Origin of the sequence: Rhodococcus sp. KBW08 (assembly GCF_003852455.1) — a bacterium.
Lineage (GTDB): Bacteria > Actinomycetota > Actinomycetes > Mycobacteriales > Mycobacteriaceae > Rhodococcus_F > Rhodococcus_F baikonurensis.
In genome coordinates this window covers 34,168-146,433 of record NZ_QAJJ01000009.1, presented here as the reverse complement: position 1 = coordinate 146,433, position 112,266 = coordinate 34,168, and the positions used below count along the sequence as shown (strand labels likewise).

Annotated in this window: 113 protein-coding genes and 1 tRNA gene (1 of these 114 only partly in view); 64 read left to right on the top strand and 50 right to left on the bottom strand. The window is 63.1% G+C overall.

The genetic code is table 11. From position 1 onward, the window contains the following. The 4 genes in view from DBV08_RS11475 to DBV08_RS11460 are tightly spaced (each overlapping or abutting the next) and all read right to left on the bottom strand, a layout consistent with a single transcriptional unit that may run on beyond the window. A protein-coding gene (locus DBV08_RS11475; RefSeq protein WP_124567502.1) for an acyl-CoA thioesterase II crosses the window boundary here: on the bottom strand, positions 1 to 287 show its 5' portion. It extends 580 nt beyond the left edge of the window; the window shows 287 of its 867 coding nt (coding positions 1-287); the start codon lies at positions 285 to 287; its stop codon lies off the left edge, out of view. Continuing rightward, a complete protein-coding gene (locus DBV08_RS11470) occupies positions 284 to 1,108 on the bottom strand; it encodes a DUF1295 domain-containing protein (RefSeq protein WP_124567501.1) in 825 nt (274 codons plus the stop codon). The genes DBV08_RS11475 and DBV08_RS11470 overlap by 4 nt, the downstream gene beginning before the upstream one ends. Beyond that, positions 1,105 to 2,028, bottom strand: coding sequence for an SDR family NAD(P)-dependent oxidoreductase (locus DBV08_RS11465; protein ID WP_124567500.1), 924 nt, complete (start codon positions 2,026 to 2,028; stop codon positions 1,105 to 1,107). Before DBV08_RS11465 ends, DBV08_RS11470 begins: the two co-directional genes overlap by 4 nt. Beyond that, positions 2,025 to 3,236: an acetyl-CoA C-acyltransferase gene (locus tag DBV08_RS11460; protein ID WP_124567499.1), complete on the bottom strand. Its 1,212-nt coding sequence runs from the start codon at positions 3,234 to 3,236 to the stop codon at positions 2,025 to 2,027. Before DBV08_RS11460 ends, DBV08_RS11465 begins: the two co-directional genes overlap by 4 nt. Before the next feature lie 123 nt (positions 3,237 to 3,359). Between DBV08_RS11460 and DBV08_RS11455 the strand changes: the two genes are divergently transcribed. The 3 genes from DBV08_RS11455 to DBV08_RS11445 are packed head-to-tail and all read left to right on the top strand — an operon-like array spanning position 3,360 to position 6,881. Continuing rightward, a complete protein-coding gene (locus tag DBV08_RS11455) occupies positions 3,360 to 4,592 on the top strand; it encodes an acetyl-CoA acetyltransferase (RefSeq protein ID WP_185564591.1) in 1,233 nt (410 codons plus the stop codon). Between the two features lie 43 nt (positions 4,593 to 4,635). Beyond that, on the top strand, positions 4,636 to 6,153 hold the full coding sequence (locus tag DBV08_RS11450) for a carotenoid oxygenase family protein (protein ID WP_095971134.1): 1,518 nt from the start codon (positions 4,636 to 4,638) through the stop codon (positions 6,151 to 6,153). Next, on the top strand, positions 6,150 to 6,881 hold the full coding sequence (locus DBV08_RS11445; protein ID WP_124567498.1) for a hypothetical protein: 732 nt from the start codon (positions 6,150 to 6,152) through the stop codon (positions 6,879 to 6,881). The genes DBV08_RS11450 and DBV08_RS11445 overlap by 4 nt, the downstream gene beginning before the upstream one ends. A 60-nt stretch (positions 6,882 to 6,941) precedes the next feature. Here the strand turns inward: DBV08_RS11445 and DBV08_RS11440 are convergent, their stop codons facing one another. Genes DBV08_RS11440 through DBV08_RS11425 form a run of 4 tightly spaced genes read right to left on the bottom strand, consistent with a single transcriptional unit; the run spans position 6,942 to position 10,973 of the window. After that, entirely contained in the window at positions 6,942 to 8,570 is a 1,629-nt protein-coding gene (locus DBV08_RS11440) for a long-chain-fatty-acid--CoA ligase (RefSeq protein ID WP_124567497.1), read from the bottom strand. Continuing rightward, positions 8,567 to 9,622 carry a dihydrodipicolinate reductase gene (locus DBV08_RS11435; protein WP_124567496.1) on the bottom strand — a complete coding sequence of 352 codons (1,056 nt, stop codon included), beginning with the start codon at positions 9,620 to 9,622 and terminating at the stop codon, positions 8,567 to 8,569. Before DBV08_RS11435 ends, DBV08_RS11440 begins: the two co-directional genes overlap by 4 nt. Next, complete coding sequence (locus tag DBV08_RS11430) at positions 9,619 to 10,389, bottom strand: SDR family oxidoreductase (RefSeq protein WP_124567495.1); 771 nt, start codon at positions 10,387 to 10,389, stop codon at positions 9,619 to 9,621. Before DBV08_RS11430 ends, DBV08_RS11435 begins: the two co-directional genes overlap by 4 nt. Next, positions 10,386 to 10,973, bottom strand: coding sequence for a nuclear transport factor 2 family protein (locus DBV08_RS11425; RefSeq protein ID WP_124567494.1), 588 nt, complete (start codon positions 10,971 to 10,973; stop codon positions 10,386 to 10,388). The genes DBV08_RS11430 and DBV08_RS11425 overlap by 4 nt, the downstream gene beginning before the upstream one ends. A 114-nt stretch (positions 10,974 to 11,087) precedes the next feature. Between DBV08_RS11425 and DBV08_RS11420 the strand changes: the two genes are divergently transcribed. The 9 genes from DBV08_RS11420 (at position 11,088) to DBV08_RS11380 (ending at position 19,911) form a co-directional block, all read left to right on the top strand. Then, on the top strand, positions 11,088 to 11,891 hold the full coding sequence (locus DBV08_RS11420; RefSeq protein ID WP_124567493.1) for an ABC transporter ATP-binding protein: 804 nt from the start codon (positions 11,088 to 11,090) through the stop codon (positions 11,889 to 11,891). Further along, the gene (locus DBV08_RS11415) at positions 11,888 to 12,601 is read left to right on the top strand and encodes an ABC transporter ATP-binding protein (RefSeq protein WP_124567492.1); all 714 of its coding nucleotides are present in this window, start codon (positions 11,888 to 11,890) and stop codon (positions 12,599 to 12,601) included. The genes DBV08_RS11420 and DBV08_RS11415 overlap by 4 nt, the downstream gene beginning before the upstream one ends. Positions 12,602 to 12,604: 3 nt before the next feature. Continuing rightward, positions 12,605 to 13,501 carry a branched-chain amino acid ABC transporter permease gene (locus DBV08_RS11410; RefSeq protein ID WP_124567491.1) on the top strand — a complete coding sequence of 299 codons (897 nt, stop codon included), beginning with the start codon at positions 12,605 to 12,607 and terminating at the stop codon, positions 13,499 to 13,501. Next, positions 13,498 to 14,586 carry a branched-chain amino acid ABC transporter permease gene (locus tag DBV08_RS11405; RefSeq protein ID WP_124567490.1) on the top strand — a complete coding sequence of 363 codons (1,089 nt, stop codon included), beginning with the start codon at positions 13,498 to 13,500 and terminating at the stop codon, positions 14,584 to 14,586. The genes DBV08_RS11410 and DBV08_RS11405 overlap by 4 nt, the downstream gene beginning before the upstream one ends. Before the next feature lie 58 nt (positions 14,587 to 14,644). Next, complete coding sequence (locus DBV08_RS11400) at positions 14,645 to 15,928, top strand: ABC transporter substrate-binding protein (protein ID WP_124567489.1); 1,284 nt, start codon at positions 14,645 to 14,647, stop codon at positions 15,926 to 15,928. A gap of 12 nt (positions 15,929 to 15,940) precedes the next feature. Further along, positions 15,941 to 17,662, top strand: a complete 1,722-nt coding sequence (locus DBV08_RS11395) for a class I adenylate-forming enzyme family protein (RefSeq protein ID WP_124567488.1) — start codon at positions 15,941 to 15,943, stop codon at positions 17,660 to 17,662. Continuing rightward, the gene (locus tag DBV08_RS11390) at positions 17,659 to 18,060 is read left to right on the top strand and encodes a nuclear transport factor 2 family protein (RefSeq protein ID WP_054825548.1); all 402 of its coding nucleotides are present in this window, start codon (positions 17,659 to 17,661) and stop codon (positions 18,058 to 18,060) included. Before DBV08_RS11395 ends, DBV08_RS11390 begins: the two co-directional genes overlap by 4 nt. Continuing rightward, positions 18,041 to 19,045: an LLM class F420-dependent oxidoreductase gene (locus DBV08_RS11385; protein ID WP_260395530.1), complete on the top strand. Its 1,005-nt coding sequence runs from the start codon at positions 18,041 to 18,043 to the stop codon at positions 19,043 to 19,045. Before DBV08_RS11390 ends, DBV08_RS11385 begins: the two co-directional genes overlap by 20 nt. 65 nt (positions 19,046 to 19,110) lie before the next feature. Then, positions 19,111 to 19,911, top strand: coding sequence for a crotonase/enoyl-CoA hydratase family protein (locus DBV08_RS11380; protein WP_124567487.1), 801 nt, complete (start codon positions 19,111 to 19,113; stop codon positions 19,909 to 19,911). 38 nt (positions 19,912 to 19,949) lie between these two features. Here DBV08_RS11380 and DBV08_RS11375 read toward each other — a convergent pair whose 3' ends face one another. Then, the gene (locus DBV08_RS11375; RefSeq protein ID WP_095971121.1) at positions 19,950 to 21,137 is read right to left on the bottom strand and encodes an ROK family transcriptional regulator; all 1,188 of its coding nucleotides are present in this window, start codon (positions 21,135 to 21,137) and stop codon (positions 19,950 to 19,952) included. 194 nt (positions 21,138 to 21,331) lie between these two features. On the opposite strand from DBV08_RS11375, the gene DBV08_RS11370 reads away from it, so the two are divergent. From DBV08_RS11370 to xylB, 3 genes are read left to right on the top strand one after another with little or no spacing between them, the layout of a single operon-like run. Then, entirely contained in the window at positions 21,332 to 21,586 is a 255-nt protein-coding gene (locus DBV08_RS11370) for a DUF3263 domain-containing protein (protein WP_206028823.1), read from the top strand. A 53-nt stretch (positions 21,587 to 21,639) separates the two neighbouring features. Beyond that, positions 21,640 to 21,957: a WhiB family transcriptional regulator gene (locus DBV08_RS11365; protein WP_003946343.1), complete on the top strand. Its 318-nt coding sequence runs from the start codon at positions 21,640 to 21,642 to the stop codon at positions 21,955 to 21,957. Between the two features lie 24 nt (positions 21,958 to 21,981). Then, positions 21,982 to 23,379, top strand: coding sequence for a xylulokinase (xylB, locus tag DBV08_RS11360; RefSeq protein WP_124567486.1), 1,398 nt, complete (start codon positions 21,982 to 21,984; stop codon positions 23,377 to 23,379). Positions 23,380 to 23,386: 7 nt separating this feature from the next. Here xylB and DBV08_RS11355 read toward each other — a convergent pair whose 3' ends face one another. Then, entirely contained in the window at positions 23,387 to 24,103 is a 717-nt protein-coding gene (locus tag DBV08_RS11355; RefSeq protein WP_124567485.1) for an HAD family hydrolase, read from the bottom strand. A 142-nt stretch (positions 24,104 to 24,245) separates the two neighbouring features. Here DBV08_RS11355 and cycA point away from each other — a divergent pair, with 142 nt between their 5' ends. From cycA to DBV08_RS11320, 7 genes are all read left to right on the top strand, one after another. Continuing rightward, positions 24,246 to 25,709 (top strand): D-serine/D-alanine/glycine transporter, encoded by a 1,464-nt coding sequence (cycA, locus tag DBV08_RS11350; protein ID WP_095971117.1) that lies wholly within the window; start codon positions 24,246 to 24,248, stop codon positions 25,707 to 25,709. Positions 25,710 to 25,831: 122 nt separating this feature from the next. Beyond that, positions 25,832 to 26,602: a M23 family metallopeptidase gene (locus tag DBV08_RS11345; protein WP_095971116.1), complete on the top strand. Its 771-nt coding sequence runs from the start codon at positions 25,832 to 25,834 to the stop codon at positions 26,600 to 26,602. Between the two features lie 125 nt (positions 26,603 to 26,727). Continuing rightward, positions 26,728 to 28,233 (top strand): glutamate-cysteine ligase family protein, encoded by a 1,506-nt coding sequence (locus DBV08_RS11340; protein WP_124567484.1) that lies wholly within the window; start codon positions 26,728 to 26,730, stop codon positions 28,231 to 28,233. A 141-nt stretch (positions 28,234 to 28,374) separates the two neighbouring features. Further along, positions 28,375 to 29,268 (top strand): universal stress protein, encoded by an 894-nt coding sequence (locus DBV08_RS11335; protein WP_007727672.1) that lies wholly within the window; start codon positions 28,375 to 28,377, stop codon positions 29,266 to 29,268. Between the two features lie 176 nt (positions 29,269 to 29,444). Then, positions 29,445 to 30,485 carry an LLM class F420-dependent oxidoreductase gene (locus DBV08_RS11330; protein WP_124567813.1) on the top strand — a complete coding sequence of 347 codons (1,041 nt, stop codon included), beginning with the start codon at positions 29,445 to 29,447 and terminating at the stop codon, positions 30,483 to 30,485. A gap of 353 nt (positions 30,486 to 30,838) precedes the next feature. After that, positions 30,839 to 31,732 (top strand): universal stress protein, encoded by an 894-nt coding sequence (locus DBV08_RS11325; protein WP_095971114.1) that lies wholly within the window; start codon positions 30,839 to 30,841, stop codon positions 31,730 to 31,732. Between the two features lie 76 nt (positions 31,733 to 31,808). Continuing rightward, a complete protein-coding gene (locus tag DBV08_RS11320) occupies positions 31,809 to 32,447 on the top strand; it encodes a response regulator transcription factor (RefSeq protein WP_019744786.1) in 639 nt (212 codons plus the stop codon). A gap of 1 nt (position 32,448) precedes the next feature. On the opposite strand, the gene DBV08_RS11315 is transcribed toward DBV08_RS11320, so the two are convergent. The 5 genes from DBV08_RS11315 to DBV08_RS11295 all read right to left on the bottom strand — a co-directional run bounded on the left by DBV08_RS11315 (position 32,449) and on the right by DBV08_RS11295 (position 36,594). Beyond that, the gene (locus DBV08_RS11315) at positions 32,449 to 34,140 is read right to left on the bottom strand and encodes a GAF domain-containing protein (protein ID WP_124567483.1); all 1,692 of its coding nucleotides are present in this window, start codon (positions 34,138 to 34,140) and stop codon (positions 32,449 to 32,451) included. Between the two features lie 27 nt (positions 34,141 to 34,167). Then, positions 34,168 to 34,863: a hypothetical protein gene (locus DBV08_RS11310; RefSeq protein ID WP_095971112.1), complete on the bottom strand. Its 696-nt coding sequence runs from the start codon at positions 34,861 to 34,863 to the stop codon at positions 34,168 to 34,170. A 19-nt stretch (positions 34,864 to 34,882) separates the two neighbouring features. Further along, a complete protein-coding gene (locus DBV08_RS11305) occupies positions 34,883 to 35,215 on the bottom strand; it encodes a cupin domain-containing protein (RefSeq protein ID WP_003946336.1) in 333 nt (110 codons plus the stop codon). 84 nt (positions 35,216 to 35,299) lie between these two features. Then, positions 35,300 to 35,791 (bottom strand): dihydrofolate reductase, encoded by a 492-nt coding sequence (locus DBV08_RS11300; protein WP_124567482.1) that lies wholly within the window; start codon positions 35,789 to 35,791, stop codon positions 35,300 to 35,302. Between the two features lie 2 nt (positions 35,792 to 35,793). After that, positions 35,794 to 36,594: a thymidylate synthase gene (locus DBV08_RS11295; protein WP_095971110.1), complete on the bottom strand. Its 801-nt coding sequence runs from the start codon at positions 36,592 to 36,594 to the stop codon at positions 35,794 to 35,796. 86 nt (positions 36,595 to 36,680) lie between these two features. Here DBV08_RS11295 and cobF point away from each other — a divergent pair, with 86 nt between their 5' ends. From cobF to DBV08_RS11275, 4 genes are all read left to right on the top strand, one after another. Next, complete coding sequence (cobF, locus tag DBV08_RS11290; protein ID WP_124567481.1) at positions 36,681 to 37,421, top strand: precorrin-6A synthase (deacetylating); 741 nt, start codon at positions 36,681 to 36,683, stop codon at positions 37,419 to 37,421. 75 nt (positions 37,422 to 37,496) lie between these two features. Then, positions 37,497 to 38,663 (top strand): GGDEF domain-containing protein, encoded by a 1,167-nt coding sequence (locus tag DBV08_RS11285; protein WP_260395526.1) that lies wholly within the window; start codon positions 37,497 to 37,499, stop codon positions 38,661 to 38,663. A 43-nt stretch (positions 38,664 to 38,706) separates the two neighbouring features. Beyond that, the gene (locus DBV08_RS11280) at positions 38,707 to 39,882 is read left to right on the top strand and encodes a diguanylate cyclase (RefSeq protein ID WP_124567479.1); all 1,176 of its coding nucleotides are present in this window, start codon (positions 38,707 to 38,709) and stop codon (positions 39,880 to 39,882) included. 40 nt (positions 39,883 to 39,922) lie between these two features. Continuing rightward, entirely contained in the window at positions 39,923 to 40,789 is an 867-nt protein-coding gene (locus tag DBV08_RS11275; RefSeq protein ID WP_124567478.1) for an Fpg/Nei family DNA glycosylase, read from the top strand. Here DBV08_RS11275 and DBV08_RS11270 read toward each other — a convergent pair. Next, positions 40,782 to 41,657 (bottom strand): LysR family transcriptional regulator, encoded by an 876-nt coding sequence (locus DBV08_RS11270; RefSeq protein WP_124567477.1) that lies wholly within the window; start codon positions 41,655 to 41,657, stop codon positions 40,782 to 40,784. The two genes, DBV08_RS11275 and DBV08_RS11270, sit on opposite strands and share 8 nt — an antisense overlap. Before the next feature lie 72 nt (positions 41,658 to 41,729). Here DBV08_RS11270 and DBV08_RS11265 point away from each other — a divergent pair, with 72 nt between their 5' ends. Further along, a complete protein-coding gene (locus DBV08_RS11265; RefSeq protein ID WP_124567476.1) occupies positions 41,730 to 42,962 on the top strand; it encodes an MFS transporter in 1,233 nt (410 codons plus the stop codon). Positions 42,963 to 42,990: 28 nt separating this feature from the next. On the opposite strand, the gene DBV08_RS11260 is transcribed toward DBV08_RS11265, so the two are convergent. The 6 genes from DBV08_RS11260 to DBV08_RS11235 form a co-directional block, all read right to left on the bottom strand. Beyond that, entirely contained in the window at positions 42,991 to 43,770 is a 780-nt protein-coding gene (locus DBV08_RS11260) for a DUF427 domain-containing protein (protein ID WP_095971103.1), read from the bottom strand. A 57-nt stretch (positions 43,771 to 43,827) separates the two neighbouring features. Then, positions 43,828 to 44,280: a nitroreductase/quinone reductase family protein gene (locus tag DBV08_RS11255; protein WP_234036838.1), complete on the bottom strand. Its 453-nt coding sequence runs from the start codon at positions 44,278 to 44,280 to the stop codon at positions 43,828 to 43,830. A 223-nt stretch (positions 44,281 to 44,503) separates the two neighbouring features. After that, entirely contained in the window at positions 44,504 to 46,309 is a 1,806-nt protein-coding gene (locus DBV08_RS11250) for a DEAD/DEAH box helicase family protein (protein ID WP_124567475.1), read from the bottom strand. Next, positions 46,309 to 47,175, bottom strand: a complete 867-nt coding sequence (locus DBV08_RS11245) for an SDR family oxidoreductase (protein ID WP_124567474.1) — start codon at positions 47,173 to 47,175, stop codon at positions 46,309 to 46,311. Before DBV08_RS11245 ends, DBV08_RS11250 begins: the two co-directional genes overlap by 1 nt. A gap of 59 nt (positions 47,176 to 47,234) precedes the next feature. Next, on the bottom strand, positions 47,235 to 48,137 hold the full coding sequence (locus tag DBV08_RS11240) for a dihydrodipicolinate synthase family protein (RefSeq protein WP_124567473.1): 903 nt from the start codon (positions 48,135 to 48,137) through the stop codon (positions 47,235 to 47,237). A 33-nt stretch (positions 48,138 to 48,170) separates the two neighbouring features. Next, a complete protein-coding gene (locus DBV08_RS11235) occupies positions 48,171 to 48,956 on the bottom strand; it encodes an aldolase (RefSeq protein ID WP_095971098.1) in 786 nt (261 codons plus the stop codon). Positions 48,957 to 49,122: 166 nt separating this feature from the next. On the opposite strand from DBV08_RS11235, the gene DBV08_RS11230 reads away from it, so the two are divergent. Together DBV08_RS11230 and DBV08_RS11225 are read left to right on the top strand one after the other, a co-directional pair. After that, entirely contained in the window at positions 49,123 to 49,713 is a 591-nt protein-coding gene (locus DBV08_RS11230) for a helix-turn-helix domain-containing protein (protein WP_095971097.1), read from the top strand. Continuing rightward, complete coding sequence (locus tag DBV08_RS11225; RefSeq protein WP_124567472.1) at positions 49,710 to 50,135, top strand: hypothetical protein; 426 nt, start codon at positions 49,710 to 49,712, stop codon at positions 50,133 to 50,135. The genes DBV08_RS11230 and DBV08_RS11225 overlap by 4 nt, the downstream gene beginning before the upstream one ends. A 7-nt stretch (positions 50,136 to 50,142) precedes the next feature. Here the strand turns inward: DBV08_RS11225 and DBV08_RS11220 are convergent, their stop codons facing one another. From DBV08_RS11220 to DBV08_RS11210, 3 genes are read right to left on the bottom strand one after another with little or no spacing between them, the layout of a single operon-like run. Then, positions 50,143 to 51,615, bottom strand: coding sequence for a carboxylesterase/lipase family protein (locus DBV08_RS11220; RefSeq protein ID WP_124567471.1), 1,473 nt, complete (start codon positions 51,613 to 51,615; stop codon positions 50,143 to 50,145). After that, on the bottom strand, positions 51,612 to 53,141 hold the full coding sequence (locus DBV08_RS11215; RefSeq protein WP_124567470.1) for a carboxylesterase/lipase family protein: 1,530 nt from the start codon (positions 53,139 to 53,141) through the stop codon (positions 51,612 to 51,614). Before DBV08_RS11215 ends, DBV08_RS11220 begins: the two co-directional genes overlap by 4 nt. A gap of 29 nt (positions 53,142 to 53,170) precedes the next feature. Continuing rightward, positions 53,171 to 54,580 (bottom strand): NAD(P)/FAD-dependent oxidoreductase, encoded by a 1,410-nt coding sequence (locus DBV08_RS11210; protein WP_124567812.1) that lies wholly within the window; start codon positions 54,578 to 54,580, stop codon positions 53,171 to 53,173. 82 nt (positions 54,581 to 54,662) lie between these two features. Between DBV08_RS11210 and DBV08_RS11205 the strand changes: the two genes are divergently transcribed. Next, entirely contained in the window at positions 54,663 to 55,415 is a 753-nt protein-coding gene (locus DBV08_RS11205) for an SDR family oxidoreductase (RefSeq protein WP_095971093.1), read from the top strand. Continuing rightward, a complete protein-coding gene (locus tag DBV08_RS11200; RefSeq protein WP_124567469.1) occupies positions 55,415 to 56,737 on the top strand; it encodes an NAD(P)/FAD-dependent oxidoreductase in 1,323 nt (440 codons plus the stop codon). The genes DBV08_RS11205 and DBV08_RS11200 overlap by 1 nt, the downstream gene beginning before the upstream one ends. Before the next feature lie 3 nt (positions 56,738 to 56,740). On the opposite strand, the gene DBV08_RS11195 is transcribed toward DBV08_RS11200, so the two are convergent. Then, positions 56,741 to 57,244, bottom strand: a complete 504-nt coding sequence (locus DBV08_RS11195) for a hypothetical protein (protein ID WP_095971091.1) — start codon at positions 57,242 to 57,244, stop codon at positions 56,741 to 56,743. A gap of 123 nt (positions 57,245 to 57,367) precedes the next feature. On the opposite strand from DBV08_RS11195, the gene DBV08_RS11190 reads away from it, so the two are divergent. Genes DBV08_RS11190 through DBV08_RS11180 form a run of 3 tightly spaced genes read left to right on the top strand, consistent with a single transcriptional unit; the run spans position 57,368 to position 59,469 of the window. After that, positions 57,368 to 57,838, top strand: coding sequence for a MarR family winged helix-turn-helix transcriptional regulator (locus tag DBV08_RS11190; protein WP_124567468.1), 471 nt, complete (start codon positions 57,368 to 57,370; stop codon positions 57,836 to 57,838). 1 nt (position 57,839) lies between these two features. Further along, positions 57,840 to 58,691 carry an ABC transporter ATP-binding protein gene (locus DBV08_RS11185; protein ID WP_124567467.1) on the top strand — a complete coding sequence of 284 codons (852 nt, stop codon included), beginning with the start codon at positions 57,840 to 57,842 and terminating at the stop codon, positions 58,689 to 58,691. Next, a complete protein-coding gene (locus tag DBV08_RS11180) occupies positions 58,651 to 59,469 on the top strand; it encodes an ABC transporter permease (RefSeq protein WP_095971088.1) in 819 nt (272 codons plus the stop codon). The genes DBV08_RS11185 and DBV08_RS11180 overlap by 41 nt, the downstream gene beginning before the upstream one ends. Before the next feature lie 13 nt (positions 59,470 to 59,482). Here the strand turns inward: DBV08_RS11180 and DBV08_RS11175 are convergent, their stop codons facing one another. Further along, complete coding sequence (locus DBV08_RS11175) at positions 59,483 to 59,926, bottom strand: helix-turn-helix domain-containing protein (protein ID WP_003946341.1); 444 nt, start codon at positions 59,924 to 59,926, stop codon at positions 59,483 to 59,485. A 900-nt stretch (positions 59,927 to 60,826) separates the two neighbouring features. Between DBV08_RS11175 and DBV08_RS11170 the strand changes: the two genes are divergently transcribed. Beyond that, the gene (locus tag DBV08_RS11170) at positions 60,827 to 61,639 is read left to right on the top strand and encodes an FAD:protein FMN transferase (RefSeq protein ID WP_095971087.1); all 813 of its coding nucleotides are present in this window, start codon (positions 60,827 to 60,829) and stop codon (positions 61,637 to 61,639) included. Positions 61,640 to 61,660: 21 nt separating this feature from the next. Here DBV08_RS11170 and pgi read toward each other — a convergent pair whose 3' ends face one another. Continuing rightward, positions 61,661 to 63,316, bottom strand: coding sequence for a glucose-6-phosphate isomerase (gene pgi / locus DBV08_RS11165; protein ID WP_124567466.1), 1,656 nt, complete (start codon positions 63,314 to 63,316; stop codon positions 61,661 to 61,663). A 92-nt stretch (positions 63,317 to 63,408) separates the two neighbouring features. Here pgi and DBV08_RS11160 point away from each other — a divergent pair, with 92 nt between their 5' ends. Then, positions 63,409 to 64,863: an NAD-dependent succinate-semialdehyde dehydrogenase gene (locus tag DBV08_RS11160; RefSeq protein WP_185564589.1), complete on the top strand. Its 1,455-nt coding sequence runs from the start codon at positions 63,409 to 63,411 to the stop codon at positions 64,861 to 64,863. A gap of 74 nt (positions 64,864 to 64,937) precedes the next feature. On the opposite strand, the gene DBV08_RS11155 is transcribed toward DBV08_RS11160, so the two are convergent. Continuing rightward, positions 64,938 to 65,273 carry a chorismate mutase gene (locus DBV08_RS11155; RefSeq protein WP_206028826.1) on the bottom strand — a complete coding sequence of 112 codons (336 nt, stop codon included), beginning with the start codon at positions 65,271 to 65,273 and terminating at the stop codon, positions 64,938 to 64,940. Positions 65,274 to 65,589: 316 nt separating this feature from the next. On the opposite strand from DBV08_RS11155, the gene pcrA reads away from it, so the two are divergent. Next, positions 65,590 to 68,082: a DNA helicase PcrA gene (gene pcrA / locus DBV08_RS11150; protein WP_124567464.1), complete on the top strand. Its 2,493-nt coding sequence runs from the start codon at positions 65,590 to 65,592 to the stop codon at positions 68,080 to 68,082. An 80-nt stretch (positions 68,083 to 68,162) separates the two neighbouring features. Here the strand turns inward: pcrA and DBV08_RS11145 are convergent, their stop codons facing one another. Beyond that, entirely contained in the window at positions 68,163 to 69,185 is a 1,023-nt protein-coding gene (locus DBV08_RS11145) for a M23 family metallopeptidase (RefSeq protein ID WP_030534879.1), read from the bottom strand. Positions 69,186 to 69,417: 232 nt separating this feature from the next. On the opposite strand from DBV08_RS11145, the gene DBV08_RS11140 reads away from it, so the two are divergent. From DBV08_RS11140 to sucD, 3 genes are all read left to right on the top strand, one after another. After that, positions 69,418 to 71,259 carry a hypothetical protein gene (locus DBV08_RS11140; RefSeq protein WP_260395524.1) on the top strand — a complete coding sequence of 614 codons (1,842 nt, stop codon included), beginning with the start codon at positions 69,418 to 69,420 and terminating at the stop codon, positions 71,257 to 71,259. A gap of 179 nt (positions 71,260 to 71,438) precedes the next feature. Next, positions 71,439 to 72,608: an ADP-forming succinate--CoA ligase subunit beta gene (sucC, locus tag DBV08_RS11135; RefSeq protein WP_003946426.1), complete on the top strand. Its 1,170-nt coding sequence runs from the start codon at positions 71,439 to 71,441 to the stop codon at positions 72,606 to 72,608. Between the two features lie 15 nt (positions 72,609 to 72,623). Further along, positions 72,624 to 73,526 carry a succinate--CoA ligase subunit alpha gene (gene sucD / locus DBV08_RS11130; RefSeq protein ID WP_003946432.1) on the top strand — a complete coding sequence of 301 codons (903 nt, stop codon included), beginning with the start codon at positions 72,624 to 72,626 and terminating at the stop codon, positions 73,524 to 73,526. A gap of 42 nt (positions 73,527 to 73,568) precedes the next feature. Here the strand turns inward: sucD and DBV08_RS11125 are convergent, their stop codons facing one another. Continuing rightward, entirely contained in the window at positions 73,569 to 74,204 is a 636-nt protein-coding gene (locus tag DBV08_RS11125) for a YigZ family protein (protein WP_124567462.1), read from the bottom strand. 86 nt (positions 74,205 to 74,290) lie between these two features. Here DBV08_RS11125 and DBV08_RS11120 point away from each other — a divergent pair, with 86 nt between their 5' ends. The 4 genes from DBV08_RS11120 (at position 74,291) to purH (ending at position 79,277) form a co-directional block, all read left to right on the top strand. Beyond that, the gene (locus tag DBV08_RS11120; protein WP_124567461.1) at positions 74,291 to 75,334 is read left to right on the top strand and encodes a DUF5336 domain-containing protein; all 1,044 of its coding nucleotides are present in this window, start codon (positions 74,291 to 74,293) and stop codon (positions 75,332 to 75,334) included. Positions 75,335 to 75,454: 120 nt separating this feature from the next. After that, positions 75,455 to 76,999, top strand: a complete 1,545-nt coding sequence (locus DBV08_RS11115; RefSeq protein WP_124567460.1) for a DUF6350 family protein — start codon at positions 75,455 to 75,457, stop codon at positions 76,997 to 76,999. Between the two features lie 6 nt (positions 77,000 to 77,005). Then, a complete protein-coding gene (gene purN / locus DBV08_RS11110) occupies positions 77,006 to 77,725 on the top strand; it encodes a phosphoribosylglycinamide formyltransferase (protein ID WP_124567459.1) in 720 nt (239 codons plus the stop codon). After that, positions 77,718 to 79,277: a bifunctional phosphoribosylaminoimidazolecarboxamide formyltransferase/IMP cyclohydrolase gene (gene purH, locus DBV08_RS11105; RefSeq protein ID WP_124567458.1), complete on the top strand. Its 1,560-nt coding sequence runs from the start codon at positions 77,718 to 77,720 to the stop codon at positions 79,275 to 79,277. Before purN ends, purH begins: the two co-directional genes overlap by 8 nt. A gap of 76 nt (positions 79,278 to 79,353) precedes the next feature. Here the strand turns inward: purH and DBV08_RS11100 are convergent, their stop codons facing one another. The 3 genes from DBV08_RS11100 to DBV08_RS11090 form a co-directional block, all read right to left on the bottom strand. Further along, on the bottom strand, positions 79,354 to 79,575 hold the full coding sequence (locus DBV08_RS11100) for a hypothetical protein (RefSeq protein WP_003946391.1): 222 nt from the start codon (positions 79,573 to 79,575) through the stop codon (positions 79,354 to 79,356). A gap of 451 nt (positions 79,576 to 80,026) precedes the next feature. Continuing rightward, the gene (locus tag DBV08_RS11095; protein WP_124567457.1) at positions 80,027 to 80,995 is read right to left on the bottom strand and encodes a S9 family peptidase; all 969 of its coding nucleotides are present in this window, start codon (positions 80,993 to 80,995) and stop codon (positions 80,027 to 80,029) included. Between the two features lie 27 nt (positions 80,996 to 81,022). After that, positions 81,023 to 81,595, bottom strand: a complete 573-nt coding sequence (locus DBV08_RS11090) for a DUF4126 domain-containing protein (protein ID WP_007727593.1) — start codon at positions 81,593 to 81,595, stop codon at positions 81,023 to 81,025. An 85-nt stretch (positions 81,596 to 81,680) separates the two neighbouring features. Here DBV08_RS11090 and DBV08_RS11085 point away from each other — a divergent pair, with 85 nt between their 5' ends. From DBV08_RS11085 to DBV08_RS11075, 3 genes are read left to right on the top strand one after another with little or no spacing between them, the layout of a single operon-like run. Then, positions 81,681 to 82,097 carry a VOC family protein gene (locus DBV08_RS11085; RefSeq protein WP_019744746.1) on the top strand — a complete coding sequence of 139 codons (417 nt, stop codon included), beginning with the start codon at positions 81,681 to 81,683 and terminating at the stop codon, positions 82,095 to 82,097. Positions 82,098 to 82,151: 54 nt separating this feature from the next. Further along, the gene (locus DBV08_RS11080) at positions 82,152 to 83,528 is read left to right on the top strand and encodes an ATP-binding protein (protein ID WP_124567456.1); all 1,377 of its coding nucleotides are present in this window, start codon (positions 82,152 to 82,154) and stop codon (positions 83,526 to 83,528) included. A gap of 9 nt (positions 83,529 to 83,537) precedes the next feature. After that, complete coding sequence (locus DBV08_RS11075; RefSeq protein ID WP_124567455.1) at positions 83,538 to 85,475, top strand: VWA domain-containing protein; 1,938 nt, start codon at positions 83,538 to 83,540, stop codon at positions 85,473 to 85,475. 26 nt (positions 85,476 to 85,501) lie between these two features. Here DBV08_RS11075 and DBV08_RS11070 read toward each other — a convergent pair whose 3' ends face one another. Both DBV08_RS11070 and DBV08_RS11065 read right to left on the bottom strand, forming a co-directional pair. Then, a complete protein-coding gene (locus tag DBV08_RS11070; protein WP_124567454.1) occupies positions 85,502 to 86,527 on the bottom strand; it encodes an agmatine/peptidylarginine deiminase in 1,026 nt (341 codons plus the stop codon). Further along, positions 86,527 to 87,471 (bottom strand): nitrilase-related carbon-nitrogen hydrolase, encoded by a 945-nt coding sequence (locus DBV08_RS11065; protein WP_124567453.1) that lies wholly within the window; start codon positions 87,469 to 87,471, stop codon positions 86,527 to 86,529. The genes DBV08_RS11070 and DBV08_RS11065 overlap by 1 nt, the downstream gene beginning before the upstream one ends. Positions 87,472 to 87,620: 149 nt before the next feature. On the opposite strand from DBV08_RS11065, the gene DBV08_RS11060 reads away from it, so the two are divergent. Next, positions 87,621 to 88,238 carry a TetR/AcrR family transcriptional regulator C-terminal domain-containing protein gene (locus tag DBV08_RS11060; protein ID WP_124567452.1) on the top strand — a complete coding sequence of 206 codons (618 nt, stop codon included), beginning with the start codon at positions 87,621 to 87,623 and terminating at the stop codon, positions 88,236 to 88,238. On the opposite strand, the gene DBV08_RS11055 is transcribed toward DBV08_RS11060, so the two are convergent. The 3 genes from DBV08_RS11055 to DBV08_RS11045 all read right to left on the bottom strand — a co-directional run bounded on the left by DBV08_RS11055 (position 88,235) and on the right by DBV08_RS11045 (position 92,178). Then, positions 88,235 to 89,761: an APC family permease gene (locus DBV08_RS11055; RefSeq protein WP_095971071.1), complete on the bottom strand. Its 1,527-nt coding sequence runs from the start codon at positions 89,759 to 89,761 to the stop codon at positions 88,235 to 88,237. The genes DBV08_RS11060 and DBV08_RS11055 overlap by 4 nt on opposite strands. Beyond that, positions 89,758 to 90,657 (bottom strand): universal stress protein, encoded by a 900-nt coding sequence (locus tag DBV08_RS11050; protein ID WP_124567451.1) that lies wholly within the window; start codon positions 90,655 to 90,657, stop codon positions 89,758 to 89,760. Before DBV08_RS11050 ends, DBV08_RS11055 begins: the two co-directional genes overlap by 4 nt. 90 nt (positions 90,658 to 90,747) lie before the next feature. Continuing rightward, a complete protein-coding gene (locus tag DBV08_RS11045; RefSeq protein WP_124567450.1) occupies positions 90,748 to 92,178 on the bottom strand; it encodes a gamma-aminobutyraldehyde dehydrogenase in 1,431 nt (476 codons plus the stop codon). Positions 92,179 to 92,347: 169 nt separating this feature from the next. On the opposite strand from DBV08_RS11045, the gene DBV08_RS11040 reads away from it, so the two are divergent. Then, positions 92,348 to 93,865 carry a PucR family transcriptional regulator gene (locus tag DBV08_RS11040; RefSeq protein WP_095971068.1) on the top strand — a complete coding sequence of 506 codons (1,518 nt, stop codon included), beginning with the start codon at positions 92,348 to 92,350 and terminating at the stop codon, positions 93,863 to 93,865. A gap of 36 nt (positions 93,866 to 93,901) precedes the next feature. Here DBV08_RS11040 and DBV08_RS11035 read toward each other — a convergent pair whose 3' ends face one another. The 7 genes from DBV08_RS11035 to rpmB form a co-directional block, all read right to left on the bottom strand. Continuing rightward, on the bottom strand, positions 93,902 to 95,263 hold the full coding sequence (locus DBV08_RS11035; RefSeq protein ID WP_124567449.1) for an NAD(P)/FAD-dependent oxidoreductase: 1,362 nt from the start codon (positions 95,261 to 95,263) through the stop codon (positions 93,902 to 93,904). Between the two features lie 155 nt (positions 95,264 to 95,418). Then, a complete protein-coding gene (locus DBV08_RS11030; RefSeq protein ID WP_124567448.1) occupies positions 95,419 to 95,883 on the bottom strand; it encodes a hypothetical protein in 465 nt (154 codons plus the stop codon). A 19-nt stretch (positions 95,884 to 95,902) separates the two neighbouring features. After that, positions 95,903 to 96,841 carry an AEC family transporter gene (locus DBV08_RS11025; RefSeq protein WP_058037885.1) on the bottom strand — a complete coding sequence of 313 codons (939 nt, stop codon included), beginning with the start codon at positions 96,839 to 96,841 and terminating at the stop codon, positions 95,903 to 95,905. A gap of 112 nt (positions 96,842 to 96,953) precedes the next feature. Continuing rightward, positions 96,954 to 97,211 (bottom strand): 30S ribosomal protein S18, encoded by a 258-nt coding sequence (rpsR, locus tag DBV08_RS11020; RefSeq protein ID WP_003946414.1) that lies wholly within the window; start codon positions 97,209 to 97,211, stop codon positions 96,954 to 96,956. Between the two features lie 9 nt (positions 97,212 to 97,220). After that, on the bottom strand, positions 97,221 to 97,526 hold the full coding sequence (gene rpsN, locus DBV08_RS11015) for a 30S ribosomal protein S14 (RefSeq protein WP_124567447.1): 306 nt from the start codon (positions 97,524 to 97,526) through the stop codon (positions 97,221 to 97,223). 2 nt (positions 97,527 to 97,528) lie between these two features. After that, entirely contained in the window at positions 97,529 to 97,693 is a 165-nt protein-coding gene (gene rpmG / locus DBV08_RS11010; protein ID WP_003946358.1) for a 50S ribosomal protein L33, read from the bottom strand. Positions 97,694 to 97,697: 4 nt separating this feature from the next. Next, positions 97,698 to 97,934 carry a 50S ribosomal protein L28 gene (gene rpmB, locus DBV08_RS11005; protein ID WP_003946346.1) on the bottom strand — a complete coding sequence of 79 codons (237 nt, stop codon included), beginning with the start codon at positions 97,932 to 97,934 and terminating at the stop codon, positions 97,698 to 97,700. Positions 97,935 to 98,038: 104 nt separating this feature from the next. Between rpmB and mrf the strand changes: the two genes are divergently transcribed. The 9 genes from mrf (at position 98,039) to DBV08_RS32290 (ending at position 105,024) form a co-directional block, all read left to right on the top strand. After that, complete coding sequence (gene mrf / locus DBV08_RS11000; RefSeq protein WP_124567446.1) at positions 98,039 to 99,292, top strand: ribosome hibernation factor-recruiting GTPase MRF; 1,254 nt, start codon at positions 98,039 to 98,041, stop codon at positions 99,290 to 99,292. Then, positions 99,289 to 99,543: a type B 50S ribosomal protein L31 gene (locus DBV08_RS10995; RefSeq protein WP_124567445.1), complete on the top strand. Its 255-nt coding sequence runs from the start codon at positions 99,289 to 99,291 to the stop codon at positions 99,541 to 99,543. Before mrf ends, DBV08_RS10995 begins: the two co-directional genes overlap by 4 nt. Continuing rightward, a complete protein-coding gene (gene rpmF, locus DBV08_RS10990) occupies positions 99,543 to 99,716 on the top strand; it encodes a 50S ribosomal protein L32 (RefSeq protein WP_007727540.1) in 174 nt (57 codons plus the stop codon). The genes DBV08_RS10995 and rpmF overlap by 1 nt, the downstream gene beginning before the upstream one ends. An 18-nt stretch (positions 99,717 to 99,734) precedes the next feature. Further along, the gene (locus DBV08_RS10985; RefSeq protein ID WP_003946409.1) at positions 99,735 to 100,346 is read left to right on the top strand and encodes a trimeric intracellular cation channel family protein; all 612 of its coding nucleotides are present in this window, start codon (positions 99,735 to 99,737) and stop codon (positions 100,344 to 100,346) included. A gap of 70 nt (positions 100,347 to 100,416) precedes the next feature. Then, a complete protein-coding gene (locus DBV08_RS10980; RefSeq protein ID WP_003946387.1) occupies positions 100,417 to 101,103 on the top strand; it encodes a response regulator transcription factor in 687 nt (228 codons plus the stop codon). Positions 101,104 to 101,168: 65 nt separating this feature from the next. Further along, positions 101,169 to 102,548 carry a HAMP domain-containing sensor histidine kinase gene (locus DBV08_RS10975; RefSeq protein ID WP_020908630.1) on the top strand — a complete coding sequence of 460 codons (1,380 nt, stop codon included), beginning with the start codon at positions 101,169 to 101,171 and terminating at the stop codon, positions 102,546 to 102,548. Positions 102,549 to 102,775: 227 nt separating this feature from the next. Beyond that, a complete protein-coding gene (locus DBV08_RS10970; protein WP_185564587.1) occupies positions 102,776 to 104,263 on the top strand; it encodes a S1C family serine protease in 1,488 nt (495 codons plus the stop codon). A gap of 80 nt (positions 104,264 to 104,343) precedes the next feature. Beyond that, a complete protein-coding gene (locus tag DBV08_RS10965; RefSeq protein WP_185564609.1) occupies positions 104,344 to 104,841 on the top strand; it encodes a molybdenum cofactor biosynthesis protein B in 498 nt (165 codons plus the stop codon). A 6-nt stretch (positions 104,842 to 104,847) separates the two neighbouring features. Then, the gene (locus tag DBV08_RS32290; protein ID WP_185564585.1) at positions 104,848 to 105,024 is read left to right on the top strand and encodes a hypothetical protein; all 177 of its coding nucleotides are present in this window, start codon (positions 104,848 to 104,850) and stop codon (positions 105,022 to 105,024) included. A 72-nt stretch (positions 105,025 to 105,096) separates the two neighbouring features. On the opposite strand, the gene mscL is transcribed toward DBV08_RS32290, so the two are convergent. The 4 genes from mscL to DBV08_RS10945 all read right to left on the bottom strand — a co-directional run bounded on the left by mscL (position 105,097) and on the right by DBV08_RS10945 (position 107,444). After that, positions 105,097 to 105,519 carry a large conductance mechanosensitive channel protein MscL gene (gene mscL / locus DBV08_RS10960; RefSeq protein WP_124567443.1) on the bottom strand — a complete coding sequence of 141 codons (423 nt, stop codon included), beginning with the start codon at positions 105,517 to 105,519 and terminating at the stop codon, positions 105,097 to 105,099. A 99-nt stretch (positions 105,520 to 105,618) separates the two neighbouring features. Beyond that, a complete protein-coding gene (locus tag DBV08_RS10955; RefSeq protein ID WP_234036835.1) occupies positions 105,619 to 106,365 on the bottom strand; it encodes an SAF domain-containing protein in 747 nt (248 codons plus the stop codon). 77 nt (positions 106,366 to 106,442) lie between these two features. Further along, the gene (locus DBV08_RS10950; RefSeq protein WP_003946378.1) at positions 106,443 to 106,754 is read right to left on the bottom strand and encodes an FmdB family zinc ribbon protein; all 312 of its coding nucleotides are present in this window, start codon (positions 106,752 to 106,754) and stop codon (positions 106,443 to 106,445) included. A gap of 111 nt (positions 106,755 to 106,865) precedes the next feature. Next, positions 106,866 to 107,444, bottom strand: coding sequence for a 5-formyltetrahydrofolate cyclo-ligase (locus DBV08_RS10945; RefSeq protein ID WP_124567442.1), 579 nt, complete (start codon positions 107,442 to 107,444; stop codon positions 106,866 to 106,868). A gap of 59 nt (positions 107,445 to 107,503) precedes the next feature. On the opposite strand from DBV08_RS10945, the gene DBV08_RS10940 reads away from it, so the two are divergent. From DBV08_RS10940 to DBV08_RS10915, 6 genes are all read left to right on the top strand, one after another. Continuing rightward, positions 107,504 to 108,415 (top strand): UTP--glucose-1-phosphate uridylyltransferase, encoded by a 912-nt coding sequence (locus tag DBV08_RS10940; RefSeq protein ID WP_019744725.1) that lies wholly within the window; start codon positions 107,504 to 107,506, stop codon positions 108,413 to 108,415. Between the two features lie 125 nt (positions 108,416 to 108,540). Continuing rightward, positions 108,541 to 109,800 (top strand): gephyrin-like molybdotransferase Glp, encoded by a 1,260-nt coding sequence (gene glp, locus DBV08_RS10935; protein WP_003946353.1) that lies wholly within the window; start codon positions 108,541 to 108,543, stop codon positions 109,798 to 109,800. A gap of 21 nt (positions 109,801 to 109,821) precedes the next feature. Then, complete coding sequence (locus DBV08_RS10930) at positions 109,822 to 110,457, top strand: GNAT family N-acetyltransferase (protein WP_007727523.1); 636 nt, start codon at positions 109,822 to 109,824, stop codon at positions 110,455 to 110,457. A gap of 267 nt (positions 110,458 to 110,724) precedes the next feature. After that, positions 110,725 to 111,459 carry a gephyrin-like molybdotransferase receptor GlpR gene (gene glpR, locus DBV08_RS10925; RefSeq protein ID WP_124567441.1) on the top strand — a complete coding sequence of 245 codons (735 nt, stop codon included), beginning with the start codon at positions 110,725 to 110,727 and terminating at the stop codon, positions 111,457 to 111,459. 113 nt (positions 111,460 to 111,572) lie between these two features. Beyond that, a tRNA-Ala gene (locus DBV08_RS10920) sits at positions 111,573 to 111,648 on the top strand. 274 nt (positions 111,649 to 111,922) lie between these two features. Beyond that, positions 111,923 to 112,266, top strand: a 344-nt coding sequence (locus DBV08_RS10915) for a hypothetical protein (protein WP_185564583.1), incomplete at its 3' end; no start/stop codon positions are given.

Genomic DNA, 112,266 nt, shown 5'->3' with positions numbered 1-112,266 from the left:
TGGTGGACGTCGACGCCTCTGGTGGACAGGCGTTTTCCGTCGCGAAGTCGATCTACCGAGAACTCTGTCGCGTGATTCGGCGAACCCGGGCGAAGGAAGTGCGTGTGGACGGAACTGATCGCTTTTCCGTCGGTGACCGTGTGCCCGGCCGCGAGAATCGACTGGGCGACCAGTTGGCCGCCGAACAACTGAGGTAGCCGAACACCGTCATTCGACCCTTGCCACCGGTCCGGGCCGGTCGATTCCAGGTCGAAGACGTCGGCGAGACCACTCGTGGGGGCGCTCATGACGCGTGGTTTCGTGCCGGGCGTGGCGGGCGGGGAAAGAATCCGCTGGTCCGGGCCACGTAGTCGTCGTAGGCCTGCCCCTTGCTCTTACGCATGCCGCGTTCGAGCAGGGCTTTACCGCTGTAGCTCACCAGCAGTTTGATCATGACGATCGGCGAGACGATCGTGATCAGTGCCAATGGATCACCTAATGCGAGGATGAAGAGTCCGACCCAGACGCATGCGTCACCGAAGTAGTTGGGATGGCGGGTCCAGGCCCAGAGCCCACGATCCATTACCCTGCCGGCATTGGCCGGGTCAGTCTTGAAGCGGGAAAGTTGGTAGTCGCCAACCGATTCGAAGACGAAGCCGATTGTCCAGACTGCGATGCCGATCGCGCCCAGGATTCCGAGAGTCCGAAACTCGTACATCGCGAACTGAACGGGCAGCGAGACCACGAGAATGAGGACGCCCTGGAGTCCGTAGATCTTACGGATAAGGAACGGAACCAGCGGGCCCTGTTGGTGTTTGAGCAGGGCAGTGTAGCGCTTGTCCTGCCCGTGCCCACGGTTACGGAAACCGATGTAGAGGCCCAGTCGCATTCCCCACACCACGGTCAGCGCCAGGACCACGAGGCGACGCAGATCGTTGCCGTCCGATCCGATGGACGTCACGTACGAGACGACGGCGACGAAGGCGAATCCAGGCCCCCAACAGATGTCGATGATCGAGTGATTGTTCATCCGGATGGCGACGGCCATCACGACTGCGATGAAGACGAGCACGGCGAGTGCGCTCACACCGAAGTTCAGTGCAAGATCGCCCAGTGGGATGTCGGTCATGCGCGCGCTTTCTGATTGTGGTGGTCGAGCAGTTCGGAAGCAAAGTCCGCGAAGGCTTCCTGAGCGCTCGGGTAGGTGTGAGAAGTGCCGAGCCGGCTGGTCACGAGTAGTGCGTCGAGTGCTTTGGCATCGAGTTCTGTGGTGGTGGGCAGGAAGGCGGTCGAGCCTTCGACGGCGTCGGCCGAACGCACCCCGTTGCCTGCCGTGACGATCACCTGCCCGTTGGTCGTGGACTCGGGATCGACGAGGGCAGCGACCACCGGAGCTACCAGGTCGGCACCCATGATGTCGATGAATCGCGGGTCCATTCCGGACTCGGTCATCTGCGTAGTGGCGTAGGGCAGAACGACATTGGTGAAGACGTTGTGGCTCGCACCTTCGGTCGCTGCGGTGCGCCCCAGGGCGATCACGGCTCCCTTGCTGGCGGCATAGGCGGATACGGTCGGTTCGCCGTGCAGTCCTGCGGTCGAGGCAATCATCACGATGCGCCCGAATCCGGCTTCGCGCATCACTCGGGAGGCTTCGGCCGCAACCAGTGCGGTCCCGACGACGTTTGTCGTGATGACGGTACTGAGGTTTTCGGCGGTGGTGCGATGGAGCATCTGTGGACCGCTGACCGCGGCGCTGGTGATGCAGAAGTCGAGTCGTCCGAAGCGAGTGAGAGCCTCGTCCACCAACTTTCGGCCGACCTCGGGGTCGGTGACGTCGTCGTGGTTGGCGACGGCGTGGCCACCGGCTTCGAGGATCTCGTCGGCAACCTGATCTGCGGGGCCACGGCCGCGCGCGTCGAGTGTGCGATTTCGATTGTTGACGATCACCGTGACCCCTCGGCTCGCGAGATGCAGTGCGACGGCACGGCCGAGGCCCTTACCCCCTCCGGTGACGACGGCAACGCGGCCCGAAAGCGAACTGGCGGTCATGAGGCGATCCGTTCGACGAGAACCGCGACTCCGACACCGGCGGCGCCGCTGACCGCGGCCACACCGTAGCGTCCGTCGCTCCGTACCAGTTCGTCGACGCAGGCGCCGACGAGAATTGCTCCGGTAGCGCCGAATGCATGGCCCATCGCCATCGTGCCTCCGTTGGGGTTCATCCGGTCCGGCCCGGCGTCGAGATCGCGACGGAACCGTAGGCAGAGCGCGGAGAACGCCTCGGCGAACTCGAACACGTCGATGTCCTGCGGACGAAGCCCGGCTCGCGCGATGACTGCCTCCACGGCGCTCTGGCCCGCCGTGAGCATGAGAACCGGATTCACCGAAGTCGATGCGGATCCGATGATCCGAGCGCGAGGGGTCAAGCCGGCTCTGGCCGCGGCCTTTTCGGATCCGAGGAGAAGGAGTGCTGCGCCGTCGGCCATGGCGGGAGAGGATCCGACGGTGTGCAGGTGTTCGATCTTGCCGACCTCAGGGTAGGCGGCGAGCGCGAGTGCATCCTGACCGGCGGAGCCGAGCCCTTCGAAGGCGGCAGGCAGTGCTGCGAGCCCCTCTGCTGTCGTGTCTGCCCTGACCAGTTCGTCGTGCGCAATTCCAGGTTTACCGTGTCTTCCGGGAACAGGTACAACGGACCGCTCGAATGCGCCGTTGCGCCAGGCCTCGGCAGCCTTGTGCTGGGTTTCGACGCCGTAGGCGTCCAGCTCGTCGCGGGAGTACCCCTCGATCGTGGCATTCAAATCGGCGGCAACACCCATATGGATGGAGCCGATCTGCGCAATGGTTGCCGGGTCGGTCCACAGAGGTCCTCGATCGCTGAACATCGGAGTGCGGGAGACGCTTTCGACGCCACCGGCCACGACGAGGGACACGTCGTCGCTGCGAATGCGGGCTGCGCTCTGGCCGACCGCGTCGACGCCGGATGCGCAGAAACGATTGAGAGTCGCGCCGGGAACGGAATCACCCCAACCGGCCAGGAGGGCTGCAGTTCTCGCGATGTTCGCTCCCTGCTCGTCCACCTGCGATGCGCAGCCGAGAACGACGTCGTCGATCTGCTCTGCGGCGAGGTTCGTTCGACCTTGCAGTGCCTTGGCCAGATGGACGACAAGATCCACTGGGCTGTGTTCGTGGAGGGCGCCTCGCGTCGATGCTCGGCCGCGCGGCGTGCGCACGTAGTCGAGGACAAAAGCATCAGTCATTTTCAACCCTTCAATTAGTAGAGTTACTCTGCTAGTTGTAGTACGGTTGCGATGAAATTACAACCGCCGATGCACGGGTATCTCGGTGACGTCACCGAGGCCGGATCGGCAAGGGGAGAGGTCATGACTGTTTCGAACATTTGGATTCTCGGCGGGTACCAATCCGACTTCGCACGAAACTTCACCCGTGAGGAACTCGATTTCGCGAACCTTGCCGAAGAGGTGGTGAACCACACTCTGGCCGCGGCGAAGGTTCCTGCCACCGACATCGAGGTGATCCACGTCGGTAATGCCTTCGGTCAATTGTTTGCCGGCCAAGGTCAGCTGGGTGCGATGCCCGCCACCGTGCATCCAGAACTCTGGGGTGTGCCCTCGTCCAGGCATGAGGCAGCGTGCGCATCGGGCAGTATCGCTGTACTTGCAGCGATGGCAGACCTGCGCGCCGGCAACTACGACGCGGCTCTGGTGATGGGTATCGAACTGGAGAAGACTGTTCCGGGTGATGACGCGGCCGGCCATCTGGGCGCTGCAGCCTGGGTCGGACACGAAGGTCAGGAAGCAAAATTCATGTGGCCGTACATGTTCGATCGTGTGTCGAAGGAATACGGGCGGCGTTACGGGATCGACGAATCTCACCTTCGTGCGATCTCGCAGATCAACTTCGCGAACGCGAAGAACAACCCCAATGCGCAGACACGCGGTTGGGCGGTGCCCGATCTACTCGGAAATGCGGGTGGTGACGACACCACCAATCCTGTTGTGGAAGGTGGTGTTCGACGATTCGATTGCAGCCAGGTGACCGACGGTGGCGCCGGGGTGGTGCTGGTGACGGACAAGTACCTCCGTGACCACCCTGGTGCTGCGGCGACTCCACTGGCCCAGATCGCAGGCTGGGGTCACCGCACCGTCGGTTTGGGTCTCGAACAGAAACTGACGCGTGACGCGGAGAATCCCTACGTGATGCCACACGTTCGGGATGCGGTGATGGGCGCCTTCTCCCGGGCGGGAGTCGACCTGGCCGGGATAGACGGGATCGAAACACATGATTGTTTCACCGCGAGTGAGTATCTCGCGATCGACCACATCGGTCTGACCGCGCCCGGCGAGTCGTGGAAAGCCATCGAGAGTGGCGACATCGCCATGGGCGGCAAGCTACCGATCAACCCCAGCGGCGGTCTGATCGGCGGCGGTCATCCGGTGGGCGCCAGCGGTGTCCGAATGCTTCTCGACGCGGCCCGTCAGGTGACGGGAACGGCCGGCGGTTTCCAAGTCGAGGGTGCGAGCCGCTTTGCGACGCTCAACTTCGGTGGAAGTACGGCCACCACCGTCAGTTTTGTCGTCGACGCAGTTTCCTGAAAGTGCAGCCCAGCCTTTCCCCATCAGTCGAAAAGAGAATTCCATGGACGTCGAAATCGTAGGCAAGTTGTTGTCCACCCTTCCCGCCGATGACGATCACCCGTATCGCACCGGCCCGTGGCAACCCCAGACCACCGAGTTCAAAGCGGACAACCTCGAAGTCGTATTCGGTGAGGTTCCGAAAGACCTCGACGGTGTCTACCTGCGCAACACCGAGAATCCGCTCCATCCCTCGATGAAGGCGTATCACCCCTTCGACGGCGACGGCATGATTCACATCGTGGGCTTTCGTGACGGAGAGTCGTTCTACCGCAATCGCTTCGTACGTACGGACGGATTGGCAGCCGAGCAGGACGCCGGCGCCGCCTTGTGGGCCGGGCTCGCAGAGTCTCCCAAACTCAGTCGCCCCGAGGGCGGCAAGGGTGCGCGCACCCGGATGAAGGACGCGTCCAGCACCGACGTCGTCGTTCACCGGGGGACTGCTCTCACCAGCTTCTACCAGTGCGGAGATCTGTATCGGCTCGATCCGATGTCGGCGGAGACACTGGGAAAGGAAAGCTGGAACGGCAAGTTCCCCTTCGAATGGGGTGTATCCGCGCATCCGAAGGTGGACGACAAGACCGGAGAAATGCTGTTCTTCAACTACAGCAAGGAAGCGCCGTACATGCACTACGGCGTCGTGGACTCGGCCAACGAGTTGGTCCACTACGTCGACGTGCCACTTCCCGGTCCGCGGTTGCCACACGACATGGCCTTCACGGAGAACTACGCGATCCTCAACGACTGCCCCTTGTTCTGGGATCCGGTTCTGCTCCAGAAGGGCGCGCACGTCGCGAATTTCCATCCCGATATCCCGCTACGTCTCGGAGTCATCCCACGCCGCGGAAACACCGCTGACATCAAGTGGTTCGAGGCGGATCCGACCTATGTCCTGCACTTCGTGAACGCCTACGAAGAGGGGGACGAAATCGTTCTGGACGGTTTCTACCAGGGCGATCCGGAGCCGTCGGACAACGGGATGGGCAATCAGTGGGAACGCGCCTTCCGCTTCCTCGCTCTCGATCGCATGCAGACCCGACTGCACCGCTGGCGTCTGAACCTGGTCACCGGAGCCACGCGTGAAGAGCAGCTCAGTGACTCGATCACCGAATTCGGCATGATGAACGGGAATTTCGCGGGGGAGAAGTACCGATACGCATATGCGGCTTCGGGTAAACCGTCGTGGTTCCTGTTCGACGGCTTGGTCAAACATGACCTGCTGACGGGGAACGAGGAGCGATTCTCCTTCGGTGACGGTGTGTACGGCAGCGAGACGTCGATGGCGCCACGTGTGGGCGGTACCGCGGAAGACGACGGTTATCTCATCACGTTGACCACTGACATGAACGAGGATGCGTCCTTCTGTCTGATCTTCGACGCCGCCCGCGTCGGAGACGGTCCGCTGTGCAAACTTCGCCTCCCCGAACGGATTTCGAGTGGTACCCATTCGACGTGGGCTCCGGGGGCCGAGCTTCGTCGCTGGCAGACCGCCGACACCGCCGCCGAAGCGGTCGGACTGTGACGGACGCGCCCGGCACGGGCACGTGGGAGATCTTGCGGCAAGTGGTGATCGGTGCACGAGATCTGGACAAGACCGGCCGGCAATTACGTGAAGCGTTGAATCTGGCACCAGGATTCGCGGATCCACTGCTCGAAGACATCGGTTTGGCCGACGAGACCCTGGCCGTCGGGCCGCAAGCCTTTCTGGAGGTCGTCGCACCGCTCGACGAGACTGTCTCGTTGGCGAGATGGATCCGAAAGGGCGGAGGGGAGGGCGGTTATGCACTCTCGATCCAGGTATCGAATATCGCGCCTTATCTGGAACGTGCAGCCGCAGTTGGTGTTCGGACGGTGGCTGATCTCGAGGCCTACGGTCACCGGATCGTCCAGCTCCATCCCGGTGATCTCGGACTGCTCGTGGAACTCGACGAGATTCCCGACGCCGACGAGTGGTTCTGGGACGAGACGGAGAAGGAGGTTTCGGTCGATCCATGGGTCGACGACATCCTCGGGGTCGACGTGTCCTCTCCCGATCCGGCCAAGACGGCGACGCTCTGGGCCGAAGTGTTCGGCAAGAAACCGGATTCGACGCAATCACTCTCGATCAGGCTGGGATCGCGCGTCGTGTCGTTTGTTCCGGGAGAGCGGTCGATGCTCAGTGCAATCGATCTGGCCGCGTCGAGCGGCGCGCCTGCCGTCGAGCCCGGTCCGAGTCTCGGCGGCGTCGAGTTTCGGATTCACCCACACTGAGCCTGCCTGACGTCGAATGACAGAAATCGGGGCCGNNCGGCCCCGATTTCTGTCATGGACTCAGGTGAAGTCCTGTCGCAAGCGAGTCTTGAGAAGCTTTCCACTCGCGTTACGTGGCAGCTCCTCGACGAACCGAACTGCACTGGGGCACTTGAAGTGAGCCAGCCGCTCGCGTGACCACTCGATGATCTCAGCTTCTGTGACGGCCGAATCGCCCGAACGAACGACCACCGCAATGGGAGTCTCACCCCAACGATCGGAGTGAACGCCGACTACGGCGACCTCCCGGATTCCGGGGTGGCCGGAGAGAACGCTCTCCACCTCGGCGGGATAGACGTTCTCACCGCCGGAGACGATCATGTCCTTGAGGCGGTCGTGGAGATAGAGATACCCGTCCTCGTCGAACGATCCGCCGTCTCCGGTGCGAAGCCAGCCCCCGTCCAACATGGTGGCGGCAGTAGCCGCCTCGTTGCGCCAGTAGCGCTTCATAACGTGGGCGCCGCCGATGACGACCTCGCCGCGGGCTCCGACCGGGACGTCTTCGAGGGTCACGGGATCGATGATGCGGATGGGTACGCCGAACATCGGCTGCCCGACCGACTTCAACCGATGCGCGGTCGACTCGTCGGTCGCCCGATGATCTTCCGGGGTCAGCATCGTGACACCGCCGGTCGATTCGGTGAGTCCGTAAGCCTGCAGGAAACTGCATCCGAAGACCTTGGTGGCGTCCTGCAACAGCGGCAGTGGCATCGGAGCGGCTCCGTAGACCAGGAACTGCAGGGCGCTCCAATCCGCCTCGCGTACAGCAGGGAGTGAGGTCAAGACGCTGATCACCGCGGGAACGGCAACCGCATGCGTGACCTTGTACTCCTGCATCAGCGCCACTAACTCGAGGGGTCCGGCGATGGTCTTGAGAAGGAGGGCACCGCCGCCGAGCGTCGTGACCAGGGCGAGACCCAGTCCGGCTACGTGGAAGAAGGGAACCGGGCACATGGCCACCGAATCGGTGTCGAGATCGAGCAGGTGATACATGGTCGCGAGTGCGCGGCCGAGGTTGGCGCCGGTGAGTTCGATTCCCTTGGGGTGGCCGGTGGTTCCCGACGAGTAGAAGATCAGCGCTGTGTCGTCGGGACTGCGCGACGCCCCCGGATCGTCGTCCCCGACACCGGAAAGCCAGTCGTTCCACGAGACCGAGTTTCCGGCGCCGTCCACCGTGACGACGGTCCGGACGCTACCGACCGCCGCAGCGACGTCGGAGAGGCCCTCATCGCCTGCTCCGAGTACGACGACGGTCGGCTCGCTGTTGCTCAGGATGTAGTCGACCTCGCCCGGTGCCAGCCGATTGTTGACGGCCGTCAGAATCGAGCCCATCTTCGAAGATCCGTACAGAACGGAGAGAAAGGACGGTGCATTGGCGCCGATGTACGCCACCCGGTCACCTGTTCGAACACCATCGCGCAGAAGTGCATTCGCGACACGATTGGCTTCGATGTCCAGTTCGCGGAAACTGGTACGACCGTCATCGGAGATGACGGCGGTGCTCTCCGGACTGGCAATCGCCCGGCTGCGCAGCAAGTCTTCGAGATTCTGCACGGGGCGACCATCGGGTAGGAGCGCGTTCACAGAAGGTTCGCGGGTGCCGGGTTCACGGGTGGCAGTCGAACCTACGGCCGTCGGCTGAGTGGTCATGCTGAATGCTCCAATCTGAAGGGGGCAAAGACAGGGGGTTCGAAAATGCCGGTGGGAGCAGCGAGTACATGCTCGACGGCGCGTAGTGCCGGGCCCGCGGTGATGAACTGACCGGCGGTTGTCCGGCTGTTCGGATCTTGTGGTTCGACGAGATTGACGGTCATCACGATCTCGGGTTTGCCGTACAGGTGGACCTCCCATTGATCGCGCCCCACGTATTCCTCGCGATCGGGTTCCATGGTCCAGATGATGGCCAGAGTGAGGAACTGCTTTCCGTCGACGATTGCGTGCCAGCGCCATTCGGTGGTTCCGACGGTTCCCGCGGCGATGCGTCCGGCGGCGACGTCGAGATCCGTTCGCGCCGCGACGACCCTGTGATCGGACACGACTTCGTCGTAGGTGATGCCCAGTCGTTCGCACATGAACGCGATGGTTTCCAGATACAGCGACGCGTACAGCGAGGGCAACGGCCCGGTGCCGTCCAGTTCTTCCGGGGGCGAGCCCATTCCCATGACGGTGAACGCGAAGTCGGGGTCAGGCATGCCGCGAGCGTCGAGCACTTCGTCGATCGTGATGCGGTCGAGTTCGATCGATGTTCCCGTCAGCGCCAACGCCAATCGCTCACCGATGACACCCGGGCTCACCCCGACGCCGAAGAGCGTCGAATCACCTTCCTTGCATGCTTGGGCGAACATGTGCTCGCGCTCGGTGCCGTGTGCGCGGGGGAAGTGCTGCCCGGCCGTCGTGATCACGTTGATCCCGGCGCGAAGCAGACGGCACAGATCGTCGTCGTGGCGTTCGTACGGAATCTGCAAACGTGGACTGTGGATGAGAACCTGTGGGCGCGAGCGGATGATCTCGTCCACGCTGCGTGTGGCGATCACGCCCGTCGGCGCGCGTCTGGCTATGTCGCCGGCATCGCGACCGGCCTTGGCGTCGCTGTACACGTACAGGCCGACCAACTCGAGGTCGGGGCGATCGATGATTCCGCGTAGCGCGGTCTTGCCGATGGCTCCGGTCGCCCACTGGGCAACACGAATCGGATCGGTCATGATCGGGTGGTCAGTTCGCCGGCGAAGAGGAGCTTGCCCAGGCCACGTTCGTACCGAATCGGGTCGCGAGCCAGGCGCGCACGGGCATCGATTGCCATGAAATCGGTGTCGCACGTCCACTCGCCGCGTTGCATCGCGGCGAGTCCGGTCGCGGCGATGTCGAGAGGATTCTCCTTGTGGCCCTGCACGTGTGACGCCATGCGGGTGTCGACGCTGCCGACGATCAACGAGGTGACGGTGATGCCGTGCGGTTCGAGTTCGGCGCGAGCGATGCCGCCGAGTGACAGAGCAGCCGCCTTGGCTGGTGAATAGCCGCCCATGAAGGCGGTGGGTGCGATTGCGGCGACTGACAAGACGTTGACTATCGATCCTCCACCGCGGGCTGCGAGCACCGGCGCGAAGGCTCGAATCATCGTCAAAGGCCCGAAGTAGTTGACCTCCATCTCGGCCCGAGCGGCCTCTCGGTCGTCGGCCTCGATCAACCGATTCCCGGTGAACAGTCCGGCGTTGTTGACGACGACCGTGGTGTCACCGCACGCCCCGGCGGCCGCGTCGACGAGTCCTGGATCAGTGACGTCGAGTTCGACGATGTGTGCACCGGCGGCTCGGAGCTCTGCCGGCACCTCGTCGGGATTTCGCACCCCTGCATAGATTTTGGCTGCGCCCATCAACTTCGCCTGTTGGACGAAAGCCAGGCCGAGGCCTCGATTGGCTCCGGTGACGAGGACGGTCGCGCCCTCGACCGGAGTTCCGCGAAACGTTGTCATGAGTTCTCCTGTGTCCGGCGGGTGTAGATGAGGTCGTCGGGGAATTTCTTGCTCTTCTTCAATGACGTTTCAGGCGCGAGCATCCCGAAGATCCAGCCTTCGGCTGTGGCCATGTCGTGGTTCCAGTCCCACCGCAGTGCACGGTGGCGGATTCCCCACCTGCCGTCCTCGTACCCGAAGCGGTCGATCAGGCGCGCTGAGGTGAGTGTGTCGGCTATGCCGGACGAGTGCTTGATTCGCGCGAATGCGAGCACGTAAGACTCGACGTCTGCGGCATTCCCGTCGAGTTCGATCAAGACGTTGGTCATTGCGTGGGTGGTCAGCGACCGTGGGTGGGTGATGGCCCCGGCGATGTGGTCGATGTAGTCGTCGGCGGTGCCGGTGAAGACACCCCCGTGGTCTTCGGTTGCGCCGGGCAGATAACACCGCCTGGCGTCCTCGACGTCGCCGCGGTCTGCGGCTCGGAGGAAACGAGCCAGAACCTCGTAGATTTCCTGCTTGGCGACGAGAGCGTCGACCGGGCTGTAGTCCCTGACGTCTGGGCCCCCGCCGCTGTCGACTGCGTGAATGTTGTTGGACCTCACGATGATGTCCCTTCTCGGCTCCGGATCGGGGGCCGCACGTTGACGGAGTGCCTCTGCTTACTGTAGTAATCTCTATCACACTGTTAATTGAAGTGTCACGAGGAGGTGAAACCAATGCTTGGAAACACACCACCCGCACAACCTGCGAATGCACCGGTCGTACTCACGCTTTCCGACGTGTCGATCGAGTTCGGCGGAGTCACGGCTCTCGACGACGTCGGCTTCGACGTCCGCGCGGGTCAGATCTGCGGACTCATCGGACCCAACGGCGCTGGTAAGACCACGCTGTTCAACTGCATCACAAGGATTTACGAACCGAGTCGCGGTGTCATCACCTGGCAAGGAACCGACCTCTTGGGATTGCGCCCCTATGCGTTGGCATCTGCCGGGATCGCCCGAACTTTTCAGAATCTCGCTCTGTTCGGCGGCATGAGCGTCTTCGACAACACGATGGTCGGGGGATCGTCGCGAGGCCGCTTCGGGCTCGCGAGTGGGCTTCTCGGTTGGCCTCCGGCGCGCGCCCGAGTCCGAGAACTACGAGAGAAGGCCTGGTGCCTGCTCGAACGTCTCGAACTCGTCGACGTCGCCAACGCACCCGCGTCCGGTCTACCGTTCGGAACTCTCAAGCGTGTCGAACTGGCACGAGCATTGATGTCCGAGCCTTCGCTGCTTCTGCTCGACGAACCCGCCGGTGGGCTCACACACAGCGAAGTCAAGGAGTTGGGAGAACTGATCGTCTCGCTCCGCGACGACTTCGGCTTTGGCGCGCTTCTGGTCGAACACCACATGGGATTGGTGCTGGGTATCTCCGATCATGTTGTCGCACTGAACTTCGGCCACAAGATCGCTGAAGGTACTCCGGCGGAGATCCAGCAGAACGACGCCGTGATCAATGCTTATCTGGGGCGTGCGGCATGACCCTGCTCAGCGTCGACGATCTGCATGCCGGTTACGGGCGAGGCAACGTACTGCACGGGATTTCGCTCGACGTGGAACCCGGCGGGGTAGCTGTCGTTCTCGGCGCGAACGGTGCCGGCAAGACCACCATGATGCGTGCTCTGGCCGGATTGATTCCGCATCAGGGAACGATCACCTTCAACGGTTCGCCGTTGGGATCCAAACCTGAACGCGCCGTCGCCGCCGGCGTCAGCCTTGTCCCACAGGGCCGTGGAACTCTCGGTCAACTGTCGGTACGTGACAACCTTCTCGTCGGTGCTGCGCTTCGTAAGGACAAGGCGGAGATCGAGGCCGACATCGAGCGGTGGTGTGAGACTTTCCCGGTGCTCGCGAGGAGGTCCACACAGTTGGCCGGTTCTCTGTCCGGCGGTGAACAGCAGATGCTCGCAGTCGCAAGGGCGTTGATGAGCCGTCCCACCTTACTGTTGTGCGACGAGCCCAGTCTGGGACTTGCCCCCATCGTCATCGCCGAATTATTCGACACGCTCGGTGCGATCAACCGGAGCGATGGAACTGCATTGCTGATCGTGGAACAGAACGCCGATCTCGCGATGAAACTCGCGACGAAGGTATTCCTGCTCGACGTAGGCATCATCGTCGCTGCCGGAACGCCCGAGGAATTTCGTTCCGACGACGTCGTGCGCAGCGCTTACCTCGGGTACCAGGAGTAAACGGTGACACTCTTTCTCGAACGACTCATCTCGGGATTGACCAACGGGTCGATCTACGCAATTCTCGCGCTGGCACTCGTGGTGGTGTTTCGTGCCACCGGCACGATCAACTTCGCTCAGGGCGAGTTGGCGCTGTTCACAACTTTTGTCGCTTGGTGGCTGACGACGATGTCGTGGCCGATCTGGTCGGCGATCGGAGCGGCCCTTGCATTGGGGTTCCTGCTCGGAGCGTTGATGGAGCGTCTGCTGATCCGGCCGGTACAGCGTCGAAGCGACATGGCGGTGCTGATCGTGGCACTGGGATTGTTCACCGGGCTCAACTCACTCGCCGGGATGCTGTGGGGGAGCGATACGAAGATCATGCCAAGCCCGTTCCCGAACGGTCCCACCGACTACATCTCGGTGGGCGGTGCGCGCGTGTACGGCGACGCACTCGGCGTACTTGTGGCGCTCGTTGTCCTACTTGTGTTGATGTCCTTGCTCTTTCGCAAGACGAGAGTCGGTTTGCACATGCGTGCAGTCGCGGACAATGCCGAATCTGCCACTCTCGCGGGGGTTTCGACCAGCCGGATCCTGGCGATCGGTTGGGGTGTTGCGGCCGCGATCGGTGCCCTGGCCGGTGTCCTGGTCACTCCGCTCTCGCCGCAACAACTCGGTCTCACGACCATGTTCCCGATCTTCATCGCAGCATCCGCCGCAGCGCTGTTCGGCGGTCTGGACAGTCTCGTCGGCGCCGTGGTCGGCGGGTTGACGATCGGTGTCCTGGAATCGATGCTCAGCGGCTACATTTCGGTGATCGGCGGCTCGCTGCAGCAGACGTCCGCCCTGTTGATCATCGTGGTGATCCTCTTCGTCCGACCCAATGGACTGTTCGGTACCAAGAAACTGGAGCGGGTATGACGACGCTTGCCGAGAGAAATGAACCTGCGGTCGCCGAGAAGGCGGTCGGGCGACCGCGTGTAGTGGTCGCCGGATCGACCTCGTACCGGGTACTCCAGTTGGTTCTGCTTGTGGCCGCCGTGTGTGCGTTGCTTCTCGCGTCACAGAGCGCGCCGTTTCGCGTGGGGCAGTTCACGAGCGTCTTCATCATTGCGATTGCCATTGCCGGACTGAATATCGTCAGCGGATACACCGGGCTTCTGTCGATCGGCCATTCTGCTTTCTTCGGCCTAGGCGCGTACACGACCGGCGTTCTGATCGTCGATCGCGGATACTCACCCTTGACCACGATTCCGATGGCAGTCGTATTGTGTTTTGCACTAGGGCTTCTCGTCGGTCTTCCCTCGTTGCGGATCAAGGGGCTGTATCTGGCTCTCGTTACGCTCGCCGTTGCTGTGGCATTTCCCGAAGTGATCCGCAAGACGGGCGATCTGACCGGTGGCGCCGCCGGCATGGTCGTTCGTGCAAATCTTCTGGTCCCGCCGAAATGGACCGGTCTGACCCGAGCCGACACCTACCTCTGGATCTTCTGGGTGTCGGTGGTGACGCTGGCAGTTGTCATGCTCCTGATCCGCAATCTCGTCAAGAGTCGATTCGGTCTGGCTATGGTCGCGGTGCGCGACAACGAGATCGCGGCGACCGCAAACGGCATCAATGTCGCGAAGGTCAAGATTCTCGCCTTCGGGCTTTCCGGCGCGATCACGGGCCTGGCAGGTTCGCTGTTCACGATGTACATCGGCGCGCTCTCGCCCGAGTCCTTCTCGCTGATGAAGTCGATCGAGTTCATCACCGGACTGGTATTGGGCGGAATCGCAACCCAATTCGGCCCGATCGTCGGGGCAACGGCAGTGGTGTTCCTGCCGTACTACACCGGCAGCGTCACCGACGGCCCCGTGTCGGGAGTGGTGTTCGGCGCGGTACTGATCGCGATCGTGTTCTTGATGCCTGACGGAATCGTCGGCCGAATCAACAGCGTTCTCCGACGGTTCGTCCTCGTGGTTCCCGCAGATCATCCCAAATATCGCGAGGGTGAGCCTCGCACCTGAGCACCATCTCCCTCGCCCGTAATCGTTTCTCTCCACTCACAGCAAGGAATTGGACGACATGAAAAGGCAGACCACGATTCCCGCAGTCATCGCCGCTGCAGCACTACTCCTTTCGGCCTGCGGAGGCAGCTCCGACGCAGAGAGCGACACGTCGACATCGGCCGGCGCAGTATCGGTCGACGACTGCAGCGACCCCAGTGGTGCTGCAGCGCCGATCACCGACAAACTCACGGTGGGCTGGAGTGGGCCGACGTCCGGCCCGCTCGCCGACGCAGTCGGCAACGTGATCGAAGGAATGCGAGCACGGTTCGAGGTGGCGAACGCGGCCGGTGGTGTCGGCGGTGTCAAGCTCGACGTCGTGGTCAAGGACGATGCATTCTCCCCGGAGCGCGCCAAAGCCAATGTCGGAGAGTTCATTCAGAAGGACAAGGTCGACGTTCTGGGCACCTTCGGAGCCGGGCAGTTGAACGCGATCGCGGACGATCAGACTACCGCGTGCGTGCCGCTCCTCTTTGCGCAGGCAGGCATGCCCGAGTTCCGGGTCATCGAAGACTTTCCGTGGACCACGGAGTATCTACCGGACCCGGGCGTCGAGATGGAGGTCGTGGTCGAAAGCTTTACGAAGAAGTACCCGAACGGCGCCAAAGTTGCACTGGCCACGAACCAGACGGAGTCCGGACAAGGGATCGCCAACGGCTTCAAATCCGCGATCGAAGGAACCAACTTCGAGATTGCGGCCGAGGAAGCCTTGACCGACCCCAAGACGGCGGCGTCGACTCTCAAGGCCAGCGGCGCCGAGGTTTTGGTGGTTGCCGGTGTCACCACCGACTGCCTCGCGATCACTCAGGCGATCGGACGCGTCGGATGGAAGCCCGACACCGTGATACAGCCGTCGAACTGCGTCGACGGTGCGACCCTGTACGCACCCGCCGGTGATGCTGCCGACGGGCAGCAGGTGATGGTGTGGCTCAAGGATCCCAACAACGCTCTATACAAGGACGACGCGGCGGTGCGTGACTACCTGGCCGGTGCAGCTGCTCACGGTGCCGATTCCCCGACCAACAGTTACACCGTGAACGGCTGGGCCATCGGTGACCTGTTGGTGGACAACTTCACTCGGGCCTCTCAGTCGTCCGACGGACTCTCACGCGCCACGATCATGAGTGCCGCGCGAACGCAGGACTACCACCCGCCGATGTTCATCGACGGAATCAAGTTCACGATGACCGCCGATCATGCATTGGGAATCCTGGCATTCCAGCCGTTCGAGTGGAACGCCGCCACCCAGGCGTTCGAGAAGCAGGGCGACGTGATCGACATTTCCGGCCGTTACGAGAACTGAAACGAGACGCGAATGAACAAGACACACAGGGGATTGCACCCTCGCAGCAAGGTGGACGAATACACCTCGAAGGGGTGGTGGTCCGAAGAGACGATCGATCAGGTGTTCCGGACGCAAGTGCGGGTGCGCGGCGACGAACTCGCGGTGGTTGATCCGGCGAACCGGAGCGAGTTGTCCGGCGGAGATCCACGACGCCTCAGCTGGAACCAACTGGACAGTGAAGTCATCTCGCTCGCTGCTCGATTCAGTGAGGTGGGCTTGAGCCGGGGAGATGTTCTGGGCGTCCAGATGCCCAACACGGTCGAACTGGTCGAGGTCTACCTTGCCGCGTGGTCGCTGGGGATCGTGGTCTCACCCTTGCCCATGCAGTACCGCGAACGTGAAGTGGAAGGAATGGCCAACCAGGCAGCGTTTGCAGCGTTTGTCACCGTACCCAGCTTCGGTGACAGACTCCCCGCTACGGAGATCGCAGCAATCAGACCCAGGATCTCCTCCCTGAGATCGGTATTCGCCTACGCTCCCGCGTCCGAGCTTCCGGCCGAGTTGCCGGCAGGCGTCGATGGGCTGAGTCCTCAGGCGGCCACCGAAACGCAGCGAAGTGAATTGGACAGGCGGAACACCGAAGATCCGAACGACCCCAACGACGCGATGACGATCTGTTGGACCTCCGGAACCGAAAGCGAGCCGAAGGGGGTCCCACGTTCACACTACGAATGGCTGGCCATCTGCTGGGCCACGATCGATGCTCCCGACATCGTCGTCGACGACGTCTTGTTGAACCCGTTCCCGATGGTCAACATGGCCGGAATCAACGGAATGTTCCTGCCGTGGCTTCGCACGGGATGTGTACTGGTACAGCACCACCCGTTCGACCTTCGAGTGTTCCTCGGGCAGATCGAGGCCGAGCGAGTGACGTACACGGTAGCGCCGCCTGCGTTGTTGTGGATGCTGCTCGCCGACGAGTCGATGCTCGCGGCAGTCGACCTGTCGAGCCTGACGCGGATAGGTTCGGGTTCGGTGCCGCTGCAACCTCCGATGGTGCGGGGATGGCAGGAGCGGTACGGAATCGGAGTCATCAACTTCTTCGGTTCCAACGAAGGAATCAGTCTGCTCTCTTCGCCCGCGGACATGCCGGATCCGGACGACCGCGCACGGTACTTCCCTCGCTTCGGTGTCGAGAACTTTCACTGGAGCACCAGGATCTCGGACTGGATGGACGTGCGCTTGGTCGACGTGGTCACCGGCAAGGACATCACCGAAGCCGGGCAACCGGGTGAGTTGCGCATCAGCGGACCGACAGTCTTTGCCGGCTATCTCGGCGATCGTCCGTCACCGTTCGACGAACGCGGATTCCTCTGCACCGGAGACATCTTCGAAATCGCCGGTGACCATGGACAGTTCCTCCGCTACCTGGATCGAGGCAAAGACCTTGTGATCCGCGGTGGAATGAACATCGCTCCAGCCGAATTGGAGGGATTGATCGCCGAGCATCCGGCAGTTGCGGACGTGGCCGTCATCGGCGACCCCGACGAAGTACTCGGTGAGCGCGTCGCAGCAGTGGTGACACTGCGACCCGAGGCGGAACTAGAGCTGGATGCTCTGGTTGCGTTCCTGAAAGACAAGCGCATTGCCTCGTACAAGCTTCCCGAGCGGCTGGAGGTTCGGAAAGAGTTGCCGCGCAATTCGACCGGAAAGATTCTCAAGCGTGAACTTCGACAGAAGAGTGTGGCATGAGTGTGATGAACGACAGTGACAAACTCGCGCTGGCACGTGAGATGTTCCAGGCCTGGGACGTCATGGACTGGACACGCGTCGTCGACTTGTTCGCCGAGGACGGTGTGCTCCACAGCGTCATGCAGGAACCTCTTGTCGGCAAGGAGGCCGTTGCGGGCCGAATTGCGTTACTGGCAAGCAAGTGTGAACGGATCACCCTGAAGATCGAGTCTCTCGGCGTGATCGACGGAAGGGTATTTGTGCAGCGAGTGGACGACTTCCACTTCGACGGTACCCATGGCGTCGTTCCTGTTGTCGGAATCCTCAGCATGGCAGACGGACGGATCACCGAGTGGCTCGAGTACTACGACCGTCCGACACTGTTGAAGGGAATGGGTCTTGTCTCCGACTTCGAGTAGAGGTTTGCCGACCATCGACATCTCCCTGGGGTTGTGGCAGGACCGTCCGCCGCAGGAGGTGACCACTACCGCGCGCCTCGCCGACAAACTGGGGTTCGGCCGAGTGTGGGTGGGGGAGATGGCGACGTACGACGCCTTTGCGCTGGCGACGTCGGTCGGCGTCGTCTTCGAGCACTCCGAACTGGTGGTCGGCCCGCTCGCGGTGACGGTTCGTGATCCGGCGATGATCGCGATCGGGGCGGCGTCGGTGGCCGATCTCACCGGGCGCCACGTGTCGATCGCCTTGGGTACGTCCAGCACTGTCGTGGTCGAAAAATGGCATGGACGAAGCAGGTCCGGGGCAGCTCGGGCGCTCGCGGAGTCCGCCCGCGGTGTGCGAGCGCTCATGAACGGCGAGCGGGGCGAAGTCGCCGGCACGGTGATGCGGACCAGTGGATACCGGCTGCGACTTCAAACGCCGGGCGGCCGGCTGATCGTTGCGGCATTCGGGGACAAGGCGCTTCGGGCCGCGGTGGAGTTGGGCGACGAACTGGTGCTCAATCTGGTCAGCCCGGAGCAAGCGGGGCGCCTGATCACACGGTGCAAGGAAATCGCTGCCGAGTTGGAAACCGGCATGCCTTTCGTGTCGGTGTGGGCACCGGCTGCCGTCGCCGAGAATGGACCGTCACAGGTGTCGATCGATCAACTTCGACGCGGGCTCGTACCGTATCTGGCTGCTCCGGGGTACTCGGACATGTTCGTCCGCGCGGGCTTCGCTGATGTGATCGAGGCAGCCAGGGCCGGGGCCGCGCCGCGCGAGCTCTTGAGCCAGGTCTCGGACGCGATGGTGGCAACGGTGGGAATCGTGGGGACTCCGGCCGATGCCCGCGAGCAACTCGAGGCGTACCGAGCGGCGGGAGTGGACTCCGTCGTGGCCGTGCCTTCATCCACTGATTCGGATCCGGCCGGGAAAGTGACCATGGAACTTCTTGCGGAGATGGCATGACGAACCCCCGACGAACTTACTCTCAGGTAAGTTCGTCGGGGGTATGTCTAACCGAAGGAGTAGCCGTGAGTGATCGCGTTCGTGTCGAGGTAGTGCAGTCGGTGGCGTACGTGACGCTCAGCCGACCGGAGAAACTCAACGGTCTCGATCTGGACATGCTCGACGCCCTGGTGGACGCCGCTCGAACTATCGAAGCTGATCGTTCGATCCGGGGCGTGATTCTTCAAGGCGCGGGTGACGCGTTCTCGGCCGGGTTGGACTTCGCCTCTGCGGGTAAGCAACCGAGGCGCATGGCGAAGGCCTTCGCGAAATTTCCCGGGCAGAAGACCAACCTCTTTCAACGCGCGTGCTGGGTGTGGCGCGAATTGCCCGTGCCGGTCATCGCGGTCGTTCACGGGCACTGCTTCGGTGGTGCACTGCAATTGGCGCTCGCCGCAGACTTTCGATTCTCCACGCCCGATTGCACGTTCTCGGTGATGGAAGCGAAGTGGGGATTGATCCCCGATATGACCGGAACGGTCACGATGCGCGAACTCGCGACGATGGACGTCGTGAAACGCCTTGCCATGACTGCTGAACTGTTCGACGGAGATCAGGCTCTCGAGTGGGGATTCGTGAGCGGAGTCAGCGACGATCCGATCAAACCGGCACAGGAACTGTTGTCGCAGATCACGACTCGCTCGCCGGACGCCGTCGCAGCGACGAAGACCTTGCTGCACAAGACCTGGAACCGCTCGCCTCGCGGTGCGTTCTGGATCGAGTCGCGGATTCAGTTGGCGCTGATGCGAGGCAAGAACCACAAGATCGTACGCACCGCCAATGCCGCGAAGAAGTTGCCGGAGTTCGCCTTTCGAAAGTTCGGCTGACGAACTCCGGCGCGACGCAGAGGAGAGCAATCAGGTGGTCAGTTCTGGGGCGAGGCGGCGATGCGCAAGTCGATTTCCCGGGCGCTGAGGAGGTGGTCGAGGACGAGGACCGCGCAGCCGAGAATGCCGGATTGTGCACCGTGGCTGACCGAGGCGATCTGCAGCTTTCGGGTGGCAAGTGCTGTTGCGTTGCCGTACACGGACTCTCGAAGCCCGGCCAGGAAGAGTTCGTCCGCCTCGGCCATGTCGCCGCCGATGATCAGGACCTCGGGATTGAGGAGGTTGACCGCGCCGGAGATCACGTCGCCGATCAGTCGCCCGCTGCTTCTGATGAGCCGGCGTGCTTCGCTGTCGCCGTCCAGGGCGAGGCGGACGACGTCCCGAACGTGCCCGACACTTCGGCCCTGGTCGCGGAGTGCGTGCACGAGAGCCCAACCGCTGGCAACGGTCTCGACGCAGCCCACGTCGCCGCAGCGGCATTTCATGCCCCGTGCCGCAGCGGTTTTAGTATGTCCGATCTCGCCGGACGCTCCGAGTGAACCGCGTTGGAGGATTCCGCCCATGACGATTCCTGCGCCGAGGCCGGTTGACGCCTTGATCATCAGGAGGTTGGGCGCGCTCTCGCGTCGTTCGCTCAATTCGGCCAGAGCCATCACGTTGGCATCGTTGTCGGCAAACAGCGGCGCCGTGGTCACCGATGCCAGATAGGGGGCAAGAGCGACTCCGTCCCATCCCGCCATCATCGGAGAGTCGAGGCTCGCTCCCGCGGCGACGTCGACGGTGCCGGGAATGCTCAGCCCGATTCCGATGACTTCGGAGGACGAACGCTGGACCTGAGCCAGTAGTGACGACAGATGCTCGGCGATTTCGGGCATCAGTTCGTCCGGGCCTACTCCGACCGACTTGTCGATGTCTTCCGCGGCGAGAATCGTGCCCGCCAGGTCGGTGACGGCAAGTTGTGCCCGCGATCGACCGATTGCGACGACCAGAACCACGCCGGACGAGTTCGCGAACGTCAGTGTGGACGGCGGCCGACCGCCCGTCGACGGGCCCTCGTCGTCATCGGCGATCAATCCGAGCGATTGAAGTGCGGCAACCCTGGCCGAAACCGCCGTCCTGGACAGGCCGGTGAGCTTCCCGATCTCGCTGCGCGTGGTCGCGGAACCGCTGCGTATCAGCGTGAATACCTCTCCTGCGGTAGCCGGAGTCGTGGACGGTCGGGTCATTGTCCTATTCAAGCATTCCTCGTCGGTAACTTCAGCGTGCGAAAGTTGCCGTACTTTGTCCACAAAAAGACGTAAGTAGGTCTTGTGAAAAAGCAGAAGTAGGCATAGTCTGTGTCTTGACTCACTGCCACGGGCGTCCGAGGAGACGAGTCGCAGTTTCTGTGAAGCAGGGCGCACAAACAGGGGAGAACCTGATGAGCCGCACCGATACACAAGAGATCGTCGAGTTCGCACGTAAGTGGCAGCAGTTCGACGGTGGACCTGACGAAGAGATCTTTGTAACCTTCGGCCTCGCCCCGGACGAGTATTTCCGCAGGCTGCAGGCGATTCTCGACGACGGCGCCGCAGCGCTGACTCCGCCGGTCGCCGGCGAACTCGCTTCGGTCTGCGCACATCGACTCCGCCGATCGACGAAACGGTCAGGCGTCGACGAGTCCGCCGCAGCGTAACTCCCGAGTCACCCGAATGCGTTTCACCCGAGTAAGGAATTGAGGTCGCCATCATGCACAAGCACCTTCCGATGCCGTACCCGACCGCCGAAGTGTGGGACTGGCAGCTGCAGGGAGCGTGCCGTGGGCACGATTCCGCGGTGTACTTCCACCCGGACGGCGAGCGTGGACATGCTCGCGAAAACCGTGAACGCAACGCCAAGAAGGTCTGCGCGACGTGCCCTGTACTCCAGCAGTGTCGCGAACACGCACTGTCCGTCCACGAGCCTTACGGCATCTGGGGTGGAATGACGGAGACCGAGCGCGCAGAATATGTGCGATCGCTGCGTAAGCGCAGCAACCGGATGCCCGCGGTCGCCAACGCGAGCTGACGGTCCTTCGGAAAGGACGCCAGTGTGACCCTCGTTGCCGGTATCGATTCGTCTACCCAGTCGTGCAAAGTCATTGTCCGTGATGCGGATTCGGGCGAGCTGGTACGAGAAGGACGGGCGGCCCATCCCGTCGGTACCGAGATAGATCCGGCATGCTGGCTCGAGGCGATGGACAGTGCAATCGCCGCGGCGGGTGGGCTCGGCGACGTCGCAGCCGTATCGGTCGGAGCTCAACAGCACGGAATGGTGTGTCTGGACGACGGCGGCGAAGTGGTCAGGCCGGCGTTGCTGTGGAACGACACTCGTTCGGCGAAGGCCGCGGCCGATCTGGTCGAAGAACTCGGCGGACCCAAGGCGTGGGCCGACGCAGTTGGCGTAGTTCCAGTCGCCGCAGTCACGGCAAGCAAGCTTCGATGGCTGGCAGATCATGAGCCCGGCAACGCTGATCGCACTGCCGCGGTGTGTCTTCCGCACGACTGGCTGTCCTGGAAGCTCAGCGGGTCCGGTTCGATCGAGGAGCTTGCCACCGATGCGGGCGACGCAAGCGGAACCGGCTATTACGCTGCCTCGACGCGCGAATACCGTACCGACCTGCTGGCGTTGGCATTTCGCGCCCGAACCCCGCATGTTCCCCGAGTCGCATCTCCGAAGGACAAGATCGGAAGCACACGTTCGGGAGGGATTGTCGGACCTGGCACCGGTGACAATGCCGCAGCCGCACTGGGTTTGGGGGCAGTTCCCGGTGACGTGATCATCTCGATCGGAACATCCGGCGTCGTGTCGGCTGTATCGACCACTCCCACGCACGATCCCAGTGGAAACGTGGCGGGATTCGCGGACGCAACCGGACTGCACCTGCCGCTCGTGTGCACTCTCAACGGGGCACGCATCCTTGACGCGACGGCGTCCATTCTCGGCGTCGATCACGCCGAACTGTCCCGGTTGGCGTTGACCGCGCCCCTCGGAAATGACGGACTGGTCATGATTCCGTACTTCGAGGGTGAGCGGACGCCCAACCGCCCCGACGCCACGGGAGCAATGCACGGTTTCCGCTTGCAGAACTCGACGCCTGCGCACTTTGCGCGTGCTGCAGTCGAAGGGCTCCTGTGCGGCTTGGCCGACGGTGTCGACGATCTGATTCGCCAGGGTGTCGAGGTGAAGCGAGTTCTCCTCGTAGGAGGCGGAGCGAAGTCCCGCGCTCTCTGTGAGATCGCGCCGGCAATTCTCGGAGTCCCGGTCGTGATCCCTGCTCCGGGTGAGTACGTCGCAGAAGGGGCATGCAGGCAAGCAGCATGGGCACTGTCCGGGGACACGCAGCCACCGGTGTGGCCGAAACCGGACGAGCGGCGATTCGACGCCGAACCAGCTCCCCATGTGCGTGAGCGCTACGCGTCGCTGCGTGAACTCACCGAAGGCGTCTGAGCGCTCCTTACAGCAGGCCGAACTTTCGAACTGCGTCGAGTAGCGCGTGCGGGCGTTCGGTCGTCGGCAGAGGATCGACGAGGGCGAACTGGCAACCGACGTCTCGGGCAGCGCCGTCGGCGACGTCGCTGTCGCCGATCATCAGGGTCTGTGCTGCATCCACATCCAGCTGCGCCAGGGCGTATTCGAAGATCGCTGGTTCCGGTTTGACTGCACCCACCTCGAATGACAGTACGAACTCGTCGACCCAGACGTCCCAGCCTCGGTCGACGAACGCCGGACGGATGTCGAAGGCGATGTTGCTCAGGACTGCGGTGCGTATGCCCTTCTCCGACAACGACTTCAGGACCTCTCCGGTATCCGGGTACGGCGACCACTGGTCCGGATCGACCAGAAGCGCGTAGAAAGCGTCGGCGCGAACCGGATCGGGCACTCCGGACTTGCTCAACACGTCGAGGTAAGCCTGACGATGCAACTTCGGATCCCGGTCGCGGTTCTCCCACGCGTAGATCCCGGCTTCGTCCATCTCGACGGTTCGGCCCACCGGCGCGGTCATCCGACGCATCAGCTCGGCTTGAGCGTGCACGTCGAGGGGATCGCCCTGGTGATCGACGAGGTGCTCGGTCCAATCGTCGCTCTCCTCCAGACGGAAGAGGGTTCCGGAGAAATCGAACAGCGTCGCGGCGATATGTCCGTCTTGATGGGCCGTGCTGTCAGTGTTCACCTCGACAGGTTATCGGCGTCGGCTTTCCGATGCTTGATGTGAGCCAGTGCACGCGTACTTTGAGAGGGCACATTTTCCGAGGTTCCCCCGATGGGCACGATTTCGATGCTCCGGATGAACCGAACGACGAGGGGGATCCTCCGTGTCCGACCACGCGAATACACCAGACCTGACGAAGCCGTCCGGCGAAGACCCCCACCTCTCACGTCAGCTGTCCAACCGACATATCCAGCTGATTGCCATCGGTGGGGCCATCGGCACCGGACTGTTCATGGGATCGGGTAAGACGATCTCGCTCGCCGGGCCTTCCGTGATCTTCGTGTACATGATCATCGGCTTCATGCTCTTCTTCGTCATGCGGGCGATGGGGGAGTTGCTGCTCTCGAACATGGCATATAAGTCGTTCTCCGACTTCGCCGCGGATCTGCTGGGCCCCTGGGCAGGGTTCTTCACCGGATGGACCTACTGGTTCTGCTGGATCGTCACCGGCATCGCGGACGTCATCGCGATTTCCGGGTACTTCAAATACTGGTGGCCAGGTCTGGCAGCGTGGATTCCCGCATTGTTGACGATCGCGGCGCTGTTGCTGCTCAACCTCCCGACCGTTCGCGCCTTCGGTGAAACCGAGTTCTGGTTCGCGCTGATCAAGATCATCGCCATCGTCAGCTTGATCATCGTCGGCATCGTCATGGTCGTCTCCGGGTTCACGGCGCCGAACGGTGCCACCTCGGGTATCGACAACCTCTGGAACGACGGCGGCATGTTCCCGACCGGATTCATGGGCTTCGTGGCCGGCTTCCAGATCGCCGTGTTCGCCTTCGTGGGAATCGAGCTCGTCGGCACCACCGCGGCCGAGGCGAAGGACCCGGAGAAGAACCTGCCGAAGGCCATCAACTCCATCCCCATTCGCGTGCTGCTGTTCTACGTCGTTGCACTGACCGTGATCATCGCGGTGACTCCGTGGCGCGAAATCAGCGCAGACAAGAGCCCGTTCGTCGCCATGTTCACCCTGGCCGGTCTCGGCATTGCTGCTTCGGTCATCAACTTCGTCGTGCTGACCTCCGCCGCATCTTCCGCCAACTCGGGCATCTACTCCACCTCGCGCATGGTGTTCGGCCTTGCGCAGGAGGGCGACGCACCGAGGGCGCTCGGCAAGCTGAACTCACGCAAGGTCCCCGCGAACGCCCTGATGTTCTCGTGCATCTTCCTGCTGGCGTCGTTGATCCTGCTGTTCTCGGGTGATTCCGTGATCGAGGCTTTCACCGTCGTCACGACCATCTCGGCGCTGCTCTTCATGTTCGTGTGGACGATCATCCTGGCGAGCTACATGGTGTACCGGAAGCGTCGCCCGCACCTGCACGAGGCGTCGAAGTTCAAGATGCCCGGCGGCATCGTGATGTGCTGGGTCGTGCTCGCGTTCTTCGTCTTCATTCTCTGGGCGCTGACAACCAAGGACGACACCTTGCAGGCACTTGTCGTCACACCGATCTGGTTCGTGGTTCTGGGTATCGCCTGGGCGATCATTCGGCGCCGCCCCGCTCACCGGGCACGATACGACGCATTCAAGTCAGAACTGGACGCCAGCCGACAGAACGGCGACAAATAGTTTTGGTCAAGATCGGGTAACGGTGGCGGCCGCCTTGATCAAACTGTTACATTCTTCGGCAGACAGAGGAGCGGGCTTCATCAGAAGGACGCTGCACGCCGACGACTGACGGAGTACACACTGTGGGAAACCACCACCGCACGGGCAATGACGATGTTGTCTTCGAGATCGATCCCGAGGCAGCAAGCGGCCGCCACCGCACCCCGTCGGCTGGCCCTGGTGCCGGTGTCAAGGCTGGTGTCGTAGCTGCGGCTACGGGTGCGCTTCTCGTCGGTGCAGGCCAGATGGGTGCAGGAACCGCTGCTGCGGCGCCGGCAACGCAGACCATCGCCGGCTTCGAGATCCCGCAGGGCCTGCTTCCCGAGGGCGTTGTCGTTCCGGCTGAGCTGGCGGCGCTTCCCGCTCTCGACATCCCCGAGCTTCCCGATTTTGCTGCCGACCTCAACACGCAGGCACAGCAGTTCCTCGCGGGGATCAACCCCGGCACGACCGCTCGCACCGTGCAGCCGGTGTCCGGAACGCTGACCTCCACGTTCGGGTCTCGTTGGGGAGCACACCACGGCGGTCTCGACATCGCGGCCCCGATCGGCACCCCGATCCTCGCTGCAGCCGACGGCCAGGTCATCGACGCCGGCCCGGCGTCAGGTTTCGGACTCTGGGTTCGCGTCCAGCACGACGACGGCACGGTCACCACGTACGGCCACGTCAACGACTACCAGGTCAACGTCGGCCAGCGCGTCAACGCCGGCCAGCAGATCGCCACCGTCGGTAACCGTGGCCAGTCCACCGGCCCGCACCTGCACTTCGAGGTCGCCGAGAACGGCGCAAAGGTCGATCCGGCAGCATGGCTGCAGGCTCGTGGCGTCGCTGTCACCTGGGTGGACAACTCTTAAGAAAACGTCTTGTAGAACTGCGGTGGCGCCGGGAAATTCTTCCTGGAGCCACCGCAGTTCTCGTTTGTCGGTGACACCGGCCGGATAGCCTTCAGTGACGTTGATCGTCGAAGGGGGAACGTGCGATGGGTGCAGAGGTCACGGCGAGAGAATTCACCAGAGCAGACCGCAGGCTCTTTCGTCAGAAGGTGCGCGCGTGCGTCGACGCCATGAAGCAGATGCTTGACGGCGGCGACTTCCGGGACGCCGTCGACAAGCCTGCCCCACTGCTGGGCATGGAGATCGAGTTCAACCTGGTGAACGGGGACATGGCTCCTGCGATGTCGAATCGTGAAGTACTCGAATCCATTGACGACGCTGCGGTTTTCCAAACCGAGCTCGGACAGTTCAACGTCGAGATGAACGTCGAGCCCGGTCCACTCACCGGCGACGCGACATTCGAATTGGAGAAGAAACTGCGGGCGTCCCTCGATGTCGCAGACGCGCGAATCCACGCTCACGACGCCGAGATGGTGATGATCGGGATGTTGCCGACACTGCAGCTCGAGCATCTCGATCGAGAGTGGATCACCGCCAACCCGCGCTACGAATTGCTCAACGAGCAGATCTTTGCCGCGCGAGGAGAAGACATCGAACTCGACGTCGAAGGCGTCGCGCTGCCTGGTGGCGACGTGGAAATTCTTCGGGCCGACACCAATTCGGTGGTGCCGGAGGCGGCATGTACGTCCATGCAGTTGCACCTGCGCGTCGCGCCGGAAGAATTTGCCGCGCACTGGAACGCCGCGCAGTGTCTGGCCGGCGTGCAGGTGGCGTTGGCGGCCAATTCTCCTTTCCTGGCAGGTAAGGCTCTCTGGCACGAATCGCGCATCCCGATCTTCGAACAGGCCACGGACACCAGGACTTTCGAGCTCAAGAACCAAGGTGTGCGCCCGCGAGTGTGGTTCGGTGAGCGATGGATCCACTCGGTACTCGACTTGTTCGAAGAGAACTCGCGGTACTTTCCGGCCCTGCTCCCCGATGTGTCGGACACCGATCCGCTGGAGGTGCTCGCTGCGGGCGGGGTTCCGGAGTTGAGCGAGCTCCAGATGCACAACGGCACGGTCTATCGCTGGAATCGGCCGGTGTACGACTGCTCGGATGGCAAGCCGCACTTGCGTATCGAGAATCGGGTGCTGCCGGCGGGACCGACCGTCGTCGACATCATGGCAAATGCGGCCTTCTACTACGGAACCGTTCGCGCACTGGTGAACGCGGATCGGCCGCTGTGGTCTCACATGTCTTTCCACGCGGCGGAAGAGAACCTGCACATCGGTGCCAAGTACGGACTCGACGCCACCCTGTACTGGCCGGAGATCGGGTGGGTCGGCGCCGACGAGTTGGTCCTGCGAAGGCTGTTGCCGTTGGCGGACGAGGGTTTGGCGGACTTCGGATTGTCGTCCGCTGCCCGCGATCGCTACCTCGGTGTCATCGAGGGGCGGTGCATGAATCGGCAGACGGGTGCCGCCTGGCAACGAGAGCACGTGGCGCGGGAGGAGGCCTCGGGCGCGGACCGCTCGGCGGCGCTCACCGGAATGCTCCGGGGTTACGTGGAGAACATGCGCACGGGAGATCCTGTTCACACCTGGTCCTGAGTGCTCTGCTAATTCTCCTACCCGTCAACAGTTTCGGGGACTTAAGTCCCGGAAATGAGGAGGGGACGACCCCAAAAAAGCCGGACAAGTGGGATGGTTAGAGTGAAAGTGGCTCGGTTACTTCTTCAGGAAGGTGGGCACATGAGTTCACGCGAACATAACAGTGTTGTTGTCGGAGTCGAAGGTTCGGACACGGCGTCCACTGCGCTCCGCGAGGCCGCGAAAATCGCCGCCCAGCGCGAATTGCGACTCGACATCATCCACGCTCTCGACTTCGCGCCGTACGGTTTCGGTGGACCGTACGTCGACGCGGGTGGGGTGTACGAATGGGTCGAGGAGGCAGGAAAAGCGATCTTGGCGGAGGCGGAACAGTTCGCCCGTGAGATCGATCCGAAACTCGAAGTTCACACCGAAATCGCCATCGGCAGCGCAACTCAGTGGCTGATCGAGAGTTCTGCACAAGCCAGGCGGGTGGTTGTCGGAGCGTCCGCTTCGGGCAAAGCCGCGACGGCCGTCCTCGGCAACACCGCGGTCGGGGTGGCCAGTCACGGCAAGTGTCCGGTCATCGTCGTACGGGACCGTGACGGTGCAGTGCCCTCGGAGGGACCGGTCGTGGTCGGTGTCGACGGCAGCGCATTGAGCGCCCAGGCCGTGGGTGCGGCCTTCGAGGAAGCGTCGTTCCGCGGAGTCGAGTTGGTGGCTCTACACGTGTGGAGTGACCTCGGCAGCGCGGCATTCGAAGACCCGAGGGCAGCAGCGCTGGCACCGCAGTCCCTCGAAGAGGAAGAACACGCCGTACTGAGTGAGAGCTTGGCAGGCTGGTCCGAGCAGTACCCGGACGTCAAGGTCCGGCGCGAGGTCTATCTCGACAACCCGCGCGGACGGCTGTTGGACTGGTCGGCAAAAGCGCAGCTCGTCGTGGTCGGCAGCCGTGGCCGTGGCGGATTCCGCGGCATGTTGCTCGGCTCGACCAGCAACACTCTGATCGCTTCCGCCAAGTGCCCCGTCATGGTGGTTCGCCCCGAAGAATCCTGACTTTCTCCAGGTTCTCCCGCTACCCCGTTCATTTCGGTCATCGAATTTGAACGGGGTAGTCACATGAATGCGGACTCAGGTTCCGTAGTGTTCGATGTGAGTAAGTGTTCGATGGGAGTACCACTGCTCGTGTGCGCGTCGCACACGGCAGCAATCGTCAGGATTGGGGTTACAACGTGCGTATCGGTATGGGTTTGAACTACAGCGGCGGGTTCGCCGAAACCGTCGAAGAGGTCGGTGACCTGGAGAAGGCGGGCCTGGACATCGCCTTCGTTCCGGAGGCGTATTCCTTCGACGCCGTCAGCCAACTCGGCTACCTGGCGGCCAAGACGTCGACCATCGAACTCGCTTCGGGAATCTTCCAGATCTACACCCGTACCCCTTCGTTGACCGCGATGACGGCAGCGGGCCTGGACTTCGTCTCCAACGGTCGCTTCGTGATGGGGCTGGGTGCTTCCGGACCGCAGGTGATCGAGGGATTCCACGGCGTCAAGTACGACGCCCCGCTGGGACGCACCCGTGAGGTCGTCGAAATCTGTCGCAAGGTGTGGCGCCGCGAGAAGGTCGAATATCAGGGCAAGTACTACCAGGTTCCGCTCCCCGCCGAGAAGGGCACCGGGCTGGGCAAGCCGCTCAAGCTGATCAATCATCCTGTGCGTGAGCGCATCCCGATCCTGATCGCTTCGCTCGGACCCAAGAACGTCGAGCTGACGGCGGAGATCGCCGAAGGCTGGGAGCCCATCTTCTTCCATCCGGAGAAGGCGGCCAGCGTGTGGGGCGAGCCGATCGCCAAGGGCAAGGCCAAGCGTGATCCGAGCCTCGGCGAGCTTCAGGTGTACGCGTCGCCGGCCCTCGCCATCGGTGACGACGTCGACCACATGCTCGATTGGGTACGCCCGAGCCTCGCGCTGTACATCGGCGGTATGGGCGCCAAGGGAAAGAACTTCTACAACGATCTCGCGGTGCGCTACGGCTACGAAGAAGCTGCCGCGAAGATTCAGGACCTGTACCTCGCGGGCAAGAAGGACGAGGCCGCAGCAGCCGTCCCCGACGATCTTGTTCGCGCCGTGTCGTTGATCGGTCCCGAGAGCTACGTCAAGGAACGCGTCGCGGCCTTCGCCGAAGCCGGTGTCACGACGCTCAACGTCACGCCGTTGGCAGCCGACCGTAACGGCCGAGTGCAGCTGATCGAGAAGTTCCGCAAGATTTGTGACTGACCCTGCCGTGCGCCTTTATTAACCGCCGGCGGTTAATAAAGGCGCACAGCGGGTGATTCGGGATCTCCTGCGCACGAAACCCGAATTTAGGCGCTTGTTGACAGGACTTTTTTCACTTCTGACCGGTCGGGTTCTTCGCCTAACGTGGATCGAGTAGCCAGGGTTTGCGTGCGAATCCGGCACCGGTGGCCTCGTTGACGCCCGAAAGGGATGTTGGCGGGGCCGTTGCCGCAGTCCACTCGAACACCGAATGTCCGATTCGGGACTCGCGTCGGCTGATGAATCCTTTTTGCCGTCATTGGGCAATAGTGTGGGGGCGAAGAGATTCTATGGTCGATTGTGGAGGGACGAACATGAGTGCAACCAAACCCGTCGTCGTAGCGGTAGACGGTTCGGAATCGGCGTCGTCGGCTGTCGTCTGGGCGGCGAGGACGGCAGTGGCGCTCGGTCGACCGCTCCACATCGCGACGGTGGTGCACATCCCTGCCTTCTACTACTCCGAGCCGTACCTCGCCGAGAGTTTCAAGGACGAACTGCGACGCACTGCCACCGCTCGTCTGGACAGTGCGCAGATCCTTGCGCGGCAAAGCATCGACGACGACCTCGAGATCGTCACCGAACTTCTCGACGGCAGTGTCTCCGATCGGCTGATCGAATTGTCCAAGAGCGCGTACATCATTGCGCTCGGACCCCGTGGACACGGCGAATTCACCGGATTGGTCGTCGGTTCCGCGACGGTCTCGGTCGTCTCGCACGGCGAATCTCCGGTGGCAGTTGTCCGAGGACGGACGCTCGACGGTCGACCGCCGACCGAAGGCCCCGTCGTGGTCGGTGTCGATGGATCCGAAAGCAGCATCGAGGCAATCGAGCACGCTTTCGAGCAGGCATCCGCGAGGGGCGCCACCTTGATTGCCGTCAACGTGTGGAGCGACGTGAGTGTGCAGCCCTCGCTGGGCGCCACCCCCGACGACCCGCTGTGGAGCAGCATCCAGACGGGTGAGGAAGTTGTCCTCGCCGAGCAATTGGCCGGATTCACCGAGCGTTACCCGGACGTCGTCGTCGAGAGAGTCGTCGCGCGTGACCGTCCGGTCCGAGTTCTGAGCGAGTACGCGGAGACGGCGCAGTTGATAGTCGTCGGCAGTCGCGGGCGCGGCGGATTCGCGGGAATGCTCCTCGGATCGACCAGTCGGGCGCTCCTGCACACTGCGGATTGCCCGGTTCTCATAGTCCGTCACGTCAACAAGTGAAGAGAATGTATTCCATGAGTTCTGAGTCCACCATCTCCGGTACCGTTCGACGTGAGATGTCTTTTGGAGGGGTTCGATGACAACGCGGATATTCCTGGTCGACGATCACGAGATCGTCAGACGCGGATTGTTCGATCTGCTCGGCGGGGTCGAGGACTTCGTGGTGGTGGGCGAGGCTGCGTCGGTGGGGGAAGCGCTGGCGGCGGTACCGCAGAGCAATGCCGACGTCGCTGTTCTGGACGTGCGGCTGCCTGACGGCAACGGCGTCGAGCTGTGCCGCGAACTTCGCTCGATGCTGCCCAACCTGCGCTGCCTGATGCTCACCTCGTACGCGGACGACGAGGCGCTACTCGACGCGATCATGGCGGGCGCTTCTGGATTCGTCCTCAAACAGATCCTTGGAACCGATCTGGTTGCTGCTGTCCGCACAGTCGGGCGCGGCGGTTCACTGCTCGACAGTCGGGCAACCGAGGCGCTGATGCAGCGGATCCGTAGCGACCGTACAGCTGATCCACTGGCCGAACTTTCCGATCAGGAGCGAGCAGTCTTCGACCTCATCGGAGAGGGACTCACCAACCGGGAGATCGGCGCGCGATTGTTCCTCGCGGAGAAGACGGTCAAGAACTACGTGACGCGTCTGCTCTCGAAGCTGGGCATGCAGCGTCGTACTCAGGCTGCGGTGCTGGCCACCGAAATCCGCAGCGGCAGTCGATAGGTTATCGACTGGACTTCGGTCGATTCGAGTTGGTGCGGCCGAGCGGTACTCGCCAGAGCAGACGTGCACCGCTCGGATCGTGGTTGACGATCGTGCACGTACCGCCGCAATGTTCGGCACGGCGCTCGAGATTGTGAAGTCCACTCTTGTGGAAGTCGGAGGGGAGTCCGACGCCGTCGTCCTCGATCGTGATGGCGAATTCGACATCCGCGGTCACTGCGATGGTGATGTGGTGTGCGTGTGCGTGCCGAAGGACGTTGCTCAGTCCCTCTCGCAGTACAGCCTCGGCGTGCTGGTGGATCCCGGGGTTCACCAGAGTGTCGATGGCGCCGGAGAATTGGACGCTGGGGGTCACGGAGGACTGGGCGGTGGCATCGCCGATGACATCGAGGAGGCGTCGTCGCAGGCTCGACGTCCCGGCAGCAGTGGGAGTCTGCAGATCGAAGATCGTTGTCCGGATCTCGCGGACGGTCTTGTCGAGTTGTTCGAGAGATCGTTTGACAATCGCGCGCGCCGACTCGGGGAGGGTCTCGTCCGGAAGCGTGCTCTGCAAGCTCATTCCGCTCGCGAACAGTCTCTGGATGACGTTGTCGTGCAAGTCTCGTGCGATGCGATCGCGGTCGGCGAGGACCGACAGCAGGCGTTGCGCCTTCTGCTTCTCGTCGAACTCGATTGCAACGGAGCCGAGTTCGGCCATCGACTCGATCCGGGTCAGTTCGTCGTGATCCCAGTGTGTGTTGGTCGAGTTCGATGCGACGATGACCGCTCCGACTACCCCCGAGGCGACGCACATCGGTGCCACGACCGCACTCCCGGCCGACGGCACGAGTTCCGTGAGCGCGCCTAAAGTGGTGAGTACCTGTAGCTTTCGGGTGCTTCGGACGACGTCGAACGGATAGGTCGTCGCTGGAATTCTGACCCCGCGTGACGTGGTACGGGCGCTGGCCGCGGCGTGGACCTGGGCGTAACCGTTCTCGCAGATCACCACGATCACGTCGTCGACGCCGGTCAGATCCCGAACGCGGCTCGCGAGAAGTTGCAGGCCGTCCTCGAGCGAGTCACCGGCCAGCAACCGCGAGCGGATGGCAGATGTTGCGGTGAGCCATCTTTCACGAGTTCGAGACTGCTCGAACAGTCGTGCGTTTTCGACAGCTATGCCGGCTGCAATGGCGAGGGCTTCGAGAATGACCTCGTCCTCTTGCGTGAACTCGGCTTTTCCTCGTTTCTCGGTCAGGTAGATGCTTCCGAACACCTTTCCTCGCATCATGATCGGCGCTCCGAGAAAACTCTCCATCGGTGGATGATTCGCGGGGAAACCGACAGACTCGGGATGATCGCCGAGGTGCGCCACACGCAACGTCTGCGGATGATTCATCAGAACACCCAGAACGCCATGACCTTCGGGGAAATGTCCCATGGTCGCGCGTTGGGACCCGGAGATCCCCTCGTAGACGAATTCCGAGAGCCCACCCCCCGGCGCCGCGACCCCCAGGGCGCCGTAGCGGCAATCCAGAACCGTTGTCGCAGAGGTGATGATCCGTTGGAGCGTCAGGTCGAGGTCCAGGCCGGAGCCGACGACCAGGACCGCCTCGAGCAGACGGTGGAGTGTCGGGATGTCGGCGTTGGAATCGCCCAGGCGGTCGAGCAACTCGCCGAACGTGCGTGCCGGACTGTGACCCGATGCTTCGACCATGGTCGAAGCATATCGCCTCACCGCACGTCAGCCACCCTGACGGCGGCCTTCCCACCATGAAGTCCAGTGATGCTTGATCTCGTCGAACTCGTCATCGCTCAGGTCGTAGGTGGTCAGCAGGATCGACATGCCTCCGTCGGGCCGCTGCGGAGTCACCGACTGGGTCGCGACGGAGAGTAGACCAGGGCCGAGATCTTCGACTGTCAACCCGAATTGGTGATCGGTGACGTAGTCGACGACGCCTTCGAAATAGTCGCCGGGAGCGATTGTCGCCGCGTACCGACTTCCCGCTGCCAATTCGATTTCGGTGAGCCCGAGGACGGTTGCCACGTTCTCGCCGGGGAGCAGCAGGCCGTCGAGATAAATGGTTCTTCGCTCAGCGAGTCCGTGGTGCTCCACTGCGAATCTGAGCAACTGGAGGAACGTCGTCCATCCCTCGGTGATGTCGTCGTACCAGTCGTCGTCGGCGGACTTGGCCGGACGATCGATGCGGACGACCGTCTTGCCGTCCTGTTCGAGAAGTGAGAAACGGTCGCCGTTTCCGAGTTTCAGCGTCAACGCTTCGGGGTCGGCATCAGCGGTGGAGTAGATCTGGGTGATTTCGTCGTCGAGTCCGTCGTACTCCCAGCCGAACCAACGACGAATCAGCGACGGGTCGCGCAGCGCGGGCCAAAGTACGGACGGGGCTGCGACGATGGACACTTCGATCACGGTTTCGCTCACGCGGAAGACGCTACCGACTTCAGCCCTTCATCGCGACGGTCAGTAGAAATGCAACGTCTTCGAGCGCTTCGACACTGTGCCGGTCGGCTGGAACGGTGAGGAAATCGCCGGTGGATCCTTTCCACTGGTCGCTCCCACACACAAGATTCAGCTTCCCGCTCAGGACCAACAGGGTGGCTTCGCCCGGGCTGTCGTGTTCGGCGAGGCTCTTGCCGGCGCTCAGCGCGATAACCGTCTGTCGCAGGCTGCGCTGGTGGCCGCCGTAGACGGTTTGTGAACTGCGACCGCTGGTCGCCGAGCCCGCCAGTTTCAGCTGTTGACGAGCGAGAGCGGTCAGTGATTTCTTGTCCATCGAAGACCTCTCGAAAGCGGTGAATGTCGTTCTAGGAGTATGACCGACTCACTCGCGAGGTGCCTCGTTATCGGCGGAAGTCGGTCAGCGAGTGTATTCCAGCCAGCGGAAGCGCAGCCCACTCTTCTCCGAGGTCTGCCACGGCCCGTCGGACTTCAGGTTCCATTCGGGGCCGATCTCGGGAGCGAAGGCATCACCGGCGATGTCGAGGTCGATCTCGGTCACCAGGAGATGCGTCGCGAATGGCAGTGCAGCCGAATAAATTTGCCCGCCACCGACGACGAAGACGTCGCCCTCCGGCAACGCCAGGGCGTCGTGAAGACTGTGGACCACCTCGGCGCCTTCGGCGTTCCATTGCAGATCGCGCGTGACAACGATGTTCCGACGCCCGCTGAACGGCCGGAACTTCAGTGGAATGGAGTCCCAGGTGCGCCGCCCCATGATCACCGGATGTCCCATGGTGACGCGTTTGAAGTAAGCCATGTCCTCGGACACGCGCCACGGGATCGTGTTGTCGGCGCCGATGACGCCGTCATGGGCCTGCGCCCAGACAAGGGTGACTGTGCGATCGGTCATTGTCAGACCGCTACCGGCGCTTTGATAGCGGGGTGGTGCTGATAGTCGACGATCTCCACGTCCTCGAAGGTGTAGTCGAAGATGGAGTCGCGCTTGTTCAATTTCAGGGTCGGCAACGGGAGGGGCTCGCGACCGAGCTGCTCGGTGACCTGGTCGACGTGATTGTCGTAGATGTGGCAGTCACCGCCGGTCCAGACGAACTCGCCGACGTCGAGTCCGGCCTGCTGGGCCATCATGTGCGTGAGCAGTGCGTAGCTGGCGATGTTGAACGGAACGCCGAGGAACATGTCGGCGCTGCGCTGGTACAGCTGGCACGAGAGTTTGCCGTCGGCGACGTAGAACTGGAAGAAAGCGTGGCACGGAGCCAGCGCCATCTGCGGAATGTCTGCGACGTTCCATGCCGAGACGATGATCCGCCGCGAATCGGGATTCGAGCGCAGGGTCTCGACGGTCTGCGTGATCTGGTCGATGTGCTCTCCGGACGGAGTGGGCCAGCTGCGCCACTGGACGCCGTAGACGGGACCGAGTTCGCCGTTCTCGTCGGCCCACTCGTCCCAGATGGAGACGCCGTTCTCGTGCAGCCACGCCACGTTGGAGTCGCCGCGCAGGAACCACAGGAGTTCGTTGACGATCGACTTGAGGTGGACCTTCTTGGTGGTGACGAGCGGAAAGCCGTCGGCAAGATCGAAGCGCATCTGGTGACCGAAGATGCTGCGGGTGCCCGTTCCGGTTCGATCGGATTTGGCGGTACCCGTCTCCATGACGAGCCGGAGGAGGTCTTCGTAAGCAGTGGAGACAGTCACGGGAATCAGTCTAGGGCCTAGCCTGCTGTGCGCCTTTATTAACCTCCGGCGGTTAATAAAGGCGCACAGCAATATAGCCTCGGCACATGCGCGAACTCTTGGTGATCGGTATCGGTGCTGGTGATCCCGACCAGGTGACTGTCCAGGCGATCAAGGCTATGAACAGGGCCGATACCTTCTTCATCATCGGAAAGGGTGACGAGAAGCAGGCTCTGGTGGACCTGCGAACCGGAATCCTCGACGAACACGTTCACCTCGACTACAAGGTGGTCGAGATCACGGACCCACCGCGGGATCGAACCCCGACCGATTACGAAGGTGTCGTCGAGGACTGGCACGAGCGCAGGGCAGCGAAATTCGAAGCGGAATTCGCGGCCGAACCTGGAGTCGGCGCCATTCTCGTCTGGGGTGACCCGTCCCTCTACGACAGCACTCTGCGGATCGTCGAGCGCGTGCTCGCTCGCGGGAAAGTGTCGTTCGACTACTCCGTCATCCCGGGAATCACGAGTGTGCAGTCGTTGGCTGCACAACACCGAATCGTCCTGAACCGAATCGGCGAACCGATCCACATCACGACCGGCCGCAAACTGGCCGAGGGCTTGCCCGCCGGAGTGGACAACGCCGTCGTCATGCTCGACGCGCATTGCACGTTTACTCAGGTGAGCGAAGACGAAGCCGAAATCTGGTGGGGCGCGTACCTCGGAACCTCGGACGAGGAGCTGATTTCCGGCAACCTGCGCGAGGTCGAAGATCGGATCGTCGCGCGCCGGGCGGAGTTGCGCGAGAAGCACGGCTGGATCATGGATACGTACCTCCTTCGGCGCTGACAACCGCCCGCGGATTGCACATTCGATCCTGCGCTCTTGAGCCCCGACGACGGTCTGCGCACCTATGATCTGCGCATGACATCGTTCGGGCCGGACCGACTGCAGTCGATTCTGCCCGCGCCTCGTGGCCGTGAAAAGTCAGCTGTGAAGTCGGCCTTCGGCCTTCTCGTCCAGTGGTATCGGCGTCCTGATCAATTCGACAGTTTCAATCGATACCTCGCCACGAAGGGCCTCGAGCTAGCTGTTCGGTTGCTGGTAATCGGCTCCCTGACGACGGTCATCATCGCGATGACTATGTTGCGCTTCAGCGACGCAGGCGTTCACAGCCATGTCACCAGCGTCGTCAACGCCGTGATCATCGCCGTCACGGGCGCGGTGATCGTGCTCTTCTGCCTTCTGCCCGAAATCACACGACGGTGGTCGTATTTTTTCGTCGCCTGCTGCGAGGTCGGCGTATTCGTCGGCGTGTTCCTCAACAGCGATCCGTTCATCGGCTTGATCCAGTGTGTGCTCTTCGTGTTGATCGGCGGTTACATCGCCTACTTCCACAACGCCCGACTCCAGGCGTTTCACATGGCGTTCTCCATCGTGGTGCTGGCATTGATCGGCCGAAAGGTCGCGATCTACGCGGATCCTGCGCTGGCCACGGCGCTCTGTCTGATCATCGCAACCGGGATCGTGGTCATTCCGTTCGCCTGCCAGTTCGTCCTCTCTCTTCTCGGATCCGACGCCGACAGTTCGGATGTCGATCCGTTGACCGGCCTGCTGAATCGTCGTGGGCTGCAGCGAGCTGTTGTCGAAATGGGAGCGACTGGACGTGCGTCGAGCAAATCTTCGTATGTCGTCGCAATCGTCGATGTCGATTCGTTCAAGATCGTCAACGACTCACACGGGCACGAAGAAGGCGATCTCGTCCTCCGTCAGATTGCTGATCGACTGCGATGGTGCGGCAGCGAGAACGCGCTCTTCGCCAGGTTCGGTGGGGACGAGTTCGTCTTGGTGGACACGATCGACGTCGGGGCAGCGCCTGCTTTCGAGGACAGTTTGCGAAGACACTTGCGAATCGACGACCGTGATCCGGCGGTGACAACCAGCGTCGGAGTTGCGATCACCTCCGCCGAATGGTCTTCGATTATTTCCGACGAGGAGTTGACGGACCTGTTTCGAGTAGCAGACGCCTCGATGTATCGCGCGAAGGCCGCCGGCGGCGATCAGGTTGTGATGTGGGACGGCAAACAGTGAGAATTGTCTGATTGCGGGGAGTTGACTGGATTACCCTGACCTTATGGAATCTGCCGAGAGTGTGGAGCGTACGGACGCCGTCGCGTCGCCCCGACCGCTCTCGGCCTCTGCGTTCCGCCTGATCTCGTCTCAACTGGCTGATTGGTATCGGCGGCCGGACCAATTCGACACCTTCAATCGTTATCTCGCGGACAAAGGGCTGACCGTCGCTTCGCGTTTTCTTGTCGTCTGCTCGTTGGTGCTGGTCACCGTCATCATGTTCCTGACTCGCTTCAGTTCACAGGGGCCGACCAGTGCCCATGCACGCACCGCGAATACCGTCATCATCGTCGTCACTGTGATCATGGCCGTCGCCCTCTCGACGAGGCGTAATCTCTCCCGTTCCTGGTCGTACGCGTTCGTGCTCTATTCGGAAGTGGGAATAGCGGCCGCAATGCTGTTGTACTCCAACCCACTTGCGGCACTGGCACATGCCGTGATGTTCTCGGTGATCGGCGGTTACATCGCGTTCTTCCACAATGCTCGGATGCAGACCCTGCACATGGTGTGGGTATTCGTCGTTGTCATCGGAATCGTGACACGTACTGCCGTGGTCGAGAATGATGTGGATGTTCCGGTTCTAGTTGCGTTGGTAGTACTGGTCGGCGCGGCGATCTACGTGATTCCCTTTGCCTGTCAGTTCGTTTTCTCCATCCTCGGCACCGACGCGCTGAATTCGCAATTGGACCCGCTAACTGGACTGCTCAACAGGAGGGGACTGGCCGACGAAGTACGACTGTTGCTGGAGAAGTCGTACACGCACCCGGCACTCTTGGTTGTCGCCGCGGTCGACATCAATCGATTCAAGGCCATCAACGACGAGTACGGACACACCGTCGGCGACGCTGTGATCGAGAAAGTCGGCGCGAGACTGGTCGAATGTGCCGGCCCGACAGCGTTGATCGCACGGATCGGCGGCGACGAGTTCGTCATAGTCGATTCGGTCGATCAACGCTCGATCGATCGACTCGCGCACGAACTTCGACACTCGACGATTACGTCCTACGATCATCCGGCCGTAGCCATGAGCGTCGGAATCGCGAAAATGGCAGGGCCTTTCGACACAGTCGACGATGCACTGGTCGCCTACCCGGCTTTGCTGCGACGAGCGGATCGGGCGATGTACTCCGCGAAGGCACGCGGTGGGCACTCGGTGGTTCTGCATACCGAAACGGACTGAGCGCACTGTGTGTGTCCGTGGTCGGCGTTAGTCTGTTGCCATGCCTGAACTACCCGAGGTGGAAGCGCTGGCAGGGTTCCTTCGTCAGCACGCGGTAGGCGCGGTGGTGGGACGCGTCGACATCGCTGCACTGAGTGTGCTCAAGACCTTCGATCCGCCGATCACTGCTCTGCAGGGGCGCGATGTGACGGGCGCTGCCCGCTTCGGAAAGCATCTGGCCCTCGATTGCGACGGATTGTGGTTGGTCACGCATCTCTCCAGAGCAGGGTGGATGCGCTGGCTCGACAATCCGTCGGCAACACCGCCGAAGCCCGGCAAGGGGCCGTTGGCGCTGCGCGTTCATTTCTTCACACCGGAAGGGTTGACGCCGGCATTCGATCTCACCGAGGCAGGTACCAAGAAGCGCCTCGCCGTCTGGGTGGTGAACGATCCGCAGGAGGTTCCGGGCATCGCCAGACTGGGGCCGGACGCGATGGCTGTGACCGAAGCGGAGTTCGCAGAGATTCTGGGCGGAACCTCGGCGCGGATCAAGAACTCGATAGTCGATCAGTCGCTGATCGCAGGCATCGGGAACGCCTACTCGGACGAGATTCTTCACACCGCGAAACTTTCGCCCTTCGCGACCTCGTCGCGGCTGACGCCGGAACAGATTTCGGCGCTGTATGCCGTGATGCGATCAACACTTGCCGACGCGATCGAGCGTTCGGAAGGTCAGGACGCGGCCAGGCTCAAAGGTGAGAAACGCTCGGGGATGCGAGTACATGCTCGCACCGGACTTCCCTGCCCGGTGTGCGGTGACGTCGTACGCGAAGTCTCGTTCGCGGAGCGTTCTTTTCAGTACTGCGCGACGTGTCAGACTGGCGGTAAGCCGTTGGCGGACAGGCGAATGTCGAAATTACTCAAGTAGTGAACTGCGCGGCGAGCAGTTCGACGAATTCGCGAGCGAGTGCCGACGAATGAGCTGGTTCGGTGATGGCGTGGACGATCCGATGCGGTGCGTCGGTGATGGGAATGCAGACCAGTTCGGGATGTGGGGCGCTCATGGACTGGGGGAGCAAGCCGACGCCCAGGCCGTTGGCGGTCAGTGAACAGATCAGGTCGACGGAGTTGGCTTCGAGCGTTTTTCCGCGAGGGACTTGTGATTCGGCGAATGCCTGATCGGTTTGGACACGGGCCTCGCTGCCGGAGGCGAAGTCCACGAGAGTGTGATCTCGTAAGTCTTCGAGCCTGATCGACGAGGCCTGGGCGAAGTGATGGTCGGGAGCAACAAACGCCGCGGTGGGTTCACTCCACAACGGCGCGGCGGCAAAGCTCTTGGGTAGGCGACCTGCGGCCAATCCGACGATGCCGACGTCGATTGCGCCGGACCGGACTCCTTCGATAACTACTTCACTGCCGTACGGCCGCACGGTGACGTTGATGGCGGGATGCCGACGCGTCAGATCTGCCAGGGCGCGGCCGACGTCGACGCGCCCGGCCGAGGTGATGGTGCCCACCGTCAGTCGCACTTGCTCGTTGCTCTGCGCCGAGACGTCGCTGACCAGTCTCGACATGGCGCCGAGTACCTCACGAGAGCGGGCAACAAAAACCTCGCCGGCGGCGGTCAGTCCGACGTTTCGACTGTTCCGGTTGAACAGTTCCACTCCCAGTTCCTTCTCGAGGTCTCGGATCTGGGCACTCAGGGCGGACTGGGAAACGTGCAACCGCGCGGCCGCTCGGCTGAAATGTCTGTCTTCCGCAACGGCGAGGGCGTAGCGGATGTGACGTAGTTCCATTGGACCAATCTATCGTTTCTGGAGATAGATCATGCATATCTATCTATTGGACGCGCGTCGGTGTGGGCGGTCATGCTTGACGACATGATTTCAAGCGACGCGCGTCCGAGGCTCGGACTACCCATAGTGCTGCTGATGGCTGCCGCGACGGGCCTGTGCGCGGGCGGTAACTATTTCAATCAGCCACTCCTCGATTCCATCGCGGATCACCTGAATGTGTCGGCCTCCGCAGCGGCCGCGACGGTGACCATCGCACAGGTCGCGTATGCACTCGGATTGATACTTCTGGTTCCGGTAGGCGACATGGTGGACCGACGCAAGCTGACGGTGGGGCTCATGCTGCTGGCGGCGACCGGTCAAGCGGTCAGCGGATTTGCACCCAACTTTGCCACGCTGGCAGTGGGAATCGCAGTCGCTGGAGTCTTTTCGGTCGCTGCCCAGGTGCTGATTCCGTTTGCCGCCTCACTGGCCGAACCTGAGAGGTCCGGTCAGGTGGTCGGCACGATCATGAGCGGGCTGCTGATCGGAATCCTGTTGGCGCGCAGCGTTGCCGGCGTGCTCTCCGGACTGGGAGGTTGGTCGACGGTCTACAAGGTGGCGGCGGTGTTGATGGTGGTGATGGCCGTCGCATTGTGGCGATCTCTGCCTTCCGATTCCGCAGATCGACCGAAAGCTGGTTACGGCGCCACGCTTGCTTCGGTAGGAAAGTTGGCTGCGACCTTGCCACGCCTGAGAACCCGATCGGCCATGGGCGGGTTGGCTTTTGCTGCCGTCAGCACCGTCTTCACGACGATGGCCTTTCTTCTCTCCGGCGAATTCGGCTACAGCGACACTCAAATCGGCTTGGTCGGACTACTCGGCGTGGCGGGAGCATTGATGGCGACGGTGGCGGGCAGGCTGGCCGATCGGGGATTGGGTCAGGTGGCGACCGGCGGCGCTATTGCGATTCTCTTGGTGTCGTGGCTTCCCTTTGTCTCCGGTGCCACGCACGTGGTGTGGTTTCTCGTCGCCATCGTTCTAGCCGATCTCGCACTGCAGGGAGTGCACGTCAGCAACCAGAACGTCATCTATGCCCTTGTCCCCGAGGCGCGTTCGCGTGTGAACTCGGTGTACATGACCACCTACTTCGTCGGTGCTGCGGTGGGCTCGGCAGTGGGGTCGGTGGTGTGGAAGTCGTACGGATGGACTGGAGTCTGCATCGCCGGGTTGGTCTTCTCCGTCGCAACCGCGTTGGTGTGGATGCACGATCGCCGGTTGGAGACGGGCGAACTGCTGGTCCCGGAATCCCCTGTCGCGGTGGGATAGGCACCCACGCCTTCTCGGCTCCCGCCTCTCAGATTTCGGCACCGTCCACCCGGATCTTGCCGACGCGTTCGGGATAGAACGACACGTGGTCGTCGATCCCGGACGCTTCGTCGGTAGTGAACGGATAGAACCACGCCAGATCCTCGATCGGAGCGAGTTCGGTTGTGCCGGTGAACGACAGATACGATGCAGTGCCCTTGTAGGGGCAGGCCGTGGTGGTCGGCGACGGCGCAAAGTACTCGCTGCGAACGTCGATTCTCGGAATGTAGTACCGCGTGGGCAGGCCGGTTTCGAAGAGCAGTCTGGGTCGTGTCGTCTCGGCGACCAAGACGTCGCCGACGAAAACCTCGACGTGGCGGGACGAGGGGAGTGCGTCGATACGTACGTATGGATCGCGGGCGTGGACGAAGACCTGTTGGTCCTCCTCGTACCAGGCGTCCATGCGATCCCAGTAGAACGCGACGTACTCACTCAGGTCCAAAGAACCGTCGAACTGTTCGGGATATGACCACACGGCGTCCTCGGCGTGGTGATCCCCGATTTCGATATTCCAGTACGTCGCGTCACCCTTCCACGGGCAATGAGTGGTCGTCGACGTCGGAACGAGAAATTCGGTGCGAACATCGGCGAGGGGGATGTAGTACACCGGCAGGCGGCCGCGCTCGAACAGATACACCGAACCAGTGGTGTCTGCGATGGCGTGACCAGCGAAGAACGCTCGAATTCGGCGAGGGTTGGGTTCCAGTGCGATCCGCCCGTTGGAGGCTTTGGTCTGTGCGTCTACTGCGTGAGTCAGTGCTGTGGACATGCGCGAATGCTCCTGAGATCGGCAGGGTGGTCCTTCCCATCCTGCGCCCGGCAGCAGCTATTTGACAGGTTGGAGTCGAAATACGCGGATCTGGCGCCCGAACGCTCGATCGGCGTAGGTTTCGTACGGCGGCCACGTGGTGGTCGCGAGTTCCCACAGCTTCTTACGCGTGGCGCCCTCCGCCAGACTCGCACCGACCGGTATTTCAACCCCCTTCACCGTCACGATCGCGGCGGGGTTTGCCATCAAGTTGAGTGTCCACGCTGGATGCGTATCCTGCCCCCAGTTGGATCCGACGACGACAAAGGCATCGCCGTCCGGTGCGTACAGAAGGGGTGTCGTGCGAGAACGGCCCGTCTTACGGCCCGTCGTGGTGAGCAGTAGCTGAGTCACGGTGTTCTCTCCGACAAGTGAGAGTTTGCCACCCGACACCTTCTGTACCGCCCGATCGAGCGGAACCAGATCCTTCCCGAGATCCGAGAACCATTGTGTATGGCCGACATTGCGCATCAATGAACGGTAGATACTGCGCATCGGACCTCTCGCTTTCTCGGCACTGTTTCGGGATCGGGCCTGCCGACCTCGAAACAGTGTGCCACGCCGCGTCACAGATATCTGAGTCCCAAAGTCCCAAAAGGAAGGAAGCGGTCAAGCGAATTCGGTTTCAGTGAAGCGGAATTGGGGCAAAACTCCGAAACCGTTCGTCTGTGCCCATTGGATGCCGAGTGGATGGTCAGGTATCTGACGTCAAGACGTCAGGCTCGAGCCACTCGACGCCGAGCAATTCGGACAGTGAACGCAGTCCGGATCGATCGCCGCCCTTCAGACCGGTCACGGAATTGAGATTGCGCAGCATGACGGTGGCGACGTCCTCTTCCTTGGTGCCCACGCCGAAGGGTATGACCCACGGACACGTCTGGTAGTCGCGATGTGACCGACCGAATGTCTGTTCTGCCGCGATTCCCGAGTATCGAGGCTGATGAAAGATCCCCGTCCGTGGCAGCGAGGACGCGTGAGTGCCGTCGGGGAGCGCTTCGTTGGCATGCAGCGAAATCGAGGTCGTGACATTGAAGACGATGACCGGTGCGTCCCCGCGTTGAAACCGCAGACGCTGACCCTCCTTGTCCGGCACTGCGCCGAACAGTTTAGCCACAGAGATCCCGGCGTCTTCGATCATCTCGACCAGTGGATCGCCTGCCGTGGAGACGAATTCGACAGCAACCAACACCTGCTTGCCCGCCTTGACCTGGGCCTGCGCCCACTGTGCCGTCGACTCGGCGCGAATCATTCCCGCTTTCTGTCGATAGCGGAGAACCAGCGCACGGCCCCGCGCAACGTTGCGGCTCTTACGAGCCAATCCCATTTCGTAGGCGTACTCCGCCCATTCGGTCTCGTACTCGGCGCGCTGGGCATGGGTGAGGTCGATGGGCATACCGTCGAGCGGAACCGGCCCCCACGGAGTCGGCCGATGAATCATCAAGGGCGGCGTACTGTTCGACATCCACCCGCGCACGGTCTCGAGCGCCTGAGATTGCAGTGCCGGTGATTCCTTCGCCTCTGCGCTCCACGTCCACTTCCCGTAGGACTTGTCCAGCGGCAGGCCGGACTCGACAAGCCTGGCACCCAGGTCGGACCAGTACTCCGAAGGTTCTGAATGCAGCTGCGCAAAAAGTGGTGCCAGGTAACGCTGATCTGCCGGCGTATGTCCCGGAGTTGCCGTCACGGACAGGACGAACGGAGCCTGCTCGTGCGCATTAGAAAAGCGTGCGACCTTCTCGAATGCAGCCGTGCGCTGTGTGTCGTTGCTGTACAGCTGGGCTTCGTCCGCAATCACCACGCCGAACGTGTACTTGGGACGGCCGTTTCGTGCAATCAGCTTCTTCAATTGGTCCGGCGACATGATCAGCCAACGGAATCCGCCGTCGCCCACCGAGGCGATGGAATAGCGCCAATGCGGAATGGTGATCTGTGCTGGCCGATCGACAAGGACGAGGATGTTGGTTTCGCCGCGCTCTTCGGCAATCGTCTTGGCCGACATCACCGCGATCAGCGTTTTTCCCAGACCGGCATTGTCGGCCAACAGAAATCCGCGTTTGCCGGAGCGTGCAGCGGCGACAACGGCCTCCGCCCCCGAAACCTGCTCGGGCCGAGGAGTTTTGGCGGCGGCAACCGGACGCTCCCCGATGCTGTCATTGATGTCGTCCTCGACCCACTGCTGATACGAGAACGGGAGTGCCTTGAACGGTGCGAGTTCTGCGGGCAGATCAGCACCTACCCACGCGTAGCTCTTCCACTTCTTGACGAACTGCGCACCAGGGGCCGGCGTTCGGAAGGGAACGTCGAGGAGCCAGACTCGTTCACCAGGACCGGCTGTCGGAACCTCCGGCATCGCCGCGCGTGACCTTTTCTTCGCGACAGTCTTGGTGGCGGTCTGCTTGGCCGTGCTCTTTTTCGGTGCTGCTTTTTTCGGGGCGGCCTTCTTGGGTGAAGCCTTCTTTGCGGCAGCCTTGCGTGCCGTGGTTGCTTTGCGTGGCGGCATCAGGCGATATCGAGCTGCGCCGTGAGGAATTCACGCAATGTGAGCGGCGGTCTGCCGACAAGGTCCTCCACTGTGGTCGTGATCAGAGCCAACTCGCCCTGCGCGATCGCGGTGTACGTCGACACCCAAGCGTCGAGCTCCCAAGCGGGCGCGTTGTACGACGCCCGCGACTCGTAGGCTTCCTCGAGCGTTTCCTCGACATACGTGGTCCGCTTGCCGGTGACTTCGGTGATGATGCTTGCGGCCTCGGAGAGCGTCAGTGCCTCTCGTCCGGTCAGGTTGTACGTCTGTCCGACATGAGAATCCAGATCCTGCAGAACCGACACAGCGACTGCAGCAATGTCGGACCGCGCTACCGCGCCGACGAGACCATCCCCTGCGGGTCCGCGGATCACACCGTCTTCACCGGCGAGAGCGGGTAGGAAATCGAGGTAGAAGCTGTCGCGCAGGAAGGTGAATGCGAGTCCGGAAGCGCGGATATGTTCTTCGGTGACCCAGTGATCGCGAGCGAGGGTGAACGTCGCGTCCGGGGCGGCGCCGAGGAAAGACGTGTAGACGATGTGCCTGACCCCGGCTGCCGCTGCAGCGTCGATGAAGGTGCGGTGCTGATCCAGGCGATCTGCGCTTTCGGCCGCCGAGACCATGAAGAGGGTGTCGATTCCGGCCAGGGCCGCGAGAGCGCGCTCCTGATCCCCGTACGTGGTCTCGGCCGAATCGGCACCGGCGAGCTGCGGTAATCGGTTGACCGACCGTGCGATCAGCCGCTGCGGGACACCGGCGTCCGCCAACGACTGGGCCACCAGTCCGCCGATATGACCGGTAGCGCCGGTGACGGCGATCCTCGCAGACCGTGAATCTACGGACATGGTGCCCCTCCTTCGGTCGGTGTGCATCCCATCTTGCCGGAACCCACTCCCACCTCAGGTCACGACGCGACGATTACACCGCGAGCCACCGACAGCGAGTCGGACAAAGCTGTCCTCGTGCCGTCGTCGAGTGGAAGGAGAGGCCGACGGGGAAGGCCGGCGTCGACGCCGAGAAATTCCAACCCGGCTTTGACCGTCGACGGCAGTCCGCGACTGACGAGGACCTTCAGGAGTGGCTCGATCTGTTCGAACACGGCGCCGGCGCCCGACCGATCACCGGCCTCGAGGAGACGCCAGAAGTGCACCACCTGTTCGGGTGCCAGGCACGGGGCTGCCGTGCACCATCCGCTTGCGCCGGCAGAGAAAGATTGCAGTGCAAGAGGATTGCTGCCGTTGAAGAAGGGGATCGTGCCACCGCCCAGTTCGTTGATGCGGTTCATCCTGGTGATGTCGCCGGTGGATTCCTTGATCATCGTGATGCCGTCGACGGTGGAGACGAGATCGACGAGAAACTCCGGCGACATGTCGATGCCGGTGGTTGCCGGATTGTTGTAGATCATCGTCGGAATGTCGACGGAATCGGCGACCGCAGTGACGTGTTCACGAATCTCCTGCTCACCCAGATGCCAGTACGACGTGGGGAGGATCATCATTGCGTCGGCGCCTGCGTCTGCCGCGATCGATGCTCGGCGGAGCGCTCCCGCCGTCGTCAGATCCGACACTCCGACGACGGTGGGGACTCGGCGGTCGACGTAGTCGACAGTTTCCCGAGCGACCGTCTCCCACTCTGCATCGTCGAGATAGGCGCTCTCGCCGGTACTGCCGAGAGGGGCTATCGCGTCGACACCATTGCTGATCATGCTGTCGAGGAGCGTGTGTAGCGGCTTGGGATCGAAGGCTCCGGTGTCCCGGTCGAACGGGGTGATGGGATAGGCGACTATTCCCTTGATGGTGCTGCTCATGAGGTTCTCTGTTCTGTTGGGGAGAAACGAAATTCAGTTGGACAGCGTGTCTGGATGATTGCGGAGAGCACGGCGGGCGTAGTACGCGAAGTTCGCCTCGCTGCGCCGAGGAGTCAGCGTCCAATCGTGTGCCTCTTTCGCCAGGCGAGGCGGTAGCGGCTTGATGTCACCGGCAGCCATCGCCAGCAACTGCAGCCGCGCGGCCCGTTCGATCAGATGCCCGAGGGAACATGCCTCTTCGACGGTATTGCCGACGACGAGTTGGCCGTGGTGGGCGAGCAGAATTGCTCGCTTGTCTCCGAGTGCAGCCGAAATGATCTCGCCCTCCTCGTTTCCCACGGGAACTCCGGGCCAGTCGGCGAGAAATGCGCAGTCGTCGTAGAGGGGAGCAATGTCCATCTGTGATACGACGAGGGGAATCTCGAGCATCGACAAGGCCGTCGCGTGCAGTGGGTGCGTGTGGACGATGCAGTTCACGTCGGGCCGCGCGCGGTAGATCCAGCTGTGGAATCTGTTGGCCGGATTCGGCATTCCCTGGCCGTCGAGGACCTCGAGATCCTCGTTGACGAGCAGGAGGTTGTCCTCGGTGATTTCGTCGAACCCGAGGCCGAGTCGCTGGGTGACGAATGTGCCGGGTTGTTCACCGCGAGCGGAGATCTGGCCGGCGAGGCCGGAATCGTGGCCGGCGTCCGACAGTGCCCTGCAGGTCAGTGCGATCTTCTGTCGAAGGGTCCAGCTACCTGTGGCGACTTCGGTGAGCATCTTCGTTTCGGCGGTGGCCATGAGTTCTTGCTTGCTCGCCTGCATCGTGTCGGTCATGGGGTGTGCCTTTCTCGGGATCCGGGTGGGATGACATTAAGTCACCTATAGGACACAAAGTGTCATATAAGACGGAATTGCGCAACCCTTGACTTGTTCGGCACTGATTGCCGCAGGTCAATGTGTTGGTAGGGTGATGACACAAAGTCTCGTGAGAGGATTTCGAATGGCAGCGTTTTTGCGAACACATCGGCGTCGCGCCGGTCTGACGCTCGAGGGGTTGGCCGAGCAGACCGGTCTGACGAAGAGTTACCTCTCGAAGGTCGAGAGGGGCATCAGTACACCGTCGATCGCGGTGGCGCTCAAGATTGCGCGCGTGCTCGATGCCGATGTGGGACAACTGTTCTCGGACAGCATGGAGGGCAATGTCATGACGATCGCGCGCGCCAAGGATCGCGTTATCGACCAGGCTTCCTCGGCCGAGTCCTCGGTCTACGATCCGATCGCTCCCGCTCTGGTCGGAAAGGCCATGCAGCCGTTCGTAGTTCACCCCGCCTCGGTGATGGGCCCGAAGTTCATGGATCACACGGGAGAGGAGTTCGTGTTCGTGCACTCCGGTTCCGTCGAATTCGAAATTCCCGGGCAGACGATTCACCTCGACGCCGGTGACAGTCTTTACTTCGACGCGAATACGCCACACCGGATGCGGTCGGTGTCGGATGGTGGTGCGACGGTGCTTGTCGTCGTCTACGACACGCCTTCGACTGGATCGCCCAGCGGTGACTCTCTGGAAGCTCACTGCGGGGTGAGCAGATGATGCTCGGGATCGACACGTCACTGACGCTGCTCGCGGCCGGTCTGATCTTCCTGCTCTCGCTGTGCCTGGGAATCTGGAAGTACCGACAGATGGCCACCTCGGACAATCACCTCGCGCATCCGTATGTCGACATCGCGCACCGTGCGGCTCTGATGTATTCGTTCGCAACACTGTTGATCACGGTGTTCGTCGAATTCAGTGTGTGGCCGACGTGGATCAACCTGACCAGTGCAGCAGTGGTCGTGTTCTTCTTTCTCGCAGCGATATTCAGCTACATCGCTCACGGTGCGATGAAAGACACCGACAACCAGTTCGAGTCTGCCGGTCCGCCGCTGCATCTCGGAATGATTCTGCTGATTCTCGGTGAGGTCGGCGGATTCGCGGTCCTGCTGGCAGGTTTCGTGAAGGGCCAGTTCTTCTGATCGGACTTCAGCGTCGGTGCTCGTAACCGATCCAGGCTCGTCGGCGCTCACCCATCGGGTCGTCCTCCACCCGGGACGTCTCGTCGAAGATCATCGTTTGCCGCTTCGGCACGGAGTAGGCGGGCCAATCCAGGTCCGGCGCTCCGTGACGGGCGAAATGAATCCAGTGGCGCTGGACGGTGGAGGTCACTGCGGCCAGTCCGCGCCGGCCACCGACCGCGGTCAGGGCCGCGGTGAGTGCGTCCGAACGTCCGAAGACGGCAAGCAATTCGGTGGCATGGGTGGCGTTCATGCCGATGAGTCTGAGCAGTCGCGGCGCAAAATCGTAGCGGTAGCTGTAGGTCGGAGCTACCTGGCAATGGCCCTGTGCGCACAGTATTGCCGGTTCCCAGAACGTGATGTCGCCGCCGAGATCGGCGGCAGCGAAACGATGCGGATATGTCGGGTAGGCCGCAAGCGCGCGCTCTTTCACCTCCGGTGAGGTGTGGGAGAACATCTTCTCGATACGAACCGGGTTGGTAGGCAAGATGTCGAGAACGCGCGGAAAGATCCGCCCCTCATGGAGATTCGAACCGACGAGCAGCGGAACGGGGTGGGCGCGTCCGGCGGCGAATACGTCGAGCGGGTGTTCGGGAAGGACATCGTCACCCACTACCGGGGCGAATGCCCGCGTTCCCGGTTCTTCGTCCGCGCCGCGTCGCGCAAGTTCTTCGCCGGCATCGACCAGTTCCCTCACCGAAGCGGAACGCAGCCACGAGGCCGGATCGGTTGCCGGTGCGTGTGCGATCCCGAGGAACTCGCGCGCCCACCGATGCGCTCGATCTTTTCCGTATGCCGAAGCAGCCGGGGGACTTTGAGCGATTGCCCGGGCGAACAACCCTTCGGCCGCCGGCGTTGCCATCAGAGTTGTCACCGCGTTTGCGCCGGATGATTCACCGAACACGGTGACAGCATCCGGATCACCACCGAACGCAGCGATGTTCCGCTGGACCCACTCCAGTGCGGCAATCTGATCGCGCAATCCAAGATTCGTCTCGAACACTTCTTCGGCAGTGGAGTATTCGCTGAAATCGAGGTAACCCAGTGCGCCCAGCCGGTACTGGACAGAAACGTAGACGATGTCGCCCCGCTCGACCAGAGTCGTTCCGCGATACATGGGCGTTGACGGATTCCCGCCGTTGTACGCGCCGCCGTGAATGAAGACCATGACCGGTCGCAGCGAATCCGAAGGGGACTGCGGGGCCACGACGTTGACGAAGAGCGAGTTCTCGTCGAAGTTGCTCTTACGCTGCGGAGACGGAGAACCGAATGTTTCCGCCGGGCGGACTCCATCCCAGGCCTCTACAGCCTGTGGCGCGCGAAATCTCCAGGGGCCGATCGGGGGAGCAGCGTAGGGGATAGCCCGCCAAGTGCGCAGCCCTCGATCGACGCGACCGCGCACGACTCCGGAATCGAGAGTGATCTCGAGAGAGCTCGTCACGGTAGAGAGATGTCGGTGCCGTGGCTACGGTAACCGCTGTATCCGGCCCAGGCCAAGCGTTGTTCACGCCTCGGGTCGTTCTCGACGCGCACGATCTGATCGAAGATCATGGTCGGGCGCTGCTGTGCGTCGTACCGTGGCCACGATCCGCGCGGAACCCCGTGCTTGGCGAAGTGAAGCCAGTGTCCCTGAACGGATTCGGTGACTGCCCGCAATCCTCGCCGACCGCCGGGAAGAGTGAGACCGCGACCGATCACGGTGTCACCGATACCGAAGACCGCGAACATCTCGAATCCGTGAGTGGCGTCGAGGCCGAGCCAGCGCATCATCGTCGGAGCAAAGTCGAACCGGTAGGCGTACGTCGGCGCCGATTGCGCGTGAGCCTGCATCAACTCCACGGAAGGGTGCCAGAACGTGACGTCGCCGCCGACGTCGATCGCGGACTGCTCGTCCGGGTATCCGGGATAGGTTGCGAGGATGCGTTTTCCGGCCTCGGGATCGGTGAGGGCGAACATGGTGTCGATGCGCGACGGGTTGGTCGGGAGCGCGTCGAGCACCTTCGGGAACAGCGTTCCCTCCCGCCTGTTGGTTCCGATGATCATCGGAACCCGGTGTGCCGATCCTTCTTTGAAGGCATCCAAGGGCGCGCGCGGCAGGAAGTCGCCGTCGACGACCGGCCCGAAGGGATGTAGTCCGGGCGTGTTCGCCAGCACCTCGGCGCCGAGTTTGCTGCCCGCTCGGCCCAGTTCGACGGCTGTCGCCGAGGTCAAAGCTTTCGCGGGTGGTAGTCCGGAATTGAGAATCTCGACGAAACGTGCACCCCAGGCGTGCGATCGCTGTGTGCTCGAGACCAGGTCCGGAGCCGAACTCTCGGCGATGGCACCAGCGAAGAGCCCCTTGGCGGCCGGTGTAGCCATCAGGGTGGTGACGGCAGTGGCTCCGGCGGATTCACCGAAGATCGTGACTTTTTCGGGATCCCCACCGAAGGCGGCGATGTTGCGTTGCACCCACTGCAGGGCCGCGACTTGATCGCGAAGTCCGAGATTGGAGTCGAACACGCGCTCGGCGGTGGAGAACGGGCTGAAATCGAGGTACCCCAGAGCGCCGAGCCGGTAGTTGATCGAGACGTAGACTACGTTGCCGCGTTCGACGAGGGACACGCCGGAGTACAGGCCGGTGGCGGAGGTTCCGATGGTGTTCGCCCCGCCGTGGATGAAAACCATGACGGGGAGCGGCGTACTGCCGGTGTTCGCCGGAGCGAGTACGTTGAGTGTCAGGCAGTCCTCGCTACTGGGCTGGTACTTCCCTGGCGCGAGCAACAGCCCCTTCTTGTGTTGGACCGAGGCGTCGCCGAACCTGGTCGCGTCTCGTTCTCCGGTCCACGGCGTGACGGGCTGAGGCCGCGTCAGACGCAGCGTTCCGACCGGTGGCCGGGCGTAGGGAATTCCGCGCCAGGCACGAAGTTTTCCCACCCGGCGACCGCGCAGGGTGCCGTCGGCCGTGGTCACAAGTATGTCGGACGCCATGTCGCGACTATACGTACTTCGGGAGCGCGTCAGCGGCGAGCCTCCAGTAGTCGAAGCCAGACCTCACTGACCGTCGGATACGAGGGCACCGCATGCCAGAGAGTTTCCAACGGTACGGCGCCGACAACCGCGATTGTCGCCGCGTGCACCAGCTCCGATACTTCGGGTCCGGCAAAGGTGGCGCCGAGGATCACGTCGGTGGCCTTGTCGATCACCAACTTCGCGCGTCCCGAGTAGTCGTCGCGTAGCAGCGACGATCCCGCGACGGCGAGTTCGATCTCCACGACTTCGACGTCGTAGCCGTCGGCGCGAGCTGTCTTCTCGGTGCGCCCTACCCAGGCGATCTCGGGTGAGGTGAACACCACCTGGGGCACCTGTCCGTTGTCTGCCGAGGCCGTGTATCGAGGTCCCCGCAGTCCGCGACTCTCGGCCCGCGCGGCGATGACATCTCCGCAGACTCTCGCCTGATACTTGCCCATGTGAGTGAGGGGAGAACGACCGTTGATGTCGCCGACGGCGTAGAGCCATTCACCTTGGGCACAGAGGTGATCGTCGGTGGTGACGTACTTGCCGTCCTCGAGGCCGATGACGGACAAGCCGAGCTCGGCAGATGTCGGCCCGCGGCCCGCCGCGACGATGACCTCGTCGACCTCGATCAGACCGGAAGAGGTCTCGATGCTGACAGGTCCACCGTGGATGTGGCCCTCACCGGTGTCCTTGGCATCGGGTCGCGACACCGAGTTGACGGCGGTGCTCAGTCGAACGTCCACCCCGCGGGCGCCGAGTGCTTCGGCCACCATCGTTCCGGCAAACGGTTCCGCCGATTTCAACAGCGCATCGCCCCTCACGAGCAGTGTCACGTGAGCGCCGAACGACGACAACCACGTTGCGCACTCCGTAGCGACAACTCCGCCGCCGATGACCGCCACACGCGACGGAACTTCGTGCAGATTGGTCGCATCGCGAGAAGTCCACGGGAGTGCCTCTCGCAACCCCGGCGTCTTCGGGACAGTGGCAGTAGTGCCGGTCGCGAGTACAACGGCCTGGCGGGCGCGGAGTTTGCGGGTCCCGTCGACGGTCACGGCCCGCTCACCGTCGATCACCCCGTGGCCTCTGATCACGGTGATCCCGACTGAGGTGGCCCAGTCGACCTGGGACGAATCGTCGTGGTTGTGGGTGAACGAGTCACGCCGTTTCAGGACGGCCTCGACGTCGAGCGGTCCGGCTGGAATTCCCGGCAATGCCTCGGCCGCCTCGAGGACCTGCCCTGGACGCAACAGAGCCTTGCTGGGCATACAAGCCCAGTACGAGCATTCACCACCGACCAGCTCGTGTTCCACGATTGCGGCGGTGCGATTGCTTCCGGCGATGGCGTATGCAGCGGCGTTCTCGCCGGCGGGCCCACCGCCGATCACGATGACATCGAATTCGTCGGTCATGGCTCCACGGTATGCCGGATCGGTCCGAGTTCGCTCGGTTACTGCCGGGTACGAGAGCTCGATGGTGGCTACAGTTGCACCCATGACGCGGCAGAAGATTTTGATCACGGGTGCCAGTTCGGGTCTCGGGGAGGAGATGGCCAGGAGATTTGCCGCAGCAGGTCGCGACCTCGCACTGTGTGCCCGGCGGACCGATCGTCTCGACTCGCTGCGTGAGGAGTTGGTCGCGCAATACCCCTCGATCAGCGTCGCGGTACGCGAACTCGATGTGACCGAACACGATTCCGTCGTCCGAGTTTTCGGCGAGCTGCGCGACGAGTTGGGTGGCCTGGACCGAGTGATCGTGAACGCCGGACTCGGCAAGGGCGCGAAGATCGGCACCGGCAAAGCGCACGCCAATCTCGCAACAGCCCAGACGAATTTTGTCGGTGCGCTTTCGCAGTGTGAAGCGGCACTCGAGATCTTCCGCGCGCAGGACGCCGGACACCTGGTTCTCGTCTCCTCGATCAGCGCGGATCGAGGGCTACCCGGGCCAAAGGCGGCCTACTCGGCGAGCAAAGCCGGGGTAGCGGCTCTCGGTGAGGCGCTCAGTATCGAGTTGTCGCGCACACCTATTCGGGTCACCACCTTGTTGCCGGGGTTCATCAAGACCGACATGTCGGCCGGCGCGGGCGACGACGCGGCACTCATGGCGAGTTTGGACGAAGGCGTCAGCGCCATGGTCGACGCCATCGAGAAGGAAACCACTAGAGCGGCGCTACCCGGCCTCAAGTGGCAGGGAATAGATGCGGCCCTACGATTCCTGCCCAACTCCGTGACAGCGAGGTTCGTCTGATGAGCATCCACATTTCGAACGGTAAGCCCCGGGTAGTGATCGTCGGTGGCGGCTTCGGTGGGTTGTACGCGGCAAGACGACTCAAGAAGGCCGACGTCGAGGTGGTTCTGATCGACCGGGGAACCAGCCATGTCTTCCAGCCACTGCTTTACCAGTGCGCTACGGGTCTGCTCTCCGAAGGACAGATCGCAAGTCCGCTGCGTCATCTGCTCGAGGACAACAAGAACACGAACGTCGTGCTGGGCGAGGCGAAGTCGGTCGACGCGGACGCCGGGGTACTGACTGCCAGTCGTTTCGACGGTTCCACCTTCGAGCTGCCGTACGACTACCTGATCGTGGCGGCCGGAATGCGGCAGTCGTACCACGGTCAGGACGAGTTCATCAAATGGGCGCCCGGCATGAAAACGCTCGACGACGCTTTGGCCATCAGACGCAGTCTCATTGCCGCGTTCGAGATGGCGGAATCGCTCCCGACGGCGGAGGAGCGTCGACCGTGGCTGACCTTCGCCGTGGCGGGCGGTGGGCCGACCGGAGTCGAATTGGCCGGACAGATCCGTGAATTGGCAATGCACGCTCTGACCAACGAGTTTCGGTCCATCGACCCGGACGAAGCGCGGGTGCTGCTTTTCCACGGGGACGATCGTGTGTTGCCCTCGTTCAGTCGCAAACTTTCGGCCGCAGCCAAGCGCACTCTCGACGGGATCGGCGTCGAGACGCACCTCGGTGTACATGTCACCGATGTGTGCGAGACCAGCATCGAGACGACGGACAAGAAGACAAAAGAGAAGCGGCAGTACGAGACTCGGACGATTCTGTGGACCGCAGGCGTCGAAGCAGTGCCGTTCGCCGAGGCCCTGGCCACTGCGCTGGGTGTGAAGCAGGTCGGCGGTGGCCGCATCGAAGTGGAAGCCGATCTGACCGTCCCCGGCCACCCGAACGTCTACGTGGTGGGCGATCTCATGTCTCGGGACAAACTTGCCGGTGTCGCCGAGGTGGCGATGCAGGGCGGTCGGCACGCCGGGGCCCGGATCGCGGCAACCGTCGAGAACGGTGTACCCAACCGAAAACCATTCAAGTACCGCGATCTTGGAACTGCGGCCTACATTTCACGTCGCCATGCGTTGCTGCAGGCAGGGCCGGTCCAGTTGTCCGGGTTCATCGGGTGGGTGTCCTGGGGAATCATCCACATCGCGTTCCTCGCCGGGTTCCGCAACCGCGCCAGCACGGTGCTGAACTGGGGCGCGACCCTGGCGTCGAAAACCCGTCGGGAACGGGCAATCACGTACGGCGACCCCGAAACCGCTCGGCAGCCGTACAACTGAGGGCTACTCGGTCTTGAACACGGGGTTCCCGGCGGCGTCGATCATCCACCACAGGCTGCCGACGCTCTGCCCGAGCATGTCGCCGGGAACCTTGTCGTCGAGGTACCGATAAACGGGCTTGCCGTTGACAGTGATCTGGAAGGACCCCTCCGGCCCGTCGACGGTGCTGATGACAGCGTCGATTCCTTCGACGATGGGTGAGTCGGTGACCGAGGTGACCGCAGGCCAGTATCGAAGGCACGCTTCGTCACACGATCCGGCTTGTGAGTTCTCCTCGTCCGGGTTGTAGACGTAGACGGTCATGCCTTCGCCGTCGACGGCGATCGTCCCGAGCGGGGAGTCGGCGGTCTTCAGCAGGGGCGCATCAGCGGCAGCGGGTGGCGACAGCGACGTCGAAATGGCAGTGACGTTGTCTGCGCTGTCCCCGGAATCGAGGGCGTCGGGCGAGCAACCGGTGAGGACGAGGGCGGTACTCGCAACCGTCGCGAACAACCACTGTCTGCGCATGACGTCTCCGTTCTGGGCGGGAGTGCTCGGGGCAAGCAGTCGGGGATACCCGGTGAAGGCGAGCTGAAAACGCTGGTCGATTGTTGCCTCGACAATAGCTCTGTTACAGAGCTATTGTTACGTGTGGATGAATTCGGAGCAGATCTTGCGGACGACGTCCTGGAAACGCTCGGTCAATTGCGCCGGGGCACCAGGAAGGCGTCGGGGCGGCCGTTTGCAGAACGACCGCTCGGAGGAGCCCAGATCGAACTCGTCAGGCTGCTACGACGCAACCCGGGTCTGTCCGTGGCCGAGGCTGCCGGGCGATTGGGTGTTGCGGCAAACACGGTGTCCACCTTGGTTCGGCAGCTGGTCGACGAAGGAGTGATCGAACGCGTTGCCGACGAGTCCGATCGACGCGTCGCGCGATTGGTGCTCTCGGACGAGGCGCGCGCCCGCGTCGAAGTGTGGCGCGATCGCCGGAGCGTGATCGTCGGCCAGGCATTGTCGAGTTTGACCGAGGAAGACAGGGCGAGCATCGAGGCTGCGCTTCCGGCCCTGTCGCGATTGGCGAGCGCTCTGGCAGCAGCCGGATCAGAAGGCGAGGGGCAGTGAGATGCTGACACAGTGGTGGAAGAGCCGAGCGGCAGGTTCACCTGACCCCGGCGCACACGCGGTCGAGATCGACTCGGTGACATACAAGTTCGGTGATCACCGTGCGGTGGACAACCTGAGTCTGGTTGTCAACGCGGGGGAGTGCTTCGGCCTGCTCGGTCCCAACGGTGCAGGAAAGACGACGACGATCAGATTGCTCAACACGTTACTTCCTCTGCCAGACGGTGACATTCGAATTCTCGGTCGCTCCGTTCGTACCGAAGCGATGGCGATTCGGCGCTACCTCGGGTACGTGCCACAACAGCTCTCGATCGAAAGCGCATTGACCGCACGCGAGAACGTGACCTGGTTCGCGCGCCTGTACGACGTTCCGCGGTCCGAACGACGCGAGCGCGTCGACCAAGCGCTCGAGATGGTGGATCTGCTCGATGCAGGTGATCGTCTCGCGTCGAGTTTCTCCGGCGGTATGGTGCGAAGGCTCGAACTTGCGCAGGCACTGGTGAACCGACCGTCGCTGCTGGTACTCGACGAACCGACGGTGGGGCTGGATCCCATTGCCCGCGAATCCGTCTGGCAGCGCGTGACGGAGATGCAGAAGCAGTACGGCATGACTGTCCTGCTCACCACGCACTACATGGAAGAAGCCGAGGAGCTCTGTGATCGTGTTGCGTTGATGCATCACGGTGAACTTCGTGCAGTGGGCGAGCCGAGCGCGTTGGCCGCCGAACTGGGGCCGGAGTCCACCCTCGAAGACGTGTTCCGTCATTACACCGGCGACGACCTCACCGGCGACAAGTCAGGAGGTCTCCGCGATGTCCGCACTGCCCGTCGCACAGCGCGCCGCTTGGGCTGATCCCACTACCAACGGCTTTGCCCGATTGCTCTCGAGAATCTACACATTCTGCCTCGTGGAAGTTCAGAAGTTGCGGCACGACCGATCTGAATTGGTCACGCGCGCAATCCAGCCGATCCTCTGGTTGGTGATCTTCGGTCAGACGTTCAGTCATATCCGAGCGATCCCGACTGGCGACGTACCGTATCTCGACTTTCTCGCGCCGGGCATCATTGCGCAGTCCGCTCTTTTTGTTGCGATCTTCTACGGAATCCAGATCATCTGGGAGCGTGACGCAGGAGTCCTCACCAAGTTGATGGTCACACCGACGCCGCGCGCTGCATTGGTGACCGGTAAGGCATTCGCCGCCGGGATCCGCGCGGTAGCCCAGGCCGTGGTCGTAGTCGTCGTGGCGGCACTGCTGGGCGTGAGCATGACGTGGAATCCGATCAAGCTGCTCGGCGTCGTGGCCGTCGTTGTCCTCGGCTCCGCGTTCTTCGCCTGTCTGTCGGTTGCGATCGCGGGGATCGTGCTCAAACGAGATCGATTGATGGGCATCGGGCAGGCAATCACCATGCCACTGTTCTTTGCGTCCAATGCGCTCTACCCGGTCGAACTCATGCCGACGTGGGTTCAGTGGCTCAGCCGCATCAACCCGCTGAGCTACGAGGTGTCGGCACTGCGCGGTCTGCTGATCGGAATGCCGACCAACTACCTCGTCGACTTCGGCGTGCTGATCGGGGCGGCGCTGCTCGGAATCGTCACCGCCTCGGCACTATTGGGCCGGTTGACTCGCTGATAGTCACGCTGGATCAGTCACGAGTGAACGGTGGGGTGTACGTGCTGCAATCCGGAGGTACAGCCGGGAGTCCTTCGGACGAGCGAAGTTTCTCCGCAATCGACGAGAGCAAATCCTGCGATTCAGGGGAGAGATCGACCGCTTTTATGGCCAGAGAACGCAATTCGCTGTCGTGGAACTCTTCGACAACCGAACGGTCTTCTTCCGGAATCAGTTCGGGATCCTGCCGAGGCGTCGGACCGAAGAAGTACTCTGCTGCTACGCCGAAGTAATCGGCCAATGCCAAAACGACTTGCTCCGACGGATTTGTGCGCACACCGCTCCGGAGCTGAGAGAGGTACGGTGTCGAAATCTTGCATCCGCGTTGTGAAAGGGCTTCCACAACTTGTGCGTTGGTGAGTCTCGGTGCTGTGGCCGGGTACAAGGCGTTCAAGCGGTCCTTGAATGAATCGGTCACAATTCCTCCCTCGAGCGTGACCCAGCGTCACAGCTACTTCGCAGTTTTCACATAGTAGACGACACGGTTATTCTGGACTCCGGTCGAAAGTCCTTTCACCTGCGGATATTTGGCGCCGAGAGATTCCAAAGACTTTGTAAAGTATGTGATTTACGCCGCGTACTGACCGTTCGTTTTGCCAAGGTGTGCGGCGGTAGCGTATAAGCCAAACGGCGGTGGTTACGCCATTGTGCTGCAGGTTCTTTCAGCCGGTCCTATCCATTTCGAGTCGATGCATTCCTGCTTGGTCTGTAACGTGCAGGAGCTGCTGGCGGGCGCACGGCGTCACTCTCTGCGGCGGTTGGCGCGCCGCGTGTTCGGAACTCCGTCCCGGTGCTCTGCTCGACTCTCGCGCGTAGTGACGAAGCGTATTTTTTGCGGTCGAGAGTGAGCGGTCGGGTGCGTCCACCTGTCGAAAGTGACGCGCTCCGAAAGCGGCCGATTGGTATGTCATCGACGTTGGAACACAGTGCTTCTCGTCGTTCGCCACTATCTCGTGCGGTGATATCGGCGCCGCTCGGACGTGTTGCTGCGGCACACCGGGCTCGAGGAGCAGCATCCCCGCTGGACACGTCGAGCGTCGCCTCTGCGTCTTTCTGATCGGAATTGCCTGCTGCACCAGTAGTAGTCGACGTCCGTCGTAGTCGGGTGCCCGTCAGCGCCATTCGGAGGACTACGCGCCTTGCCCACGGAGAGCGACAGTCCGGGCGGCAATTCTGTCGCACAGATCCAGCCGGTGGTGCCGTGCCGCGATGCTCAGCCTGCAGCATGTGGGCCTCGGCCTCGGAAACGCATTATGGCACGGGGCTTGCTGACCGGCGCATACTGGTTACAACACGGTGTTCGAAGGGCAGGACTGACATGGTCAGTGTCGAGAAGTGGGCGATGTGGGATTCCGCCGTGGAGGTGGATGTCACCGAGGGCGCTGCGCTGCCCACTGCGCACGCGTTGATCGCATCTGCCATCGACGAAACCGAGGCGGTGTGCGACCTTCGCCGGGGCGACGCCGAGATTCACGCCGTCAACCTCGCTCAGGGAACTCCGGTCAAAGTGACTCGGCGCATGTCTGCTCTCTTGCGATCGGCGCTGTGGGCGGCCCGTATGACCGGTGGGGCGGTCAATCCGCTTGCCGACAATTTCTCCGAGGACGAATCCATCCCTCCGGTGCACCCGACCCCGACGTTCGAGGACGTACAGCTCGACGGAGACGTGGTGTACGCACCGTGGGGTGCGTCGTTCGACATCACCGGAGTTGCCAAGGCGGACACCGTCGATCGCGCCGCGCAGATCGTCGCCGCCGAATTACAATGTGGCGTTGCCGTGCGGATCGGTGACGTGATCGCCACGGCCGGCCACGCGCCGGCCGGTGGCTGGCAGATTCCGGTGCCGGGCAGCGAGGAAGTCGAACTGGTCAACGGAACTGCGATGGCGACGGCGCGGGCGGGAGAGCTGCCCTCCTGGGAGCCGAACCAGGAGCGGCCCTCCACGGAGTGGGCACAGGTCTCGGTGATTGCTGACGACGCGGTGTGGGCGTACGCCGCGAGCGAAGCAGCGTTGATCCGGGGGATCAGTGCGATCAAATGGGTTGAACAGCAAGAGCTTCGCGCTCGGCTCGTCGACCGATCCGGACGCGTGTACACAACGGAAAGCTGGTTCGGCCCGGCAGCCGCGTGAATTCAGGTTCGCCGCGTGACGTCAGGCCCGTCCGCGCTCTGTGCGGTACCAGTGCACCAGTGCGTCGGTTGACGTGTCGCCGAGGTCGCCGGGTGCCTCTTCGGAAGAGAGCGCAGGCCCCAGTTCCAGGGCCTGTGTCTTGCCGAGTTCGACGCCCCACTGATCGAACGGATTGACACCCCACACAGCACCTTCGACGAAGACCTGATGCTCGTAGAGAGCGATCAGCTGACCGACGACCGATGGGGTCAGCTCCTTCGCCAAGATGGTGCTCGAAGGCCGGTTGCCTGGCATGACCTTGTGCGGAACCAACTCCGGTGCCGTGCCCTCTGCCGCGATCTCTTCTGCCGTTTTGCCGAACGCGAGAACCTTTGTCTGAGCGAAGAAGTTACTCATGAGCAGATCGTGCATGGATCCGGTGCCGTCCGCCGTCGGCAGGTCGTCGGTGGATTCCGCGAAGCCGATGAAATCGGCGGGCACGAGCCATGTGCCCTGATGCAGGAGCTGATAGAACGCGTGCTGGCCGTTGGTTCCCGGCTCGCCCCAGAAGATTTCACCGGTGGACGTGGTCACCGGTGAGCCATCAGCGCGCACCGACTTGCCGTTGGACTCCATGGTCAGCTGCTGCAGGTAGGCAGGAAAGCGCAACAAGTCGTTGGAATAGGGCAGCACCGCGCGCGACTGAGCACCGAAGAAGTTCGAGTACCAGAGCCCGATGAGGCCGAGGAGGACCGGTGCGTTCTGCTCGAGCGGTTGGTTTCGGAAGTGCGTGTCGATCTGGTGGAATCCGTCGAGGAACTCCGCAAAACGAACGGGTCCGACGGCGCACATGACCGACAAGCCGATCGCCGAGTCGACGGAGTAGCGCCCGCCGACCCAATCCCAGAACCCGAACATGTTCGCGGTGTCGATGCCGAACTCCGCCACGCGGTCGCCGTGGGTGGAGACTGCGACGAAGTGCTTGGCTACGGCCGAGACGTCCTCGCTGCCCAGACCGGCGAACAGCCAACGCTTTGCCGCCGTCGCGTTGGTGAGCGTCTCGAGGGTGGAGAATGTCTTGGATGCGACGATGAAGAGCGTCGTCTCCGGATCGAGGTCGTCGAGCTGCCCGACCAGGTCGACCGGGTCGATGTTGGAGACGAACCGGACGCTGATTCCGGCATCGGCGTAGTGCCGCAGTGCACGGTAGACCATCACCGGCCCGAGGTCGGAACCGCCGATGCCGATGTTGACGACGGTGCGGATGCGCTTGCCGGTAGCTCCGGTCCACTCGCCACTGCGCACACGATCAGCGAAAGCGCCCATCGCGTCCAGAACTTCGTGAACGTCCGTCACGACGTCTTGACCGTCGACGGTCAGATCAGAACCCTTGGGCAGACGCAGCGCAGTGTGCAGTACGGCGCGGTCTTCCGAAGTGTTGATGTGATCGCCCGCGAACATCGCGTCGCGTCGTGCCTCGACGCCGGCCTCGCGGGCCAGGTCGACGAGCAGCGTGAGAGTCTCGCGGCTGACGCGATGCTTGCTGTAGTCGATGTGAAGATCACCGGCGTCGATCGTCAACTCGCGCCCGCGGGCGGGATCGTCCTGGAAGAGTTCTCGCAGGTGAACGCCTTCGATGTCGGCGTAATGAGCGCGCAGTTTCTGCCAGGCTGAGGTTCCGGTGATATCAGTGCTCACGATCATCGACTTTAGTGGCACAGGCTGGAAACTTCCTCGCGAGTCTTACTCGCCAGCAGACGTACGCGCCGGCGGCGAGCATCATGGAACCCATGGACACATTCGAATTCATTCGATCAGTTCCCACCCAGTTGTTCGTCGGCGGCCGGTTCGTGCCCGCGGAGGACAACGCGACATTTTCGGTATCGGATCCGGCGACCGGGAAATCGTTGACCGACGTCGCCGATGCGAGCCCGGCGGATGCGTTGCGCGCGCTGGACGAAGCCGTGGCGGTTTCGTCGACGTGGGCGAGCACTCCTGCACGTGAGCGCGGAGAAATCCTGCGAGCCGTCTACGAGAAGATCACCGAGCGCGCCGAGGATGTGGCGCTGCTGATGACTCTCGAGATGGGCAAGGCACTCGCCGAGAGCCGTGCCGAGGTCAAGTACGGCGCCGAGTTCTTCCGGTGGTTCAGCGAGGAGGCCGTTCGGATCGGCGGACGCTACACGCCGGCACCGGCGGGCAACGGCCGGATCCTCGTCACGAAGGCACCGGTCGGACCATGTCTGGCCATCACACCGTGGAACTTCCCGTTGGCGATGGGTACCCGCAAGATCGGACCGGCGTTGGCTGCCGGCTGCACGATCATCGTCAAGCCCGCCTCGGAGACCCCGTTGACGATGCTGCTGCTCGCTCAGCTCATGGCCGAAGCAGGGCTGCCCGACGGAGTCCTGTCGGTGTTGCCGACATCGAAATCCGGTGAAGTGACCGGCCCACTCATCGACGACCCTCGACTACGCAAGCTCACCTTCACCGGGTCGACCGGCGTCGGCAAGATGCTGGTGGAGAAGTCCGCGAAGCGGTTGCTGCGTACGTCGATGGAATTGGGTGGCAACGCACCCTTCGTCGTGTTCGACGACGCCGACGTCGACAAGGCAGTCGAGGGTGCGGTACTCGCCAAGCTTCGCAACGGTGGCGAAGCATGCACCGCCGCCAACCGGTTCCATGTCGCCAACGCCGTGCGTGAAGAGTTCACGACCAAGCTGACCGAGAAGATGGCGACTTTCACCATGGGACCCGGTACCGACCCGGAGACGAAGCTCGGCCCGCTGATCAATCAGAACCAACTCGACACGGTCGCAGAATTGGTTGCAGATGCGGTGGATGCCGGGGCGAAGGTGCGGCTCGGCGGCGAAGCGCCAGGTGGTGAGGGATACTTCTATCCAGCCACGGTGTTGGCCGACGTTCCGGCGAGCGCACGGATCCTGAAAGAAGAGGTCTTCGGGCCCGTCGCCGCGATCACCGGCTTCGACACCGAAGCCGAAGGCATCGCAGCCGCCAACGACACGGAGTTCGGCCTGGCCGCATACATCTTCACGAGGGATCTCGACCGTGCGCTTCGCGTTTCCGACGCACTGGAATCAGGAATGATCGGCGTCAACCGCGGAGTGATCTCGGACGCGGCAGCGCCGTTCGGTGGTGTGAAGGAATCCGGATTCGGCCGCGAGGGCGGGACCGAGGGGATCGAGGAATACCTGAATACGAAGTACGTCGCGCTCGAGAGCTGATACTTACGCGAACGGCCACATCGGGACTGCCAGAGGCATCCGATGTGGCCGTTCGCGAGTGAACAGGGCGTGCGCTAGTGGCCCAGGCGTCCGCGGCCCAGGCGCAGGAGCAGCATCGCGAGAGTGTGGCCTTCCTGACCCAGCTCGTTGAACCGTTCGAGGACCTTCATCTCTCGGCTGTGCACCAGACGCGGACCACCCGATGCCATCCGGGTACGGCCGATGATCTGGGAGACCTCGGAGCGGCGTTTGATGGCCGCGAGGATCTCGGCGTCGAGCCGGTCGATTTCTTTCCGGAGTTCGTCGATCTCGGCCTCGCTCTGGGGGACCTCGACGTCGGTCGGAACAGTTTTCACAGTATCGACAGTATTTACAGTATTTCCATTGGGGGCTGCAGCCTGGGTGCTCATTGCTATTCGTCTCCTCTTCCTACTGCGTGGATCGTGCTCTCGGCTCGGGTCGTTACCGATCCAGGCACACTGACGAAAATGCCCCGGATCCGATTCGGACCAGGGGCGGGTGAGCTGTTCAGATCACGTGCACCGAGGTCCGGGGCACGTAAAGTAACGCCACAGCGGGCCGACGGGGTCGGCCGTGTTGTCGCGAACGGAAATGCTGAACATAGCGTCCAGTTTGCCATGCTCGACACAGGTAATCCAAGTGCCTCTACCAGCAGGTGGACGCACTGACGACCGTGTCGGTGGACGCCGGTAGCGTGGACAGGCGATGAACACGTACCCAGCACTCGGTGAGCACGACGGACATTCCCAGCACGACGGGGGCGGCGCGCGGGGACACGACGCGGGTTCGGACGCCCTCCTCGAGGGTCTCAACCCGCAACAGCGCGAGGCCGTGGTCCATGCCGGTTCGCCGTTGCTGATCGTCGCGGGCGCCGGCTCGGGCAAGACGGCAGTGCTGACGCGTCGCATCGCCTATCTGCTGGCCGAACGGGGTGTCACCCCCGGTCAGATCCTGGCCATCACGTTCACCAACAAGGCTGCGGCCGAGATGCGCGAGCGTGTGGCAGCTCTTGTCGGACCGCGTGCCAACGCTATGTGGGTATCGACGTTCCACTCGAGTTGCGTGCGCATCCTGCGAGCGCAGGCGGCGCTCCTGCCCGGTTTGAACTCCAATTTCTCGATCTACGATTCCGACGATTCGCGTCGACTGCTGACGATGATCTCGAAGGACCTCGAGCTCGACACCAAACGATTCTCCGCGCGGCTACTCGCCACTCACATCTCCAACCTGAAGAACGAACTCGTCGGACCGGAAGAGGCGGTTGTCGCAGCCGATCAGGATCCGGCCGAACTGCCGCGACTGATCGCCAAGGTCTACGGCCACTACCAACAGCGGCTGCGTGCTGCGAACGCACTCGACTTCGACGATCTCATCGGTGAGACCGTTGCGCTTTTGCAGGCGTTTCCCCAGATCGCCGAGTACTACCGCCGCCGCTTCCGTCACGTGCTCGTCGACGAGTACCAGGACACCAACCATGCGCAGTACATGCTTGTGCGTGAACTGGTCGGCGGAGCCGGAGAGTCCGACCATGCCGTTGCCCCGGCCGAATTGTGCGTCGTCGGTGACGCCGATCAGTCGATCTACGCATTCCGCGGAGCCACGATCCGCAACATCGAAGAGTTCGAACGCGACTACCCGGACGCTCGGACCATCCTCCTCGAACAGAACTACCGTTCGACGCAGAACATTCTGTCTGCGGCCAACTCCGTGATCTCCAAGAACACCGGTCGACGAGAAAAGCGTCTGTGGACCGATTCGGGTGAAGGCGAACTGATCGTCGGCTACGTTGCAGACAACGAGCACGACGAAGCATCGTTTGTCGCCTCGGAGATCGATCGGCTGGTGGACCAGGGCGACACCAAGTTCGCCGACATCGCGGTGTTCTACCGGACCAACAACTCCTCACGTGCGCTCGAGGAGATCTTCATCCGACTCGGCGTGCCGTACAAGGTAGTCGGCGGCGTTCGCTTCTACGAGCGCAAGGAAGTTCGGGACATCGTCGCGTACCTGCGCGTCCTCGCCAACGAAGACGACACCGTGAGCTTGCGACGCATCCTCAACACGCCACGACGCGGTATCGGTGATCGAGCCGAAGCCTGCGTCGCCGTGCACTCCGAGCACCGCAACATCAGCTTCGCCGCCGCTCTCCGTGACGGCGCGGAAGGTAAAGTGGCGCTGCTCAATACGCGGTCACAGAAGGCCATCGCGTCGTTCCTCGAGATGATGGACGGGCTGCGGGCCCTGCTGCCGACAGCGGCCGCCGACGAGGACGAACCCTTCGAGCTCGGTGACATCGGTGAGGTTGCCGAGGCGGTGCTCGAGCGAACCGGCTACCGCGCCGAGCTTGCGGCGAGCAGCGATCCGCAGGACGGCGCGCGACTCGACAACCTGAACGAGCTCGTCAGTGTGGCAAGGGAATTCAGTTCCGACGCACGAAACGCGGCCGGGCTGATCGATCCAGACGACGAGGAAACCGCAGCAATGCGTGAAGGCGAACCCGATCCGGGTTCGCTTGCCGCCTTCCTCGAACGGGTGTCACTTGTCGCCGACGCCGATCAGCTGCCGGACTCCGACGACGGCGTCGTGACCATGATGACGCTTCATACCGCCAAGGGCCTCGAGTTCCCGGTCGTCTTCGTCACCGGTTGGGAGGACGGGCAGTTCCCGCACATGCGCGCCCTCGGGGATCCGGCAGAGCTGTCCGAAGAGCGTCGTCTCGCCTACGTCGGCATCACCCGTGCCAGGCAGCGCCTGTACCTGACGCGCGCGATCATGCGTTCGGCTTGGGGGCAACCGATCCAGAACCCGGCGTCACGATTCATCCAGGAGATCCCGGAGGACCTGATCAACTGGCGCCGTGAGGATCCGGGCACCGGTGGCGGATTCGGAAGCGGCAGGCCCGGTTACGGCAGTGGAAGCCGCTACGGTAGCCAGGGCGGCCAGGGATACGGTGGCGGGCAGAACTACGGGGGAGGGTCCGGCAAGGCCGCGTCGACTCCCAGTTTCGGTGCCGCGCGTGGCCGCAACAACGTTCTGGTCCTCGCCACGGGTGACCGCGTCAGCCACGACAAGTACGGTCTGGGCACCGTGTTGGAAACCAAGGGCACCGGACCCACCGCGACGGTCACCATCGACTTCGGTAGTGCGGGCAAGGTGCGGTTGATGCTCATCGGCGGTGTGCCGATGGTCAAGCTGTAAAAGACGGGCAAAAAACTTCCGGCCCGTACCTGGAAAGGTGCGGGCCGGAAGTTTTTTGCTCAGAAGCGTTGGGCGTGCGATCAGTCCTGCTCGACGCCGAGGCTGATGCCGCGTGAGGCAAGCCAAGGGAGGGGATCGATTTTGTTCTCGCCGGCGAGGTGAACCTCGAAGTGAAGGTGCGGGCCGGTGGAGAAGCCGCGGTTGCCGACAGTGGCGATCTGGTCTCCGGCCATGACCTGCTGACCGACGGTGACGGTGGACGTGTCGATGTGGCCGTAGACGGTGATCGTTCCGTCTGCGTGCTGCAGGCGGACCCACATGCCGAATCCGGAAGCCGGACCTGAATCGATGACCTTGCCGTCGGCGACTGCGACGATGGGCGTCCCGATCGGGGCGGCGATGTCGACGCCGGCGTGCAGGGTGCCCCAGCGGGTGCCGAAGTTGGACGTGAACGTGCCGACTGCCGGCAGGACGAACAGCGGGCGTCGGGCAGCGGCTTCGCGTGCTGCGCGCTCGTCACTGAAACGCTGGCCCTTAGCAAGCAGGTTGCTGAACTGGGAGAGGTCGGTCGGTGCTGCGACGTTGAGGACCTGGGGAGCGTCGGCTTCGGTGGTGGCTGCCGTGGAGGTGGCCGGAGCGAACTGAGCGGCCTGAGGTTCTGCGGTGGTGCCGATCGCGGAGGACTCGTTGGCGAGTGCAACTTCCGAGTGGTCGGCGGCGGAAGAGGAACCGTCGTTGACAACTGCCTGGCCCGCAGCGACAACTGCGCCGGCTGCAACTGCCAGAACGGCGGCACGGCCCTTGAGAGCAGAGGGAGGGGTGGGGAGTCGGTGAGCACCGCTGCGGCGAACCGGAGATTCGACATCGACTGTCGGTGCGGAGGAGGCGTAAGTGGGGGTGCTGATCACGTCGGACTCGACGAACTCGTGAGAGTCGGAATCGGACGACGTGGAGGATGAATTTCGAGTGAACATATCGGTAGAGATCTCAGAACTTTTGGTCTCGGTGTAACGCCTGGCCGAGTGCGTTGGATAAGTGGTCGTGACCTCGTCTGGAGCTGAGTTCGAGAACCTACTAGCGGTGAACTGGCTGCGGTGATGCATATGCCGGTTCTCTCCTCGAGTTCGTGATCAGCCCGTGACTTAGACCGACTGACGGTAACGAAATGATTGCGATGGGTGCAAGCCGTAGCGGAAACCTGTCCGATTATGTGACGTGCCTCACAGCTTGACCTGGGAATATGTCGATCCGGGCAAAACGGACGAATCATCTCGTTTCGTGATCACGCGTGTCACAACCGGATCACCGGTCCATTCAGGCACTACCGTCGATCGAGTGTCCACAACACCTGGAACTACGTCGCAGGCGCGTATCGACGACCCCCGAGTGAAGTCCGGGGCGCCCCTCGCGGCGGTCATCGGACTGCTCGGTGCCGTCGGAGTGGCGGCCAGTCCCGTCGTCGGAGTCGGGAGTGGCCGCGGGGTCGACACGACGGGCGCTGTCACTTCTGCGGCGCTCTTCGCAGCCGTCTGCACCATCGTCGCGCCCCTGGTGGCACTACTCGTTTCGGGCCGCAGACCCGCCATGGCAGGTGGACTCCTGGCCGGGATAGGTGCGGTGTCGCTCGGCGCGGCGATCCTCGACGTTCAGTTGTTCGTCGACGCAATCGATGCAAACCGCTTGGACCTTTTCCGTCCGATTTCGGCGGGTTCGATCGACGCGGGGCCCGGTGCTTATCTCGCGCTTGCGGGCCACGGACTCCTTGTGGCGGCCGGTGTTCTCGGGCTCATGGTCGTCCATCGTGAATCGGAACGAGACGGATACGGCAGTGCTCGCGCCGCAGAATTCGACGGGCGATCGGTTGGCGGGCGGATCGGCGGATGGCCGACTGCGCTGCTGATATTGGCTGCAGTGGTGTTCGTGCTCTCACTGTTCGGTCCTTCCTTCAGTTCGCAGGATCCGATCTTCCTGGTCAAACCACTCGTCGACTCGGCGTCGGCCACGGCTGTCGGTACAGGACTGGTCGGCGTCGCGGTACTCGTTGCGGTCGCAGCGGCATTGACGTCCATCTCGCTGCCGGTTGGCAGCGGCGCCCTGATCGGTGTCGGTCTGGGCGCACTCGCAGTCAGTGGAACCAGGGTGATGGCTGGGTTCGCAGCCGGCGATCGGATCGGCGTCGGTTCGGGATCCGTGGTCGGGGCACTGGCCGCAGTGGTCATCGTCGTGATCGGAGTTTCAGCGCCTTACCTCGCATCCAGACGTGAAACAGGTGCGATTCCCGCTGAAAGTGTGGTCCGCGCGCCTACGAAGACAACAAAGGGTGCGCTCAAAGCAGCGATGGTGGCGCAGTCCCGGGCGGCGCAGGCGCGGGTCGACAGACTTCACCGCGTTGCCGGCGCCGCCGCAATCATCACGGCGGCTGTTGCGGGCGTCGGCTCGGCTTTGCCTGTCCTGTCGTTGCCGGAGGGAATCCCGGAGCCGTCGATGCTGTCGTCTCGACTGGTTCTGCTCGCCGCTGCCGTATTGCTTCTCGCCGGGCTGGGCCTTTTCGCCCCGGGCCGCGCCACCGTAGTGCGTCCGGCCGTCGGAGTGTTGTGGACGACGGTCGTGATGGGAGTCGCCGCGGTCATGCAGTCGGCGGTCATCGCGACCGACGTGCCGGGAGTCGGGTTGGGGATCGGTGCCTTCGTACTCTGCGGCGCGGCTTTCCTCGCTGCGGCGACGGGACTGCTCGTCTGGCTCGCGGGAAGCGCCGAGCGCGAGGACGTCGACACGTCGGTGGACGGCGGTTCGAGAGGGCTGGTGCTTCTCGTCGGTGGGATCGGCGCCGTCGCCGTCCTGATCGGAACCGCGCTCCCCCTCTATCAGGGTGACACCTACACAGCGGCCTCAGTTCTGGAGTGGCCGTGGGGAATTGACGTCTGGGGTCAATTGCTCGTCGGCGTCACCGTCGTGATCGCCGCCGTGATCGCAGCGTCCGCGCGGCCGTCGCGGGGCGCGGCATTGCTGATCGGATCTGCCGTGGCAGCGCTGGTGTACGTCAGTGAGTGGCCGCTCACGTCATCGCGCATATCGGACGCAACCGTGGGGGTGGGTGCGATCACAGCGGCCACGGGCATAGTGTTGCTTCTCGTTGCAGCGTTCTCGAGCGCAAGAATCAGTGAGACTGATGCTTGACAAATTCGGTGTGGCCACCTTGCCGATTCGGTGAGGCGCGCCTCATCGGGCATTTGCGCGTGACTTGGGCCACATAGCATCAATGCGGGCGCAAACCGAACGCGGCAACTGGTTAAAGTCCAGAACAGACCCGCTCCTACCCCTCGAGCGGGTGACAACGCAGACGAGACGGTGAGCAGATGGATCTCTTCGAATACCAGGCGAAGGAACTCTTCGCCAAGCACGGAGTGCCGACTTCGGCTGGACGTGTTACAGACACAGTCGCCGGCGCACGCGAGATTGCCGAAGAAATCGGTAAGCCCGTGATGGTGAAGGCACAGGTCAAGGTAGGCGGCCGCGGCAAGGCCGGTGGCGTCAAGTACTCGCCCGACGTGGATGCCGCAGTGGCGAACGCCGAGGCAATCCTGGGCCTGGACATCAAGGGCCATGTCGTCAAGAAGCTGCTGGTCGCAGAGGCAAGTGACATTGCCGAGGAGTACTACATCTCCTTCCTGCTCGACCGCACCAACCGCACCTACCTGGCCATGTGCTCGGTAGAGGGTGGCGTCGAGATCGAGGTCACCGCCGAGGAGAACCCCGACGCTCTCGCCAAGATCCCCGTCGACGCAGTCAAGGGCGTCGACCTCGCGTTCGCGCGCAGCATCGCCGAGGCAGGAAAGCTGCCCGCAGAGGTGCTCGACGCAGCGGCCGTGACGATCCAGAAGCTGTGGGAGGTCTTCATCGGCGAAGACGCACTCCTCGTCGAGGTCAACCCCCTCGTTCGTACGCCTGACGATCAGATCCTTGCCCTCGACGGCAAGGTCACCCTCGACGAGAACGCAGCGTTCCGTCAGCCCGGCCACGAGGCATTCGAGGATCGCGACGCTACCGATCCCCTCGAGCTCAAGGCCAAGGAAAACGACCTCAACTACGTCAAGCTCGACGGTGAGGTCGGAATCATCGGCAACGGCGCAGGCCTGGTCATGTCCACCCTGGACGTCGTCGCATACGCCGGCGAGAACCACGGTGGCGTCAAGCCCGCCAACTTCCTCGACATCGGCGGCGGAGCTTCCGCTGCAGTCATGGCTGCCGGCCTGGATGTCATCCTCAACGACGCACAGGTCAAGAGCGTGTTCGTCAACGTCTTCGGCGGCATCACCGCGTGTGACGCAGTTGCCAACGGCATCGTCGGCGCACTGAAGACCCTGGGCGACGAGGCCAACAAGCCGCTCGTCGTTCGCCTGGACGGAAACAACGTCGAAGAGGGTCGTCGTATCCTCGCCGAGGCCAACCACCCGCTGGTCACGGTCGTCGCAACCATGGACGAGGCCGCCGACAAGGCCGCCGAACTCGCTCACGCAGCGAAGTAAGGGACTCACAGAACAATGGCAATCTTCCTCACCAAGGATTCAAAGGTCATCGTCCAGGGCATCACCGGCGGCGAGGGCACCAAGCACACCGCTCTGATGCTCAAGGCCGGCACCCAGGTCGTCGGCGGCGTCAACGCTCGCAAGGCCGGCACCACGGTCTCGCACGTTGCTGCTGACGGTTCCCCTGTCGAGCTCCCCGTCTTCGCGACGGTCGAAGAGGCAATCAAGGAGACCGGCGCAGACGTCTCCATCGCATTCGTTCCCCCGGCCTTCTCGAAGGACGCCATCGTCGAGGCCATCGACGCGGAGATCCCGCTCCTCGTGGTCATCACCGAGGGCATCCCGGTTCAGGACTCCGCTTACGCTTGGGCGTACAACGAGTCCAAGGGCAAGAAGACGCGCATCATCGGACCGAACTGCCCCGGCATCATCACCCCGGGCGAGGCCCTCGTCGGCATCACGCCCGCCAACATTGCAGGCACCGGCCCCATCGGCCTGGTCTCCAAGTCGGGCACCCTGACCTACCAGATGATGTACGAACTCCGTGACTTCGGCTTCTCCACCGCCATCGGCATCGGCGGCGACCCGGTCATCGGAACCACCCACATCGACGCTATCGAGGCGTTCGAGAAGGATCCCGAGACCAAGGTCATCGTGATGATCGGTGAGATCGGTGGCGACGCGGAAGAGCGTGCAGCCGACTACATCAAGGCCAACGTCACCAAGCCCGTCGTCGGCTACGTGGCTGGCTTCACCGCTCCCGAAGGCAAGACCATGGGCCACGCAGGCGCCATCGTCTCCGGTTCCTCGGGAACGGCTCAGGCCAAGCAGGAAGCTCTCGAAGCTGCAGGCGTGAAGGTCGGCAAGACGCCGTCCGCCACCGCTGCTCTCGCTCGCGAGATTCTTCAGTCCCTGTAAGGGGCTTCGCCCCCGTGCGTGGTTAGGGAGTCTCCGGACTCCTTAACCACGCACAGTGGTATCGACCCACATCGACCCGGCAGGTTCCAACTGCCCGGCACCGGATGTGATGGATGCGACGATCGAGTCGAGGTCGTCGGCGTCACCGGCGGCGAGCGTCATCACCGCCTTCGCTCCATACGTGGTTCCGAGCACCGAGACGCCCCGCGCTCTCAGCTCCGATTCCACCCGACCGGCCTCCGAGTGCCGGATCGCCAAAGTGCGCAGGACCTTCCTCTCCCTGGCCACAAGCTCGGCCGAATCGAGAGCAACCGAAACGGCTCCGGAATACGCGCGGACCAATCCACCGGCGCCGAGCTTGATTCCGCCGAAGTAGCGCGTGACGACAACAATCACATCGACCAGATCTCGAGACTTGAGAACCTGAAGCATCGGCACTCCCGCAGTCCCGCCTGGTTCGCCGTCGTCGTGTGCACGCTCGACGCGTGAGTTCGCCTCGTATCCGATCACGAAAGCCGAACAATGATGGCGCGCATCGGGATACAGCGACTTCTGCTCAGCGACGAACTCCGTGGCGGCTTCGGCGTCGTCTACTCGGCGAAGCGCGGCGATGAATCGTGAGTGCTTCACCTCGGTTTCGACGACATGGTCGGCGCCGGGCGCGAGGGTGAAGGGCATCTGCCCATTGTCTCCTGTCGGTGTTAGCGTGCGAAGTCGAGACACATACGCTGGTAACCATCGAAGACCGTCTACGAGGAGAAGTCATGACGTTCACGCCGCAAGGGCCCAGCTTCGGGCCACCGAATCAGCCGGCAGCGGGCGGTGGAACCAAGAATCTCGGATTCATCCTGCTCATCGCCGTCGCGGCACTCGGCCTGATCAATTTCCTGCTCGGTTTTGCGCCGTTTACGTCGATCAGCGGCAGCAGTAGCGGCATCGGTAGCGGCCTGGACACCAGTTCGAGCTTCTTCGAGTCGAGCATCTACGGCCTCGGATTCGTTTTCGCCGGCGGTGTGGTCGCAGGCGTGTCGCTGCTCCCGAAGCAGTCGTATGCAGGCATCGCCGCAGCGCTCACCCTCACGGGATTCTTCGCTTTGGTGTTCGCCGCGTTCTCCGTCGGTACCAGCGACTACGTCGACATCAGCCTCGGTTGGGGCTTGATCATCGTGCTGATCCTCTCGTTCGTGCAAACCGTCGTCGCAGTGGCCGCGTTGCTGTTCGAGATCGGAATCCTGAAGGCTCCCGCACCCCGTCCGGTAGCTCAGCAGTACGGTCAGCCGCAGGGCTACGGCCAGCCGCAGGGTCAGGCGCCGGGTCAGTCGCAGGGTTACGGACAGGGCCAGTACGGCCAGCCCCAGCAGGCTCAGCAGCAGCCCCAGTACCAGCAGAATTCGCAGTACGGGCAGGCGCAGCAGCAGGGATACGGGGGAGCACACGCCGCCCCCGCCGACCCGAGTGCTTCGCAGCAGCCTTACGGCCAGACAGCGCCTCCCTACGGTCAGAACCCGGTGCAGAATCCCGCACAGACCGACTCGTCGGCAGCAACGACGTCGTCCTACTATCCGCTGACCTCGCAGCCCGCGAGTCAGCCGAACCCGAGTTACTCGTCGGACCAGTTCACCGCACCACGCGGTTACGGCCAGCCGTACAACCAGCAGCAGGCTGGCTCGACCGAGCAGCCGACGGGTTTCGAGCCGCCCACATTCGAAGCACCGACGCCGTCTGCTGAGCCTGACCAGGGCAGCGGCGATTCCGCTGCCGAGACCAAGGTCTTCGGCTCGCAGAACCCCGACGAGCGTCAGCAGTAGTACTTTTTCGTTTCACGAACATGGATGTGGCCTCCGACCCGCTGCGGGTGGAGGCCACATTCATGAGCCCGACGGCGCGCCTGAGTGCGCGGCGCACTATCGAGTGAAACCCTCGAGGGGATGAGTTCTTTGATTGATGGCACCCGGTCCCGTCCCGCGTCCGCACGACCCGGGCGTGGTCGTGCTGGCGGCGGCCGCGTCGGCGGCGGTCGCCCGGCACCGAACCCGGACCTGGCGCGCAAGCTGCTGACCGTCGCCTTCCGGCCGTCGGGCCTGACGATGCTGCTGATCGCGGCTGTCGTTGTGGTCACCTTGGTATCGGCGAGCAGCGACCTGACCGGAGCTTTCGGCGCCATAGCCACCACCTGGTTGGTCATCCACCAAGTGCCGGCGACTATCAGCGGCGTCCAACTCGGCGTGCTGCCATTGCTCCCGACGGCCGTCATGATGTGGGTGGTCGCACGCCGATGCGCGTCGACTGCGGTGCACACCGACTCCCGTGACGACACCCTCCGCCTGGTGGGGGCCGCAGTAGCCGGACCGTTGACTATCACGGCAATCGCGCTCGCAGTGGTCGCCGATGCCTCCGCGGCGATTCCGCTGTCGAGCCCCAACACGTTGGCCGCTTTCGGCTGGGTCGCCGGGATTCACCTGATCGCCGCGTCCGTCGGTGTTGCTGCTGCGCACTGGGATCGCGTCGTCGCCGAGATTCCGCCGTGGGCATCTGCCGCTGTTCGTCCGGCCGCGGCTGCGTCGGCAGCGCTGCTGGCCGCGGGCGCCGTGGTTGTCGTCGTCTCACTACTCGTGTCGTGGTCGACGGTCGGTGACCTACTCGCGCGCGGAAACGGGTTTGTCGGCATTCTGGGATTGACGGTGCTGTCGCTGCTCTATCTGCCGAACCTCGTGGTCGGCGCTGCCGCGGTGATGACCGGGTCGACGGCCGATTTCGGCAGCGTCTCCATCAGTGTGTTCGGCAACATCGGCGGAGATCTGCCACCTTTGCCCCTTCTCGGAGCGATTCCGGAAGGTGTCGCCGGTGGAATCTGGCCTGTGTTGTTGATCGTTCCGGCAGCGGTGGGCGTGATTCTCGGCCGTGATTGTGCCCGACGCATCGCCGGGCAGGACAGCGTGCTCGCAGTGCTGACGGCAGCTGCCGGTGTCGGCGTCGTCATGGCGCTGCTTGCTCTTGCTGCCGGGGGAGACCTGGGGCAGTTCGGCACCGTCGAGGTCCTGTGGTGGGGCTTCGGTCTCCTGACCTTTGCGTGGCTGGGGTTGTTCGGGACCGTCTCGGCCTTGATCGCTATGTGGTTCTCTCATCGTGGACACATGAAGGACGAGGTTGCAGTACCGACCGCTGAACCTGCTCCGACAGTCGAGCCCGAACTGGCGATCACAGCCGCGGCCACACCGGAAGCGGCGGACGACGAAAACACCGACGAAGTGCTCGCCCAGGAATCTGCAGTGGTAGTCACCAAGGTCCTCGAAGCCGAAATCGTCGAGGAATCGGGCGAACCTGCGCTGGTCGTGAGTGAGGAAACCGTCGAGATCGAAGTAGTCGACGCCGAGGTTGTCGCGGCGCCTGAGGCGGACCCGGCAGTCGACCCCACAGCCGCACCCGAGCCGGAGACAGACCTGCCCTCGAAGCCGCAGGAGTCCAGCGACTAGGCTGTCATGCGGCCGATACTCCGGCCGCATCATCTTCCAGTTCTCAGGAGTAGTGCGCTGACTGCCTCGGCCGACAATCCGCAGCCGACAATGCCCGACAGGGTCCAATTTCGCGACTCGATCGCGCGGGTAGTCGTACTCGCTTCGGGTGCGGGAACCCTGTTGACTTCGCTGATCGAGGCTTCGCACGCCGACGGATACCCGGCCGAGATCGTTGCTGTCGGCGTCGATCGGGACTGCCTCGCTGCCGAGCACGCCGCGGACTCGAAGATTCCGTCCTTCAAGGTGTCGATCAAGGCCTACGAGGATCGCACCGCCTGGGACGACGCACTGACGGCAGCGGTGGCCGAGCACGAACCCGATCTGGTGGTCAGTGCAGGTTTCATGAAGATCCTCGGCCCCACCTTTCTCGCGCGTTTCGGTGGCCGAATCATCAACACTCATCCCGCGTTGCTGCCTGCCTTCCCCGGCGCGCACGCGGTTCCCGACGCTCTGGCGTACGGCGTGAAGGTCACCGGTTCCACGGTGCATCTCGTCGACGGTGGAGTTGATACCGGGCCGATCTTGGCGCAGGAAGCTGTGCCGGTGCATGACGACGACACCGAGTCTTCGTTGCATGAACGCATCAAAATTGTGGAGCGACGGTTGTTGGCGGACGTCATCGCCGCTGTTGCTACGCGCGGAGTGGTTTCCGATGGACGAAAGGCCGTGATCCCCAGTGAGTGAACGCAAGGCTGTGCGCCGTGCACTTGTCAGCGTCTACGACAAGAGTGGTCTGATCGAGCTGGCCACGGGCCTGCACGAGGCCGGTGTCGAGTTGGTCTCGACCGGTTCGACCGCGTCGAAGATCGCCGACGCCGGTATCCCCGTGACGCCGGTCGAGGCTCTGACCGGATTCCCGGAATGCCTCGAAGGCCGTGTGAAGACGCTGCATCCGCGCGTCCACGCCGGCGTTCTCGCCGATACCCGCAAGCCGGATCACCTCGCTCAGCTCGAGGATCTCGGCATCGCGACCTTCGAATTGGTCGTCGTGAACCTGTACCCCTTCACCGAGACGGTTGCCTCGGGCGCCAGCCCGGACGAGTGCGTCGAGCAGATCGACATCGGTGGCCCGTCGATGGTGCGTGCTGCAGCCAAGAACCATCCGTCGGTTGCCGTCGTGGTCGATCCGGCTCGTTACGCCGATGTCCTGACTGCCGTTGCCGGTGGCGGATTCACCTTGCGCGAGCGCACTGTGCTTGCGGCGCAGGCGTTCCAGCACACCGCGTCGTACGACGTCGCTGTTGCAAGTTGGATGACGAGCACGATCGCAGCTGACGAGGACGGTTCGCTGTTCCCGGCTTGGGTCGGTGCTACCTGGAACCGCAGCGCTGTTCTTCGCTACGGCGAGAACCCGCATCAGGACGCGGCGCTGTACGAAAACCCGGCGGCCCCTGCGGGTTTGGCTCAGGCAGAGCAGTTGCACGGCAAGGAGATGTCGTACAACAACTACACGGACTCCGACGCAGCGTGGCGTGCAGCGTACGACTTCACTGATCCGGCCGTCGCAATCATCAAGCACGCCAACCCGTGTGGAATCGCCATCGGCACCGACATCGCCGACGCTCACCGCAAGGCGCATGCATGCGATCCGGTCAGTGCTTTCGGTGGTGTCATCGCAGCCAACCGTGAGGTCACCGTCGAGCTGGCCGAACAGATCGCCGACATCTTCACCGAGGTTGTCATCGCGCCCTCGTACGAAGACGGAGCTGTCGAGGTTCTGCAGCGTAAGAAGAACATTCGTGTTCTGAAGGCTGCGGCTCCGACCGCTACCGGAATCGAACTGCGTCCCATCTCGGGCGGTACCTTGCTCCAGCAGCGCGACGTCCTGGACGCCGACGGCGACAACCCGGCCAACTGGACTCTCGCCAACGGTGAGGCAGCCGATGCCGAGACCCTTGCTGACCTCGAATTTGCTTGGCGCGCCAGCCGATCGGTGAAGTCCAACGCGATCCTGCTGGCCTCCGGCGGCGCGTCCGTCGGCGTCGGCATGGGCCAGGTCAACCGCGTCGATGCCGCGCATCTTGCTGTTCAACGGGCCGGTGACCGCGTCGTAGGTTCGGTTGCAGCTTCGGACGCATTCTTCCCGTTCCCTGACGGCCTGCAGGTACTGCTCAACGCCGGCGTCAAGGCTGTAGTTCAGCCGGGTGGTTCGGTTCGTGACAACGAAGTGATCGCCGCGGCCAAGGAAGCCGGCGTCACTCTCTACCTGACCGGTGCGCGCCACTTCGCGCACTGATTCCTGCTTCGGTAGCGGGCCTCGACTCCTCGACGGGAGTTCGGGGCCCGTTCTGCATTCAGGCGGCCCGGTTCTTTCAGGCGGCGCTGCTGTGGGTGCCCTGGAGTTCGCGGGGGGAGCCGGTGATGACGACGCGTGAGGCTCCGCGACTGCGGATCTCGCTGATCAGTGCGCCGAGGGTGGCTTCGTGGGCAGCATCGGAGTGCGAAAGATCCAGCGTGACTGCGTATCCGGTGAGGTCACCGGGCAGATCGACATACGGCGGCGCGATGGACAGTTGGTTGACTCGAAGTTTCATGTGGTGCTCCTGCGTGTGAAAGGTAAAAGAAAAGGCACCCGAGGCGTTTGCCCTGGGTGCCCGAGAACGAATCCGGTGAAACTGGGGATCATTCTCGGGGTACACCGCGCTTGTTGCCCATGTGCTCGGCCGACATTGCGGCCGAAAAAATGTGCTTGTCTGCGGTGCAGCTGCGCCACGAAAGTACGGATACGACGTTCAGGTGTAGCGACATGATGTCCGTTCCTTTCTGGGTGGCGTTGCTGGTTAATGGATGACCGTACAGCACGGATCGAGGGTTCGCACCAATAAAAAGCGCCGCGAACGTAAACTCCGCGTGACTTCTGTCCCCGGATTCGCCGGATCGAAAGAGTCTTCGTTGCAGGTCAGGCGTAGAAAGCAGAAGTCCCTCCGCGATGGTTCGCGGAGGGAACTTTCTACCTGAAAAAGAGGACGTTCGGTCTGTACGTGATCAGGAGAACGAACGGACCCACGCTGTGAAGGGCTCCGAGAACTCTGCCGAGTACGGAAGCGGCGCGACGTAGTCGGCTCCGGTGGACTGTTCGTCGCCGATGTCCTTGAGTACGAAGTTGGCGTTGCGCATCCGTACGGACGTCAGCGCTGTATGGGAGAGTGCGGCGTCGAGTGCCGCCACGTCGGCGGGAATGACTTGGATGTCCTTGTCCGAGCAGCTGGTGAGGACGGGCATCCCGGCCGGCAGCGCCGCCACGAGCGCGACCGGGTCCAATGCGTCTTCCTCGGCGAGTGCCTTGGCGTTGGCATGCACCAGTCCCGCATTCTGCAGCGGTTCGGGCAGATCATCCGGAACCGTGCCCTCGGAGCGAAGGGACTCGACGGCGTCGGCCAGCGCGACGCGAAGTTCGTCGGCCAGTTCGACCGGCAGCTGACCGGCACCGACGACGGCGTCGAGTTGGCGGTGAATCTGCGTCGTGAGTAGATCGAGAAGCCGCACGCTCAGTGGCTCGAGCAGTGCGAGGGCGCTGACTCTCGATCCCTCTTTCGCAGTGGCAAGTGCCAGTGCGACGACGGCGCCGTCGCTGTGTCCGACGACGAACAGTCGCTCGGGATCGACGCCGGGTTGTCCGGCGAGGTAGTCGAGTCCGTCGGAGGCGGCGTCGACAAACGTGTTGAAGCCGAGATCGGCGATGTCTTCGATGTCGTAGTCGCCGAGGGCGGTTTCGCCGCTCCCGAGCTTGTCGTAGCGCAGGCTTGAAATGCCTTGATTTTCAAGAAGATCCGCGATGAACCGCAGAGTTCCGATATCGCCTTCGAGAAGTGCGCTGTCGCCGTTGCGATCGGTGGGGCCGCTACCGGCCAGAATCAGCGCGGCCGGGGCAGGGGCGTCGGGTGAGGCGGCCAGGCGAAGACTCCCGTACAGGGTGACGTCGCCGGATTGGAACGAGATCTCGGTGTCGGACATGACGACTTGTCTACCAGGTCGGTGCGGTCAGGCGGTGCGCAGACTCCGGACACGACGCCAGCCACGCCAGCTGAACCACAAGAGTGCGGCGAGCAGCGGAATGATCAGGAGCGGCAAGATCATCGCGATCAACGAGGTGAAGAAAGTCAGCACATCCTCGATGACGGACACGACGGGATTCGCCAGTCCACCGGTAGTGGCCGTACTGACCGCGCGAGTACCGGTCTGGGCGGCGCTGAACGTCAACGCCGTCGGTGCTCCGACGATGATGCCCGCCAACGCGGCCATCGCAGGGTCGAGATGACTGAATGCCGCCCAGGCGGCGATCACTCCGGCAATCGGTCCGGTGACGTTGCCGATCACCGAGAGTGCGTTGTCCACGAAGGGAATGAGGTCGGCACCCAGTTCGACCACAGCGGCGATTGCCAATGCCACCAGCGCGCCGGTCGATCCGATCCACCGCATCGACTCGCCGACGGTGATCCCGAACAGTTCGAAGTGGACCGCAGCGCTGAGCATCAGCAGCGGCAGGAAGGTTCGCATTCCGGACGCTGCGGCGAGTCCGAGGCCGAGCATGGCGGGCAACACCCAGGTATCCATGGGTGGAGTTTAGGTCTACTGTGCGCCTTTATTAACCGCCGGCGGTTAATAAAGGCGCACAGCAAAGTCTCGGAAAGGACCTTCCATGGCGACAAACCCGCAGCCGATGTTCTTCCTCAACCTGCCCGTCAAGGACCTGGGCAAGGCCACCACCTTCTACGAGGGGCTCGGATACTCCAAGAACACGCAGTTCTCCGACGAGAATGCGTCGTCGATGGTCATCAGTGACACCATCGTCGTGATGCTGTTGGCCGAGCCCTTCTTCAAGACCTTCACGACGAAGGGCATCGCCGACACCTCGACGTCGACGGAAGCGCTTCTTGGACTCTCGGCCGAGACTCGCGAGGCAGTCGACACCCTCGTCGACAAAGCGCTCGCGACCGGCGGTTCCGAAGGAAACGCGACGCAGGATCACGGCTTCATGTACAGCCGCAGCTTCCAGGATCCCGACGGCCACATCTGGGAAATCATCTGGATGAATCCCGAGAACATCGAGGGCTGAGCGACCGAACTTCCTCGGCGAGAGGCGAAACCCCGCAAACACTCGTAGCGTGGAGTGGTGACTGTCGCAAAAACCCTCGGAGAGCTACGCGCCTCCGGACACGTACAGCGAAGTGTCAAGGAAGAACTACGAGAGAACCTTCTCGCCGCGTTGCGGGACGGCCGTGACCCCTGGCCCGGGATAGTCGGGTTCGAGGACACGGTCGCCCCGCAACTCGAGCGGGCGCTGATCGCCGGCCACGACGTGGTTCTGCTCGGCGAACGAGGTCAAGGAAAGACGAGGTTGCTTCGCACCCTCGGGCTCCTTCTCGACGAGTGGACGCCCGTCATCGAAGGCTCGGAACTGGGGGAGCACCCGTACGAGCCGATCACCCCGGCTTCGATACGTCGAGCCAAGGAACTGGGGGACGACCTCCCGATCGCCTGGCGCCACCGCAGCGAGCGATACTCCGAGAAGCTGGCAACGCCGGACACCTCGGTCGCCGACCTGATCGGCGACGTCGACCCGGTCAAGGTTGCCGAGGGGCGGAGCCTCGGCGATCCCGAGACCATTCACTTCGGCCTCGTGCCCCGTGCGCATCGCGGAATCGTGGCGATCAACGAGCTTCCCGACCTCGCCGAGCGCATCCAGGTCTCGTTGCTCAACGTGATGGAAGAGCGGGACATCCAGGTCCGCGGGTACACGCTTCGGCTTCCGTTGGACGTTCTTCTGGTCGCGAGCGCGAACCCCGAGGACTACACCAACCGTGGCCGCATCATCACCCCGCTCAAGGACCGCTTCGGCGCAGAAATCCGCACGCACTACCCCGTCGAGTTGGCGGGCGAGATCGCGGTGATCGAGCAGGAGGCACATCTGGCCGCCGAGGTGCCCGACTATCTCCTCGAAATTCTTGCCAGATTCACTCGCCTGCTCCGCGAATCCACCTCGGTGGACCAGCGATCGGGTGTGTCGGCTCGCTTTGCCGTCGCCGGCGCCGAAACCGTCAGTGCAGCGGCGGTACGACGCGCGGCGGTGCTCGGCGAGGCCGATCCTGTTGCCCGGCCCGTCGATCTCGAGTCCGTGGTCGAGGTGCTTCGCGGCAAGGTCGAGTTCGAATCCGGTGAAGAGGGCCGCGAACTGGAGGTGCTCGAGCACCTGTTGCGTCGCGCGACGGCCGATACGGTTCGGGTACGTCTGGGCGGAATCGACCTGGGGATGCTGGTTTCCGCTGTGGAGATGGGCAATACGATCGTCACCGGTGAATCTGTCACGGCCAAGGCGTTTCTCGACGAGCTTCCGGACCTCGAGGTCCTGGACGAAGTAGCCGAGCGTCTGGGTGCGCAATCCGACGGCGAGCGTGCCGCCGGTGCCGAACTTGCCCTCGAAGGGCTTTACCTTGCGCGCCGGATCTCGAAAGATCAAGGCCCGGGCGGCCGCTCGGTGTACTCGTAAGGGGCAGTGATGATTCACAATCCGCGGTACGGGCCGTACGACGGTGGTCCCGATCCGCTGGCGCCACCGGTAGATCTACGCGATGCCTTGGCAGCAATCGGCGACGACGTGTTGTCCGGCACGTCGCCGCGCCATGCCCTGCGGGAGCTGCTGCGGCGAGGCAATCGAGATATGCGCGGGCTGGACGAGCTTGCCGCACAGGCGAACCGACGTCGACGCGAGTTGTTGCGCCGCAACAATCTCGACGGGACGCTCGACGAGGTTCGTCAGCTTCTCGACAAGGCGGTGCTCGAAGAGCGCAAGGAACTGGCGCGTGCTCTCGACGACGACGCACGGTTCAACGAAATGCGGATCGAGGAGTTGCCACCGTCGACAGCTCAGGCAGTTCAAGATCTGGCCGACTACAACTGGCGCAGCGAACAGGCTCGCGCGGATTACGAGAAGATTCGTGATCTGCTCGGACGTGAGGTCCTCGATCAACGCTTCTCGGGAATGAAGCAGGCGCTCGAGGGCGCTACCGACGAGGATCGTGAGCAGATACGCCAGATGCTGGCAGATCTGAATCAACTGCTCGATGCGCATTCACGGGGCGTCGACACTCCGGAGCAGTTTGCGGAGTTCATGGACAAGCACGGGCAGTATTTCCCGGACAACCCTCGCAACGTCGAGGAACTTCTGGATTCGTTGGCGCAGCGCGCGGCGGCCGCACAACGATTGCGGAACTCGCTCTCGCAGGAGCAGCGTGACGAGTTGGATGCGTTGGCGCAGCAGGCGTTCGGTGATCCGAGCCTGATGAGTGAGCTGAGTCAACTCGACCAGTTCCTTCAGGCGGCTCGGCCGGGTGAGGACTGGGAAGGTTCGCAACAGTTCCGCGGCGACAACGGAATGGGGTTGGGTGAGGGGACCGGCGCACTGCAGGACATCGCCGAGCTGGAATCCTTGGCAGATCAGCTGTCTCAGCAGTACGCGGGCGCGGCGCTCGACGACATCGACCCCGAGCTACTTGCGCGGCAGCTCGGCGACGAAGCCGCTGCGGACGCTCGCACCCTGGCCGATCTCGAGAAGGCCTTGCAGGAGCAGGGTTTCTTCGATCGTGCACCGGACGGTCAATGGCGCTTGTCGCCCAAGGCCATGCGGCAGCTCGGGCAGACCGCTCTGCGTGACGTCGCCGGGCAACTGTCGTCACGAACCGGTCAACGCGATACGCGTCGGGCCGGTGCGATGGGGGAACCCACCGGAGCTTCCCGCGAATGGGAGTTCGGGGACACCGAACCGTGGGACGTCACCAGAACCATCACCAACGCCGTCCTGCGTGACCCGGGCCGAATGCCGGTGCGGCTGAGCGTCGTCGATGTCGAAGTTGCCGAGACCGAACAGCGCAGCCAGGCTGCGGTGGCTCTGTTGGTGGATACGTCGTTCTCGATGGTGATGGAGGATCGCTGGGTGCCGATGAAGCGCACCGCTCTGGCACTCAATCATCTGGTGAGCACGCGGTTTCGCAGCGACGAGCTGCAGTTGATCGCCTTCGGACGCCACGCGCACGTACTGAGCCCGTCGGAGCTCGCCGGTTTGGACGGCGCCTGGGATCAGGGAACCAACCTGCACCACGCACTGTTGTTGGCAGCCAGGCACCTTCGACGCCATTCCAATGCGCAGCCGGTGGTGCTGATCGTCACCGACGGTGAGCCGACGGCTCATCTCGAAGCGGACGGAGAAGCCAGGTTCGACTACCCGCCGAGTGCGCGAACCCTCGGTTTGACGGTTCGAGCACTCGACGCGGTGGCCAGGCTGGGCGCCAAGGTCACGTTTTTCCGCCTCGGTGAGGATCCAGGCCTGGCCAGGGTGGTCGACCGGATGGCGCACCGGGTGGGTGGACGCGTCATCGCGCCGGACCTGGACGGCCTCGGCGCAGCCGTCGTGAGTGACTACATGCGAGGTCGCCGTTAACCCCGTCGCTGCTAATTCTGTCGCTGCTAATTCTGTTCAGCGGGCTGATGCTGGGTGATGCAGTGGATGCCGCCGCCGCGTTCGAACAGAGGTCTGGCGTCGACGGTGACGACAGTGCGTCCGGGGTAAGCGGCTGACAGGATCTCTACCGCTTCGGCGTCGGCAGGATCGTCGAAGCTGCAGGCGATCACTCCACGGTTGACCACGAGATGGTTGATGTAGCTGTAGTCGACGAATCCCTCGTCGTCGCGCAGGATTTCGGGAGCGGGTACCCGAATGACCTTCCACGGCCGGCCACCGACGTCCGTCGAGCTTTCGAACAACTCGATGATCCTCTTGCTGACGGCGTAGTCGGGGTGCACCGGATTGCGTTGGTCATGGACCAGTACCACTCCGGGGGAAGAGATGGCAGCGACGATGTCGACGTGTCCGCGGGTTCCGTAGGTCTCCTGATCGCGGGTCAATCCGCGGGGAAGCCAGATGACGTGTTTGGCTCCGATGGTGCGGGCGAGTTCGGCCTCGATGTCCGCCTTCGTCAGATCGGGATTGCGCCCCGGATCGAGTTGGACGGTTTCGGTGACCAGCACGGTGCCGAGACCGTCGACCTGAATGCCGCCGCCCTCGTTGACGATTGGTGAGTCGACCAACTGGGCACCGGATTGTTCGACGACAAACCTGCCGATCTTCGAGTCCTTGTCCCACTGTGCCCAATCCTGTGCGCCCCAGCCGTTGAACACCCAGTCGACTCCGCCGAGACGGCCTTCGTCGGACAAGACGAACGTCGGTCCGATGTCGCGCATCCACGCGTCGTCGAGAGGTGCCTCGACGATGTCGACCTTCCCGGACAGGTACTTTCGTGCTTGCTCGACTTCGGCGGGATCGACGACGACGGTGACCGGCTCGAATTCGGCGACGGCGTGGGCGACGGCCGCCCACGTCGAGCGCGCTTCATGCTGTTCTTCGGCGGTGTCCCCGAGGGAGTACCCGGCACTGGGGTACGCCATCCAGGTACGTTCGTGCGGCTCACTTTCCGCGGGCATGCGCCAGGTCATCAGTGGGCTCCCGCAGTCTTCACCGGTGCGGTCAGAGCCGAGTAGGTGTCGGGTCGGCGAGTGGCCAGGAATGGGAACAGTGCCAGCCAGTCTTCGCGCTGCTGCAGGTCGAGATCGGCTACCAGCACGGCAGATTCGTCGCGGGGAGCCTGAACGAGGATGCGTCCGTACGGGTCCGAGATGAAGGACGAACCGTAGAAGGTGATGAGACCTTCACTGCCGTGACGATTGGGAACAACCATGAAGGTGCCGTTGGCGATACCGTTTCCGACGATCACCTGCTGCCACAGCGGTTGGGTGTCGAAGTTCGGGTGATCGGGCTCGGAGCCGATCGCCGTCGGGTACACCAGAACCTGGGCACCGGCGAGGGAGTATGCACGCGCGACCTCGGGGAACCACTCGTCCCAACATGTCGGGAGTCCGAACTTGGCGCCGAGTGCCTCGTGAACGGGGTATGCGTCCTCGGACGGACCGCCGCGGAAGTACGTGTCCTCGTAGTACCCGGCCGTCACCGGAATGTGGAGCTTGCGTGTACGACCGAGGAGTTCACCTCCGGGTGCGACCAGGATCGCGGTGTTGAAGCCCAGGCCGTCCTCGGCCTCGCTGCGCTCGTACAACGATGCGTGAACGAGGACTTGGTTCTCGGCGGCGGCCTTGGCGGCGAAGGCGAGAGTGGGTCCGGTGAGTAGGTCTTCCGCTTGGCGTCCGGGATTGTCGTCGGCCGGGCTGGAGGCGGGGTACCGGCTGAGCGTCAGCTCCGGAAGAAAGACCACGGAAGCGCCCAGCTTCGCTGCGGCCGCGATGCCCTCGCTCAATTCGGTGTAGAGGTCGTCTTGGTCCTCGTGCCAGCGATGTTGGACGAGACCCACACGCAGAGGGGCGGACGTGGACGGCGTGGTCGCGGCCAAAGACTCGGGTGGGGTGAGGGCGGTGATCGTCAGCATGGGGTTTCCTCGGTGCTCGGGTATTCGACGTTCAACGTAAAACGAATGTGATTCGTTAAGTATGGTGGGTGAGCGCTGATTGATCAAGGACTTTCGAGGAATTGTTTTTTGCGGCGCCCCGAACGGTGTGGATCACTACAGGAGGACATATGCCGCGGCCATCGCAACGACTGCTCTCACCGGCGATCATCACCGAGGCAGCGATCGAGTCGGTGGACGAGTCCGGCGATTTCACCATGCCGGGACTCGCCGCAAGACTGAAGGTTCGACCGTCGTCGCTGTACAACCACGTGTCCGGACGAGCCGAGATCGTCGAACTGATGAGGGCTCAACTGATGGCGGGAATCGACGTCGAGTCGGCCTCGGGCACCTGGAGTGAGACGGTTGCGGCGTTGGCGGCCGAGTATCGGCGAAGCTACGCCGCGCATCCTCGTCTGATTCCGCTCTTCACGGCGCAGACCGTGCAAGCCGGTGTGGCGTTCACCCTGTACAACGCGTTGGCGCAGGCCTTCGCGGACGGCGGCTTCGACCCGGCCGAAACGCTGCATGCAATTACAACCGTCGACAGTTTTGTTCTCGGTTCGGCGTTGGATCTGGCGGCGCCGGATGTCCAGTGGGCGTCGGGGCCAGAGGCCAACGACGCGATGAAGGCGGCGTTGGCAACGTCCGGGAAAAATCCCGAACGTGCCGACGCCGCCTTCGAATTCGGCTTGCGTGTGTTGATGGCGGGCCTGATCGCACAGGCCCCCGACGCTACTGTCTCCTAGGACACGCTGAGATCGTTCTCGTCGCGCAGAGCCTCCGTGTCGCGGTTGAGTGTCTTTCCCTCGAAGAACGCGGGGTTGCGCACTCGCATGACCATCATCAGGACCGCGCCGAGGATGAGAATGCCGAAGCCGAGGAAGAAGACCAGGCCGATGCCGCCGATCGATGCCCCGCTGGCATTGTCCGGATTCATGCTCTCTTGAACCGAAATCACGAACACCGCAAGCAGCATGAGCCCACCGATGAGCGGGAATGCGAGCCGGAAGACGAAGTTTCGTACGCTCTCGAAGAGAGTCTTGCGGAAATACCACACACACGCGAATGCCGTGATGCCGTAATACCAGCAGATCATGATGCCGAGGGCGGCGATGGTGTCGAGCAGCGCACTTTCGGAGAGGAAGGTGACAACGCTGTAGAACACTGCGGTCACAGCACCCGCGACCACGGTGGCGTACGACGGCACGAGGAAGCGAGGGGAGACCTCGGCGAGCTTCTTGGGGAACGCTCCGTATGCACCCATGGCGAGCATGGTTCTCGCTGCAGGCAGGAACGTGGTCTGCAGGCTTGCGACGGAAGAGACGAAGACGGCGAGGAACAGGAGCATGCCACCCCAGTTGCCCAGTACCGGGTCGGCCAGAGCGCCGAAGACGTTCTCGGAGTTGTCGGGATTGCCGAGGCCGAGACCTTCCTCGCCGACGCCGGCGTACATCATCGCGGCAACGGCGACCAACAGGTAGGTCAGGAGAATGGTTGCGACACAGAGCAAACCGGCGCGGCCCGGGGTCTTCTTCGGGTTCTTCGACTCCTCGCCCAGCGTGAGACAGGTATCCCAACCCCAGAACGCGAAGATCGATCCGGTGAGTCCGATGACGAACGCTCCGATGGCGAGTCCACTGAACGGGTTGAACCAACTCAGGTCGAAGGACAATCCGGCCGGGGCGTCGCCGGCACCGACGTGAACCAGTGCAACGACGGCGAAGACGACGAGCAGCACCATCTGGAAACCGACGAGCGCGAACTGCACGCGCTCGCTGGTGGTGATTCCTCGACTGGCAATCCAGGTGGCCAGGGCGATGAACACCAGCGTCGTACCGACGTTGACAAATTTGTTGCCCGGTAGATCGGCGATGGAGGGATTGTCGACCACCCGCGCGATGAACAGATAGAAGAAATCGACGGCAATGGCCGCGAGGTTCGAGAGCACGATGATGGTGGCGATCACCATGCCCCAACCGCACATCCAGCCGACGTACGGTCCGAACGCCTTGGTGGACCACGTGAACGACGCCCCGCAATCAGGAGTGTCCGAGTTCAGTTCACGGTAGGCGTACGCAGTGAGGAACATCGGGATGAAGCCGGCGATGAAGATAGCGGGCATCTTGAGGCCGACGGCGGCGACGATCAATCCGATGCTGGCGGTCAGGGTGTAACCCGGTGCCACGGAGGAGATTCCGAGTACGGCACCGGAGATCATGCCGATCTTGCCGGTGGCGAGACCTTTGGAACTCAGTTCGGTGCTGGTCATGACAGTGCCTCCGGCTGGGTGAATTCGTGCTTGGGCACTACGACCATGGGAACGGGCAGCACGCGCAGCATCTTGGCGGCGGTGGAGCCCAGGAATAGTTTGCGGGGCTGTGCGAGACGACTGGAACCGACCATCACGAGGTCGCCGTCCTGCCAGTCCAGTTGACGCACTGCGGATTCCACCGTGGAACCGTCGGCGATGATGACCTCGATCGGGAACTCCGCGGGAAGTGCCGCTCGGGCGACGTCGAGTGTGTCCTGAGCGTGATTTCGTGCCCGTTCTCTCGCCGATTCGGCGGTGTCGCGATGATCGCGAAGATCGTTCTGCGGGTCGAGCGCGACGAGTGAGACCAGTCGCAGAGGAACCTGCATCAGTTCGCTGGTGCGCACCGCTGTGTTCAAGACGATGTCGGCGCCGACGCGGGTGCCGAGTGCGCAGGTGACCTCTCGGATCGCCGAAGCCGCCGAGTGCCGCGTTCCGCGAGGGGCCAGAGCCACCGGGACGTGAGCGGAGTGCAGCAGCTCGGTCGAGACCGAACCTATCGCGTGACGGCCGAGCAGACCGTCGCCGGAAGCGCCCACCACGATCGCCAGAGCGTTCAGCCGGTCCACCTCGTCGAGCAGTCCCTGAGCGAACGACTCGTGGAAGCTCAGGTGTACTTCCACCTGAATGTCCTCGGGCACCGAGGCTTTCGCCTCGGCAAGCCAGTCGTGTGCACGTGCGGCGAGGATGTCGTCGTAGCCGGCTTCCGAGGGAACCTTGGCCGGCAGTGTCCGATCCGGAGGGAGGACCATGCAGATGTCTAGTTGCGCGCCGAGACTGCGCGCGAGCTGGGTCCCGAGGACCAGCCCGTCTTTACCGCTGGGTGTGGCGAGGTATCCGACGATAAGGCGCATGGTGGCTCTTTTCCGGATTGGAGGAATCTGCTGTGCGCCTTTATTAACCGCGGGGGGTTGATAAAGGCGCACAGCAGGAGGGGCGGCGACTCAGTCGTGCGAACTCATGACGTGCTTGAGGCGGGTGTAATCCTCGACTCCGTAGGCCGAGAGATCCTTGCCGTAGCCGGAGTACTTGAAGCCGCCGTGCGGCATCTCGGCGACGAGCGGGATGTGGCAGTTGATCCACACCGCACCGAAATCGAGAGCAGCGGAGACGCGTTGTGTGACACCGTGATCCTTGGTCCAGATGCTCGAGGCGAGGCCGAAGCGAACGTCGTTTGCAAGCGTGATCGCCTCCTTCTCGTCGGAGAAGCTCTGAACTGTGAGGATAGGACCGAAAGTCTCTTCCTGCACGATGTCGTCGGATTGTGCGACGCCGGTGATGACCGTCGGCTCGAAGAAGAATCCGGTTTCGCCCGAACGCTTTCCGCCGGTAACGATCTTGGCCGATGCCGGCAGGTTGGCGATCTTGTCGCTCACGGCGTTGAAGTGGTTGATGTTGTTGAGCGGGCCGTAGAAGGCATCAGGATCGGAAGGCGCTCCGGGCCGCAGCTTTTCGGCGTTGCGCACGAGGGCTTCCACGAGCTGATCGTGGATGGATTCGTGGACGAGCACGCGGGTGGCCGCGGTGCAGTCTTGACCGCCGTTGAAGAACGCGGCCTCGGCGATGCCGGTGGCGGTCTTCTCGATGTCGACGTCACCGAACACGATCGCCGGTGCTTTGCCGCCCAGTTCGAGGTGCGCGCGCTTGAGTTGCTGCGCCGCGGACACGGCGACCGCGATGCCTGCCCGTACCGAACCGGTGATGGAGACGAGACCGAGGGCCGGGTTCTCCACCAACGTCGCGCCGGTACCGCCGTTGCCGAGCACGACGTTGAACACGCCGTCCGGCAGGATGCCCTTCGAGAGCTTCGCCAGGACCAGCGTGCTGCCCGGTGTGGTGTCGCTGGGCTTGAGGACGATCGTGTTGCCGGCCGCAAGGGCAGGCCCGATCTTCCACAGCGCCATCATGAACGGGTAGTTCCAGGGAGTGACCTGACCGACGACACCGATGGGCTCACGACGGACGTACGACGTGAAACCCTCCATGTACTCTCCGGCGGCCTTCCCCTCGAGAAGGCGTGCGGCTCCGGCGAAGAACCGCATCTGATCGGCTCCGACCTTGACCTCTTCGTCGGCGATCATCTGGTGCGCCTGGCCGGTGTTGGCGCTTTCGGCTGCGACGATTTCGTCGCTGTGCGCTTCGATGGCGTCAGCGAGCTTGAGGAGTGCGGCCTGCCGCACGCTCGGCGTCGTCTTGCCCCAGGTCTCGAACGCGCGCTGTGCGGCTTCGACGGCGGCGTCGACGTCTGCCTTGGTGGAGATCGGCGTACGCCCGACCACACTCTCGTCCACGGGGTTGATCAGGTCGAGTGTTTCCGTCGCGGTTGAGGCGACGAATTCACCGTTGATGTAGTTCTCGAGTACGACGATCGACATCGGTACCGGTTCCTCTCGAGGTCGAACGAGTTCCGGCCGAGGTGATCGACACAGAACTCGCACTGTGTGGGGCGTGTGTGAGCAAGTGTGCGCTGACTCACAAGTAAAGACAGCTGCCAAAAAGGTGAAATCTTTGATCGCCGACGCGCCGAGTTGTACAGTCCAGCCCATGACGATCGCTGTGCGGTGGATGTTGGCGCAGCCGGACCTCGCGCTGGAACTCAAAGGCGGGGCGCAGGGGGTCGGTCGCGAAATCACGTTTGCGCACGCCACGGAGTTGCTCGACCCGTTCCGATGGTTGACCGGCGGCGAATTCATTCTCACGACGGGCATCCGTTTGCCGTCCACTCAGCAAAAGCGCGGCCGCTACCTTCGAATGCTCGATGCGGCAGGCGTAGCGGCGGTCGGCTTCGGGACCGGACTCTCGTACCCCGAAGTTCCGGCCGATCTGGTGGCTGTCGCCGACGAGATCGGCCTGCCGCTGATCGAGGTGCCGCTGCCGACGCCGTTTGCCGCCGTCGTCAAGCGTGTGATGAGCCGGTTGGCAGAACAGGAATACGAAGCGGTCCTTCGGGCGTCGCGGGCGCAACCGCGGATGACGCGGGCCGTCATTTCCGGTGGAACGGCTGCGACCGTGCGTGAGCTGGCGATCGCAACGTCGGCGACGGTGCTTCTTCTCGACGTCGCCGGACGAGTTCTCGAGAGCTCACCTCAACTGCCGACCGACGAGGTGATCGACGAACTGCGAGCAACTCTCGGGGGCGGTGCGTCCAGTAGCGTGACGCTCGCCAGTTCCGGAGCGTCCATCGCCGTGCAACAGATCAGTGTCGGGCGAACGCCGTACGGATACCTGGCGGTGATCAGTGCGTCGGCGCTCAGCTACGTCGATCAGATACTTCTCGGTCACGCGAACTCGTTGCTGGCGTTGGACTTCGAGAAACCTGCGCGCCTGCGCGCCACTCAGGATCAGCTGAATTCGCATGCCCTCGGGCTGCTGCTCACCGAAGATCGTGACCCGGCGCCGGCGTGGCAACAGATCCGCCAAGCCGCAGACGGCGAGGGAATGATCCGTGGCCTGACCGTTCTGGCGGACACGGCCGACGTCGCGGGACGGGTCGGAGTCGAGATTGCCGAGTTCATGAACAAGGCAGGGCGGCAGTTGTTCTCGCGGATCAACGACACTCGGGTCACGGTGCTGCTGCGTGGAACCGACGACGTCCAGTTCGCCCGCGAGCTACTGGGCGGGGTATCGAGGTCGGATCTTCGCGCGCTTCGTGTGGGTCTGAGTGCGCGGCGCGTGGTCGCAGCGCTGGCGGTCGCCGTCGAACAGTCCCAGCTGTGTGCGTCGGCGGCGGAAATCGGCGGCGAGCCTTTGGAATTCGCGGCTCTGACCGGCAGTGTGCTGCTGTCCTTCGATTCGACGCGTGAAGTGCTCAATACGCTGGCGGAAACGATGATCACCCCGATCGAGGACTACGACCGTGACAACGGCACCGAACTGTTGGCATCGTTGCGGGCATTTCTCGAGGCCAACGGGCATTGGGAAGCGGCAGCGATCACGATGGGCGTCCACCGGCACACACTGCGAAGTCGAATGGCGAAGGTGGAGAGCCTGATCGACTGTCGGCTGGAAGTCGCGAGAGTTCGTGCGGAACTGCTGCTCTCGATCATTGCCCGGCAATCATGACTGCCGGGCAATGATCGAGACTTGGCGAAGCGGCCGTCAGGCCTTGCTGCGGGCGATGATGTCGGCGGCGGTGCGCTGACCCATCCGAACGGCACCGTCGACGTGCTGGTACCCCTCGGCCGCGATGTCGGAGCACGAGAAGTGGATCGGTCCGACGGGCGTGCGGGAATCCGCGCCGTAGCGGTGCAGGCCGCCGAGATCGAAGCTCGCCGCGTACGCACCGCGGGTCCATTCCTCCGAGCCCCAGTCGGATTCGTAGTACACAACCGGCTCTTCGGCCTTCGGGCCCAGGTAGCGGGCGAGTGAGGCCAGAATCGTGGCCTTACGCTCCTCGGCGGAAAGCTCGAACATCGCGTCGGCCTTCTCGTCGGAGACAAAAGCAACCAGGGTGCCGCGATCGTCCTCGTGGTTGGTGTTGTCGTACACCTCCTGCACTACCTCGGACGCGCCGAAGCCGGTGCCGGAGAGGCCGTCTTCGCGCCAGAAAGGCGTCTCGTACACGGCGTGCACCTTGATGACGAGGCCGAGAGACTGATGCTGATGCATCTGGTGCTGACGACGCGGCAGCGGGGGATCGTAGGAGATCCGGGAGTAGAGGTTGGGCGGCACAGCCAAGATGACCCGGCCTGCCTCGACGCGAATGTCGCCGTCCGCCAACACCGTTGCACCGGATTCGTTCCACGTCACCGTACGCACGGGTGCGTTGAGGAAGACGTCGTCACCGAGGGCCTCCGCCATGCGGATCGATACCTGCTGCATTCCGCCGATCACTCGCTTGTCGAGGATGAAGTCCTCGTCGACGAGGTGGGAGAACGAGCCCGCGGAAGCGGCCATGAGTACGGCCTGCAGGGCGGAGAACGAGTGGGCGGGCTTGGTGAGCATGCCACCGGCGATGAAGAGGCCGATGTTGTCACGGGCCTCGGCGTCGTCGGACTGATTGATCAGCCACTGCTTGAAGGAGACTGTGTCGAGATCGCGGGCGAGGGGATGTGCCCACGGCTCCTCGGCGCCGATCTGCGCTGCGAGATCGTCCATCTCATCGATGAGACGGTCCATCTCCTTCTTGGTGGTCTCGTTCGTGGGGAAGGAATCGCCCGTGTATCGAGTCCGCTCGCCTGCTGACGAGATGTAGACGGACTCGCCCTCGCGGTAGCGCTCGAAAGTCTTCAGGCCGAGTTCGTCGAGCAAGGAGATCAGAGCAGTCTGGTCGGGGGAGACCCACTGGCCGCCGATCTCCAGGACTGCGCCGTCGATGGTGTCGGTCCACGTGCGGCCGCCGACACGATCGCGTGCTTCGATCACGGCGACGGACAAGCCGGCCTTGCGCAGCGCGGTTGCCGCTGCCAGGCCAGAGGGGCCGGCGCCGACGATTGCAACATCTCTCTGGAGAGTAGGCACTTGCGAGCTCCTTCATGTTGAGCACCGCTCGAGTCGAAAAGCTGCCGACGAGCGAGTGAACGGGTGTCGGTTTTCAGTCTGTCCTGAGGAGACGCACGCCACACCTGACGAAACGGAGTGTTCGATCGTCGAAGTTGTGCCGTTTAGGCGCGCGGCTAGCCGTTGATGACGTGACGGTCGCCGAGCGGTCGGCTCAGCGGGACGTCCAAGCTGCCGAACACGGCAACCAGAATGCACATCTTGTCCGCGGCCTCTGGCAGTGCTCCGGTTCGGAGAGTGACGATCACCGTCGTATCGGTCTCCTCGACGGTCGCGTACGCGCCGTAGCACTCCGGAGTGCCGGTCACGAAGTGGACGGCCACCGTGTGATCGTCGACCTCGGACCACGATTCGAACATCGTGGCCGTCGCACCCACGATGTCGGCGCGGCTGTCGAACTCCGTGCCCATCTCGCTGTCGTCGACCTCGTCGGGAACGGGGGTTCCGAGCGACCAGTCGGCGGGACTCGCTTCGTTGGCCGCCATCGGATTCGGTGCGGCAACCGGCCCCGTGGTCTGGGCCCCGACGGAGCATCCGGCCACAGCAAGGCAGGCCAGAACGGCGAGGGTTAGTACACGCATGAATCCACCGTAACCCTGCTCAAGCGAGTAGTGCTGTGACCAGCGCAATTGCCGGAATAGACGCCAAAGTAGTGACAAAGGCACTGTCTCGGGCGAGGACCATTCCGCGCCGATAGCGGCTTGCATAGATGAAAACGTTCTGAGCCGTCGGCAACGTCGAGACCACCACGATGGCGAACAGCTGATGGCCGTCGATGCCGAGGAGGAAATGCGCCATCAGATAGGCCAGCACAGGTTGGACGACGATCTTGAGCGTCGACGCCAGCGCGACGTCGCGTCGAGGACTCGAGCCCTTCTCGAGTACCCGTACGCCGTACAACGAGAGCCCGAATGCCAACAGTGCACCGGGTACTGACGTCGCGCCGATCAATTCGAAAGGCTGCATCAGCGGCCGGGGCGGTACCCAACCGATCAACGCGACGATCAACCCCGCAGCGCCCGCGAGCACGATCGGATTCTTGAACGGGGCAGTGACGGTGTCGATCAGCGAGAGTTTCTCGGCGTCAGCGCCGCGAAGGGCCGTCAGATCGAGGATCGTCAAGGCGATGGGGGAGTAGACGACGATCTGGAAGAGCAGGAGCGGCGCGACGAACGTGGCATCGCCGAGCACGAACACCGCGATCGGGATACCGAGGTTGGCCGAATTCACGTACGACGCCGACAGCGCGCCGATGGTCAGCTCGGGCAGCGGCCGGTCGAGCCAGATCTTTGCGACGACGACGTACAAGGCGCCGACGGCAAAGGCGGTGGCCGACGCGACCGCGAGCGTCGGCGAGAAGATCACCGACAGATCGGACGACGCGAGCGTGGTGAACAGCAGGGCAGGGGTCGCGACGAAGAAGACGAGCCGACCGAGAACGAACTGTCCTTGGCTACCGAGGGTGCCGAGGCGACCGAGGAGATACCCGACCGCGATGACCACAAAAATGACGGTGAAACCCGCAACAACTCCCGACACGCTGCGGGCACCTCTCGACTGGAATGAACGACTCCCGGAAATCTTAGTCCGGGCAACGAAAAGGCCGCGCAGTCGAGTGACTGCGCGGCCTCTTCGGTACTTCTACGTATGACTACCGTGCGGCGGTGAAGGGGAGCAACGCCATTTCGCGGGCGTTCTTCACTGCAACGGCGACCTGACGCTGCTGCTGCGGGGTCAGGCCCGTGACGCGACGGCTGCGGATCTTGCCGCGGTCCGAGATGAACGTGCGAAGCAAGTTGATGTCCTTGTAATCGACATGCGTGATCTTCGCTGCGAACAACGGGTTCTTCTTGGGCTTACGACCCTCTACGGGGCGTGGCTTCTTCGACGGTGAACGCTTGACTGCCATCCGACTTCCTTACCAGCTCGACTTGTGTACGCCAGGCAGTTCCCCACGGTGCGCCATTTCTCGCACGCGAATCCGGGAGAGCCCGAACTTCCGCAGGTGGCCGCGCGGACGTCCATCCGCAGCGTCTCGATTGCGCAATCGTACCGGACTGGCGTCGCGTGGTAGACGTTGCAGGGTCGCTTGGGCCTTCGCGCGCTCCTCGGGTGAGCTTTTCGGGGAGCGGATCGTCTCCTTGAGTGCCGACCTCTGGTCCGCGTATCGCTCGACGACGACCCGTCGCTGGTTGTTCTTCGCGATCTTCGACTTCTTGGCCATGCCTACTTCTCTTCTCGGAAATCGACGTGCTTGCGCAGCACCGGGTCGTACTTCTTCAGTACGAGTCGATCGGGGTCGTTGCGACGGTTCTTGCGGGTCACGTACGTGTACCCGGTGCCCGCGGTGGACTTGAGTTTCACGATCGGGCGGATCTCGTTGCGTGCCATCTGCTCAGACCTTCTCGCCGCGCGCGCGGATCCGGGCGACGACGGACTCGATGCCGTCGCGGTCGATCGTCTTGATGCCCTTGGTCGAGAGCGTGAGTGTGATGCGACGACCCTCGCTCGGCAGGAGGTAGGTCTTGCGCTGGATGTTCGGGTTCCAGCGACGGTTCGAACGCTTGTGGGAGTGCGAGACGGATTTTCCGAACCCCGGCACACGTCCGGTCACTTGGCAGTGAGCCGACATGGGTATTCCTTTCAACTTGCAGATGACAATCATTTTCGACAATGCGGTGAGATCAATGTAGCGTTCAACCCCGGTAATGACAATCATTCCCAGAAAGGTCCGCTGTGAACACGATCTTGGACGGCAGGACTCCGCTGGTCCTGGTCGCCGGTATGAGCGAATCCACCCCACACACCGCACGAGCGTTGCTGCGAACCGGAACTGTTCTGGTTCACCACGACCTGAGCCACGTCCGTGAAGGGGTGGTCAGGCGGACGGTCACCTCGATGACCGGGGGTACGGGGTCTGCCGGCACAGTGTCCGAGCGCGAGACGATCCTCGAGCTCGCGCACGGCTGCGTCTCCTGCACCCTGCGCGAAGACCTGCTGCCGCTTCTGCGTCGGCTTCACTCGCACAGTTCGGTGCAGCGCATCGTCCTGTTGCTGGACCGCCAACTCGAACCCGAAGCGCTGTGTTGGGCGATCGAGCACGTCGTCGTGACCGGCGTCGTCGGCCAACTGGACGGACCGGCACAGCGTGACGTCCGTGTCGACGCCGTCGTGACGTGTATCGACGCGCAGACCTGGCTGGCCGACGCCACCGGCGACGACGCTCTCGACGACGACCGCACCCTGGCGCAGGTCGTCGTCGGGCAGGTCGACTTCGCCGACGCGCTCGTCCTACGCGGGTCCGATGGACTCGACGGCTGGCAGCGGTCCCGCCTGAACGCGGTTCTCGCACGCATCGCCCCGCGGGTACCCGTCTTCGATGAGGGAGACGACATCGAGGCACTGCTCCTCGAGGTGCCTGCGGACGCGCGACGCGGTGAGCTGGCCGACGCACACTCGCCGTTGCTGCGTCGTCAGCCGCCGCTCGACGACGACGGCGGAGTGATGCTCGTCGAGTTCACCGCGAACCGGCCGTTCCACCCCGGGCGTCTGCACGAGGCGATCGACGTCCTGCTCGAAGGCGTCGTGTACTCCCGCGGACGAGTCTGGGTGGCGACGCAACCTGGCGAAGCGCTCTGGCTCGAATCGGCGGGCGGCGGCCTGCGAGTTGCCAGCGCGGACACCTGGCTGGCCGCGATGACGCCTCAGGAACGAGACCGCGTGCCGGCCGAACGCCGTGCGCTCGCCGCCCTGAAATGGGACGAGCGTTTCGGTGATCGCGACACCTCGATGGTTGTTCTGACATGCGGTGCGAGCCCGCTCGAGATCGACCGAACACTGCAGCACGCCTTGGTCACCGACGACGAGTTGGCGGACGAAGCGTCGTGGGCCACCTGGGAAGACCCGTTCGGCGAGTTCCACGAAGACCCGTGCGACGAATCCGAATCACCCTATGCCGAAACCGAATCAACGCGAGAGGGAAACGAATGAAGAAGCAGATGCACCCCGACTACCACCCGGTGGTCTTCCAGGACGCCAGCACCGGCAAGAGCTTCCTGACCCGATCGACCGTGACGAGTGACCGCACCGTCGAATGGGAAGACGGTTCCATCTACCCGCTGCTGGTCGTCGATGTCACGAGCGACTCGCACCCGTTCTGGACCGGAGCGCAACGCGTGATGGACACCGCCGGACGCGTCGAGAAGTTCGAGCGTCGCTACGGAAAGCGCAAGGCGCTCTGATGGCCGTTCCCAAGCGGAAGATGTCCCGTTCCAACACCCGCAGTCGCCGTGCCCAGTGGAAGGCGACGGCGCCCGATCTGGTCGAGGTCACGGCCTTCGGACAGACCCACCGGGTTCCGCGCCGACTGGTCAAAGCAGTTCGACTCGGGGTGATCGACCCGAGTCGCATCTGACCGTGCGATCCTTGGCCGGTGCTGCTGAGGATCCTCGAACTGGTGGGCATCGTGGCGTTCGCGGCCTCGGGTGCCTTGGTGGGCGTCACCAAGCGACTCGACATCTTCGGGGTGTGCTCGGTGGGTGTGTTCACCGGCATCGGCGGCGGTATCGTCCGCGACGTCCTTCTCGGCGTCCATCCGCCCAGCTCCCTGAGCAGTTGGCCGTACTTCGGAACGGCCGCCGCCACCTCACTCGCCGTGTTCTACCTACACGAGCCGCTCAATCGACTGCGTCGTGAAATCCTGGCGCTCGACGCACTGGGAATGGGCCTGTTCGCGAGTACCGGCGCCGTCATCGCGCTGGACAACAACGCCAGCTCGCTGGCGGCGACGTTGATCGGTGCGACCGCTGCGATCGGCGGCGGAGTGATCCGCGACGTCCTCGTCAACGAGGTGCCGCTGCTCCTGCACAAGGACCTGTACGCGGTTCCCGCACTGCTCGGCGCTGCGTTGGTGGTCACAGTCTCGCAAGCCGGACTGTCCACCAACGCAGCGCTGGTGTGCGGCACCGCGTTCGCCGCGGTGTTCAGACTGCTTGCGTTGTGGCGTCATTGGAGCCTGCCCGGACCGAGGCGAACCCGAGACTGACCGCGACACGCCGGAGCCCGGAATCGGACCCTCTCAGCCGCATCTCAGCACTTCAGTCCAAACTGTCGGTATGCGTATTTTGGTGGTCGACGACGACCGGGCGGTTCGCGAGTCGCTTCGGCGGTCGCTCAGCTTCAACGGCTACACGGTCGAGCTCGCGGTCGACGGGCTCGACGCACTCGAGAAGATCCTCGCCAACCGGCCCGACGCCGTCGTACTCGACGTCATGATGCCGCGACTCGACGGACTCGAAGTGTGCCGTCGTCTTCGAAGTGCCGGCGACGACCTGCCCATCCTCGTGCTCACCGCCCGCGATTCGGTCAGCGAGCGAGTCGCCGGCCTCGACGCCGGTGCCGACGACTACCTGCCCAAGCCCTTCGCTTTGGAAGAGTTGCTTGCCAGGTTGCGTGCACTACTGCGTCGCACCGCACCCGATCTGGACGCCGATTCCGAAATGATGGCGTTCGAGGACCTCACCCTCGACCCGGTCACCCGCGAGGTCAAGCGCGGTGAACGATCGATCAGCCTGACCCGCACCGAGTTCTCCCTTCTCGAAATGCTCATGGCCAACCCGCGCCGCGTGCTGACCCGTGGACGCATTCTCGAAGAAGTGTGGGGATACGACTTCCCGACGTCCGGCAATGCGCTCGAGGTGTACGTCGGCTACCTGCGTCGTAAGACGGAAGCCGACGGCGAGCCTAGGTTGATCCACACCGTCCGCGGAGTCGGCTACGTCCTGCGGGAGACGCCTCCGTGATCACCGCTCCGTTCGGCAAGAGTGCCGAACCGAAGAAGTCCACCAGCACCAACGCATCCGTCGAAATGCGCCCGCCGATGCCGCTCACCCGCTCGGTGTCGTTGCGTTGGCGTGTGACGCTCCTCGCTGCGTCGGTGGTGGCCATCGCCGTCGCCGTCATGGCGATCGCGGCGTACGCGGTGGTTTCGCGTGCGCTCTACGCGGACGTGGATCACCAGTTGCGTACCAGAGCGGCGGTGCTCATCGACAGCAATGTCGTGCGCTTCGATCCTCGGTACATCTCCGGTGCAACGCTCTACACCACCGACATCAGTGTGGCGCTGATCTTCTCGGATCTGAGCACGTATCAGCCGCCCGGTTCCGACGTGCCGATCGGTGAAGCCGAAGACGCCGTCGCGCGTGGCGAGTCGGATTCCTCGCTGCGCACCGTCGACGGACAGCGTGTGTTGGCCCAACGAACCCATGACGGAAGCACTTTGGTGATCGGCCAGCGACTCGCGCCCACGGTTGCGGTCCTGGACCGGCTGGCGTGGGTTCTCTTCGTGGTCGGCGGGTGTGGCGTCATCCTGGCTGCGGTGGCGGGTACCACCGTGGGCCGCACCGGTTTACGACCTATTGCCAGGCTGACCGCTGCCACCGAACGAGTCGCCAGGACCGACGATCTGACGCAGATCCCCGTGACCGGCAGCGACGAATTGGCGCGCCTGACAGAGAGTTTCAACACGATGCTGCGGGCGCTCGCCGAGTCCCGCGAGCGTCAGTCGCGTCTCGTTGCGGATGCCGGACACGAGTTGCGAACGCCGCTGACGTCGTTGCGTACCAACATGGAATTGCTGATCGCGTCCAGTCGCCCCGGTGCGCCGCAGATTCCCGACGAAGACATGGCGGAACTTCGCGCCGATGTCGTCGCGCAGATCGAGGAACTGTCGACCCTTGTCGGCGACCTCGTCGACCTGGCCCGCGAAGACGCTCCCGAGACCGTGTACGAGCGCGTCGACGTCAGCGACGTCGTCGAACGTGCACTCGAGCGAGCACGGCGCAGGCGCAACGAAATCGAGTTCGAAGCGGTCACCACCCCGTGGTACGTCTACGGAGACCAGGCAGGCCTGTCGCGTGCGGTGCTGAACGTCCTCGACAACGCAGCGAAGTGGAGTCCGAAGGGCGAACAGGTACGCGTCGAAATGCGTCCGGTGGGCCAAGGATTGTTGGAATTGACCGTAAGTGATGCGGGACCGGGCATTCCGGAGGAGGATCGGGAGTTGGTGTTCGATCGTTTCTACCGGTCGACTGCGGCACGTTCGATGCCGGGATCGGGTCTGGGACTTGCGATTGTGCGTCAGGTTGTCGTCAAGCACGGCGGAACCATTGCGATCGACGAATCCGATCGTGGGGGAGCGCTTGTTCGTATCGTGCTTCCCGGCGAACCAGGGCCGAGTGCCGAGTAGCGTGTTCTGCAGACCCGTTGGTCCCGGGCTTCGGTGACTGACGTCACGGGTTAATGCGTTCGGCCCGAGAGTCTTTCGGGCCGAGCCGGACGGCACCGGTTTTTCACGACGAACTCTGGGTAAAGTGACAGGCACGTCTCAGCGCCTTCTCAGCAGCGCAAGGCAGCATTGTCGGCAGAACAGTTGTGACTGCCCGTCCGGTGGTCACCGTAGACGAAAGCGAGCCGATGACCGAGGACCGTAACGTCGGGCCGACCCGGCCCGAGCAGCCCAACAACGAGCCCACTACCCAGGCGCAGCCGGCAGCACCTCAGGCGCAGCCACCTGTGCAACCCCAGCAGCCACAGGGGCAGGCGCCTCAGCAGCCGTACCAGCCGACCGAGTCGTTTGCCCGACCCACCGAAGCCCGACCCACCGAGGCCTTCGGGCAGGCGCCGCAGCAGCCCACTCAGGCTTTCGGCCACCCGCACGGTGCCCATGAGGCGGCATATCGGCAGAGCGCCCCGTACGGCGCACCCAATGCCGGTGGCCCCGGTGGCCCGAACGGTCCAGGCGGCGGCCACAACCAGATCCCCGCACCGCTACAGGGGCCGAACTCCGGTTCGACCACCACCAAGCCGAAGTCGGGACGCATGGCCCTGGTTGCCGGCGCTCTCGCTCTGGTCCTGGTCAGCGGCGGCGTCGGTGGCGTGGTCGGAGCCGTCGTCGCGGACCGCAACGGTGGAACCGCGACGGTCACCAACTCGCTGAACGCCCCGAAGCCGACCGCGACCAACACGTCCAACGCTCCCGCCGGTTCGGTTCAGGCCGTTGCCTCGAAGGTGGTGCCCAGTGTCGTGCAGATCGAGGTGGCCACCGCGCAGGGACAGGGCGGTGAGGGTTCCGGTGTCATCCTGTCCTCCGACGGCCTGATCCTGACCAACAATCACGTTGCCGGTGCCCAGGGAGCGCAACTGCGGGTCGCGTTCTCCGACGGAACCAAGGCCTCGGCCACCCTGGTCGGTGCCGATCCCGTCTCCGACATCGCCGTCATCAAGGTCGACGGCCGCAACGACCTCACTCCCATCGATCTCGGCAACTCCGGCGACGTTCAGGTCGGACAGCAGGTTGTGGCCGTCGGGTCCCCGCTCGGCCTGGCCGGAACGGTCACCGAGGGCATCATCTCCGCCCTCGATCGCCCGGTGTCCACGAGCGGCGAGTCGGGCAACCAGAACACCGTCATCGACGCTCTGCAGACCGACGCGGCGATCAACCCCGGCAACTCCGGTGGCGCCCTCGTCAACATGGACGGCCAGCTGATCGGCATCAACACGGCGATCGCCTCACTCGGAGCGTCGTCGGGTACCCAGGGCGGCTCCATCGGCCTCGGTTTCGCCATCCCGATCGATCAGGCGCGCCGCGTCGCCGACGAACTGATCAAGACCGGCAAGGCGACCCAAGCCATGATCGGCGTGACCGTGCCGTCGCAGGACAACGCCGACGGCGCGACCGTCATGGATGTCACTGCCGACGGGCCGGCCGCCAAGGCCGGTATCCCAAAGGGTGCAGTCATCACCAAGGTCGACGATCGTGTTGTCGCAGATGGTGATTCGCTGATCGCGGCGGTTCGCTCGCATGCTCCTGGAGACAAGGTCTCGATCACCTACACCGACGGTGGACAGACCAAGACCGTCGATGTCACGTTGGGAACCGCGGCGGCGCAGGGCGGCCGATGATGTTCGGTGATCAGCAGACGATCGAGCCGATCTTCGGCCAGATCGCAACGGCGTCGGGATCGGACACTACGGTAGGAGTCATGGAACTCGAAGCCACATCGGCCGGCCGCGCTCTGGTCGTCATCGTCGACGATCGCACAGCCCACGGCGACAACACCGACTCCATCGGTCCACTGGTGACGGAACTGCTGAACGAAGCGGGTTTTCTCGTCGATGCGACGGTTGCCGTCGCAGCCGACGAAGTGGAGATCCGCAACGCTCTCAACACCGCAGTCATCGGTGGCGTCGACCTCGTCATCTCGGTCGGCGGTACCGGGGTGTCTCCGCGTGACGTCACTCCCGATGTGACCGCAGAGGTTCTCGATCGCGAGATCCCGGGAATTGCCGAAGCACTTCGCGCCTCCGGTCTTTCGGCCGGATCGCTCGAAGCAGGCTTGTCCCGCGGCCTAGTCGGAGTTTCGGGCAGCACGTTGGTGGCCAACCTGGCCTCGACCAGGCCGGCGATTCGCGACGGCATGGCAACCCTGACGGCATTGGCGAGCCACGTCATCGCCGAGCTGTCCAGCCTCGAGGGCTGAGACAGCTTGTCGGAGCAACCAGATACCCCGAAGAAGCCGCCAGTCGACAAGAAGCGCCTGGCACGCATCTTCGGGGACGTCTTTCCCGAGACGACGTCGGACGAGCGTGGACCGGAAGGGTCGCCGGGATCATCGGACGACGATTGGCTGCGTAGTCAGCGACCCCCGCACCACGGTGGTTGACAAGATCCTCAGCTGAAAAATCAGGCCCTCGGACGCACTGTCCGAGGGCCTGATTTGTTCTGCGTGCACTGACTATTCAAGTGTCTTGGCGTGCGCTCCCGTGTCGGTGCCACCGGCATTGGCAGAGAGGATGTCGCGGATCTGGATGAGCAGATCGGTTTCGCTGGCTTCCTTGTCCTCGGGCTCGGAGACGAACTTCTTCTTCGCCGCGTTCGCGGGGACGATCAGCACGAAGTAGACGACCGCTGCGATGATGATGAAGTTGATGATCGCGGTGACCACGGCGCCGATATTCACGAAGGTTTCGGCATTGCCCGCAATGATCTCCTTTCCCCAGCCCAATTCGTCGGATCCGCCGATAGCAGCGATGAGTGGGTTGATGATGTTCGACGTGAAGGCCGTGACGATGGCGGTGAAGGCTGCGCCCACGACAACCGCGACGGCCAGGTCGAGCACGTTTCCGCGAAGCAGGAAGTCCTTGAATCCCTTGAGCATGTCGGTGTCCCCTCGAGTCTCCGATGGCAAGTGCCAGATGGTCCGTTGATACCGAACCGACTGGAAAAATCCTAGAGGAGCTTCGGCCGCTTTGTGCGGTCAGCGGAATGTCACGGTGATCGCATTGGACAGCGATGCCGCGGCAACGACGTTGGCTGCCGGTGTCGGCAGAGCCAGCAGGATCACCTGTTCCTGCTGGTTACGTGTACTTTCCGACTTGGTGACCAACGCGACTACCGCCCCCGCGGCAAGAATCTGGGGGGCCTTGTCGGCAATTGATTCGTTGGGTGTGTCGGGGTGGGATGTGTCAGTGCGGGATGTGTCAGGGCCGACGGTCAGGACGTCGACGACATCCCCGCTGCGCAACATGTCTGCAACGGCCGCATCGGCAAGTCGCACGGGCACGATGCGGGCGTCGTCGGTTCCTACGGACAACCCGGCCAGCCGTGGGCTGAGAACGCGCACGTCGGTGACTGTTTCGCCGGTGCGTATCGGGCCGGCAACGGTTCTTCCGACCACCAAGCCGGTATCGGAGACAACTCCTTCGGGAAGTTGTTTCGAGTCGATCTCGCGGATCTCGACATCCGAATTCGCGATCACCTGTCCGGGAGTGAGATCGCGACTCGAGACAACTACAGCGACCGTATCGGTCGCAGGATCGCCTCGGAAGAAGAGGACGACGCCGAGTGCGGCCAGGGCAACGGCTGCGATCTTGCGGACTGTCGCCGTGCGGAATCGTGTGCCGCGCGTCAGTTCGACGACGCGATCGAGGGTGCTCGGGGTGAGATCGAGCTGGGCGCGCAGTGGATCGGAGCGCCTCGGCGAGCGAGTACGTGCTGACGGCATTCATGCACGTTAGGGCCGGAAGCGGTGCTTCCGGCCCTAACGATGTGAACCTGTGGACAACCCGGAGGTTGTGGAAATCAGCTTGCGGCAGCCTTGGCGGGCGCCGGCGTGCTGGTCGACGAACTCGAGGTCGACGAGGAGTCCGACTTGGACTCGGACTTCGCAGCGGGTGCCGAATCACTCTTGGCCGGCTCGCTCGCAGTTCCGGAGCCGCCGCGGCTGTCGGTGCGGTAGAAGCCGCTGCCCTTGAACACGATGCCGACAGAGTTGAACAGCTTGCGGAGCTTGCCTGAGCAAGCTGGGCAGACCGTCAGCGAATCTTCGCTGAAGGACTGGACGATGTCGAAACGGTTGTCACATTCCGTACATGCGTATGAGTAGGTGGGCACCGGGCTTCCTCCGCACTGTGATGTTCGAGCAGCTGCGTATTTACACCGCAGCCTTTAGCACTCTACAAGTGACAGTGCCAACAGCGCTAATCAGGGATCTATTCCCGCAGATCAATCACGTTGCAGCTGCGTCAGCCCGCCGCCCGGCGTCAATGCCCAGCCCATGGGTACGTCATGGTCGTCGGCCGGCAAGGTCTCGACGAGTTCGGAGTCTCTGACAATTGCCACAAGCCGAGTCTGCGGACCGACCGACCCCAGTGTGCGGTCGAAGAAGCCTGCGCCGCGGCCGAGGCGTGTTCCGCGCACGTCCACTGCAAGTGCAGGGATCAGCATGCATTCCACGTCGGACAGGCTTTCCGGTGGTAGGACAGGTCCGACAGGCTCCCGGATGCCGTACTTCGCCGGTCGCAAACCGTCCGCGCCGCTGTACTCGACCCAGGACAACGGTCCGGGCTCCCCGGTGATCGGAAGTAGTACACGCCCGGCGACCTCGGCAACGGCGTCGAGCAAGTCGGTGGATCCTGGTTCGGTGCGAGTGGGGACGTACGCACACACCGTCGTTCCTTCGACTATCACCGAAGGTATGTGGGTGATCAACGCCGCAGTTTCCGCTTTTCGAGCGTGCTCGGAGACTGCTTCACGTGCTGCGAGTGCGATTTGTCGCCATTGTGCTTTTGTCCGCGGTGTCACCCCACAACGATATTCGTCGTGCTGACCGAGCGGTAACAAGCGGCGGCTAAGGTGTTGGCATGACAGACGTTGTCGCTAGCAGCACGAGGGCCTTCCGTACGGCCGTGGTTCCCGCAGCCGGACTTGGTACTCGTTTCCTGCCTGCCACCAAGACGGTTCCGAAAGAATTGTTGCCGGTCGTGGACACACCGGGCATCGAACTGGTGGCAGGTGAAGCCGCGGACTCGGGAGCCGAGCGGCTCGTCATCGTGACGTCCCCCGGCAAAGACGGGGTGGTTGCACACTTCGTCGAGGACCTCGTGCTCGAAAGCAAGCTGGAAGCAAGCGGAAAACTTGCTGCCCTGGCAAAGGTGCGCAAAGCGCCGGGTTTGCTCGAAGTTGATTCCGTCATTCAGGAACAGCCCCTCGGGCTCGGGCATGCAGTCGGTTGCGTCGAGTCGGTTCTCGACGACGACGAAGATGCCATCGCCGTCCTTCTGCCCGATGATCTCGTACTGCCGCGTGGTGTCCTGGAGATCATGGCGCGAGTTCGGGCCAAGCGCGGCGGGTCCGTTCTCTGTGCAATCGACGTCCCCAAAGACGCAGTCAGCGCCTACGGCGTGTTCGACGTCGAGATCGTTCCCGACGCGGTCAACCCCGACGTGCTCAAGGTCGTCGGCATGGTCGAGAAGCCGGCTGTGGAAGACGCGCCGTCAACCTTTGCCGCTGCGGGTCGCTATCTGCTCGATCGTGCGATCTTCGACGCACTTCGTCGCATCAAGCCGGGAGCCGGCGGTGAGTTGCAACTCACCGACGCCATCGCTCTCCTGATTTCCGAGGGGCATCCCGTTCACGTGGTGGTGCACCGCGGAACGCGTCATGACCTGGGCAACCCTGGTGGGTACCTCCGCGCTTCGGTTGACCTGGCACTCGACAGCGACGACTACGGCCCGTCCTTGCGCAAGTGGCTCGCGGATCGACTCGACCGCTGAGCGTGTCGCCACGGTGGTTGATCGCCCGATAACGCAGTATCAATGTGCTTGTCCCTTTTCGAAGGCAAGGCATCATGAGCTGACGGATATCACCGAATTTCGAGACACAGGAGGACGCGGACCAGATGCGGTCGGTTGAGGAGCAGCAGACCAGGGTTACCGCTGCTGCAGTGGCACCCCGTCCGGTTCGGGTCGCCATCTCGGAAGCGCAGGGACTGCTGTGTGCCGAGGAAGTGGTGACCGAACGCCCATTGCCGGGATTCGATCAAGCTGCCATCGACGGTTACGCGGTTCGCAGTGTCGATGTCGCCGGCGCTGGAGCCGACCTCCGAGGCGAGGACGGCGAGCCTACGGACCTCAGCTTGCCGGTGGTCGGCGAGGTGACGGCGGGCTCACGCCAACCGATCCGGCTGCAACCGCGTCAGGCCGTCCGAGTCGACACCGGCGCGCCGTTGCCCACACTCGCCGACGCAGTTCTTCCGCTCGAGAACACCGACGGTGGTCGCGCTCGTGTCCGGATCTTCGAGCCGGTGCGTTCGGGTGACTACGTTCGTCGTGCAGGCGACGACGTCCAGCCGGGCGACGTGGCCGTTCGGGCAGGCACCATCATCGGAGCCGCACAGGTCGGTTTGCTTGCCGCGGTCGGTCGCGACAAAGTGCTCGTCCACCCGCGTCCCCGGCTTTCCGTCATCAGCGTCGGTGGAGAACTCGTCGACGTGGATCGCACGCCGGGGCCTGGTCAGGTCTACGACGTGAATTCGTATGCTCTCGCAGCCGCCGCTCGCGATGCCGGCGCCGACGTCAACCGCGTGGGAATCGCGGGCAACGACTCGCGCCGTCTCCGCGAAGTAGTCGAGGGTCAGCTGATTCGCTCCGAAATCGTTGTCATCGCCGGTGCCGTGGGCGGCGGAGCGTCCGACGAAGTCCGTGAGGCACTTGCAGATCTGGGGACACTCGAAGTCGAGCGTGTAGCCATGCATCCGGGATCAGTGCAAGGCTTCGGCAAGCTGGGAAGAGACGAGGTTCCGACCTTTCTCCTACCGTCCAACCCGGTCAGTGCACTGGTGGTATTCGAAGTCATGGTTCGACCGTTGATCAGAATCGCGCTGGGACGCCGCCAACCAATGCGGCGAGTGGTGAAGGCGCGCACGGTCGGAACGATCACGTCGATCGCCGATCGCAAGGGTTTCCTGCGCGGTCAGCTGATGCGTGACGAAGCGACGGGGGAGTACCTGGTGCAGGCCCTCGGCGGTGCGCCCGGTGCGTCCTCACATCTCCTCGCGACCTTGGCGGAAGCCAATTGTTTGGTTCTTGTCGATCGAGACGTCACCGAAGTGCACATCGGTGAAGAAGTCGACGTAGCTTTTCTCGCCCAACGTGGGTAACGCCGACCCGAGTGGGGTGTGATGTCAGTCCATCCAGGATGGCCGGAAGATCTCGGCCCGCTGCGAGTGCCCGCTGGAGTCGTGACCGTCCGCCCCGTCAAGCTTCGTGACGCTGCGGTGTGGAGTCGACTCCGCATTCGCGATCGTGAGCACCTCGAGCCGTGGGAGCCCACCGGAGAGTCGCCCTGGGATGCGCGTCATCACATCACCGTCTGGCCGTCTCTGTGCGGAAATCTTCGCTCCGAAGCGCGTAAGGGCAGGATCCTTCCGTTGGTCATCGAACTGGATGGGAAGTACTGCGGGCAGGTCACCATCGGAAATGTCGTGCGCGGCGCTCTGCGGTCCGCCTGGGTGGGCTATTGGGTCGCCTCGCACGTCACCGGCGGTGGCGTTGCCACAGCGGCCGTTGCGCTCACGCTCGATCACGCGTTCTCGAAGGTCGGTCTGCATCGAGTCGAGGCAACAGTTCGCCCCGAGAACGCGTCGAGTCGCGCAGTCCTGCGCAATGTGGGGTTCCGGGAGGAAGGTCTCCTCAAGCGCTATCTCGATGTCGACGGCCAATGGCGCGACCATCTTCTGGTCGGAATGACCATCGAGGAAGTACCCACCACCGTTGTCGACAGATTGGTGCGGTCCGGACGCGCTTCGTGGGTGTGACGAAGACGGCGCAAGTAGCGTGGGAAACGCGAGCTAAACGGCAGTTACCGCTGAGTAGTCCTACTTTTGCTCGGCAAATTGTGATTTTTGATTCAACTGGAACTTGAGACTTTTGGGACTGAACCGGAAGTTCAGTTCGGTACGCGTGTGACACATGAGTATGGTGGGGTTCGGCGCGTCGGCAACGATGCGAGGGCGTCGGCCGTTAACCTTGACTCGTCAACGGCTGGCATAGGTGCTGGTAGGTGATCGGGAGGAGGCCGCGGCATGCCTAGCTCATTCGTGTGGATCGGGCTGGTGGCCGTGTGGCTGTTCGTCCTGGTGCCGATGCTCGTCAACAAGCGCCCCAGGATCCGGCAGACGAGTGACGCGGCGCTCGCGACTCGAGTACTCCACCGCGGCGACAGCAACCCTGTTCAGCGCGGGCCGGCATCAGGACATCGAAGCGATCCGAACTGGCAACCAGAACCAGTGCGCAGCAGCTACGACGCGGAGGACCAGATGGACACTCACGCAGAAGACGACTACGCCGGCGGTCGTGCACCGGTCGGAGAATTTGTTCCCGTACGACGCGGACGAGGCGGGTTCGACCCCGAAGCGGATGCCATCGCCCGGGAGGCGCGATACGCCTTCCGACAGCGGACATTGCTGGGGCTTGCCTTCGTCGCGATTCTCTCGGGCGCTCTCGCATTGATCATCTCGCCGATGGTGTGGTGGTTGTTTGCGCTGACCGTGTGCGGTCTCGGCGGGTACATGGCGTACTTGCGTCGACAGGTTCGGATCGAGCAGGAGATTCGTCGCCGTCGCACCGAACGCCTCAACCGATCGCGACTCGGAGTCGAATCGCACACCGACGAAGAGCTGCGCCTGATTCCCGCGCGACTGCGCCGGCCAGGAGCGGTTGTCCTCGAGGTCGACGACGAAGATCCGGTGTTCGATCACTTGGATCACTACGAAGAAGAGGTCAGGCACACCGAGATGCGTCGCGCATCCGGACAGTGATCGACCGAGGATCTTCTGGGCCGATCTTGTCGGGCCGAAAGTTCGTGTCGGGTGATTCCAACGGGAGTATTCGTTCCTGTTAGAGTTGCCGAGCACCGCTGAGGCGGTGGCACGGGGCTGTGGCGCAGTTGGTAGCGCGCTTCGTTCGCATCGAAGAGGTCAGGGGTTCGATTCCCCTCAGCTCCACCAAGAAGTACCAGCAAAAAGGGTCTTTCAACGAAAGTTGAACGACCCTTTCCTGCATTTTCAGAGCCTGCCCGAATTGTGAAGATTCAGCTCGAGTGTGCGCCGTTTCATACGATTGCGACCGCTGATCCGGACCGTTGAGCTTCCAAGTGAGGGATGATCCTTGGGCGGATACATGTTTGCCGGAAATGTAACGAGGGTGTGTCCGGTGCGATAGGCACGGTGAGTCTGCCGCAGTTTTCCGCAGGTCGGACGTATGTGTCGGGGAGGAATGTCGATGAGCCAGCCACGACGGCTAGCGATGATGCTTGTTGCTGTGATGTGCCTGATGGGTATCGGCGTCCTTGCCGTGTCGGTTTTCCCGGCCATCGTCGCCGCCCAGCCCGGTGGCAACAACGGCAACGGAAACGGTAATTACGGCCACGGCAACAACGGCAACAACGGCAACAACGGTGGCGGTAACAACGGCAACGGCAATTACGGCGGCAACAACAACGGCAACTACGGCTGGCATTGTCACCACCACAACTGCGGGACGACGGTAGTGCCGACCACGACGACGACCGAGCCGACGACGACCGAGCCGACCACGACGACCGAGCCGACGACGACTGAGCCGAC

Bases quoted from the DNA above. Each gene is read 5' to 3' on its own strand.
- DBV08_RS11470 (WP_124567501.1), bottom strand. From the start codon at position 1,108: ATGACCGACATCCCACTGGGCGATCTTGCACTGAACTTCGGTGTGAGC.
- DBV08_RS11465 (WP_124567500.1), bottom strand. From the start codon at position 2,028: ATGACCGCCAGTTCGCTTTCGGGCCGCGTTGCCGTCGTCACCGGAGGG.
- DBV08_RS11460 (WP_124567499.1), bottom strand. From the start codon at position 3,236: ATGACTGATGCTTTTGTCCTCGACTACGTGCGCACGCCGCGCGGCCGA.
- DBV08_RS11455 (WP_185564591.1), top strand. From the start codon at position 3,360: ATGACTGTTTCGAACATTTGGATTCTCGGCGGGTACCAATCCGACTTC.
- DBV08_RS11450 (WP_095971134.1), top strand. From the start codon at position 4,636: ATGGACGTCGAAATCGTAGGCAAGTTGTTGTCCACCCTTCCCGCCGAT.
- DBV08_RS11440 (WP_124567497.1), bottom strand. From the start codon at position 8,570: ATGACCACTCAGCCGACGGCCGTAGGTTCGACTGCCACCCGTGAACCC.
- DBV08_RS11435 (WP_124567496.1), bottom strand. From the start codon at position 9,622: ATGACCGATCCGATTCGTGTTGCCCAGTGGGCGACCGGAGCCATCGGC.
- DBV08_RS11430 (WP_124567495.1), bottom strand. From the start codon at position 10,389: ATGACAACGTTTCGCGGAACTCCGGTCGAGGGCGCGACCGTCCTCGTC.
- DBV08_RS11420 (WP_124567493.1), top strand. From the start codon at position 11,088: ATGCTTGGAAACACACCACCCGCACAACCTGCGAATGCACCGGTCGTA.
- DBV08_RS11415 (WP_124567492.1), top strand. From the start codon at position 11,888: ATGACCCTGCTCAGCGTCGACGATCTGCATGCCGGTTACGGGCGAGGC.
- DBV08_RS11405 (WP_124567490.1), top strand. From the start codon at position 13,498: ATGACGACGCTTGCCGAGAGAAATGAACCTGCGGTCGCCGAGAAGGCG.
- DBV08_RS11400 (WP_124567489.1), top strand. From the start codon at position 14,645: ATGAAAAGGCAGACCACGATTCCCGCAGTCATCGCCGCTGCAGCACTA.
- DBV08_RS11395 (WP_124567488.1), top strand. From the start codon at position 15,941: ATGAACAAGACACACAGGGGATTGCACCCTCGCAGCAAGGTGGACGAA.
- DBV08_RS11390 (WP_054825548.1), top strand. From the start codon at position 17,659: ATGAGTGTGATGAACGACAGTGACAAACTCGCGCTGGCACGTGAGATG.
- DBV08_RS11375 (WP_095971121.1), bottom strand. From the start codon at position 21,137: ATGACCCGACCGTCCACGACTCCGGCTACCGCAGGAGAGGTATTCACG.
- DBV08_RS11370 (WP_206028823.1), top strand. From the start codon at position 21,332: ATGAGCCGCACCGATACACAAGAGATCGTCGAGTTCGCACGTAAGTGG.
- DBV08_RS11365 (WP_003946343.1), top strand. From the start codon at position 21,640: ATGCACAAGCACCTTCCGATGCCGTACCCGACCGCCGAAGTGTGGGAC.
- DBV08_RS11340 (WP_124567484.1), top strand. From the start codon at position 26,728: ATGGGTGCAGAGGTCACGGCGAGAGAATTCACCAGAGCAGACCGCAGG.
- DBV08_RS11335 (WP_007727672.1), top strand. From the start codon at position 28,375: ATGAGTTCACGCGAACATAACAGTGTTGTTGTCGGAGTCGAAGGTTCG.
- DBV08_RS11325 (WP_095971114.1), top strand. From the start codon at position 30,839: ATGAGTGCAACCAAACCCGTCGTCGTAGCGGTAGACGGTTCGGAATCG.
- DBV08_RS11320 (WP_019744786.1), top strand. From the start codon at position 31,809: ATGACAACGCGGATATTCCTGGTCGACGATCACGAGATCGTCAGACGC.
- DBV08_RS11315 (WP_124567483.1), bottom strand. From the start codon at position 34,140: ATGGTCGAAGCATCGGGTCACAGTCCGGCACGCACGTTCGGCGAGTTG.
- DBV08_RS11305 (WP_003946336.1), bottom strand. From the start codon at position 35,215: ATGGACAAGAAATCACTGACCGCTCTCGCTCGTCAACAGCTGAAACTG.
- DBV08_RS11300 (WP_124567482.1), bottom strand. From the start codon at position 35,791: ATGACCGATCGCACAGTCACCCTTGTCTGGGCGCAGGCCCATGACGGC.
- cobF (WP_124567481.1), top strand. From the start codon at position 36,681: ATGCGCGAACTCTTGGTGATCGGTATCGGTGCTGGTGATCCCGACCAG.
- DBV08_RS11285 (WP_260395526.1), top strand. From the start codon at position 37,497: ATGACATCGTTCGGGCCGGACCGACTGCAGTCGATTCTGCCCGCGCCT.
- DBV08_RS11280 (WP_124567479.1), top strand. From the start codon at position 38,707: ATGGAATCTGCCGAGAGTGTGGAGCGTACGGACGCCGTCGCGTCGCCC.
- DBV08_RS11275 (WP_124567478.1), top strand. From the start codon at position 39,923: ATGCCTGAACTACCCGAGGTGGAAGCGCTGGCAGGGTTCCTTCGTCAG.
- DBV08_RS11270 (WP_124567477.1), bottom strand. From the start codon at position 41,657: ATGGAACTACGTCACATCCGCTACGCCCTCGCCGTTGCGGAAGACAGA.
- DBV08_RS11265 (WP_124567476.1), top strand. From the start codon at position 41,730: ATGCTTGACGACATGATTTCAAGCGACGCGCGTCCGAGGCTCGGACTA.
- DBV08_RS11260 (WP_095971103.1), bottom strand. From the start codon at position 43,770: ATGTCCACAGCACTGACTCACGCAGTAGACGCACAGACCAAAGCCTCC.
- DBV08_RS11255 (WP_234036838.1), bottom strand. From the start codon at position 44,280: ATGCGCAATGTCGGCCATACACAATGGTTCTCGGATCTCGGGAAGGAT.
- DBV08_RS11250 (WP_124567475.1), bottom strand. From the start codon at position 46,309: ATGCCGCCACGCAAAGCAACCACGGCACGCAAGGCTGCCGCAAAGAAG.
- DBV08_RS11245 (WP_124567474.1), bottom strand. From the start codon at position 47,175: ATGTCCGTAGATTCACGGTCTGCGAGGATCGCCGTCACCGGCGCTACC.
- DBV08_RS11240 (WP_124567473.1), bottom strand. From the start codon at position 48,137: ATGAGCAGCACCATCAAGGGAATAGTCGCCTATCCCATCACCCCGTTC.
- DBV08_RS11235 (WP_095971098.1), bottom strand. From the start codon at position 48,956: ATGACCGACACGATGCAGGCGAGCAAGCAAGAACTCATGGCCACCGCC.
- DBV08_RS11230 (WP_095971097.1), top strand. From the start codon at position 49,123: ATGGCAGCGTTTTTGCGAACACATCGGCGTCGCGCCGGTCTGACGCTC.
- DBV08_RS11225 (WP_124567472.1), top strand. From the start codon at position 49,710: ATGATGCTCGGGATCGACACGTCACTGACGCTGCTCGCGGCCGGTCTG.
- DBV08_RS11215 (WP_124567470.1), bottom strand. From the start codon at position 53,141: ATGGCGTCCGACATACTTGTGACCACGGCCGACGGCACCCTGCGCGGT.
- DBV08_RS11210 (WP_124567812.1), bottom strand. From the start codon at position 54,580: ATGACCGACGAATTCGATGTCATCGTGATCGGCGGTGGGCCCGCCGGC.
- DBV08_RS11205 (WP_095971093.1), top strand. From the start codon at position 54,663: ATGACGCGGCAGAAGATTTTGATCACGGGTGCCAGTTCGGGTCTCGGG.
- DBV08_RS11200 (WP_124567469.1), top strand. From the start codon at position 55,415: ATGAGCATCCACATTTCGAACGGTAAGCCCCGGGTAGTGATCGTCGGT.
- DBV08_RS11195 (WP_095971091.1), bottom strand. From the start codon at position 57,244: ATGCGCAGACAGTGGTTGTTCGCGACGGTTGCGAGTACCGCCCTCGTC.
- DBV08_RS11185 (WP_124567467.1), top strand. From the start codon at position 57,840: ATGCTGACACAGTGGTGGAAGAGCCGAGCGGCAGGTTCACCTGACCCC.
- DBV08_RS11180 (WP_095971088.1), top strand. From the start codon at position 58,651: ATGTCCGCACTGCCCGTCGCACAGCGCGCCGCTTGGGCTGATCCCACT.
- DBV08_RS11170 (WP_095971087.1), top strand. From the start codon at position 60,827: ATGGTCAGTGTCGAGAAGTGGGCGATGTGGGATTCCGCCGTGGAGGTG.
- DBV08_RS11160 (WP_185564589.1), top strand. From the start codon at position 63,409: ATGGACACATTCGAATTCATTCGATCAGTTCCCACCCAGTTGTTCGTC.
- DBV08_RS11155 (WP_206028826.1), bottom strand. From the start codon at position 65,273: ATGAGCACCCAGGCTGCAGCCCCCAATGGAAATACTGTAAATACTGTC.
- pcrA (WP_124567464.1), top strand. From the start codon at position 65,590: ATGAACACGTACCCAGCACTCGGTGAGCACGACGGACATTCCCAGCAC.
- DBV08_RS11145 (WP_030534879.1), bottom strand. From the start codon at position 69,185: ATGCATCACCGCAGCCAGTTCACCGCTAGTAGGTTCTCGAACTCAGCT.
- sucC (WP_003946426.1), top strand. From the start codon at position 71,439: ATGGATCTCTTCGAATACCAGGCGAAGGAACTCTTCGCCAAGCACGGA.
- sucD (WP_003946432.1), top strand. From the start codon at position 72,624: ATGGCAATCTTCCTCACCAAGGATTCAAAGGTCATCGTCCAGGGCATC.
- DBV08_RS11125 (WP_124567462.1), bottom strand. From the start codon at position 74,204: ATGCCCTTCACCCTCGCGCCCGGCGCCGACCATGTCGTCGAAACCGAG.
- DBV08_RS11120 (WP_124567461.1), top strand. From the start codon at position 74,291: ATGACGTTCACGCCGCAAGGGCCCAGCTTCGGGCCACCGAATCAGCCG.
- DBV08_RS11115 (WP_124567460.1), top strand. From the start codon at position 75,455: ATGAGTTCTTTGATTGATGGCACCCGGTCCCGTCCCGCGTCCGCACGA.
- purN (WP_124567459.1), top strand. From the start codon at position 77,006: ATGCGGCCGATACTCCGGCCGCATCATCTTCCAGTTCTCAGGAGTAGT.
- DBV08_RS11100 (WP_003946391.1), bottom strand. From the start codon at position 79,575: ATGAAACTTCGAGTCAACCAACTGTCCATCGCGCCGCCGTATGTCGAT.
- DBV08_RS11095 (WP_124567457.1), bottom strand. From the start codon at position 80,995: ATGTCCGACACCGAGATCTCGTTCCAATCCGGCGACGTCACCCTGTAC.
- DBV08_RS11090 (WP_007727593.1), bottom strand. From the start codon at position 81,595: ATGGATACCTGGGTGTTGCCCGCCATGCTCGGCCTCGGACTCGCCGCA.
- DBV08_RS11085 (WP_019744746.1), top strand. From the start codon at position 81,681: ATGGCGACAAACCCGCAGCCGATGTTCTTCCTCAACCTGCCCGTCAAG.
- DBV08_RS11075 (WP_124567455.1), top strand. From the start codon at position 83,538: ATGATTCACAATCCGCGGTACGGGCCGTACGACGGTGGTCCCGATCCG.
- DBV08_RS11070 (WP_124567454.1), bottom strand. From the start codon at position 86,527: ATGACCTGGCGCATGCCCGCGGAAAGTGAGCCGCACGAACGTACCTGG.
- DBV08_RS11065 (WP_124567453.1), bottom strand. From the start codon at position 87,471: ATGCTGACGATCACCGCCCTCACCCCACCCGAGTCTTTGGCCGCGACC.
- DBV08_RS11060 (WP_124567452.1), top strand. From the start codon at position 87,621: ATGCCGCGGCCATCGCAACGACTGCTCTCACCGGCGATCATCACCGAG.
- DBV08_RS11055 (WP_095971071.1), bottom strand. From the start codon at position 89,761: ATGACCAGCACCGAACTGAGTTCCAAAGGTCTCGCCACCGGCAAGATC.
- DBV08_RS11050 (WP_124567451.1), bottom strand. From the start codon at position 90,657: ATGCGCCTTATCGTCGGATACCTCGCCACACCCAGCGGTAAAGACGGG.
- DBV08_RS11045 (WP_124567450.1), bottom strand. From the start codon at position 92,178: ATGTCGATCGTCGTACTCGAGAACTACATCAACGGTGAATTCGTCGCC.
- DBV08_RS11040 (WP_095971068.1), top strand. From the start codon at position 92,348: ATGACGATCGCTGTGCGGTGGATGTTGGCGCAGCCGGACCTCGCGCTG.
- DBV08_RS11030 (WP_124567448.1), bottom strand. From the start codon at position 95,883: ATGCGTGTACTAACCCTCGCCGTTCTGGCCTGCCTTGCTGTGGCCGGA.
- rpsR (WP_003946414.1), bottom strand. From the start codon at position 97,211: ATGGCAGTCAAGCGTTCACCGTCGAAGAAGCCACGCCCCGTAGAGGGT.
- rpsN (WP_124567447.1), bottom strand. From the start codon at position 97,526: ATGGCCAAGAAGTCGAAGATCGCGAAGAACAACCAGCGACGGGTCGTC.
- rpmG (WP_003946358.1), bottom strand. From the start codon at position 97,693: ATGGCACGCAACGAGATCCGCCCGATCGTGAAACTCAAGTCCACCGCG.
- rpmB (WP_003946346.1), bottom strand. From the start codon at position 97,934: ATGTCGGCTCACTGCCAAGTGACCGGACGTGTGCCGGGGTTCGGAAAA.
- DBV08_RS10995 (WP_124567445.1), top strand. From the start codon at position 99,289: ATGAAGAAGCAGATGCACCCCGACTACCACCCGGTGGTCTTCCAGGAC.
- rpmF (WP_007727540.1), top strand. From the start codon at position 99,543: ATGGCCGTTCCCAAGCGGAAGATGTCCCGTTCCAACACCCGCAGTCGC.
- DBV08_RS10980 (WP_003946387.1), top strand. From the start codon at position 100,417: ATGCGTATTTTGGTGGTCGACGACGACCGGGCGGTTCGCGAGTCGCTT.
- DBV08_RS10975 (WP_020908630.1), top strand. From the start codon at position 101,169: ATGCGCCCGCCGATGCCGCTCACCCGCTCGGTGTCGTTGCGTTGGCGT.
- DBV08_RS10970 (WP_185564587.1), top strand. From the start codon at position 102,776: ATGACCGAGGACCGTAACGTCGGGCCGACCCGGCCCGAGCAGCCCAAC.
- DBV08_RS10965 (WP_185564609.1), top strand. From the start codon at position 104,344: ATGGAACTCGAAGCCACATCGGCCGGCCGCGCTCTGGTCGTCATCGTC.
- mscL (WP_124567443.1), bottom strand. From the start codon at position 105,519: ATGCTCAAGGGATTCAAGGACTTCCTGCTTCGCGGAAACGTGCTCGAC.
- DBV08_RS10955 (WP_234036835.1), bottom strand. From the start codon at position 106,365: ATGCCGTCAGCACGTACTCGCTCGCCGAGGCGCTCCGATCCACTGCGC.
- DBV08_RS10940 (WP_019744725.1), top strand. From the start codon at position 107,504: ATGACAGACGTTGTCGCTAGCAGCACGAGGGCCTTCCGTACGGCCGTG.
- glp (WP_003946353.1), top strand. From the start codon at position 108,541: ATGCGGTCGGTTGAGGAGCAGCAGACCAGGGTTACCGCTGCTGCAGTG.
- DBV08_RS10930 (WP_007727523.1), top strand. From the start codon at position 109,822: ATGTCAGTCCATCCAGGATGGCCGGAAGATCTCGGCCCGCTGCGAGTG.
- glpR (WP_124567441.1), top strand. From the start codon at position 110,725: ATGCCTAGCTCATTCGTGTGGATCGGGCTGGTGGCCGTGTGGCTGTTC.